Origin of the sequence: uncultured Agrobacterium sp. (assembly GCA_913777615.1) — a bacterium.
GTDB lineage: Bacteria > Pseudomonadota > Alphaproteobacteria > Rhizobiales > Rhizobiaceae > Agrobacterium.
Genome location: CAJYTK010000022.1, coordinates 226,081 through 341,423, shown reverse-complemented (window position 1 = coordinate 341,423; position 115,343 = coordinate 226,081). Strand labels below are relative to the sequence as shown.

The window sequence follows — 115,343 nt, the reverse complement described above, 5'->3', positions numbered from 1 at the left end:
GAAGGGCGATGCGCCGCTGGGCGATTGCACCGATTTCGCAGATCGCAAGAGCGGTCTGGTCCGCTGCAAAAGCCACTGGCTCCGCATGGAAGTTGCCGCCGGATACGACGGAATTGTCGGAAAGAACTAGCGGGTTATCGGTCACCGCATTGGCTTCGATTTCGAGCGTCTTCGCCACTTGGCGTAGAAGATCGAGGCATGCGCCATCCACCTGCGGCTGGCAGCGGATGCAATAGGGGTCCTGAACCCGCTCGTCGCCTTCGATGTGGCTGACACGGATTTCCGACCCTTCCAGCAGTTGGCGAAGGGCCGAACCCGCATCGATCTGGCCCTTATGGCCGCGAAGCGTGTGGATGTCCGGATGGAAAGGCGCCGAAGACCCCATGGCCGCATCGGTGGACAGCGCGCCGGTAATGAGTGCTGCCTGTGCCGCGCGATGAGCGCGGAAGAGACCGGCGAGAGCCAGTGCCGTCGAAGTCTGCGTGCCGTTGATGAGCGCCAGACCTTCCTTGGCAGCCAGAACCACAGGCGCGAGATCGGCCTTTGCCAGCGCATCGCGAGCTGGCATCTGCTCTCCGGCAAAGAAGGCTTCGCCTTCGCCCATCATCACCGCTGCCATATGCGCCAGCGGCGCGAGATCGCCCGAAGCGCCGACGGAGCCCTTTTCCGGGATCAGCGGAATGACGCCTTTTTCCAGCATGGCCTCGATCAGCCGCACCAGTTCCAGCCGGACACCAGATGCGCCACGACCAAGCGAAATCAGCTTGAGCGCCATGATCAGCCGCACGACGTTCTCTGGCAGGGGGGCACCCACGCCGCAGCAATGGGAGAGGATCAGGTTGCGCTGAAGGGTCGCGACATCTGCGGCATCGATCTTGATCGAGGCGAGTTTGCCGAAGCCGGTATTGATGCCATAGACCGGCGCGTTACCGGCGGCGATATCGGCAATGCGCTTTGCAGCCTTTTCGATACCCGCATCGAAGGATGGATGAAGCTTGGCAGCACCATTCCCCCAGTAGATTGTCGCCAGATCGGCAAGCGGCACAGCGCCCGGATGAAGAATGATGGTCATGGTCAGATCGTCCGTCCCTTGAAGATGCGTGCGTGAAGCGGGTTGAAGCCGATGCGGTAGACGAGCTCCGCCGGGCGCTCGATGTTCCAGATGGCGAGATCGGCGGATTTGCCGACTGTGATTGTTCCGGTCTCGGCGAGAACACCGAGAGCCTTTGCGGCATTGCGGGTCGTTGCGGTTATGCACTCATCCACCGTCATGCGGAAAAGCGTCGCGCCCATGTTCATGGTCAGCAGCAGCGATGTCAGCGGCGAGGTGCCGGGATTGCAATCGGTGGCAAGCGCAATATCGGCACCCGCCTCGCGCAAAGCCTGCATGGGGGGCAGCTTCGTCTCGCGCAGCGCATAGAAGGCACCCGGTAGAAGAACGGCAACCGTGCCGGATTGGGCGAGCGCTTTCGCACCGGACCCATCGAGATATTCCAGATGATCGGCGGAGAGCGCACGATAAGAGGCTGCCAGTTCCGCGCCGTGAAGATTGGAAAGCTGTTCGGCATGAAGCTTGACGGGAAGACCGAGCGCTTTGGCCTTGTCGAAGACAGTGCGCATTTCTTCAACGGAAAAGGCGATACCCTCGCAAAAACCATCGACGGCATCAATGAGCTTTTCCTGATGAGCGCGTTCCATACCAGGCAATACAATGTCGGCTATGTAATCCGCATTTCGCCCTTTATATTCGGCAGGCGTCGCATGGGCAGCGAGATAGCTGGTGAGGATGCGAACGGGGCGCAATGTTTCGAGCCTGCGCGCCACGCGCAGCATCTTGCATTCGGTCTCGATATTGAGCCCATAGCCGGATTTGATTTCGATGGTGGAAATGCCTTCGGCAAGCAGCGTGTCCAGACGCGGAAGGGCTTCTGCCACCAGTTCGTCTTCGCTCTTGGTGCGGGTATCGCGCACGGAGGAAACGATCCCGCCGCCGGCCTTGGCGATCTCTTCATAGCTTGCGCCATTTAGGCGCATTTCGAATTCCATGGCGCGGTTGCCGCCGAAAACGAGATGGGTGTGGCAGTCGATCAGCGAGGGCGTGATCCAACGACCTTTGCAATCGACGGTCTCTGCCTGGTCGATCAGGCTGGAGGGAAGCTCGGATTCTGGGCCGACAAATACGATCCGCCCGTCTTTGGCGGCAATCGTGCCGCCCTCGATAATGCCGAGGCCGTCGCGGGAAGGATCGAGCGTCGCAATGCGGGCGTTTCGCCAAAGCGAAATGCCGTTGCCGTCTGAGGTGGAATTCCGGTTTGCCATCAGTTTTTCCTTCCTTTCTGATCAATATGTATATACATAATGGAGGTAGAGGCAAGAGCCTGTTCGAGGAAATTGAGGAGCCGACATGTTCATCCATGCTGAAACCGCTTTGCTGCCGACAGGCTGGGCAAACAATGTCCGTATCGAGATTGCCGATGGCAAGGTGATGTCGGTCACGCCGGACGTGGAAGCGGCGGCCGGCGATGATCGGCATGCGGTTCTCGTGCCTGCCATGCCGAACCTTCACAGCCACGCCTTTCAGCGCGCCATGGCCGGCATGGTGGAGCGGCGCGGTGCCACGCAAGACAGTTTCTGGAGCTGGCGCACGCTGATGTACCGCTTCGCCCTGTCGATGACGCCGGAGCAGGTGGAGGCGGTGGCAGCTCAGCTTTACATGGAGATGCTGGAGGCCGGTTTCGGTCGTGTGGGCGAGTTTCACTATCTCCATCACGATAAGGATGGCGCTCATTATGCCAATATCGCCGAGCTTGGCGAAAGGATCGCGGCAGCCGCCGCGCAAACCGGGATTTCGCTGACACTGTTGCCAGTCCTTTACGCCCATTCCGGCTTCGGCGGTCAGCCACCGGTGGAAGGCCAGCGCCGCTTCGTCAATTCGCCCGATAGTTTCGAGCGTCTGCTGGAGGGTTGCCGTCAGGCGGTTTCAGCCCTGCCCGAAAGCGTGGTGGGTGTGGCCCCGCACAGCCTGCGCGCTGTCACGCCGGAAGAGCTGAGCTTTGCCGCCCAACTCGCCCCCGACGCGCCGCTTCACATTCATATTGCCGAGCAGGTGAAAGAGGTTGAGGACTGCATCGCCTGGTCGGGCAAGCGACCGGTCGAATGGCTGCTGGACAATGCAGAGGTGACGGATCGTTGGTGCCTGATCCACGCGACGCATTTGACCGAAGCGGAAACGCGAGGCGTCGCCGAGAGGGGATCAGTCGCCGGTCTCTGCCCGATTACGGAAGCCAATCTGGGGGATGGCACTTTTGCTGCCGTCGAATACTTCAAACATGACGGCGCCTTCGGCATCGGCTCGGACAGCAACGTGCTGATCGGCGTCGGCGAAGAACTGCGTCAACTCGAATATTCGCAGCGCCTGTCCCACCGGGCGCGCAATGTCATCGCTCCAGCGAATGGCTCGACGGGCCGTACCCTGTTCGATGGCGCCTTGGCGGGTGGCGCCAAGGCCTTGGGTGTAAAGGCCGGGATCGCAGCGGGCATGGCCGCGGATATTTCATCCCTCAACTTAGACGCGGCCCCCTACCTGCAATGTGATGACATTCTCGATGGCTGGATTTTCGGCAATCTCGTCAAGCCGCGTACTGTCTGGATCGGCGGTAAGGCGGTGGTGCGAGATGGCGCCCATATTTGCCGCGATGAGATTGCGCGTCGCTTCCAGCACACGATGCGGCAGCTTTTGTCCGTCTGACATCAGTATGTGACGCTAATATAAGCGTTGGGCGACCTTGACTCGGAGACGAAGCTCGCCGAGTCATTGCCGTCAGGGAGTTTGAGACATATGCCACATTTTCTTCGCCAGCTTTCGCCGACGGGTCTCGGCGTCGCGGTCATGCTTTTCGGCATGGTGCTCTTCGCGCTCAACGATGCGATGGGCAAGTTCCTCGTTTCCACCTACAGCCTCGGTCAGGTCATTGCCGTGCGTAGCATCGCGGCCGTCATTATCCTGCTGCCGATCGTTTGGAGGGCAGGGCTGGCGAAACTGGTGAATGTCGAGCGCCCCGGCCTTCAGGCAGCACGTGTGTTCTTTTCGACAGCCGAACTCTTCTGTTTCTACTTCGCTGTCGCAGCGCTTCCGCTGGCTGACGTCATGACCTATTGGCTGGCTGCCCCTATCTATGTGGCCGCATTGTCACCCTTCCTTCTGGGTGAGAAAGTCGGCTGGAGGCGGTGGACAGCGATCGGCATCGGGTTCGTCGGTGTCCTGATCGCGTTGAAGCCGAGCTCGGCCTCTTTGACCAGTGCCGCCTTCTTTTCCATCCTCGGCAGTGCTGCCTTCGCCTTCATGATGCTGTCCGGCCGGCAGCTGCGCAACACGCCCGATACCGTCCTGGCCTTCTGGCAGATTATCGGGGCAGGGCTTGCCGGCATCGTCGCCATTCTCGTCACGCCGTCCGGCTGGATTCCAATACAATCCGGTTTTGACCTGTCGCTGCTCGCACTTCTCGGCATCGTGGCGATGACCGCGCATGTGCTGGTCAATCGCGCGCTCAAACTCGCCGATGCGGCGACGGTTGCGCCCTTGCAATACACATTGCTGCTGTGGGCCGTCATTTTCGGCTGGCTGATCTTCGGCGATGTACCGCAAATCAGCATCGTCATCGGGGCCGGATTGATCGTCCTGTCGGGACTCTACATCTTCTTCCGGGAAAATGCTGTGAAGCGCAAGCAGGCAAGGACGGCGGTTCAGCCCGTCGAAGATCTGGTCTGATCCTCTGGTAAACAACAAACCTGTACCCTTGGATGTAAATACAACCTGTGAGAAGTAAAATAGGGCTTATCGCAGCGAAGAAAGGCCGACAGGTAGCCGAAAAACAACTTTAATCTTGACGGCATCACGAAGTTGAGAGACTAGAGTGACATTCTGCCCCTGACATCGGGCAGGATGAAACCTTGGTGCCGGGCCCCTCTGGCGAGAGTTTTACGGCGCTCTCGCGATGTCGGTACCGCCTGCTTATGACGCCGGCGGATGAACACCCATGAACAACTCAACCATGCATTCGGTGCTGGCGCGCGACGTCACGCACATCTTCTGTTCTAATGTTGCGGGGGCTTTGTGATGACCCCCACCGCGCAATCCACGCTCTCCTATTTCAAGTGGGCCTTTATCGTAACCGTCGTCGGCCTTATTCTCGGCGGCTATCTCGGCTGGGAAATGACCGGTACGCTCAGCGGCACCGCTACCATTTTCTTCATCTGCGCGGTTCTTGCCGTGCTGGAAATCTCGCTCTCCTTCGATAACGCCATCGTCAATGCCAACAAGCTGAAGGACATGACGCCCGAGTGGCAGCATCGCTTCCTCACCTGGGGCATTCTGATCGCCGTCTTCGGCATGCGTATCGTCTTTCCACTTCTGATCGTCGTCATCGCCGCAAATGTCGGCCCATGGACGGCCATGGTCATGGCAGCGACCGAGCCGGATCGCTACGCCCAGATCATGAAGGACGCGCATCTGCCGATTGCGGCCTTTGGCGGTACCTTCCTGATGATGGTGGGCCTCAGCTTCTTCTTCGACCATGAGAAGGAAGTTCACTGGGTGCGCTGGTTCGAGGAGAAGATCGCCACCTATTCCTCGATCAAGGGAATCGAGATCGCCTTCGTCTTGATCATCATGCTGGTCTTCACCCGCATCATCAGCAACAGCGCCAATCCCGAGCTCGGTCCGGAAGCGGCCAATGTCTTCTTCACCTCGGCGATCTGGGGCCTCTTGACCTTCCTTCTGGTCGAAGTCCTTGGCGGCGTTCTCGATCGCAGCCAGCAGATGCTGGAAGGCGCGGCAAAGGGCGGCTTCGGTGCCTTCCTGTACCTCGAAGTGCTGGATGCCAGCTTCTCATTCGATGGCGTTATCGGCGCCTTTGCGCTGACATCGAACCTCTTCATCATCGCCATCGGTCTTGGTATCGGCGCCATGTATGTGCGCTCCATGACCATCATGCTGGTGGAGAAGGGAACGCTTGCCGAATATCGCTATCTCGAGCATGGCGCCTTCTACGCAATCCTGATCCTTTCGGTGATCATGTACACGCAGAGCCTCGTCCATATTCCGGAAGTGATCACCGGTCTTGGCGGCGCGACCCTTATCGGCATCGCGCTGTGGTCCTCCATCCGCTATAACAAGCAGGAAAAGGCCCGCGAAGCTGGTGCCGCGCATGGTGCCAAGGTCTGACTAGGCATCTGACCCTCTGCCTTAACAGGCGGAGGGCTGCGTCTTAATTTTGCGCGGCGATTAAAAAATAATCTCTCGCCCTTCTCGACGAATGGGAATCGAGGGCATTCAGCGTCTGATTCGGCTTGATCGCGGGTTGGCACACTTCGTGCTTCTTGGTTGTTCAAGTCCAGAGGGGACGCGAGAGCTCAAAACGAGCCTATCGACACCGCCGCCATTTCGAAGTGACAACTTCGATGGCGGCGGTTTTGTTTTTTATTCACCGCTTGGCGCGATGATGATTGGGATTGTTCAAAAAACGGAGAATTCCGACGTGTCAGTGGAATTGTCGCCGAGCCAGGCGCTCGGCTTGTGGCACCGCGTCGCGCTGGCGCAGGTGGAAGGCGAAGCGCCCGACCTGACGCTGAGACAGACTGCGATCCTGCTCCATATCTATCTGGTGCCGCCGCCGCACACCGTGCGAGCCCTGGCGAGTGTTTTGGGCGTCACCAAGCCTGTGATTACTCGCGCACTGGACAGTATGGGTGCTTTGGGCCTTGTCGATCGCGAACGCGACGAAAAGGATCGCCGCAACGTGGTGATCAAACGCACGGTCGCAGGCGCTCTCTATCTAGAAAAATTCGGCGATCTGATTATTGATAAGGCGCGCGAGACTTGATGTTAAAAAGTCGCCGCATTGCCGTTCGATGAACGCTGGCATTATTCTTTCAAACCAGGACCAAATCACCATGACATCCGCCGAAACCCTTGACCGCCGTCTGAATGTCATTCGCCCCGATCTAGCGGATGCGAAGCTTGAGGGCAGGGTCCAGGCAGAGCGTTTCATCACGGGCGAGCCCGCACAGGTCGCTCTTCCGGTGGTCGGACTTCGGCCAAAGCCGGAGATGGTATCGGGGATCGATACCGAACTGCTTATGGGGGAGGCGATCCGCGTCTTCGACCGAGCCGATGGTTGGGCATTCGTGCAGGCGGAGGCGGATGGCTATGTCGGTTACATGCCACAGGTCGCGGTCGGCGCGGTAAAGGCGGCAACACACACCGTCATTGCTCCCCGCACCTTTCTCTATCCAGCAGCGGAACTTAGAAAGCCGCCTGTTGCGGCATTTTCTATGGGAAGCCGCCTGACCTTCGTCGGCGAAGAGGAAACGCGTGGGACGCGTTACCTGATGACCGCGAAGGGCGAGGGTGTGATTGCTGCCCATTGTCTTCCCGTCGATCGTTTCGTCTGCGATGATTATGTCTCGGTCGCACTTCGCTTTCTCGAAACGCCCTATCTCTGGGGTGGCCGCTCCGGCTTCGGCATCGATTGTTCGGGTCTCGTCCAACTGTCCATGGCGATGACGGGCAAATTCGCACTGCGCGATACTGACATGCAGGTGAAGTCTCTCGGAACCGAGATCGAGCGCGAAGAACTGCGCCGCGGCGATCTGGTCTTCTGGAAGGGTCATGTCGGCATCATGGAAGATGAAACGACGCTACTGCATGCCAACGGCCATACGATGAATGTAGCACGCGAGAACCTGGACGAGGCTATTCAGCGCATCGGCTGGCTCTATGACAGGCCCACCGCCTATCGCCGTCCTTGATTTGCTCACGAAAACGTTTCGAGGTGGCATCCTGCGCATACCACTTGCATGGCTTATATAGAGCTTCTCTTGCATCGGGATGCGACATGATGAGACGTTTGAAGCGCGCTTTTTCCGGCCTGGCTCTTTGCCTGGTGGCTCTCGCTCTGCCGCAGGCTGGCACGGCGCAGACCGTTTACAAGGACGGTTATCTTCCCGCGCCAGACGCTTATGCCAATTTGCCTGGCGTGAAGGACCCCAAGACGCTCAAGCCACAGGAACGGTATCACTGCTACTCGACGACTGTTCAGTCCAGCAGGCCCACCGGCCCCTATCGCGATCTCTTCGGTAGCGATGGCCTGCCGGTTCAGGGCTATCGTTGCTCCGGCTCGTCCGGCACGTCCTATTTCGGCACCAGGGTCCCGACATCGAAGGACTGGTATCCGGGGATCAATCCTCCCGCTACGGATTTCTGAGAGGTAAGACCTCTCCCAACGTACCGCACTCGGGTGAACTGGTCTGGACTTGCCATGCGTTTTTCAGATAAGTCTTTGACCCACAAGGTCGATGACCTCTGAAAATGCGCGGCGATGCTGGACTTACCTGGTGCAGGGGTCTGGCGCGGGGGATAGCAGCAGCAATGACGAAGACAGACATAGCGACCCGTGTTCACAACCACACTTGGAAGCTTGATCCCATCATCCGCAGCCTCATCGATACGGATTTCTACAAGCTGTTGATGTTGCAGATGATCTGGAAGCTCTATCCAGAGGTCAATGCAACGTTTTCCCTCATCAACAGAACAAAGACCGTTCGGCTCGCAGAGGAGATCGACGAGGTAGAACTGCGTGAACAACTCGATCATGCTCGCAGCCTGCGACTGACGAAAAAGGAAGCGATCTGGCTTGCCGGTAACACCTTCTATGGCCGCTCGCAGATTTTCGAGCCGGAGTTCCTATCCTGGCTGTCGAGCTATCAATTGCCGGAATACGAGCTGTTCAAGCGCGACGGGCAGTATGAGCTGAATTTCCATGGCCGGTGGATGGATACCACGCTATGGGAAATTCCAGCACTCGCCATCGTCAACGAATTGCGCTCGAGAAGCGCCATGCGTTCACTCGGCTACTTCACACTGGACGTGCTTTATGCCCGCGCCAAAGCCAAGATGTGGGCAAAGGTCGAGCGCCTTCGCGAACTCCCTGGCCTGCGCATCTCCGATTTCGGCACACGCCGCCGCCATAGTTTCCTGTGGCAGCGCTGGTGCGTCGAAGCCCTGAAGGAAGGTATCGGCCCCGCTTTCACTGGCACCAGCAATGTCTTGCTGGCGATGGATTCAGATCTTGAAGCGGTCGGCACCAATGCGCATGAGCTTCCCATGGTCGTTGCCGCTCTGGCGCAGAACGACGAGGAACTGGCCGCGGCACCCTACCAGGTGATGAAGGACTGGAACCGACTTTATGGCGGCAACCTGTTGATCGTCCTGCCGGACGCCTTCGGCACTGCAGCCTTTTTGCGCAACGCGCCGGAATGGGTAGCGGATTGGACAGGCTTCAGACCGGATAGCGCGCCGCCTATCGAAGGTGGCGAAAAGATCATCGAGTGGTGGAAAAAAATGGGCCGGGACCCGAAGAAGAAGCTCCTCATCTTCTCAGACGGCCTGGATGTCGATGCCATCATCGACACCTACAAGCATTTCGAGGGACGCGTGCGCATGAGCTTCGGCTGGGGCACCAATCTCACAAACGATTTTGCCGGTTGCGCGCCTAAAACCATCGAGGGCTTGAAGCCGATCTCGGTCGTGTGCAAGGTCAGCGATGCCAACGGCCGCCCGGCGGTCAAGCTCTCCGACAATCCGCAAAAGGCGACAGGCGAGGCAGAAGAAGTGCAGCGCTATCTGAAATTCTTCGGTCAGGAGGACCGAAAAGACCAGAAGGTCCTGGTTTAGGCCGTTTTACTCGGTGAACAGGCCGGCTTTCATCATCCTCACCGTAATGGCGAGGATGATGAATTGGTATGGTCAGTTCTACCGCTTCACGAAGCTGCGGGAAATATAGTGGAACAGAGCACGGATAGCCTGTGCCTCGCCACCGATCGATGAATGCGGTCGCTCGCTGAGCGACCATCCGTAAATATCGAAATGCACCCACTTCTTCGTCTCCGTAACGAAGCGCTTGAGAAAGAGCGCCGCGGTGATCGATCCAGCCATGCCGCCCGAGGGCGCGTTGGTAAGATCGGCCGCGCGCGAGCGGATGTCCTTGTCGTAGCCCATATAGAGCGGCAGCCGCCAAAGCGGATCGTCGGTATCGATGCCCGCATCGGCAATGCTATGGGCAAGGTCTTGGTCATCGGTGTAAAACGGCGGAACGTCCGGTCCGAGCGCAACGCGAGCCGCCCCCGTCAGCGTCGCCATGTCGATCATCAGTTCCGGCGGATCTTCATCGGCATAGGCCAGCGCGTCGGCGAGGATGAGACGGCCTTCGGCATCGGTGTTGTCGATTTGCACCGTCAGGCCCTTGCGGCTCTTGTAAATGTCACCGGGTCGGAAGGCGCTGGCGGAAATGGAGTTCTCCACGGCCGGAACGATGACGCGCAGATTGATCGGCAGACGCGCATCCATGATCATCAGCGCAAGACCAAGCACATTCGCTGCCCCGCCCATATCCTTTTTCATCAGCGCCATTGATGAGGATGGCTTGATGTCGAGCCCACCGGTATCAAAGCATACACCCTTGCCGACCAGGGTCAGTCGCGGATGGTTCTTCTTGCCCCACGACATTTCCAGAAGGCGTGGTGCGCTGGCGCTGGCGCGACCCACCGCATGGACCAGAGGAAAATTTTCCTTCAGGAGATCGTCGCCGGCCACGACCGATACTTGCGCCTTGTAATGCGCGCCGAGACTGCGAAAGGCAATTTCCAGCTCATCCGGTCCCATGTCGTTGGCCGGGACGTTGATGAGGTCACGGGCCAGATAGACACCGGCGAGAATACGCTTGATTTCGGCGTCCTCGGCATCGCGAGGAATGAGAAGCTTCGGCCCGTTGTTCTTCGTGGCGCGGTACTTGTCGAAGCGATAGGCGCCGAGACCGAAGCCGAGCGTCAGCCGGTTTACGGTCAGTGGCGCGGTTTCGATATGCCAGTCGCCCTCGGGAAGCTCATGTGCCAGCTTTCCGGTAATGAAGGGAATTTCGGATGGATTGGTCCCAAGGCCGAGGAGGGCCCCGCCCAAGGCACCTTCCGCAGAGGGAATGAGCAGAATGGCGCCAGCCTCTGCCTTGAAGCCTGCCTTGCGCGCCCAATCGAGCGCCACAGGATCGATAGCCCCCTGTTCTATATGGGCAGGCGTCACTGCAAAGACGGGAAGCGTTGAGCCAGACTTCGAACTGAAGGGCGAAGCGCGCTCTATGAACTGATAGGGGACCATTGTCTGCTTTCGTAAACGCCTGAACCGGCCAAATTAACACTCTGTTAGGGTTAACAGATTATTGCTGGAGCGAAAGTTGCGTGGCGCACGCCGCGTCAACAAAATATCCGAACATAGGCCCGGGGCGACATCATGATTGCGATTTCCTCACGTCATGCCAGCAAACGCATCCTTCTTCGGGGTGCCTGCGTCGCTGCTGTGGCTTTAAGCCTCGCGGCCTGCTCCACGAATCGTACGGATCGCCCGGACCGAATGTCGACGGGATCGATTTCTCCTGCTGTCTCGCATTCCTACGATCAGATGAACATGGACCAACTGCGCCAGGCCGAAGCATCGGTCGGGGCAGCTTATGCGCGCAATCCCAAAGACCGCAACACGGGGATGAACTACGCCAACATCCTGATGATGACAGGCAAGAACACGCAGGCACTGGCGGTCATGCAGCAGGTCGCGATTGCCTATCCATCTGATCGTGAAGTGCTGGCGGCCTACGGCAAGTCTCAGGCTGCTGCCGGCCAGCTTGAGCAGGCGCTCAATACCATCCAGCGAGCGCAAACCCCCGATAGGCCGGATTGGCGTCTTTACTCCGCAGAAGGCGCGGTTCTGGATCAGTTGGGACGCTCCAACGAAGCCAGGGCGAAGTATCGTCAAGCGCTCGATCTCAAACCCAACGATCCGAGCATCCTGTCAAACCTCGGAATGTCCTACGTGCTGCAAAATGATCCGCGCACGGCAGAAACCTATCTTCGCTCGGCGGCATCGCAACCCGGTGCCGACAGCCGCATCCGCCAGAACCTCGCACTGGTCGTCGGCCTTCAGGGGCGCTTCGATGAAGCGCAACGCATTGCTATGCAGGAGTTGTCTCCCCAGCAGGCGCAGGCCAATCTCGCTTATCTGCGCGGCATGCTGTCTCAGCAGAACGCGTGGTCACAACTTGCCGACAAGAACAAGAAGACCGAAGTTCGTTAGGACCTTCATCTAGAGCGCCGTGCGTCCCGTTGGGCGCAGTGAGGACGCTCGATCTCCTCGGATCTACCCGCGTCTCTTCCGACCAATCGCTTCATAACCGTGCTTGCCGGCCAGTGCGGCCTGTTCGTCTAGGCCGACGTAAGGCTGCTCTCCAACCTCATGGCTGCATGGTCAAAACGTATCGGCGACCCGAATGCCCGCAGGTCCCAGAATGACAGCGACGAGCACCGGCAGGAAAAACAGGATCATCGGTACAGTCAGCTTGGGCGGCAGCGCAGCCGCCTTTTTTTCTGCTTCGTTCATGCGCTCGTCGCGACCTTCCTGCGACATCACGCGCAAAGCCTGCGAGAGCGGTGTGCCATAGCGTTCCGCCTGGATCAGCGCCTGGACGACATTTTTCACATTATCCAACTGAGTGCGAAGCCCTAAATTTTCCAGCGCCACGCGGCGATCCTGCAAAAACGACAGCTCGGCCACCGTCAGCACCATTTCTTCGGCAAGCTCCGGCGATTGCTCCGTCATTTCCTCGGCCACGCGTCGCATGGCAACCTCCATGGAGGTGCCGGATTCCACGCAGATGAGCATGAGGTCCAGCGCATCCGGCCAGTTGCGTTTGATCGACTTCTGCCGCTTGGTAATGCGATTGGAGACATAGATATTGGGAGCGTAGAAGCCCAGATAACCGAACACCAGCACTCCCACGAGACGGGTCATGAAGCTGTAATTGGGGAAGTTGTTAAGACCGAAGACCCACAGGCCCCCGACAAGCAGAAACACGAATGGCAGGATGAAACGCGCAGCCAGGAAGGTGTTGAGCGCGTTTTGGGAGCGAAAGCCCGCAGACTTCAGCTTGTTCACAGTATTGGCATCGACCAGCGCCTCGCGCAGGTTGAAGCGTTCGACGATCTTGGTGGCCGATTTGCTATGGTTGGCGCGAAGCGAAGCCTTGCCCGTTGGACTGGGTGCGTTCAAGCGCTCCTGATTGCGGCTCCTCAAGCGCTCCCGCTCTGTCGAAACGGCTCGTGTGCGCCTGTTGAGATCTGCACGGGTAAGATAGGGCGTAGCAACGGTGTAGACGGTGGAAAAGGCCGCCACAGCGACAAGAACCGCTATAAGGAAATGCGGATCGAGGAGGCGTTGCATGAGAGTGTCGAGCATGGGGCCGCCTCAGATCTCGAAGTTGATCATATTGCGCATGATAACGATGCCGATCGACATCCAAACTGCAGAGCAACCGAGAATGATATGCCCGCGCTGATCGGTAAACAGGACCATCAGATAGTCCGGCGCCGTGAAATAGACCAGAAGCGAGACGATGAAAGGCAGGGAGCCGATGATGACGGCGGACGCCTTCGCTTCCATCGACAATGCGTTGACTTTGGCCTTCATCTTGCGCCGGTCGCGCAGAACCTTGGAAACGTTGCCAAGCGTTTCCGACAGGTTGCCACCTGCCTGAGCCTGCATCGAAATGACAATGCCGAAGAAATTCACCTCCGGCAGAGGCATCGTCAATGCCATGCGTTCAATGGCTTCGGCAAGGGACATGCCCACCTGCTGCGATTCGACAATGCGCTGGAACTCTCTTTTAACCGGTTCCTGTCCATCGGACGCGATCAGCCGCACCGCCTCATTGAGAGGGAGCCCGGCTCGTATCGAACGACACATCACATCGAGCGCGTTTGGAAATTCTTCCAGGAATTTGGTTTGACGCCGTTTGACCAGATAGCGCAGCACCCAACGTGGCGCGCCCAGAATACCGACGAAAGCGATGCCGATCCCCACGAGAAAAGGCATGCCATAGAGCAGGGACATAAGGGCGACGAAAACTGCGATGCCAATGCTGAAGAGATGGAACCGCTTTACCGAAATTGGAAGGTCGGCCTGGAGAATGAGACTTTGAATGCTGGCATTGTTGCGTTTCTTCGTCTTTTCGTTCTGCTTTTTCTCCAGGTCTTTCAGCATTTCCTGCGTCGATTTGCGGCGCTTGCTGAGTTCCTGAACGCGATCACGCGCAGCTTTGATCTTGACCCTGTCCGTTTCGGCTGCCTTGACGCGGGTAACGCGGCTTGCCGTCTTCTTCTCCGTTTCGATCTGCGGGAACAGGAAGACATAGGCCAGCGCCCCTGCCGATATGGCGACCAGAACGACAAGAAGCACTACAGTTATGTTCATTGGCTGCTACGCTCCATCGCCTCAAGCGCCGCGACAAGACGTCCGCCTTCGTTGTAGTAGCGGACGCGATCGAAAAAGTGGGGCTTGGTGATGCCGGTAGAGACGTGGCGCCCGATCAGCCGTCCATTGGCATCCTCCCCTTCGATTTCGTACTTGATCAGGTCCTGCGTAATAATCACGTCACCTTCCATGCCGACGACCTCCGTCACCTGGGTGATGCGCCTTGAGCCATCGCGAAGGCGGGCCGCCTGGATGATGATATCGACGGATGTGGAGATGATTTCCCGGACGGTTCTCGCCGGCAGGGTGAAGCCGCCCATTGCGATCATCGACTCCATACGGCTGAGGCATTCCCGGGGCGTATTGGCATGGATCGTGCCCATGGACCCGTCATGGCCGGTATTCATCGCCTGAAGCAGGTCGAACACTTCGGGTCCGCGTACTTCACCGACGATGATGCGCTCGGGACGCATGCGCAAGCAGTTCTTGATCAGATCGCGCATTGTGATTTCGCCCTCGCCCTCGATATTGGGCGGGCGGGTTTCCAGGCGGACGACATGCGGCTGCTGCAGTTGGAGTTCGGCGGTGTCCTCGCAGGTAATGACGCGCTCGTCCTTTTCGATATAGCTCGTCAGGCAGTTGAGCAGCGTCGTTTTACCCGAACCGGTTCCTCCCGAAATGACGACGTTGCAGCGAACACGTCCGATGATCTGCAACAGGACAGCGCCCTCAGGCGTGATGGCACCGAAGCGCACCAACTGATCGAGCGTCAGCTTGTCTTTCTTGAACTTTCGGATCGTCAGCGCAGGACCATCTATCGACAGGGGCGGCGCAATCACGTTCACACGCGACCCGTCCGGCAGGCGCGCATCGCAGATCGGACTGGATTCATCGACGCGGCGGCCGACCTGGCTGACGATGCGCTGGCAAATCGAAAGAAGCTGCGCGTTGTCGCGGAAACGGATATCGGATTCGATCGTCTTGCCGTTCACTTCAATGAAGGTCTGGCCCGCACCGTTGACCATGATATCGGCAATGTCGTCGCGCGCCAGAAGCGGCTCCAGTGGTCCATAGCCGAGCACGTCGTTGCAAATATCTTCCAGCAGTTCTTCCTGCTCGGAGATCGACATCGCAAAGTTCTTGATTGTGATGATATCGTTGACGATATCACGAATTTCTTCTCGAGCGCTTTCCGTATCGAGTTTGGAAAGCTGCGAAAGATCGATCGTGTCGATCAGCGCTGAAAACACCTGCGACTTCGTCTGATAATAGTCATCCGTGCGGGCACGTTTGCGCTGCGGGCCGTTATCCTTCGGTACTGGGGATGGCCGCGGGGCAGGTGGTTGAAGCACCGTGAGCTCCGCAGGCTCCATGTCATCCATGAGCGGAGGCGAACTCATGGCAGGCAACGGCGCGGGCGGCGGTGAAGCCACTCGCCCGATGGTTCCGCTTCGTCCGAAGCTGTCGCTGCCACGTTTTCCAAACATCTCTTGTCTTCCGGTCTGTCTTTTCGTGGAAGGTCCACGTTTATTTGCGTTTCAGGAGATCCATGAACTTGCCGATTCCCGGTTTTTTCGCCTTGCGTGCCGACGAGCGTCCCGTCAGCACATGCGAGAGCTGTGAAAACGTTTCTGCAATCGGTGATTTCGCATCGATTTCGCTGATCATCCGTCCGCTATTGGCGGCAGACCCGAACAGCTGGGCATCGAAGGGAATGATGGCGAGCGGTTCGATCTCCAGCGGCTCGAAGAAATCCGAGGGCTCGATCTCCGGTCGTTTGACCATGCCGACCTGGTTGAGAATAAGATGAGGCGCCTTGTCGTTCGGGCGCAGACGCTTGAGTGCATCCAGGATGTTCTTCGTGTTTCTCAAATTGGCAAGATCGGGAACTGCGGTGATCACCACTTCATCGGCATCCGACAGCACCGACTGCGTCCAGTGCGACCAGACATGGGGTACGTCCAATACAGCCACGGGCGCGCTTCGTTGCAGCAGTTCCGTCAAAGGTTGGAAGGCGGCTCCATCGAAGTCATAGGCTCTGTCGAGAAGTGACGGTGCAGCCAGAATCGACAGATGGTCAGAACATTTGGTGAGCAGACGATCGAGAAAAACCTCATCGAGCCGCTCCGGTGCGAATATGGCCTCGGCTATTCCCTGCGCAGGATCTTGATCGAAATCGATATTGGCCGTACCGAAAGGCAGGTCCATATCCGCAAGAACGGTTTCGGTTGAAAAAAGATTTGAAATCCCGAAGGCACAATTATGCGCGATCGTGGAAGAGCCCACGCCGCCCTTGGCGCCAATGAAGGCGATGCTGCGACCGAGCGGCTCGGCTTCGGGGTCAACGAAGATTGCCGCGATGGATGTCATCAGGTCGGCTACCTTGATCGGCGCGACCAGATATTCCGAGATGCCGTTGCGCATGAGGTCGCGATAGAGGGAGATGTCGTTATGACGTCCGATGATGATGACACGTGTCGTCGGATCGCAAACCTCCGCAAGCGGCCTCAGGTCGTTGAGCAGAGTGGACGGCTCGCGGTGGGTCTCGAGAATGACGAGGTTTGGCGTTGCCATGGATGAGAACGTTCTCGCCGCAGCTTCGATCTCGCCATTCGTCACCCGCATGCTGACCTTGTTCATCCGCCGGTCGCTGGCCAGACGCTCCATGATCTGCTGCATGGTTTCGCTTTCGCAAAACGCATGGATGGAGATACGCGGCAGGGGCCTGACGCTTTCCAGTTCTCCAGGCCGCAACGTTTCCGCGCCGCTGATCGCGTCTGAATTGTTGGGCCGAATATCGTAATTCACCGGGTTCATGTCAGGTCCTGTCGTTCAAGCTGGAAAGCTCGTCTAATCCGCCGCGGCAGTATTCTTGCCGGCGCGATAATTGCCGAGCACCACGGATCGGCGTTCCGCATCGATCGGGCTCATACCGCGCGGTCCGACCAGATCCATGGGATTGGCGATCTGGGCAGCAAGATTATTTTGCGAGGCGCAGCCGAAATTGTACCAGTTCTTGTTCGAGTAGGTGTTGGCGTTGAGATCTTCCGGCCACTGGCCACATTGGCCCGTCATGGCGGTGATGGCCACATATGACAGCCTGATCGGCGCGGCGTCCCCGCTAGGAGCCGCACCATAGGGTACCTCGACGATCTTTCCGGCGGGAATACCGGAGGATGTCAGAACAGAGCGTATCTGGCGTTTTAGGATCGATGCGGAGGCGGCATTGGCAGAGCCGGACGGCACCTGGATCTGAACGACGCTGGACGATGTCGCCGCATAGTTCTGTGCAAAACCTTTCACGTTGTCCGCCATTGCGATTGTCAACCGGTTGTCTGCGGCAGACACGGGGATATCGAGCGAATGTTGCGCTTCCGAAAGGGTGATCGGATGGCGTGTCCGATAGTCGTCGGGGACGGCCCCTGTCGTCTGCGGATCGCGAGCGCAGCCTTGAGAAAGGGCTGCCACTGCCACAAAGGTCAGCGCCAGCCTGGCAATGCGCGAGGCGGGAACGGAATGGGTGATCGGGTGCGTTTTTGTCATTTGTAGATAAATCCTACCGAGCCCTGATACGGCTGCGCCTGTACCTGCTGCCTGTTGTTTCCGTAAACCTTGTTCACTCGGTTCATGAAGAACGTCGCGGCATCGCTTTCCGGATTGAAATTGTCATCCGGCCGGGCGATCTGGTTGCGCGCCACAGGTCTCACCAGATAGGGGGTCGCGATGATGACGAGCTCGGTTTCGTTGCGGATGAAGTCCTTGCTGCGGAAGAGCGTGCCGAGGATCGGAACTTTCGAAGCGCCGGGCAAGCCGGACATGGCCTGACGAACATTATCCTGCACCAGACCGGCAATGACGATGGAGCCGCCCGAAGGCAACTCGACGCTCGTCGATGCCTCACGCTTGCGGATGGAGAGATAGGTGCTGCCGGGCAATCGGGTGGTATTGCCATTGCCCGACACCACGTTGCCCTCATAGGTGGGCTCCGAAACATTCGTCTCGATCTTCAGGCTGATACGCCCTGGAGACAGGACGACCGGGCGGAAATTCAGCTCGATACCGTATTCGACGGTGTCGGTTTGCCGCGTGACCGTTGGAACATTCTTATCGTCGAAGGTAACGTTCTGGACGCCGGCGAGACGGAAGTCGCCACCCACATAGAATTTTGCCTGCTCGCCGGAGATTGCTGTCAGGCTCGGTTCGGCAAGCGTGCGCATTACGCCCGCCTGTTCCATGGCGTTGAAGTAGCTGGACAGCGCTACCTTACCGATGGTGCCGGCCAGATTGCCGGTGCCCCCGATGGCGAGCGCATTGCCAAGGTTGGCGGGGTTGGAAAACGCAACCGACCCACCAAAGTCGGAACCGCCACCGCTGATAGAGCCGTTGAAACCAAGCTGCTTGAGGACCTGACGGCTGACTTCCGCAACGGTAACCTTCAGCGTGACCTGATCTTCTCCTTCGATCGTCAGCATATTGACGATGGACGATCGCTGCCGGTTTTCCGCAAAGATCGCGACGGCGCCATCGCCGTTGCTCTGGCTGGTGGCGGTGATGTTTCGCGTCGTGGCTTCGCCGCCCTGAAGAAAGGCCGTCGCAAGCTGAACCGCGCGCGCCGAATCCTGCGGTGTGCGAACTGAGCCGGAGAGCACGATGTTGTCCGATACGATTTCCACCCGGATGTCCGATTCCGGAATGAAACGGCGCAGATTGGCCTCAAGACCAGTGATATCGCGTTCGACTTCCAGGTCGAGACTGACGATTTCCTCGCCACCCGCTCCAAAGATGAAGATGTTGGTTTGGCCAACCGACTTGCCGAACAGGTAAATGCGGCGCGACGTTCGCGTCACGGCATCGGCCATGCTTGGGTCGGCGACGAGAATATCGTGTGCGTCCTGTGGAAGGTCGATGACCAGAGCCTTGTTCAGGCCAAGCTTGACGCGCTTGCGAACGCCCGTGCCGCTTTCGCTGATCCGCAGAATACTCGTGTTCTGTGTCTGCGCTTGCGCCATCCCCACGCCAAATGGCGATGCGCCGGGTACACCGGCGAAGCTGATGCTGAAGGCCAGTCCGCCGAGAAGCGATGTTTTGAGCGCGTGGCGGATCGGTGTCATCTTGCTCATTGTGCGGTTCCTTCATTTTCACGCACGATCGAGCCAGACTTGATCACTTGGATCGCCGGTCTGCCGGATTCGCCGTTGAGCAGGTAATCGGCCGACGCCGTGTCGCTATCCTGCACATCGGCAATCGATCGCAGGGAAAGGGTCAGGCGATCGGCCATTTGATGGGCGACGGTGATGATCTTTGCCTGTTCGGGGGTAAGCTCCAGCGTAGCGGTGGCGCCGATGACCGATGAGGTACCGTCAGGTCCTTCCTTGATCTGTTGGTCGATCGCCAGAACGCGCACATTGTTGAGAACATTCTCGGTCAGAAAGCCGCCACCGCCGTTCTTGCGGACCATGATCACATCCACGCGGTCATTGGGAAGAACAAAGCCGCCAGCACCTGTCGCTACTGAAATCTCAGTCGCAACCGCACGTTTTCCCGCTGGCAGAAGCGAGGACATGATGCGTGTACTGGAATCAACGACTTTTTCGGAACGAACGGGTTCGCCTTCGAAAAGCGGAAGTCGAACGATGGTGCCGGTCAGTTCGTTGACCGCATCAGGACGTTTGTCTTCGGTGATATAGTTCTCATTGATGCTGCCTTGCGGCCATCGTGCCCAGCGCACGGAATTCGAATCGAGCCGGCTTCCCACTGGTAGATTGGCAGCCGAAACGAGTATGTTGACGGTCGGCTCTTTCTCGATGATGGCTTCCGCCTTCTCCACCACCGTCTGCGGCGCAGACAATTGCATGGCGAGCAGGCCCGCTAGACCAGCGGCCACGACGGCGACGGAAAGGATAACGACACGTGAGGACTTCATGCTGGGCCTTTGAGAAGGATAGAATCTCTTCTCCTGAAGATGGCCCGCCATTCGTGTAATTATGGTTAATAAAAACTGTGCGCTTAGGGTTAATCAGAAATTAATCTGCTGGATTGGCAGGTTCAAATTCGCTTTTCGCATGTTGATTAGAGAAGAGCGCGCATGGCAGCCTGAACGATCGGCGCCTCTGGATATGTCAGCAAACCCGCAGTTGCAATGGCAATACCATAGGGAACCTTTTTGGCGACTAGCAATGAGTCCGGGATAGGAAGACCCGTGGCCATGATTTGCTGCGATCTGGAGCGCAAAAGCAGAATGAACAGAGTCAAAGCCCCGCCGGAAAAAGCCACTACAAGTAAAAAAGCAGCGAGTGAACCATTGAAGCCGAACCATACGGCGCATGCCGCCAGAAGTTTCGCATCGCCTCCGCCCATGGTGTTGAAGGCAAACAGGATGAAGCAAGCGAAGAGTACGACAAGCCCTGCCGCAAGGCTCATGGAAAAACTTTGCCAATCCATGCCCGACAGGGGAGCCACGATGATGAATGTGGCCAGGAGAATGACAGAAACCCGGTTGGGAATCGTCATCGTGAAGAGGTCAGTCAGGGCTGCAAGCGCGAGGCATAGCGGAAATACAAGAAAGATTGAAGCAATGATCATATCTCACCTTAATTCCCGGGTGCTGCTGTTCTTGCAATAAAAATGCCGCCCTGTAGGGCGGCATTCGCAAATGTCTATCTAATTACTTTGCGGCTGGGGCCGCTGGGGCCAGCTTTGTGTCAATAGTAGAAAATATCGTCTGTAGCTTCGTGCCGATGGTGGTCACACTTCCGATGATCAGCACGGAAATCAGGCCGGCGATCAGGCCATATTCAATAGCGGTCGCACCGGATTCGTCTTTCAGGAAGCGAGCGAAAATCGTTGTCATGCGGTTTCTCCTGGGTCGTTGTTTTGTTCAGCACGCCGACAACTGTTTTTCGTTGTTCGGTTGACGCCACCTTAGAAGATGCCGCTTTCCAGTGAATTAAAGAATGCGCTTAACGTAACGTTAAATGAGTAATGCGGAGTTGTTTAGAAATAACGCGTAAGATTATTATTTAAAATTTGACCTATATTACGTGCTTTGGCATATCAGCTGTTTCTTTAGTAAAGTGATGCAATCACCGTGCTTTCGCGGCGCCGAAGTCCTTTGATTATGCGACATTACGCCAGAACGTCGTCGCTGATTACCCAGGTCGTATTCTTTATTGTACCGCGCCTTTTAAATCTTCATTTACCATTCCCATTCATGTTGAGCGTGATGAAATGCGCCAAGCGTAAATGAAGGTCTCTGCCGCTCATGCTGTCTTCCCGTATCAAAAGATTCGCAGTCGCTGCGGCGGTACTGGGCATTGCTCCCGGCTTCGCACTGTCAGCGGACGAGGACGTATTGCGCGTATCGATGAATCAGGCTCGCGTCCTGAAGCTGGATCGCGCTGTCAGCAAGGTTATCGTCGGCAATTCGAAAGTCGCCGATGCGACCGTTGCTGATGCGACGACTATTGTGTTAACCGGCCGCAGCTTCGGCACGACCAATCTCGTCTTGCTGGATGCGCAGGGCAACGCGATCGTCGATGAACGGGTGCTGGTTTCGATCGACGAAGGCAATACGGTGCGGGTGTTCCGCCAGACTGACAGAAGCGTTTTGTCCTGTACGCCAGCATGTGAAGCAAATTCGCAGAACTGAACCGTGTGACGATTGCAATCTGTCGTCGCTAACCAATCCCTGATCATGATTTTCGACACCAAGCATCAAACGCCGGCTCCGCCCTGCGTCTAGGCTTGACGTGAAATCGAGGTGTTAAAGATTCGTCCTAAGCCCATCTTGCCACTGAAATCCTGTGTTCTCGACACTTGGCAGTGGAGCCAGCGCTCTTGGCATAACATGCCGAGGATCGGTGCTGCGAAGCAAGAAAATCGTCTACCCCAGGAGGGGAGCAATAATCCAAGTTTTTCGGCTAAACTATTGATCTGGCTAGGATCAAATAAGGAATGGTGCCCAGAAGAGGATTGGAAAACCTTCCTTCCAACCCTCCGTAAGTCTTTGATTTTCGTATCTTTAGAAATCGGCCGCTAGTTCATTCGTGACCCAGTATGTGACCCAAGTTCCGCAAAGTCAACTGCACTAGGTATTGAGGTCTATATTACGGTCGACCGATAGTTTTAAGCTAAGAGGCTTGAGGGTGAGCTCGACCGCATCCGCGAAAATAGCTCGTCCAGCATCGCTAGCTCGATACCAGTAGGATCGATCGACCAGATAAGTTGCGAGCATTATGCGAAGAAAGTGATCCTTTGGAAGCTTGGTCAAAGTCTCTCGGTACGCCGTCAGTCCGTCTGCCTCGCGCAACTCCATTTTCCACAACGAAAGGAATAACTCTTCAACAACGTCTTCAGGCGCTACATTCTTTAGGCTTTCAAAAAGCACTCGGTTGCGGGCGTACTCCGCAATGGTACCTGTAACTTGTCCGAGAGGTGCGAAAAAAGCACCCATCTCAGCAACATCCACTACCAGGTCCACCAACTCGCGCACCTGAGCTTCGTCGGGTGTCGCGCTGTCTTCTTTCGCGTACTCTAGTGCGCTCTCGAAGAGTGCCTCTCGCATCTCGGAAAGATCCTGATTGAGATGCAGCCTTAACCAATCATCGCAAATCAGCGCTGAAAGCGTCACAATTCGAGATGCGAGCTTTCTCTTGACGTCGGCTTGAAGTTCCTCTGCCGCAGACCCTAAAAGAACGACGGCCATTAGCCAGTCGCGACCGATCTCTGGACGGCCCGGCGCTTCATGCCCATTGCGAGCCACTTTCCGTTGCGCTTGGACGCCTTCACGAGCAGATTGGGCCATGTCAAGGACGCGTTGCTTTCCTTCAATGTTGGATCGGCTCCCGACAATCTCTCTCGCGGAACGCTCAACCTTGTCGTGATAATGAACCAGTTTGTCCACATTGCTTAGCATACGAGGCTTCACGACACCTGACACAAAAGGATGCCCGTTACTCCTATAAGTGCCTTCAGATCGACCAGATCGTGTGCGGGTATACTCACTTTCGCCTAGGAGGCTGCTGAATGAGCTGATGGCGGTTTCAAGTCGATTTGTAACATCATCCAAAACATCTTTTGATAGACCGATTTCTGCGTAGAGTTCAAATGTGCTGAAATCGATCTCGTTCAGATTGGGATCGAAATATTTCCGCGCGGCATGGGGTTCAGCTGCAAGCCTTTCGGCGACGAGATAATTCTCAATGAAGTCGATACTAAACTCAATACGATCACCCTTCTCATGCAGAATGCCGTTTTGGATGAAGCTCTGTACAAACTCTAGGGCTGGTAAGCCAAAGTCATGTTGCGCGGAGTATTCCTTCACGTATCCGACAAGTCGTTCAACGGAGAAATTCTCCTTCAGGACGACAATTTGGTAAGCCAAATCCCGCAGAAATAGACGCCTGGTGCGCTGCTTGAGAGTAACATCTTTCGTATCCCCCGCACCGATAAAGCTGAGAAAGCCCGTGACGGCCAGGTCGATGAGCTCCGCGCGATGATTGGCGTCCGAAAGACGAGCAAGCATTTCTTTGGGAATACCCGCAAAGTAACTTGGATGTGCTGAGAGGTTAAACGCCCGAAATGTATTAGAAAGCCTGATCGCAATAACTTCGGCCTCCGGCATTTCTATATGAAATTGTGCCGAAAGGAAATTGACGATAGAACTGAACGATACGTCGCACAGAGAGTAATTCTGCCAGGCCTCGAATTTTGGGTTAGCAGTGAAAAATGCCTTCTGCGCACCATTCCCAAAAAGCACCGTTGTGAGATGGCTGTTGCGCGCCTCTTCCAAGATAAGGGTCGCTTTTCGCTCATTGTTGAAAGTCATCTCTGTGAGGATGATCACAGGTAGGATTTGGGGGACTTTTAGTAAGTCGGAGGCATTGGCTTCAATTTCGGCCATTAGGCCGTGGACGGGCGGCCGAAGCTTGTCGGCATTAATTACTAACGGGACGACGATTTTCCCGTTCATAGTGGTTCCAAGCAGCTGCTTGGCATAGAGCCAAGGCAATCCCTTGTCGGGATAGCTGATTGGAACATCAATCACAGCCGCTGTGGATGAAGAAACTAGTTCAAGTGGCTCCATTGGTGTGGAAGGTTGTGCCGCCTCCATCGCAGGTTTAACCCGGGGAACAGGAAGGACATAGCCTTTCTCTTTGGCACGATACTCTGGAGAAAGTTCATTTAGGCAATGTTCGATTATGGCGGACTGCTTCTTAAGGATCGTCTCGATCGGATCAGTCGCTGGAGCCACGACGCCTTGCAAAAGAGGTGCAGCAGCGTCAGTCAAGCTGTTCGCTAGAAGAAAGTTATGCTCTAAGCTCATAGCGAGAAAACCGGCAGCATTTCGTGCGGCAACGCGACGGAAGACCTGCTTACCCCCGACCTCAGTCACCTTTTTCGTCTCGTCAGCTAGGTCGCTTATACCACGTACTGCTAGGATTTCGATCGGTTCAGCACGATCTAGGGCTTGATAGATGCCGCTTGTCTCAGTCTCGATTGCTAAGACCTTTCGATTGATACCTTTCAGCTTAGTTTTGAATTTCTTGTCCGCAACAACCGGTCCGCATACAATCGGCCCGCGCTTGGCGATTGGCTCGGCCTTGAACTTTTCCTTAAACGTTTCAGGTAAGTCCGCGGTATCCTCACGAAAGCTAGCTTCGCACTCGCGTTGCCAACGACGATACTCCTCGGAAAGCGTTTCATGAACTTCCGCCATGCCGATTTGACGATCGATAGCCCTGTTCGATCCAAATGCTTTGGGCTGATACGCAGTCTTACCGTTCTCAACCTTCTGGTTTTCATTAATGTCGAGCACTTCTTGCGTGAAGCAAACATCGCCCAATGTCACATCATCGCTCAGCGACCCCGCTATTCCAATGCAGATTACCAAGTGAGGCTGAAAGTCTGGCTTGATCGCTCTGATAGTAGCGTTAGCGGTTGAGACGCCCATCTCATCTTGTGATGCGACAATGAGATCGAACTGACCTTTGGCGCTGCGGTACGCCACAAAACCGTACTTTCCGGTCAAGTCCTCAGAGGAGGGGAAAACCTTCTGGATTTCCTTAAGTTCTTCATACAGAGGGCAATAAATAATAGCTCGAAGCGACATGGGCACCCAAATCATTGTGTTTTTCTTTAATTACAATGTTCTACAGCTTTAAGGAAGTCTTGCTGTGATTTTGCACGTTCTTATTGCGCCAAACCCATCAAAAGTCGCAAAAATTTCTGTGCTGTCAGTTCAATTAAAAGGCGGTGAAGTCTCCCCCCCCCCCCCACCACACCCCTCCGAGTACGCTGTGCGTTCCAAGGTCGAGATTAATTGACGAGTCTCAAAAAGTATACGTTGAGAGAATGTCTCTTGACGTGTCTCAATTCATGTCTCATATCGATGCCATCGCAACATCTTAGAGAATTTGAGACATGGCATCCGTAGCCTATATTCGCGTATCGTCAGTGGGGCAAAGCTTGGAGGTCCAGCGAGATAAGATGCTCGACCTCGGTATTCAGCATGACCATATCTTTGAAGAGAAGCGGTCTGGAGTGGACAGCAATCGCCCCGCCCTCAAGGACGCACTGCGGTTTGCCCGTAAGGGCGACACGTTCGTCATCACCAAGATTGACCGTCTGGCTCGCTCAGCTACCGACTTGCTGTCCATCGTCAGGCAGTTGCAGGGGAAGGGCGTAGAGCTTCAGGTGCTTGATCAAAGCATCGACACAAGCACTCCTGCGGGGCGGGCAATGCTCCAGATGCTCGCCGTTTTTGCGGAGTTTGAGACAGCCATCAGAGCGGAACGTCAGATGGACGGGATAGCGAAGGCCAAAGAAAAGGGGACAAAGTTCGGCAGGAAGGCCCAAGCCACCCCCGATGTGGTTGCTGACATTCGACGTATGCGGGCCGACGGGCTGATGATCAAAGAGATCATGGAAAAGGTGCAGCTTAGCAAGGCGAGTGTCTATCGGGCGTTGGCGGCGGAGGCAGAGCAATGATTGAGATGGTGGTCTATGCAATCCATTGTGCTGTCATTTCAGGAATGACATTGGCGGGCGTCGTCGGGGTCTGGAAAATGTTTGACTGACACAGAGAGGACGAACATGGAATTCACCGTGCTTCCATGTCTGTCCCTATCTGTTTTGCAACTTGCTTATTCGGCGACACTTGCACCGTGAACGGCAGCCATGAGGCAACAGATTGTCTCAGATTAGGAAGCCTACGAAATTGCCCCTCCATTAAGGGGAATTTCCCCGTCCACTAGGATGTGTGACCAAACAAATCGATTACCCCCTCGTTAAGGAGATAACTGGCTATCGCGACCGGGTAATCCGCAACGGGGTAGCTTGCGTCAGCAATCGCGTTGCCATCGCCGCGACGATAACGCCGTCCACTAGGACAACAACATTCCTGCGATCGGGTTTCACCATAGGTGGACCCTTTTAGGATGCACACTTGGACAACGACCTGTAATCTCAGTCAGGTTGTTCCGAACCATACCGATTACCCCACCCACTAGAAATTAGGTTCGATCATCTCCTTAACTTACGCCCTGTTTTGGGGCTGACTGCATTAAGCCGCACAATAGAACCAAACCACACCATTTCTCTGATGAGCGAGCCTCAACCCATTAGGCCGTTCATTCGGACCAATCCCCGTTTCACATATCCCATGTCGATCGGGCGCTTAATGGCGACCTAGCAGCCGCCTTCACCACCCACGTCATCAATCCACCTCAGTAGCCTTCCGAGAACCCCTCGGAGGGCCTTTTTCATTTTGTGCGAAAGGACAAGCTCATGAGAGCAGAAGCAGCAAGACCCGTCTCCGAAAGAAGCAGACTGGCACAGGAAAGACAGCCGATCCCGTTCATTGACGAGTTTGGCCAGCGATGCCTTCGGGTGCCGTTGGATAGCAAAGGCAAGAAATACGCAGTCATCGACGAAGCCTCTTACCAGAGAGCGACGGCGGGCAAGGCAACGGGAGCTTGGCTCCTGAACGACAACGGAAGCGGAAATGTCTATGTGAGATGCTCCATTCTCGCTTCTGCCACCGGAAAGCAGACGCTCGTTCAAGTGGCACGACTTATCAGCGGCGTCGGTCGCGGTAAGATCATGCGCTACGCGAACGAGGACCGGCTCGATCTTCGGGCCAGCAACCTCACCACTCGCCGTGGCCCCTCAAAGAGATGTGACGTTCATATGGCGAGACTGTCTGAAATGGAGGCCGCGGTATGAGCGGGGGCGCGGGAAACCCCGCCACCCTTCGCAAGAGAGCGACGGTTGCCATCGAACGTATCAACCAGACGGATCACTTCAAGTTTCGTTGGGGCAAGCTCGACGGGCACCATAAGGCCGACCTTGCGGGCCATATAAGGAAGACCGGTAAGGCGCTTGATCCGGTTCTCCTATGGCGCGACAGCGAAGACGCGAAGGCTCCTCTGGCCCTCATTGATGGCGAGCATCGCCTAGCGGCATACAAGGCCGTGGGATGGAAGAAGGACATCCCTGCCGTCATACTTCATTGCGACCGTCGGACGGCGTTGCTGGCGGCTCTGGGGGCTAACGCCAAGCACGTCCTCCCCCTCAGCCAGACAGAGAGGACGGACGCCGCATGGAGGCTGGTAAGGGAGCCAGTTCAGCCACCCTATACCCGCAAGGAGATTGTCGGCATGGCCAGCGTGTCGGCCCGTACAGTCAACTATATGCGAAGCCGATGGACCGAGATGGTCAAGGCGGGGCAGGAGCCTACAGGAGAATGGTGGCGTGACCGCGGTGGTACGTCGGGGGAGCGGGAGGGGTCGGAAATGACCGACGCTCGAAGGGAACGGGAGATTGCAATCCTTGTGTCTGAAATCCGCGATGTCATCGACAGACGTAAAAGGCCAGAGAAGGCAATCTTACGGGATGGCTGGGCGGTCGATACCGCAATCCTTGAGGCTATTGGCGACAAACGCTTCAAGGAACTAGCAGACTACTTTTTCGGAGAGAATGAGGAACGGGACGAGTGGTTCGGGGACACCCTAACCGATGATGTCGATTGCTCGGCCGACGACATGGAGGACGTCAACTTCTGACATCAAGGGTGCAACGAGTAGGGAGGTGCAATTGCACCCCCTAAGCATCCCCATCTTTGTCCGTTTTTGGCATCTTCGGCGGGAACGGCAAACTGGCGATAGCTTCCGCTTTCGTCTTGATGTCGAAATGGCGATAGCGGCCCGCGTCGTTTTTGGCGGCGTGGCCTTGGATAGCGTCCGCAAGACTATCGGAGATGCCAACTTTCGCAGCAGCGCTCTTGAAATAATGCCGAAGTGCGTGGTTCGGAGCCTTTCGCGGATCAGTAAAACCTTGCTCCCTGATCCACGTACTCAAGCGGTTGGTGACGCCCTTAGTAGAATGGCGACTGGATGCCCGGCCAGAGTTGCGCCTGTAGAATAGCGGCCCATTTCCCTTGGACTTCACAAAGTCGAGGAAGCCAGCTTTGATGAGGGCTGGGTGGATCGGGACAACGCGCTCGCTACCCTCATTCTTAATGCTTCCGCCGTCTTCGGCTGGAGTGATCAGCATGACATGAATGCCGTCCTCAAGCTTGATGCGATTGCCCCAGAGTTGAGCCACTTCGCCGATACGTGCGCCGGAACATGCGGCCAGCCATGGCAGCCATCTCATCTGCGGACTTTCCTCGTTCGCGGCAAGAGCCAGAAGGCGCGCAACTTCTTCGTCCGTATAAGGCAGCATCGCGGAACCCGCGCGAGATTTTGCGGCTGCTCTGACGTTTTCCGCCGGGTTTTCGGACAGCATCTTGTTGCTGATCGCGTAGTTGAACAGCGTCTTTGCCATGCCAAGATAGCTGGAGTTGATAGTCTTCGACGCGAGTTCTCTTGCGACGGCGGCGTCTTTCCAACTCACGATGTCTTCGGCCGTGATGCGTGTGATGTCGTCGGCTTTCGGCCCCAAGTGGTTCTTGAGGTTACGTAGGTTGCTTTTCCACGTCGAATGAGTGCTGGCAGCGGGCTTTGTTTCGTTCGCCCATTTGTCGAAGAGGTCGTCAACGGATGTGATCTTAACTGACGCGGTGACTACGGACACAGGCGGGAAACGGGCGGCCTTGGTGTCAGGCGTATAGTCACCTTCCGCATTTCTCTTGAGGCTCCAGCCAGCATCTTGCGAGGAGGTAGCAACGTGACGCAGGAGCTTCGCACGGCACTCGGCATCAATCGAGAGACCGTGCTTTTGTAAAATCCAGTCTGTCACAACGCCAAATCTCGCTTCGAGCGCTTTGAGCGCATCAACGGTATCGGCGGGCATAGCATTCACGCCCTGTGTTAGCTCAGCACCGAAGATTGCAAAAGCTTGCGCTTCACTCGGCAGTTCTCCCGGCATAAGCGATGGCGCGTTTAGAAGGCGGCCCTCCTGAGCAGCGCGATTGAACGCCTTGAAGGCAGCCCAATTAGCGGGTGATCCGGGATTTTCGCGAAAGCGATCAACAAGAAGTCTATAGATTTCCCCGGAGAGAGCGACAATCTGGATGTGACTGATCGTGGACGGGCCTTGCCGCCATGCTTGGATGTGGCGGTCTACCTGAATGTTGGCGGCGGCGTGCCGAAATTTCGCGATGTCAGGATCGTAAGTTTGAAGGCTGAACTTGATGAACTGTCCCGCCGTGACTGTGACAGGAACGGATGGCTCGCCTTTCATCGCGGGCAGCTCTACAAGGACAAATTTGCCTCGCGCGATGTCGAGAATATCGGCTGGAACTCGGCGACGAAACTGAGGAACGGACGACCCTTCCCGCAGCATTGGACGTGGCATTCGAAGTAGCACCTGTGACCCGCTCCTGTGACCCAGTGAGCGGCCTAAATTCCCCAGAATTGGGGAAAATCAATAACTTGTATGGGAATGGTGCCCAGAAGAGGACTCGAACCTCCACACCCTTTCGAGTACCAGCACCTGAAGCTGGCGCGTCTGCCAATTCCGCCATCTGGGCGACGAGGAGCCATGTACGGGGGCGAGCGGCTGGTGTCAACAGGGATTTTGAAGTTTTATGACGATCCTTGTTTTTTCATCAAAAAACATGCTTTCACCTGTTGCCAACTGGTCTTCAAGCATCGTCATGCGCCAAGCGGGCGGACCTGTCCGTTACACCGACAGGACATCATCGGGCTGGCACCTTTGTTTTGGTCGCAAGGGGCAGGCTCTACGTATCCAATCCTTCGTTCTTTTGCCTGTCGAGATGGCCGAGATCGCGATCAGGGTCGATCATATCGCGCAGGCGCTGCTTCAGTTCCTTCGGACCCGGAAAGCCACCATCGCGTTTACGTTCCCATAGAAGCTTCCCATCCACGGTGATGTCGAAGCGTCCGCCTGTTGCGGGGATGAGCGCGACCTCGCCGAGGCTGTCGGCAAACGTGCTGAGCAGCTCTTGCGCCATCCACGCCGACCGCAACAACCAGTTACACTGCGTGCAATAGGTAATCGCGATTCGGGGCTTTGCGGTTTCATCCATTTCGGTGATCCTCGTTCAAGCTCGCAGCGGCGGCCCGTATTGTGAGAACAGCATCTTGCAGAGGATTCGCATTTTGCAAATGGCCACTGCAGACGTTGCGTTCGAACGCCTTCGCAGAACAAAAGTTTCTCGCAGCTGCATCGACGACCATATATCGAAGAGCGCTTCCCTCTGGAACCTTTTCACCGCAGAACAATTACGCATGAGGTGGAATGCGGGAAAATTCATGGTTGATTACTTATTGCCCTCGGAAGCGCGTAAGGCGGGTGAGCGTTTGCTTGCCGATCACGCCTCGGGCGACCCTTTTGCGGCAGCCTTCAAGGCAACCCGTATGCCGATGATCATCACCGATCCAAAGCAAGACGATAACCCGATTATCTTTTGCAACATGGCCTTCAACGACCTCACCGGCTATTCCAGTGACGAGCTGATTGGGCGCAATTGTCGCCTTCTTCAAGGGGAGAAGACCGACCGCAACGCTGTCGCTAAGATACGTGAGGCGATCAGCGCAGGGATGTCAGTATCCGTCGATATTCTGAACTATCGAAAGGATGGTGCCGAGTTCTGGAATGCCTTGTTCGTCAGCCCCGTAAGAGACGACAAGGGAGAGGTGATCTACTACTTCGCGTCCCAGCTGGACTTTACCCGCATCAAGGACAAGGAGGCCGAGCTTGCCGAAGCCCGCAATCTTGCCGAGGAAGAAGTCAGTCGCCGCACCAAAGACCTGCGCGATGCCTTAGACGCCAAGACCGTGCTGGTTCACGAAGTCGATCATCGCGTCAAGAATAACCTTATGACGATGGCGTCCATCGTGAAGCTGCAAGAGCGGATGACGAAGAATGAGACGGCGAGTGCAACACTAAAATCGGTGCTCAACCGCATCGAGGCGCTCAGCACCGTTCACCGCAAGCTGTTCACGCTCGATAACATCGCCCGTTTCGACGTGGCCGACTTCGCAGAAGACCTCGTGGTCAACCTGACAAGTCAACTGAAGCGCACCGATATCAATGTCACACTGGACCTGTCGCCGGTTTACGTCCCTGCAGACAAGGCATCGCCTCTGTCGCTTATCGTCAACGAGTTGGTGGGCGATGTCGTCAGACGCGGGCTGGGCGATGGTGGCGGTGACATCAAGGTGACCGTAAAGAGGCTCAACGGACATTTCCTCATCCAGGTCGCCGATACGATCGATCCTGTGAAGGTCGATGAGGAGGAACAGCGCTTCAGTCAGATGTTGCTGGAAACCTGTGCGCGTCAGGTCAGCGCAGATATTAAACGAGAACAGAATGGCCGGCAGACGATTGTAAGCGTGACGCTGTTGGTTGGACATAAGAAGGAATCATGAATTGCGCATTATCATCGTGGAGGATGAGGCACTTCTGGCACTCGAACTGGAAAGCGAAGTTGAGGCAGCAGGGCATAGCGTTGTCGGCGTCGCAGCCGATAGCGCATCGGCCATTGCTCTGATTGAAAAGGAAAGTGCCGACTTTGCTTTTGTCGATATTCATCTTCTCGATGGTCCGACCGGCGTGGATGTCGGCAGGTTTCTCGCCAGCAAAAATGTCCCCTATGTCTTTGTCAGCGGCAATATCAAACGCATTCCGCCCGATTTTGCCGGCGCTGTCGGCGCTATCGAAAAGCCTTACACTGTCAATGGCTTGCAAAACGCACTTGGCTATCTGGACGCCTTGATCAGCGGCAAGAATGGGCTTGTCGTGCCGCCGAACCTGATCATGCCGCTAACAACGACGTCTTAAGTGCGATGACTGTGAATAACGATCCTGGGAATATCGGTCCGATCCTGACTCAGCTTTTTGAGCAGGCGCCGACCTTCATTGCGCTTTTGCGGGGCCCAAACCACCGCTTCGAGCTTGCCAATCCGAGCTATATGAATCTCGTTGGACGTCACGATATTGTTGGACGAACGGTCGCGGAAGCGCTTCCTGAGGCCGCAGAGCAAGGCTTCGTCAACATTCTCGATGAGGTCTACACAACGGGCAGACCCTATAAAGCTCTCGGTGCTCTTTTCGTCATCCACGCCAATGAGGATGGATCTGGCAGGGAATGTTATCTCGACTTTCTCTATCAGCCGATCCGCGATGAGAACGGCGAGGTCTGCGCTATTTTCGTCGAAGGCTCGGACGTCACGGAACGCACTCTCTCAGACCGTGCAAGACGCGACAGCGAAGACCTCTACAAAGGCCTCTTCGATGCGATCGATGAAGGCTTTTGCATTATCGAATTCTTGGATGGGCCACACGGGCCGGATAGCGACTATGTGCATATCCAGGCAAACGACGCATATGCGCGACATGCCGGAATACCGAACGTGGTCGGCCAGAAATTGCGTGAAATGGTACCGGACGAAGCTGATGCCTGGATCGCACGATATGGCGCTGTTTTGAAAACCGGCGAGCCCATCCGCTTTCAACAGGAACTGGTTGCGACTGGGCGCTATCTGGAGCTTGCCGCCGTTCGCATCGAGCCCAAAGAGCGCCGCCAGGTTGCCGTTCTTTTTCAAGATATTACGGCACGCAGACGAGCCGAACTCGCGCTCGAAGCCCTGAACGCAACTCTTGAGCAACAGGTTGAGGAGCGCACTGCCGAATTGATGGTCGCGGAGGAGGCTCTGCGCCAGGCCCAGAAGATGGAAGCCGTCGGCCAGTTGACGGGCGGGCTTGCACACGACTTCAACAACATTCTCGCTGGTATCAGCGGCAGTCTGGAGATGATGAATACCCGGCTTGCGCAGGGCCGGGTGGACGACCTTTCGCGCTACATCAATGGTGCCATGGGTGCCACCAAGCGTGCGTCTGCACTGACGCAACGTCTTCTGGCCTTCTCGCGCCGCCAGACACTCGATCCCAAACCACTGAATATCAATACCCTCGTCGACAGCATGCTGGAACTTGTGGTCCGCAGCGTTGGCCCAGGGATCAAGGTGGAAACGGTTGGCGCTGCGGGGCTATGGCCGACATTTGTCGACGCTGGCCAGCTGGAAAACGCGCTTCTCAACCTGTGCATCAATGCGCGAGATGCCATGCCGAATGGTGGCAACCTCACCATCGAGACAGGAAATCGCTGGATGGATGAGCGGGCGGCCCGCATGCGCGGGCTGGAACCAGGGCAATATGTGTCGCTTTGCGTTTCCGACACGGGAACGGGAATGTCGCAGGACATTATCGAGCGCGCTTTCGACCCGTTCTTCACCACAAAACCTATCGGTCAAGGCACTGGGCTCGGCCTTTCCATGGTCTATGGTTTTGCCGGCCAGTCCGGCGGCGCGGCCCGGATTTACTCCGAGATCGGTAAAGGCACGATGATCTGCATCTATCTGCCACGTTACGCTGGTGACATAGACGCGGAGGATCCGGAAGCGCAAATCCAGATGGATGCACCGCGCGCCGAGGGTGGCGAAACGATCCTGTTGGTCGATGACGAGCCTCTGGTCAGAATGCTGGCCGTGGAGGAACTTCAGGATCTGGGTTACGCGGTCATCGAAGCCGAAGATGGGCCATCGGCCTTGCGGCTGCTCAATTCCCGCAGACAGATCAGCCTTCTGATCACCGATGTGGGACTGCCTGGCGGCATGAATGGACGTCAGCTGGCGGATGCGGCACGCGTTGCTCGACCGGATCTTGAGGTGCTGTTCATCACCGGATATGCTGAAAATGCGGTGCTCAATCACGGCCACCTTGAACATGGCATGCACGTGATGACGAAGCCCTTCCAGCTTGATGTCTTTGCCCAGAGGGTCAAAAGTCTCATTAAGCCGCAAAGGTAAGGTGCCGACTTGAAGAGATACACGACCTGTTGTGTCGTTTGCTGGTCCGTCACACAAGCCTTAGAAGCATGATGAAGAAGTGCAGCAAATCTTTCTTTTTGCTGCCTTCGCTGGCGCCATTCGCCTTGCAGCCAGAAAAATCGCTCCTTATATACGCCGCATACCAGCAGAAATGCTGACAAAACGGCAAGACCATCCAAGTCAAGGAGTCGTCAGTGGAATGCCTCCCGGGGTTCCGATGACTCGCTTCAAGGAGAGAAGAAAATGGCAAAAGTAATCGGTATCGACCTTGGCACGACCAATTCCTGCGTCGCAGTGATGGACGGCAAGGACACCAAAGTGATTGAAAACGCGGAAGGTGCGCGCACGACCCCTTCCATGGTCGCATTCAGCGACGATGGCGAGCGTCTGGTCGGTCAGCCTGCAAAGCGTCAGGCCGTGACCAACCCGACCAACACGCTTTTCGCAGTCAAGCGCCTCATCGGCCGTCGCTATGACGACCCGACCGTCGAAAAGGACAAGGGCCTCGTTCCCTTCGAGATCGTCAAGGGCGACAATGGCGACGCATGGGTACAAGCGCAGGGCAAGGGTTACTCCCCTTCGCAGATTTCCGCGATGATCCTTCAGAAGATGAAGGAAACGGCTGAATCCTATCTTGGTGAAAAGGTCGAAAAGGCCGTCATCACCGTTCCGGCCTACTTCAACGACGCCCAGCGTCAGGCCACTAAGGATGCCGGCCGCATCGCTGGTCTCGAAGTGCTGCGCATCATCAACGAGCCGACGGCTGCCGCTCTCGCTTACGGTCTGGACAAGAAGGACGGCAAGACGATTGCCGTATACGACCTTGGCGGTGGTACCTTCGATATCTCCATCCTGGAAATCGGCGACGGCGTCTTCGAAGTGAAGTCCACCAATGGTGATACCTTCCTCGGTGGTGAAGACTTCGACATGCGTCTGGTCGAGTATCTTGCAGCCGAGTTCAAGAAGGACAATGGTATCGATCTTAAGTCCGATAAGCTGGCTTTGCAGCGCCTCAAGGAAGCTGCCGAAAAGGCAAAGATCGAGCTGTCGTCTTCGCAGCAGACCGAAATCAACCTGCCATTCATTACGGCAGACGCTTCCGGTCCGAAGCACCTGACGCTGAAGCTGACGCGCGCCAAGTTCGAAAGCCTGGTCGACGACCTGGTTCAGCGCACTGTCGCGCCGTGCAAGGCAGCCTTGAAGGATGCCGGCGTGTCTGCTTCCGAGATCGACGAAGTCGTTCTGGTCGGCGGCATGAGCCGCATGCCGAAGGTGCAGGAAGTCGTCAAGCAGCTGTTCGGCAAGGAGCCCCATAAGGGCGTCAACCCGGACGAAGTGGTTGCCATGGGCGCTGCCATTCAGGCAGGCGTTCTGCAGGGCGACGTCAAGGACGTTCTGCTTCTCGACGTAACGCCTTTGTCTCTCGGCATCGAAACCCTGGGCGGCGTCTTCACCCGTCTGATCGATCGTAACACGACGATCCCGACGAAGAAGAGCCAGACCTTCTCGACGGCCGAAGACAACCAGTCCGCCGTGACCATCCGCGTTTCGCAGGGCGAACGCGAAATGGCAGCCGATAACAAGCTGCTCGGCCAGTTCGACCTGGTTGGCCTGCCGCCTTCTCCACGTGGCGTTCCGCAGATCGAAGTGACCTTCGATATCGACGCGAACGGCATCGTCCAGGTTTCGGCCAAGGACAAGGGAACCGGCAAGGAACAGCAGATCCGGATCCAGGCTTCTGGTGGCCTCTCCGACGCCGACATCGAGAAGATGGTCAAGGATGCGGAAGCCAATGCTGAAGCCGACAAGAAGCGTCGTGCGGGCGTAGAAGCCAAGAACCAGGCGGAAAGCCTGATCCACTCCACCGAGAAGTCGGTACAGGAGTATGGTGACAAGGTTTCCGAAACTGACCGAAAGGCTATCGAAGACGCGATTGCCGCCCTCAAGACCGCTGTCGAAGCATCCGAGCCGGATGCTGATGACATCCAGGCGAAGACCCAGACCCTCATGGAAGTGTCCATGAAGCTTGGCCAGGCCATCTACGAAGCTCAGCAGGCTGAAGCCGGTGAAGGCGCAGCAGGCGGCAAGGACGATGGTGTGGTCGACGCGGACTATGAGGAAATCAAGGACGACAAGAAGTCCGCTTAATTGTGGTTCTTGCTCTTGAACTTGGGTAAATGAGACTGACTCCGGCTGCCTCGTGCAGCCGGAAATCCATTTCGGGGTGTGTTATCTTCATGGCGAAAGCAGACTTTTACGAGACATTGGGCGTGAGCAGATCCGCCGATGAAAAGGAGCTGAAGAGCGCCTTCCGCAAACTTGCGATGAAGTATCATCCGGACAAAAATCCCGATGACGCGGAATCCGAGAAGAAGTTCAAGGAAATCAACGAAGCCTATGAAACGCTGAAAGATCCGCAAAAGCGCGCAGCTTATGATCGCTTTGGCCACGCAGCCTTCGAGCAGGGCGGCATGGGCGGAGGCGGGGGCTTCGGCGGTGGCGGTTTTGCCAACGGTGGTTTCTCCGACATTTTCGAAGACATTTTTGGCGAGATGATGGGCGGTGGCCGTGCGCGTCGTTCATCCGGCGGTCGCGAGCGTGGCGCCGATCTGCGCTATAACATGGAAATCTCTCTGGAAGAGGCGTTCACCGGAAAGACCGCGCAGATCAGGGTGCCAACATCCATAACCTGCGATGTCTGTTCCGGCTCCGGCGCAAAGCCCGGTACCAGCCCCAAGACCTGCGGCACCTGCCAGGGTTCGGGCCGTGTGCGTGCAGCACAAGGATTCTTCTCGGTGGAGCGCACCTGCCCGACCTGCCATGGTCGCGGCCAGACGATCACCGATCCTTGCACCAAGTGCCACGGTCAGGGCCGTGTGACGGAAGAACGCTCGCTCTCGGTCAACATTCCAGCCGGTATCGAGGACGGAACCCGCATCCGCCTGCAAGGCGAAGGCGAAGCAGGAATGCGCGGAGGCCCCTCGGGAGACCTCTACATCTTCCTGTCGGTGCGTCCGCATGAGTTCTTCCAGCGCGATGGCGCGGATCTCTATTGCGCAGTACCGATCTCGATGACGACGGCAGCGCTCGGCGGTACATTCGATGTGACGACACTGGATGGAACGAAGTCCCGCGTGACGGTGCCGGAAGGCACGCAGCCAGGCAAGCAGTTCCGCTTGAAGGGCAAAGGCATGCCGGTTCTGCGTTCGGCACAGACGGGTGATCTCTACATCCAGATCCAGATCGAAACACCGCAGAAGCTGACCAAGCGTCAGCGCGAATTGTTGCAGGAATTCGAGGAAATCTCTTCGAAGGACAACAATCCGGAATCGACGGGCTTCTTTGCCCGGATGAAGGAATTTTTCGACGGCTAACGCTTTTTGCCGCTCAAATGGTTCGGACGCCGCCACCCCCAGAGGTTGGTGGCGTTTTTGTTTGTCTTAGCCAGCGAAGCCGCCTTCATCGAGAAAGACACGTTCTTCAGCTGTCGTCTTGCGAAGCAGGATGTCGTTGCGATGTGGGAAGCGGCCGAAACGCTGGACAATGTCGCGATGTTCAATGGCAAAGGGCAGGTAGCGTTCGCCCAGAGGCTCGCACAGTTTACAACAAAGCTCCTGATCGGCCAGGTCTTCCGAATGCATGAAGGGCAGGTAGAAGAAGATCCGCAATTCGGGATCGATCGCCACATCATGACCGCGCGAAATGGCATCGCGGGCATAATGCAGCGCCAGCGGATCGGTCGCATACATATGCGCCGTACCGCGGAAGCAGTTGCGGGGAAACTGGTCGAGGAGAAGCAGGAGCGCGAGGCTGCTTTCCGGCGCATCGAGCCAGTCTGTCAGTTCCTGACGAGCAGCGGCGAAATGCAGATCGTGAAAGCGGGCGTGGAAGGAACTGTCGAAATGGGCGTTCTTCTCAAACCATTTTTCCGGGCCGGCCTCGTTCCAGAAGGACAGGACTTCGGCGGCTGGTGTGGGTATCGCGATTTCTGTCATGTCAGTTCCTCAATGTCTCGGTCTCTGCTGGCGCGCATCTGCGCTATCAGTAGTGCGGCGGCTTGGTTATGGCTGGCGCGTCGAGCGACTGCTCCTCAAGGCTCAAGAACCGCTCGGTGAGACGATCGAGCTTCGCACGGGTCTGCTCGACGACCTTCCACTGCTCAGCCAACTGATCGGACAGTTCCTCGATCGTCTTGGCCTGGTATGCCACCGTCTCTTCCAAAGCGATGATCCGCGCTTCGTTGTGATCTGCCATGAAGACCTCCGTTTTCACTCACGCTGCTTTCGCAGTTTTATAAAGCATAAACAAGACAAAGGCCGGACACATGGTGCCCGGCCAGTGATGGTATGCTGTAAAGCGTGAGACTACATCAGCCTTCGTCCTGGAAAACCTCTTCGCGCTTCTTCTTGACGCTCGGCAGAAAGACGACAACGAGGACCAGAAGGGCGATCAGAAGCAGCGTGGCGCTGATCGGCCTGGTGACGAAGGTGCTTGGATCGCCACGCGACAGGATCATCGCACGCCGTAGGTTCTCTTCCAGGAGCGGCCCAAGCACGAAGCCGAGCAGCAGCGGTGCAGGCTCGCAGCGCAGTTTTACCAAGGCGTACCCGATGAAGCCGAAGAAGGCGACGGCATAGAGATCGAAGACGTTGGAGTTGACGCTGTAAACCCCGATGGCGCAGAAGGCCATGATGATCGGGAACAGCACGTAGTAAGGGATCGTCAGAAGCTTCACCCAGAGCCCGATGAGCGGGAGGTTCAACACCACCAGCATCAGGTTGCCGATCCACATGGAGGCGATGATGCCCCAGAAGAGCGCCGGCTGCTCGGTCGCAACATTCGGGCCTGGAACGATACCCTGGATGATCATTGCGCCGACCATCAGCGCCATGACCGGGTTGGCAGGAATGCCAAGGGTCAGAAGCGGGATGAAGGAGGTCTGAGCACCGGCATTGTTGGCCGATTCCGGACCGGCCACGCCGGCGATCGCGCCATGGCCGAATTCTTCCGGCTTCTTCGAGACGCGCTTTTCCACGGTATAGGAGGCGAATGCCGCAAGGATCGCCCCACCGCCCGGCAGGATGCCCAGCGCCGAGCCGATAACAGTTCCGCGCAGGACGGGCGCAACCATCTGTTTGAAGTCATCCTTGGTGGGCAGGAGACCGGAAACCTTTGCCATCAGCACGGTACGGGTTTTTTCGTCTTCCAGATTGCGCAGAATTTCGGCGATACCGAAGACGCCCACGGCAACCGCTACGAAGTTCAGGCCATCTGCATATTCGCGGATGCCAAGCGTGAAGCGGGGTGTGCCGCTATAGATATCAGTACCGACGAGGCCTAGCAGCAGGCCGAGCACGACCATTGCAAGCGCCTTGACGATGGAGCCGTGCGCCAGAGCGATGGATGAGACGAGACCGACGACCATCAGCGAGAAATATTCCGCCGCGCCGAACTCGAGAGCAATCGCCGTCAGCGGCGGAGCGAATACTGCCACGAGGAAGGTCGCGACCGTGCCCGCAAAGAAGGAGCCGATGGCAGCAATTGCAAGAGCTGCGCCCGCCTTGCCCTTGCGCGCCATCTGGTAGCCGTCGATGGCCGTCACGGCGGAGGAAGATTCACCCGGCATGTTGATCAGGATAGCCGTGGTCGAGCCGCCATATTGCGCGCCGTAATAGATGCCGGCGAGCATGATCAGCGAGGAAACGGGCTCAAGCTGGAAAGTGATCGGCAGCAGCATGGCGATTGTTGCGGTGGCGCCGATACCCGGCAGAACGCCGATGAGCGTTCCGAGCAGTACGCCGATCAGGCAGAAGAACAGGTTATGAAGCGTTGAGGCCGTGTAAAAGCCAAGCGCCAGATTATCGAAGAGTTCCATGACGCGACCTCAGAAGTTGAGCCAAGGGCCGAAGCGCTGGAAAGGCAGGCCAAGACCGTAATTGAAGACGAGAACCGAAAAGACCGTGATCGCAGCGGAGAGCAGGACGGCCATCATTGGTTTCATCTTGTGCGATGCAAACGAGGCGATCAGAGCGCTGAGGAACAGCGACGGCACGAAACCCAGCCCACGCACCGTCAGGCCGAAGAAGATCGGTGCCGGCAGGATGAAAAAGATGCCGCGCCAAGCAATGGAGGTCATCGGCTCGTTTGCAACCTTGCCGGCGCGAAGAAAAATGACGCCGCCGAGCAATATGAGGATCAAGGACAGGGCAAGCGGGAAATAGCCCGGCCCCATGCGGAATGTCGTTCCCAGATCAAGATCATAGGCTTGCCAAGCAAAGAAGATGCCGAGGCAGATAAAAATTGCGCCGCAGATGGCTTCTGTGGCATCGAAACTGACTGATTTCATGGTCGTCCCCGCCTGTGCATCAGTGCCACTCTTTGGCCCGATGTCTGTAGAGTTCGATGAGGTCTTTAAGGATCGCTGTCGTTTTCAAGCGGACGCCGGGGAGGACATCGGTCATCCCCGGCCTCAGGCAGGATTAGTCGGCGTATTGGCCAGCGGATTCGATGACCGGCTTCCAGCGTGCGATTTCGCTTTCGAGCTTTGCCTTTAGCGCGGCAGGCGTTGCATCCGCTTCCGGTGAAGGCGTTGTACCGAGCTCGGCAAAACGTGCGGCAACATTCTGATCCTTCAGTGCGACCTGAAGCGACTTGGAGAGACGTTCATTCACAGCGGCAGGCGTGCCCTTCGGCGTGTAGATGCCGTGCCAGATGCCAACTTCGAAGTTGGGCAGGCCCGCTTCCGTTGCCGTCGGCACGTCTGGCAGAACGCTGAGGCGCGCCGGTGTCGTGACCGCATAAGCCTTCACGGTGCCGCCCTGGATCTGCTTTGTGGTGTTGGTGGTCTGGTCGCACATGATGTCGACCTGGCCGCCAAGAAGGTCGGTCATTGCCGGGCCCGTACCCTTGTAGGGAACAGTCACAAGCGGCGTTTGAATTGCGCTCATGAACAGCATGCCGCACAGATGAGAGGCAGCGCCGATGCCGGCATTGGCGACGGTAACCGTATCCTTGTTTGCCTTGGCGTAGTCGATCAGGCCCTTCAGGTCCTTGGTCTCGAGGTTCTTTCGCGAGAGGATCGTCATCGGAACTTCGGTCACGAGGCCGACATAGTCGAAGGCGTCGAGCGTCTTGTAGGCCAGCTTGCGATAAAGCGTGTCGCTGGTGGCCATACCGATGTGATGCAGAAGGATGGTGTAGCCGTCCGGATCAGCGGATGCCACGCGACCTGCACCCAGCGTTCCGCCTGCACCGCCAACATTTTCGACGATGATCTGCTGGCCGAGATCCTTGGACATGGATTCAGCAACGAGGCGTGCCACGGTATCCGTCGGACCACCCGCGGAGAATGGCACGACCATAGTGATGTTGCGGCCAGGATAATCCTGTGCGGCTGCGGAAAGCGCAAAGAGCGATACGGCGGCGGCAGCAACTGCACCCGTGACGGATTTCAGAAGTTTCATCTTTTCCTCCCGATGAATATGGCCTCAGCAACGAAACGCACTCCTCTGCGCTCGCCGGGGTAAGTTCATTTGCAGTCGAGATCGCGCGTCACGCAATTGAGGGAGGAAAACAAATCTTTAAAAGAGTGTCGGCTAACGGTCCGAATGGGTGGAATCCGAAACATTGGTGTCATGACGTGGGTGGATTTCTACCCATGACGATAAGAAGAGAGCAAACTCAGGAGTTCGTCATGTCTTCGTCGATGGGAGCGTTCTTGGTCAAAGCGTATTTCTGCATTTTTTCATAGAGCGTCTTGCGCGATATTCCGAGCGTCTCATAGACGGCTTTCAGATTGCCTTTATGGGTCGCGATTGTTCTTGCGATAATGCCCTTTTCGAATTCCGCTACCTTGGCGGAAAGACCGTGACTCCCAAGTGGATCGCTTTGCGATCCTTCGCCAGAACGACCATCGAGGCCAAGAACGAACCGGTCCGCTTCGTTTCTCAGCTCACGGACATTGCCCGGCCACTCACGCATAGCAAGCGATGAAATGATGGTGGACGGGACCTCCATGTCGTCGCGCCCGTAGCGCGCGGCGGCTTCTCTCACCAAGTGTAGGAAAAGCAGGGGAATATCGCTTTGCCGTTGCGCCAGTGACGGGACACGGATGGTCGCGACATTCAACCTATAAAGCAAATCCTGCCGGAAGCGCCCGGCAAGTGCTTCCTGCGCCAGGTCCGTCTTGCTCGTGGCAATAAAGCGGACATCGAGCTCTACTGTCTCGTTGGAGCCGAGGCGCGTGATGGTGCGCTCCTGAAGGACGCGCAGCAGCTTGCCCTGCATATCGGGCGGCATGGAGCCAATCTCGTCGAGAAGTATGGTGCCACCACGCGCATGCTCGAACTTGCCGTAGCGGGCTCTGAGCGCTCCTGGAAAGGCACCCGCTTCATGACCGAAGAGTTCGCTTTCGATCAAATGCTGCGGCAGAGCCGCGCAGTTGATGGCAACGAAGGGACGGTCGGCACGCGCACTGATATCGTGCAGCGCCCGCGCCACGACCTCCTTGCCCGCACCGGTATCGCCAATGATCAAAGTATCGGCATCGGCAGCTCCTATGGCGCGGATGCGGTAGCGCAGATCAACCATGGCTTGAGTGCGTCCGGGCAGGCGCGTTTCAAGGTCGTCGCGCTTTCCGGCAACGGCGCGCAGGCGGCGATTTTCCAGCACAAGCGAGCGCCGATCCATGGCGCGTTTGATGATGCTGGCGAGATAGTGAATACTGAAGGGTTTTTCGATGAAATCGTAAGCACCGTTGCGCATGGCGCTGACCGCCAGCTGCACATCGCCATGGCCGGTCACGAGGATCACCGGAATTTCGGCATCCAGCTCCCGCACCTTCTGCAGCAGGCTCATGCCGTCGATGCCGGGCATGCGGATATCGCTGACGATCACGCCATCGAAACTGTAGCCGATCAGCTCAAAGACATGGTCGGCATTGTCGATGGTGACGACATCGAGGCCTACAAGCTCCAGCGCTTGGGCTGTGGAAAGGCGCAAATCCTCTTCGTCATCGATCAGCAATACGCGGGACACGCTCATTCCGCGGCAATCTCCATCGGTGTTTCTGCGTCGAGTTCAATATCGAATCGCGCGCCGCCGTCCTCCAGATTGGTGACGACAAGCCGCCCGCCAAAATCCTTGACGATATTATAGGAGATCGACAAGCCGAGACCCAAGCCCTTGCCGACGCCTTTCGTCGAAAAGAACGGGTCGAAGATGCGCTCCATGATCGCGGGCGGCACGCCGGGGCCACGATCGCGCACCGAAACGATCACCTTGTTGTCGCTCTTTTGTGCGGTGAGATCGATAAGCCGGTCGTCCAGCCCCTCTACCGCATCGGCGGCATTGGAGATGATGTTGACGAGAACCTGCTGTAGACGCACCGGTCCGGCCTTGACCAACAGCGTCTCCGGTCCAAGCGCCACATGCAATTGCGCATCCGCCGCCTTCAACCTTGCGCTGACGATTTCGAGCGTATCGGCCACCACCGTGTCGAGCGGAACCGGACCGACATGTTCATTGGGCTTGCGGGCAAAGTTGCGCAGGTGCCTGCTGATCGAAGCCATTCTGTCGATCAGGGCGGAGATGCGGGAGAGATTGGAGCTCGCCTCCTCGACGCGCCCGCGTTCGATCAGCAGTGACGCACTTTCGGCATAGGTCTTGGCAGCGGCAAGCGGCTGGTTGAACTCGTGGGAAAGGGCGGCCGACATCTGGCCAAGGGCTGCAAGCTTGCCCGCCTGGATCAAATCCTTCTGGGTTTTTCGCAGCTGCTTTTCCGTCTGGCGGCGTTCGGCAATCTCCCGCTTGATATCGCGGTTGACCCGCGCCAGGTCTGCGGTGCGTTCCTCCACCCGTCGCTCCAGCTCTGCCTGGGCTTCCGCCTGATGCACCAGTCGGTCCTGCAGGCGCCTGCGTCTTTGCAGCATAGCCGCAAGCAGCGCGCCTGCCAGGCCAAAACAGAGCAAGGCCGCCAGCATCGTCGTCTGCACCTGCGTGCGCACCGAGCCGGTATCCATCAGCACATTCACCGTCCAGCCTGCTTCCGGCATGGGTTGCGAAAGGACAAGATATTCCCTGTCCTGCTGCCCTTCACGGATCGTCATCAACCGATGACTGGTGAAGATGCCTTCGGTCACCGGCAAGTGGCTGAGCTTGGCATCCGCATAGCGGCGCGAGGCTTCGGTTCTGGCAATTCTATCGGGCGTCAGCGGCAGGACCGCCGAATAGAGCCATTGCGGCACACCGGTCATGAAGATGATGCCTTCCGGATCGGTGACGACGATGCGATTTTCGCCGGTGCCGAAGGAGGCCTCGATGCCTTCAATATCCACCTTGAAGACGATGACGCCTTTGATGACGTCGTTGAACAGGATGGGAGAGGCGAAATAATAGCCGCGCTTGTGTGAGGTTGTCCCCAGCGCGAAGAAGCGCGACTGCAGGCCCTTGGCGGCATCCTGGAAATATGGGCGATAGCTGAAATTCTGCCCGATGAAGCTTGCCGGGCCATCATAATTGCTGGCGGCAATCGTCTCGCCGTCCAGCGTCATGATATAGATGTCGGAGGATTTCAGAAGGTCGTTGATCGACTTCAGATAGATATTGGCGCGCTGCCTGAGGCGCTGATCCTCCGGGTGGGCAACCAGCTCCTCGATATCGTCGTGGTCGGCCATCAGTGCGGGAAGCGGCTCGTAGCGGCTCAGATGCCCGCCAAGTGCAGAGACCGCGAGCCGTAACGTCGTTCCACCCTGTTCGGCAGCCTCGTTGAGATAACTCTCCGCCAGCAGTTCCCGTCCCTTGGTGAAGGCAAAGCCGCACAGACCAAGGCAAAGCAGAAGGATGCCGACCCACCGATATCTCACTCAAACCCCTCCACATGACGGTTTTTCTGTCGCACGTCGTTGCCGCAAAACCGGTGACCACCTTTGCGCGACATGCTGCAAAAAACCGTCCTCCTGCTGAGGATAGTATGTGCGGGTTCGTTTTTTTCCAAGCGGCATTGCGACGGCAGGAGAAGGCAACAAAAAAGCCGACCCAAAGGCCGGCTCGTTCGTCATGCAATCGCATCAAGAAGCGCTGATTATGCGCTTTCCTTCGGCGTCAGAACCTGACGGCCGCGATACATGCCTGTCTTCAGGTCGATGTGGTGCGGGCGACGCAGTTCGCCGGAGTTCTTGTCTTCGACGTAGGTTGCTGCCTTGAGGGCGTCTGCCGAACGGCGCATACCGCGCTTGGACGGGCTCGTTTTTCTTTTAGGAACTGCCATTTGTGTTACTCCACTGAAGCGGCGAAACACGGGAACCGGCCAGAACCATAGGCCGAATGTCGCATGTCTCGATATCGGAAATTTGGCGCGCTTATACATGCCCTGCGGGGCTTTGACCAGCCCCGACGCACATTTTTTCGCGAGATACCGACGCAATCGAAAATCGGCATCCGTCCGACCCATCCATATCAGATGGGATCGAAGACAAGCAACTCCTCAAAGTGGTTCATGTCGGCAAATGCACAGAAGGCTGGCGGGCGCATTTCGATGACCGGCGCTGACGCACGCAATTTTTCAAGGCAGTCATCCAGCATTGCCTGCCAGCGTGGCAGGCACTCCGGCTCGAACCAGCGGCGGGCATAGGCAAATGTAATGTGGAATTCGTAAGTCTCGTGATCGGGATGACGATAACCGAAGGCCTCGGCAAAGGCGTCACGCCATGCAGCGATGATCCTGTCATCCACCTCGGTTACCCCTTTCAGGATCAGGCCGAGCGGCGTGACCGATGTTGCCTGCATGTTGAAGGCTGGCAGCTTAAGAAATTCTGCGAGGCGCTCACGGTAAAACGCCGTCATCGCGTCGATCGTGCTGTCTTCCGGCATCTCCTTCGGCCAGTATGGCCAGGCGCGGCGATGCTCGATGATGCCCTGAAACACCGTCATGTGCAGGCTGGAGACGGGTGTGAAGGCGAGGTGGGTCGAAGCCTCGGGCATATCGAGAAGCCGCTGACGGGCGGCAATGATCGCCTGTTGAGACGGCGAACCTTCGACCAGATGGCAGACGACCGTGTTGCCCGGCTCAGGCAGAAATTCTCCCTCGGGAGAATAGCGCGTTCCCAGATGTCGGGGTGGTGCAGTGTGATGGGTGGTCGAGAAGGCGGAAAGTTGTGGCGAAACGAACGGGGCGTGCATGGGAGGGCTCCTTGATAGAAGCCTTCCCCTACGCCTCATGGGCGACAGGCACATGACATTCGAAATGTCACAGCAGCGGCCCGAAAATCGGACCCGATTTTCGGAAAGCACGTCGCGTCGATTCAAACAGGTAAAGCTTCCTTTGTGCGTCCCATAATAGGACGCACGTCGCTTTTAGTGCGCCTCGTCCCAGTTGCTGGCGGCCCGGGCATCCACCTGGAGCGGCACCCTCATGTCGATGGCGGGCATGGCGGCGTTTTCCATGACGGAGACGACCACAGGCAGCGTCTTTTCGATTTCGCTGTCTTCGACCTCGAAAATCAGTTCGTCATGCACCTGAAGCAGCATGCGGGCGGAAAGTTTCGCCTGCTCGAGTGCCGGTTCCATGCGGATCATGGCGCGACGGATGATATCGGCCGCAGACCCCTGGATCGGCGCATTGATTGCCGCGCGCTCGTTGAATGCCCTTACCGACGGATTGGACGACTTGATTTCAGGGTAGTGAATGCGGCGGCCGAAGATGGTCTCGACATAACCATGCTCGCGGGCATAGGCCTTGGTGTTTTCCATATAGTCGCGAATGCCGGGGAAGCGCTCGAAATATTTCTTGATGTACTCACCCGCTTCAGAGCGGCCGATGCTGAGCTGATTGGCAAGACCGAAGGAGGAAATGCCGTAAATGATACCGAAGTTGATCGCCTTGGCGCGGCGACGCACTTCCGATGGCATGCCCTCCACCGGCACGCCGAACATTTCCGATGCCGTCATCGCATGAATATCGATGCCGTTTTCGAAGGCGTTTCTCAACTGCGGAATATCGGCGACATGCGCCAAGACGCGCAGTTCGATCTGACTGTAGTCGGCAGACAGCAGCTTGTTGCCCGGGGTCGAAACGAAGGCCGTCCTGATCTTGCGGCCCTCGGCGGTGCGCACTGGAATGTTTTGAAGGTTGGGTTCCGACGAGGATAGACGCCCAGTCGTCGTCGAGGCCAGCGAATAGGAGGTATGCACCCTTTTGGTATCGGCATGAATGTAACCCGGCAGCGCATCCGTATAGGTGGATTTGAGCTTGGTCAGCTGGCGCCAGTCAACGATTTTGCGCGGAAGCTCCATGCCTTCGGCAGCAAGGTCTTCCAGCACGGAGGCCGAGGTTGACCATTGACCGGTCTTGGTCTTGGAACCGCCCGGCAGGCCCATCTTGCCAAACAGGATGTCGCCAAGCTGCTTAGGCGAACCGATATTGAATTTCTCGCCGGCAAGCTCGTAAACGTCTTCCTCGAAGGCAGCGGCCTTCTGGGCCAGTTCGCCGGAAAGCCGCGACAGGATCTGTCGGTCAACAGAAATGCCGCGCTCTTCCATATGGGCCAGAACCGGCACCAGCGGTCGCTCCAGCCGCTCGTAGACGCTCGTCAGACGATCAGCGACGAGGCGGGGTTTCAGCACCATCCAGAGCCGCAATGTCACATCGGCATCTTCGGCGGCATAGGCGGTGGCCTTGTCGATATCGACGAAATCGAAGGTCACGCCGGATTTCCCCGAGCCTGCGACGTCCTTGTAGGCAATCGGCTTGTGGCCGAGCCAGCGCTCGGAAAGCGCATCCATGCCATGCGCGCCCTTGCCCGCCTCCAAGACGTAGGAGAGCAGCATGGTATCGTCATAGCTCTGCATCACGATGCCGAGGCGCTTGACGAGCAGGTAATCATATTTGAGGTTCTGCGCGACCTTCAGAACCGCCGGATCTTCGAGAAGGTCTTTTAGCCGTGAAAGCGCCAGCTCAAAAGGAATCTGGTCGGGGGCCAGCTTGATGCCATCGCTGAAAAGATCGCCGCCGGAGCCCGTCTTGTGAGTCAAGGGAACATAGGCTGCGATGATATCCGAACCCCTGGCATTCTTGCTGTTATCGGCAATGGCCAGCGAGAAACCGACCAACTCCGCCATCATTGGGTCAAGCGAGGTCGTCTCGGTATCGAAGGCAACCACGCCCGTCTCTCGCGCCATGGCGACCCATCGATCCAGTTCCTCGATGCTGCGGATGGTCTGGTAAGCGGTCGTATCGATCTTGGCTGCGGCGAATATGGTTTCGCGCGCGGAGGCTAGCGCCTGCGGCGTATCGCCTTCTGCTTTGGAGAGAACGGCGCCGACATCGGACACGGACTCTTCGCCAAGCGGAACGGATGCAGCATCCGGCGCATCCGTGATAGCATCGAGATCAGGACCATGGGCCTCCGCGCCGCGTTCCACCGGAACATGCGCGGGTTCTATCGCGGCGGCATCGGCGCCGGTCGCTTCCGCCACGCGGCGTGTCAGCGTGGTAAACTCCATCGCCTTCAGAAAGGCGATGAGCTTCGGGCCATCCTGCGGCTCAAGGGTCAGCGCATCCAGCGCAAGCTCCAGCGGCACGTCGGTCCTGAGCGAAACGAGCTGACGGGAGAGGCGGGCCAGTTCCGCATTGGCGATGATGTTTTCCCGGCGCTTTTGTTGCTTGATTTCGCCCGCGCGCTCCAGCAGCGTATCGAGGTTGCCATATTCCTCCAGCAATTGCGCCGCCGTCTTCGGCCCGATGCCGGGAATGCCCGGAATATTATCGGTGGAATCGCCGGTCATCGCCTGCAAGTCGATCATCTTTTCCGGGGCCACGCCCCATTTTTCGATGACGTCCGGCACGCCGATCTGCTTGTCCTTCATCGCGTCGTACATATGCACATTGGGCGTGACGAGCTGCATCAGGTCCTTGTCGGAGGAAATGATGGTGACATCCGCACCGATCGCTTCCGCCTGGCGGGCATAGGTGGCGATGATGTCATCGGCCTCGAAGCCTTCGGTCTCGATGCAGGGCAGGTTAAAGGCGCGGGTCGCATGGCGGATAAGGCCGAATTGCGGAACGAGATCTTCCGGCGGGGCGGAGCGGTTGGCCTTGTAGAGATCGTAAAGCTCGTTGCGGAAGGTTTTTGAGGAATAATCGAAGATCACCGCAAAATGCGTTGGCGTCACCCCCACATCGGTGTTGCGCGCATCCTTCAACAGCTTCCACAGCATGTTGCAGAAGCCGGACACGGCATTGACCGGCAATCCATCGGACTTGCGGTTGAGCGGGGGGATGGCATGGAAAGCGCGGAAAATGAAACCGGAGCCGTCCACGAGGAAGAGATGATCGCCTTTTTTCATGGGAAGCATGGATAGCGCGAGACGGCAAAAAGGTCTATCGTCGCCCTCAAGTACCCAGCAAGTTTCTTCCACGGTCTCGCGAGGTTCTTGATGCATACAACATCTACCACAACGGCCTTGCTCGTTTCGATCGTCCTGATGGCGGGTGTTGCTGCAACATCCTGGTTCTTGGGTGATGCCGCCTCATTGACAGCGGCAAAGACGGCCATCGTTCCCCTTTACCTGCTGGCGACCAAAGGTCTGCGCACGTATTTTCCCGATAATCCCGAAGTGAATACAAATATGTGGGAAGTGGCAAAGTTTCAGTTCGCAGACGCAGCACTCCTGGCCGGCTTTGTCGTCATCATCGTCGCTCATGCCGATAGTACCGCCGCCCGCATGGTGATGGCCTTTATTGGGATGACGGCTCTGATTGGTGGTGCGCTGACAGGCATCACCTGGCTTCAGCAAAAGCGCAGAAATAACGCCAAATAATCTCACCGGAACGTTACCGATTTGTAATCCGTTCTTCCCTTGAAAAGCCGCATTTGCCGCCTCATTTCTTAGAGGACGGCGACTGATCACGCCGTAGTCTGATAGCTGGCTCGTCCCCCGCCGCGTCAGACCGGACAAAGGCCTTTCCCCCTCTCCGGGCCTTTGTCCCTCAATATGGCCGCCATGACCGTCCCCTCCCGGTCATGGCGGTTTTCTTTTGCGCGTCCTCCTGGCTCGCGCATGCCTCGCGAAAGCATGCCGCTGTACATCGTACGATATGTAAATGATCCGGACGATCTGCCCGATGGGATTTTCTCGACAGGACTCGGTAGCCTATCTTGCGGCGCAACTGGCAAAAGGTTTTTCGCTTGCGCTGCAAAGACGCACAGCAGAGCTTGGGTTCTCGCCTGGCCAGTTTCCCGTTCTGCTGGAACTGTGGAAGGAGGACAGGTTGACGCAGCGCCAGTTGCTCGACCGGGTCGACATAGAGCAGGCGACGCTGGCCAATACTCTCGCGCGCATGCAGCGCGATGGCCTTGTCGAGCGAAAGCCCCATCCCACTGATCGCCGCTCTCAGATCATCATGCTGACGCAAGCGGGGGCCGCTTTGGAAGAGGCGGCGATCGCCGCTTCGAACGAAACGGAAGAGGCGCTGCTCAAGGACCTTTTGAAGTTCGAGCGGCAATTGCTGCTCGAATATATGTCGCGGGCCGTTGAGGCGGCCAAATCCGAAAGATGATATTTTCCGGCTCGAAACTGCTGGTCAATTGCTCTATCGTGCCGCCATCTTGTGCATGGGCGCCATGATCTGACTTGGATGATCGCGACGCCAGATGCGCAGATTTCCAGAAGGTGGAGCGCAGTTGGAAGACCTATGGCGCGCCCGACATGACAGGATCATGCAATGACAGATATTTCCCCCGTTCTCTCGGCAGTTGACGACAATCTTCCCTCCAGCCTTGAGAGACTTTTCGAACTCGTTCGCATCAAGTCCATCTCCACCGATCCGGCCTACAAGGCGGAGTGCCGCAAGGCGGCCGAATGGCTGGTGCGCGATCTGACCAGCATCGGCTTCGACGCTTCCATTCGTGACACCGCAGGCCATCCCATGGTCGTCGCGCATCATGATGGAGCAACAGCCGACGCTCCGCATGTGCTGTTTTACGGCCACTACGATGTTCAGCCTGTCGATCCGATCGATCTATGGCAGGATGACCCCTTCGATGCCAAATTGAAGGATATCGGCGGCGGTCGTCAGGTGATTTCGGGTCGCGGCACATCAGACGACAAGGGCCAGTTGATGACGTTTGTCGAAGCATGTCGCGCCTATAAGCAGACCAGCGGTTCGCTGCCGATCCGCGTCACCATTCTCTTCGAAGGCGAAGAGGAATCCGGCTCGCCCTCGCTAAAACCGTTCCTGGACGCCAACTCAGGCGAGCTGAAAGCAGATTACGCTCTGGTCTGCGATACCAGCATGTGGGACCCCGAAACGCCTGCGATCGCTGCGGCTCTGCGCGGGCTTGTCGGCGAGGAAATCGTCATCACCGCTGCCGATCGCGACCTGCATTCCGGCCTCTTCGGCGGTGCTGCGGCCAACCCGATCCATATCCTGACCGACATTCTCGCCGGGCTGCATGATGAAGCGGGTCGCGTGACATTGCCCGGGTTCTACGAGGGCGTGGAGGAAACACCCGCCAACATCAAGGCATCCTGGGATAATCTCGGCCGCACGGCCGAATCTTTCCTCGGCGAAGTCGGTCTGTCCATTCCAGCAGGTGAGAAGGGACGCTCCGTCCTCGAACTGACCTGGGCCCGCCCGACGGCGGAAGTCAACGGCATCACCGGCGGTTATACGGGCGAAGGCTTCAAGACCGTTATCGCCGCAAAAGCCTCTGCAAAGGTGTCCTTCCGCCTTGTCGGCCGTCAGGATCCATCCGCAATCCGCGAGAGCTTTCGCGCCTATGTACGTTCTAAGATTCCGGCAGATTGCTCGGTCGAATTCCACGAACATGGCGGCTCGCCAGCCATCCATCTCTCCTACGACTCGCCAGCCTTGACCAAGGCGAAGTCGGCGCTGTCGGATGAATGGGCAAAGCCTGCCGTGGTCATCGGCATGGGTGGATCGATCCCGATTGTTGGCGACTTCCAGAAGATGCTCGGCATGGATTCGCTGATGATTGGCTTCGGCCTCACCGACGACCGCATTCACTCGCCCAATGAGAAGTACGAGCTCAAGTCCTTCCACAAGGGAACGCGCTCATGGGTCCGAATCCTATCGGCATTAAGCGCCAAATAATCGAATGGGAGACAGACAGTGCCGCCTTTGGCGGCACTGATCCTCGGGAGTAGACCCAGAAAAACAAAAAGGCCGGGCAAGCCCGACCTTTCATTTCCGTTTATGCGATCAGTGCCAGTACATCCGTGGTCAAAGTGCAAAAACGGTTTTGTGTCTCAGCACGGCGCCAGCATATTTACTGTCGCTCATGTCTTCCCTTTGATCATTGCGCGCTTTGGTTAATTTTTCATTAACCGGGCTGCAACGCGGCGGCTCATCAAAGCCTCATCGGGAACTGCCCAAACACTGATGTACCTTATATTGGTTGGCATGATCTCTTTTACAAGGACAAGGGCCCATTATTCGTCAGATGCCTTTAAAACGCAAAAAGCCGAGACGCGAGATCTCGGCTTTTCAACTGACAGACTGGTCAAACCAGCCAAATCATGATCAGGCAGCGACGAGGCTGTCTGCAGACATCTTGCCAGAACGACGGTCCTGAACGAGTTCGTAGGAGATCTTCTGACCGTCCTTCAGACCGCTCATGCCAGCGCGCTCGACTGCAGAGATGTGTACGAACACGTCCTGTGCGCCGTCGTCAGGCTGAATGAAGCCGTAGCCCTTGGTTGCGTTGAACCACTTAACTGTACCAGTAGCCATAACGAGTTCCTTCCGTTGGCGTATTACTTTTGCACTGAAAGCCAGCGCGGTTTTGGTCGAATTTGAAGGAAAGAAAGATCGTCTGAGCGTCTTTGGGACGCCGAAGCTCTGGTCGTCAAACAAATATCGATGCGAGAGAAGTAGGGCGGGTGAACGAATAAGTCAAGTTTCCCCTCAACACCGTTTCACGACAAATCTCACGGGCAAATTTCAATAGAGCGCGTCGCGTTGTCCTGCATCAAAAGGCATCGCGCTCGCGGTTGCTGTGAGGCCGAGGGATCTGCGAGCATACCCCGGATACTGAGATGATGAAATGAAGGGAGCTTCTGCCATCAAGGCAATAAAAAACCCGGCGCGGGAGGAGGTGCGCCGGGTTTTTGAAACTGACTGACAACTGGGAGGAGGAGTGCTGTCAGTCCAATCGGGCGACGCTGGGAGGAGGAGTGCGTCGCTTCGATGCTTGTAAGATACAGGAGTTCCCGTCCGAAAACAGACATATCATTGCAGCGCAGCATTGCGTTTTGCGCATAGCTATGAGGCGTCCTCTTGCCTCCATGGCCGGGTGCGCCTAAAGATTGCGCATGAGCCTTCGTTCCGTCCAAGACTATTTCGCGACCCATGCTCCAGATATTGAGGTTCTGGAGACCGAAGCCAGTTCTGCCACCGTGGCACTTGCCTCGGAAGCGCATGGCGTCGATCCGGATCAGATAGCCAAGACGATCTGCGTTAGGGCGGGAGAAACCATTCTCCTCGTCGTCACCGCTGGTATGAAGCGTCTGGACAACCGGAAATTCAGGGATCGCTTCTCCGCCAAGCCTCGCATGCTGGATGCGCAAGAGGTGGTCGAGGTAACGAGCCATCCAGTCGGTGGCGTTTGTCCTTTTGGCTTGCCTTCCGATTTACCGGTCTATTGCGATGTGTCACTGAAGGATTATGCCGAGGTCGTGCCTGCGGCAGGTGCGATTAACGCGGCGGTGCGGATTTCGCCAGAGCGCCTGGTGAGCTTGACCAAGGCCGAGTGGGTCGACGTCTGCCAGTGACCCCCGTTCGCGGTGACGCCAAAGTGAAGCCGGTTGCGCCTTAACGCCACCTTAAATCGCCGCATTTAAGCTTCAACGGGATTCACCTTCGGTGTCACGCGATGTCCGGCGCGACATTAGTTATCATGGAGCAGTTTCTCACAGATGGCCGGTAGCGGAAAATCACGCCAGAGAGTCGAACCTTCTTTTGGGGATTTTCATGATTCCGGCGATGATCTGCGTCTCGATGCCAGTGATCGGGTTGCCGGCACCAATGCGGGTAGCCGAAAGTCAGGTCCCTCCGATGCGCCGCCGCCTAAAAAGCGCGGAACGAAGCCGTCGAAATCGAAATCGAAATCGAGGCGAGAAACGCGTGAGCGCGGCGGGATCACCGGCTTTTTCCGGCGGATCATCTATTGGTGCATTGTGCTCGGAATCTGGGGCGGTATCGCGGTCGCCGGTGTCGTCATTTATTATGGCGCACGCATGCCGAACGCCAGCACTTGGGCCATTCCAGAGCGCCCGCCGAACCTGAAAATTGTCGCGGTTGACGGCACAATCCTGGCCAACAGAGGCACGACAGGCGGCGAGGCTTTGGCGCTCGAAGATATGTCGCCCTATATCCCGCAGGCGGTGATTGCGATCGAAGATCGCCGATTCTACTCGCACTTCGGTGTCGATCCGCTCGGCCTCGGGCGCGCAGTGGTCACCAATCTTCTGCATGGTCGCACGGTTCAGGGCGGCTCGACCCTGACGCAGCAATTGGCCAAGAACCTCTTCCTCTCTCCGGAGCAGACGCTGGAGCGCAAGATCCAGGAAGCGCTTCTCGCCATCTGGCTGGAGCAGAAATACACCAAGGATCAGATTCTGGCGATGTATCTGAACCGCGTCTATTTCGGTTCGAACGCCTATGGCGTCGAGGCCGCCTCGCGCCGATACTTCAACAAATCGGCGCGTGACGTGAACCTCGGCGAAGCGGCGATGCTAGCGGGATTGTTGAAAGCGCCCTCGCGCCTGTCTCCTGCGCGTGATCCGCAGGCGGCGGAAGAACGGGCGCAGGTGGTGCTGCAATCCATGCGCGATGTCGGTTTCATCTCCGAAGACGAGATCAAGACCGCCATGTCGCAGCCACCCACCAAGGCCAAGCGCTTCTGGTCGGGTGCCGAGCACTATGCGGCCGATATGGTCATGGATGAGGTCAAAAGCCTGATCGGCGACGTGAAGCAGGATCTGACGATTGATACGACCATCGATCTCAATCTTGAGAAGGATGCCGAGAAGGCGCTGAACGATGTACTGAAGAGCGAAGGCAAGAAGCTCGGTGCTTCGCAGGCGGCGCTCGTCTCGATGGACGGGGCAGGTGCCGTGCGCGCCGTCGTCGGCGGTGCAGATTATGCCGAAAGCCAGTTCAATCGTGCCACCAAGGCCAAACGCCAGCCAGGCTCCGCCTTCAAGCCCTTCGTCTATATCGCCGCGCTTGAATCCGGGCTGACACCGAACTCCGTGCGCAACGACGCGCCGGTCAGGATCGGAAACTGGACGCCGGAAAATTACGATCAGAAATATCGTGGCGAAGTGACGCTTGCGACCGCAATTGCCAATTCGCTCAACACGATTGCCGCGCAGCTCGTCATGGAGGTCGGACCCAACAAGGTTACGCAGGTGGCGCATCGCATGGGTATCGAATCCGACCTTCAGGCCAATGCCTCGATTGCGCTCGGCACGTCCGAAGTTTCGCTGCTGGAACTGACGTCTGCCTATGCGCCGATGATGAATGGCGGTTTCAAGGCAACGCCTCATATCGTCAAGCGTATCACCGATGCCGATGGCAAGGTTCTCTACGAAAACAAATACGACAACCCGCCCCGCGTTCTGGATGAGGGCATCGCCGCAACGATGAACGGCATGCTGACGGGCGTCATCAATGAGGGTACCGGCAAGGCTGCGCGTCTTAAAGGTTGGCAGGCAGCCGGTAAATCTGGCACGACCCAGTCTTTCCGCGATGCGCTTTTTGTCGGCTACACCAGCCAGCTAACCACCGGTGTCTGGTTCGGCAATGATGACGGCACGTCGATGAAGAAGGTAACGGGTGGTGGTCTGCCGGCCAAAGCCTGGAAGGAATTCATGACGGCAGCCCATAGCGGCCTGTCGCCATCGCCACTCTTTGGGCTTGGCGCTTATGGCGGCCAGGAAATCGGTCAGCCCATGGCGCAAAGCCCGCAAGCACCCGCGACGATCGGCGACATTATCTCCAATGCGTTGGGCGGTGGCTCTGCGCCCACGCCGGCGGAGTATCCGCCCGCACCCGTTGGTGCTGAACAGACCGCAGGCACGGTCCCGGCGCCGCCCTCCGAATATCCGCAACAAGCCTATCCACCACAGCAATCCGGTGGGCCGGTCCCGCCTGCAGATATCGGCGGCGGTGCTCAGCCACGACAAGGTGGACCGAAGCAGACGACCCTTCTCGATATTCTGATGGGCAATTGACGCCGGGGCAGCCGTTCGTCGCCAGTTTGGCTCGAGTCTGATGAGCGGGCTTCTCACGGATAATTGAGCCATGACGCTTTTTTACCTGCATAAGCCCAATCCCGTCGTAAAGATTGGATTCAGTCTTTTTTGATAATGTCCTGTTAGTCATACCTTTTGGTTATCAGGACGGGCCAGTTTTGCGCATGTCCCGATTTTGTTTTGCGTACGGGTTCACATGCTTCGATCGACAGTGCCAGCTTTTGTTCTCGCCTGCCTATCTCTCACAGGCTGTACCTCCAGTTCCGGGCCGGATGCCCTCATGGCGGGTTTGCCTTCGAAGGAAATAACGAGTTCCGTCACACCATCCGCACCGGTTCCGCAGGCAAGTGTCGGTGAAGCCAGCCAGAAAGTCGCTTTGAACAGGCAGCCGCATCAAGAGGTGCTCGCCTGGGGCGGGCCGATGCCAAGTGGTTCACCCGCCTTTGCAGCCGTCGACAAGCAGATGTCGACGCAGCAGCGTGCAGCACCTGTCATCGCGCCACCGGTCGTTCCCCAAGCTCGTGTGAATCTTCCACAAGACAGACCGGTCCAGCTTGCCATGGCAGGCAGTGTTGCCATGAGTGCGGGATCTTCGGCGCGCTCACGCGTGTTTCGTCCGGCCTTCTCGGATGCAAAGCCAATCAATTTTGGCAGGGTACAGCCGAAGCACTTTGAAGTTCACGGTGTCGATGTCTCGCGTTGGCAGGCGAATATCGACTGGGAACGTTTGAGAACACGCGGCGCCAACTTCGCCTTCATCAAGGCGACCGATGGCGGTGATCATCTGGACCCGATGTTCCGCACCAACTGGGAGCGGGCCAAGGCCGCAGGCGTTCGCCGTGGCGCATACCACTTCTTCTACTGGTGCCGCCCGGCAAGCCATCAGGCAGACTGGTTCATTCGCAACGTGCCGAGAGATCCAGATGCGCTGCCGCCGGTAATCGACGTGGAATATAACGGCGAGTCCTCCTGCAAGATGCGCCTCTCCCGCGCCCAGGTTCTGGAAAAGATGCAGGTCTTCATGGACAGGCTCGAGCGCCATTATGGCAAGCGCCCGATCATCTATACCGCGCCGGATTTCTACAAGGATCACCTGTCCGGCGAGTTGCGCGACTATCCCTTCTGGCTGCGTGCCGTCGCCCAGCATCCCTCGCGGGTCTACCCTGACCGCAAGTGGCTGTTCTGGCAGTATTCCGGCTCAGGCCTGTCCCATGGCGTCGAAGGCAAGATCGATCTCAATGTCTTTAACGGCAGAGAAGAAGACTGGCACCGTTGGATCGGCCGCGGCGGGAACGGCTGACGCCTATCTTGCAAATCTCCGCGCACCTGCAACGCAGGCCACCACGCCGAGCGTAACTACCAGCATGGTGAAGCTGATGGGCTCGCCCAGTAACGTGGCGGCAAGCAGCAGCGCAAAAAACGGTTGCAGCAGTTGCAGCTGGCCAACGGCTGCAATGCCACCCAAAGCTAGTCCGCGATACCAGAAAATGAAGCCGATCAGCATGCTGAACAGCGAGACGTACGCAAGCCCACCCCAGGCCGATGCGGCGATGCCACTCCATGTGGAGGGCATGGAGAAGAGCGCGAGTGGAAGCATGATCGGCAGCGAAATAACAAGCGCCCAGGAAATGACCTGCCACCCGCCAAGCCGCCGGGAGAGCGCGGCGCCTTCCGCATAGCCTAGCCCGCAGACGAGGATCGCTGCCACCATCAAAAGATCGCCGGTAAGATTGCCCTCGCCATTGAGGCTCAGAGCAAAGCCTGCGACGAGCAGGCTACCGAGGCCGGAGAATATCCAGAAGGCGAGGCGAGGGCGCTCTCCGCCGCGCAGAACGGCAAAAAGGGCGGTAGACAGCGGCAAAAGCCCGATGAACACTGTGGAGTGAGCAGAGGTGACCTGCTTCAGGGCCAGCGCAGTCAATAGCGGAAAGCCTACGACCACGCCGAGCGAGACGATGATGAGCGAGGACAGATCGCCTCGCGCCGGTTTCGCCTGCCGAAAGGTGAGGAGAAGGGCAGCCCCCAACATCCCTGCAATACTGGCGCGGGCAAGTGTCAGGAACAGTGGATCGAAACCTGTTACCGCCAGGCGCGTGGCCGGCAGAGATCCGCTGAAGATTATGATCCCGATAAAACCGCTCAACCAACCGCTCGATAATTTGCTCATGCATGGCGCTCCTTCTCAGTTTTTATGTCCGGAAAAGCCTGGCTCTGCCAGAAACGGTGACGTACAGTTGTGCGAAACTGTTATGGTAGATTGAGCACCACAGATGGACCTAGGTCATAGCGCACGGACGAGCGCCTCCCCACGCATCGATGCGGTGATGATGGAGATAAGACGCCGCATTGCCGCGCGGGTTTTGACGCCCGGCGCAAAGCTTCCCTCCGTCAGAGCCTTGGCAAAGGCGCAGGCTGTTTCAACCTCCACCGTCGTCGAAGCCTATGAGAGGCTGGTTGCCGAGGGGGCAATACGGTCGCGTCCTGGCTCGGGCTTTTTTGTTGCCAGTGCGCTGGCCCCGCTTTCGCTGGCGGATATTGGCCCAAAGCTCGACAGGCAAGTTGACCCCTTCTGGGTATCGCGCCTGGCATTGGAGGGCGGGCGGGGGCTTGCCATGCCCGGCTGCGGATGGCTGCCGCCATCATGGATGCCGGAGGACGCCTTGCGCAAGGCACTGCGCGCGCTCGCGCGCGCCAATGCCGACGTGCTGACGGGCTATGCCATGCCACTGGGACTACCTGCGCTTCGCCAATTGCTGGCGAGACGTTTGGCGGAGTCCGGCCTGATGGTCGGGGCCGATCAGATCCTGCTGGTGGATTCAGGAACGCAGGCGATCGACATGATTTGCCGTTTCCTGCTGGAACCCGGTCAGACCGTACTCGTAGACGACCCCTGCTATTTCAACTTTCATGCGCTGTTGCGCGCCCATCGGGTCAAAGTTATCGGCGTGCCTTACACGGCGGACGGGCCTGACATTGAGCTGTTTGAGCAGGCCCTGGAGGAGCATCGTCCGAGGCTGTACATCACCAATTCGGCCATCCACAATCCGACAGGCGCCGTCCTCTCTCCGGTTAAAGCTCACCGCCTCTTGATGCTTTCGGAACGTTCGGGGCTGACGATCATCGAAGACGATATCTTTGCCGATTTCGAGATAACCAAGGCACCGCGGCTTGCTGCCTTCGATGCTCTGAACCGTGTGATTCAGATCGGAAGCTTCTCCAAGACTCTCTCCGCCTCGGCCCGATGCGGCTACATCGTCACGCGCAAGGAATGGCTCGACCCTCTGGTGGATATGAAGATTGCCTCGAATTTTGCCGGAAGCCAAATTTCCGAGGCGGTGGTGCTTGAGGTGCTGAAAGACGGTAGCTACCGCAGGCACATGGAAGCCCTGAAGGCGCGTCTCGCAAAGGCGAAAGCGGACGTGGTCCAGACACTGCGCTCGCTCGGAATCGAGCCTTGGACCGATCCCCAGGCGGGTATCTTTCTGTGGTGCCGCCTCCCTTCGGGTGTTGATGCCGCGCACATGGCGCGCAATGCTCTGACCGAGAATATGGTCTTGGCACCCGGCAACGTTTTCTCTCAATCGGATACGGCGTCGACTTACATGCGCTTTAATGTATCGCAATGCGATCAGCCGCAATTTGCGTCGATTCTAAGACGCGCGATGACCGAGGCGAGCCGCTGAACTCCACCTTCGTTGGCATTTTAGGAACAATTCACGCAGATGTGCATTTTCTCCCCATTGGAAGAGGAGAAAACACCATGACTTTTGATCCAAACATGCCCCGCGACCCGAACCTTCGTCCGGACCGCCCTGAACTGCGCACAACGCCCGAAACCCATCGCAAGTCCGCTGGCTGGGCACCGTGGGCAGCCATCATCGTCGTTCTGCTGGTTGGCGGTTTCATCTGGATGCAGATGAGCAGCCCGTCCACGACGGATCCGACCACAACGTCGTCTACGACGCCGCCAGCTGTGAGCGATCAGGCGCCAGCCCCTGCACCAATGACGCCGACGGCCCCGGCAACCGAGCCGGCTAATGGCGCTGCACCGGCTTCGCCGAACACCAATGGCACATCGACCCAGCCTTAATCGGCAGTGATGTCGTGAAAGAGAGCCGCCTGTCATGAAGTCAGGCGGTTTTTCTATGTTAAAAATTTTCCATCGCTGATGCCTTATGGCCGGATTGAGCCCAGCGCTTGAAGGATTCTTGTGCGAGATCGGCAAGCGTAATTTTGGCGAAGCGTGCGAGCAGGATTGCCTCCGCCTCTTTCATACCGTCCGCCAAAGCCATATTAACTGACTGCTCGATGACGCAGGCCGGATTGTCCCCCGAAAGACCGATCGAAAACAGTCCAGGGGTGCCGAGAGCTTTGTAGATATCGAGAAGCGTGATGTCTGAAAGCGGTCTCGCCAGCACCCAGCCACCACCGTGACCCTTTTCCGATGTGACATAACCGGCGTCGCGCAGGCCCGCCATGGTGCGCCTGACGACCACTGGGTTGGTCTGCAGCATGGCGGCGATGGCATCGGATGTCGCTGGTTTTTCATGCTTTTCCATGTGGATCAGCACGTGCAGCACTCTCGAGAGGCGGGTGTCTTGTCTCATTTGGTCTCTCTGGTTTTCTCCTCCTATCACCACGCCTCGCATGTAACAATATGAGTTACATGATCTTGATTTGCGCTTTCACATAACAATATAAGTTACGAAAACTTGTCAGTTGGAGGAAGGATCGTCTCATGACCTACGACGTCATCATTATCGGAGGAAGCTATGCCGGTCTCTCCGCAGCGCTTCAGCTCGGGCGGGCAAGACGGTCAGTGCTCGTCATCGATGCCGGCACGCGCCGCAACCGCTTTGCCAGCCACTCACATGGCTTTCTTGGCCAGGATGGCAGAGCGCCAGACGAGATCGTGGCCGAGGCCCGCCGCCAAATCGAGAGATATAATACGATCGACTGGATCGATGGCCTCGCAACGAATGTCAGCGGCTCGGTTGACGCATTCGAAGTCGAGATTGAAGGGGATGGACGCAATGAGGGTCGAAGGCTCATCCTCGCTGCCGGCGTGACGGATGATCTGCCGTCAGTACCTGGCTTGAGCGAGCGCTGGGGCAGAAGTGTGTTTCATTGCCCCTATTGCCATGGCTATGAACTGAACCAGGGGCAGATCGGGGTCATCGCGGCATCCGCGCTTGCCATGCACCATGGATTGATGCTGCCAGACTGGGGAGCAACGACGCTCTTCACCAACGGTGCCTTCACTCCCGATCAGCGCGAGCGCGCTCAATTGGAGGCACGCGGAACCGTAGTGGAGGAGGTAGCGATCCACGAGATCACCGGCAAAGCAGACGTCGTCCTTGCGGATGGTCGAACACTCGTCATGGACGGGCTTTTCGCCCAGCCAACTCTGAGAATATCGGCGCCGTGGATTGCCGAATTGGGTTGTACGCTGGAAGAAACGCCGATGGGTGCCACCATTCCTACCGATGTAATGAAGCAGACGACGAAGCGCGGCGTCTTTGCGTGTGGCGATATCGCTCGTCCGGCGGGGTCGGTGGCGCTCGCGGTGGGAGACGGCGCGATGGCTGGCACGGCTGCACACCGGTCGCTGATGTTTCCCGATCTATAGCCACCGATGAAAATGAAAATCCCGACCATTGGCCGGGATTTTCAAAACAGAGATGATGAAGCGCCTATTCGTCGTTCATTTTAAGCGCTGCGATGAAGGCTTCCTGTGGAATCTCCACCTTGCCGAACTGGCGCATGCGCTTCTTGCCTTCCTTCTGCTTGTCCAGCAGTTTGCGCTTACGTGTGGCGTCGCCGCCGTAGCACTTGGCGGTTACGTCCTTGCGCAGCGCGCGAACGGTTTCGCGGGCAATGACCTTGCCGCCGATGGCAGCCTGGATCGGGATCTGGAACATGTGCGGCGGAATAAGTTCCTTCAGCTTCTCGCACATGCCGCGTCCACGACGGTCTGCTGCCGAGCGGTGAACCAGCATGGAAAGCGCATCGACCGGATCGCCATTGACGAGGATCGACATCTTGACCAGATCGCCTTCACGGTAATCCATGATGGTGTAGTCAAAGGAGGCGTAGCCCTTGGAGATCGACTTCAGGCGGTCGTAGAAATCGAATACCACTTCGTTGAGCGGCAGCTCATAAGTGATCATGGCGCGGTTGCCGACATAGGTCAGCTCCGTCTGGATACCGCGACGGTCCTGGCAAAGCTTGAGAATGCCGCCGAGATATTCGTCCGGCGTCAAAATCGTCGCTTTGATCCACGGCTCGCGGATTTCATCGATCTTCACCACATCCGGCATGTCCGCCGGGTTGTGAAGCTCTTTCTCGGTGCCGTCCGTCAGCGTCATTTCGTAGACGACCGAGGGTGCGGTGGCGACGAGATCGAGATTGAACTCGCGCTCCAGACGCTCCTGGATGATTTCCAGATGCAACAGGCCAAGGAAGCCGCAACGGAAGCCGAAGCCGAGCGCTGCCGAGCTTTCCATTTCGAAGGAGAAGGAAGCGTCGTTCAGGCGAAGCTTGCCGACGGCTGCGCGCAGGTCTTCGAAATCCGCCGCATCGACCGGGAAGAGACCGCAGAAAACCACAGGCTGCGCCGGCTTGAAGCCGGGCAGCGCCTTTTCCGTCGGGCGCTTGTCGTCGGTGATCGTGTCGCCCACGCGCGTGTCGGCCACTTCCTTGATCGAGGCGGTAATGAAGCCGATTTCACCTGGGCCGAGACTGTCGACCGTGACCATCTTCGGGGTCAGAACGCCGACACGCTCGATGGTGTACTTGGCGCCGGAGCCCATCATCCGGATCTGCTGGCCCTTGGTCAGCACGCCATCAATGATTCGCACCAGAACCATGACGCCGAGATAGGTGTCGTACCAGCTGTCGACGAGCAGCGCTTTCAGCGCACCCTTCTCACCGGCTTCGCTCTTCGGAGGTGGGAGCTTATGAACAATGGCTTCCAATACGTCGGGAATGCCGAGGCCGGTCTTTGCCGAAATCAACACGGCTTCGGAGGCATCGATACCGATGACTTCCTCGATCTGTTCCTTGATGCGGTCGGGCTCGGCCGCTGGCAGGTCGATCTTGTTGAGAACCGTCACCAGTTCATGATTGTTGTCGATCGCCTGATAGACGTTGGCAAGTGTCTGCGCCTCCACGCCCTGCGAGGCATCCACCACCAGCAGCGAGCCTTCGCAGGCAGATAGCGAGCGCGAGACTTCATAGGCGAAGTCCACGTGGCCGGGCGTGTCGATGAGGTTCAGCACATAAGTTTCGCCGTTATTCGCCTTGTAATGCAGGCGCACGGTCTGTGCCTTGATGGTAATGCCGCGCTCGCGCTCGATATCCATATTGTCCAGCACCTGCTCGGACATATCGCGCTCGGCAAGGCCGCCCGTCGACTGGATCAACCGGTCGGCAAGGGTGGATTTGCCATGGTCGATATGGGCGACGATGGAGAAGTTACGGATATGGTCGAGGGGCGTACGGGTCGAATTGGTGCTCATGCCCCGCGCTATAGAGGGTTTCGCGGGCAAATGGAAGCTGTTCTATGGTGGCAAGAGGCGGCGAAATCGGCTTTTCAGCCGGGGAACTGCTCGCTCCAGTCACGCCGCGTCGCAACCTGTCCCTCGGTGCGCAGACGCGCCACATCAGCAAGGTCGATATCGACGATGAGAAGCGTGCTCTCGCTCACCGCGTCGCTGTCGCTTTCCGCCACGATGCCATTGGCGGGCATGCCATAGTCGGAAGGCACGTAAAGTGCCGCGCGTCCGCGATTTTCATCAACCGCTGGCGACCACGGCGCTTCCCCGGCGGTGGGGGAGGATAAGACCGCAAACTGGTTTTCCAGCGCTCGCGCCTGCGCGCCGATCCTTACACGATAGGAGCCTGCCAGCGTGTCCGTGCAGCTTGGCGCCAGAACCAGCTCCACGCCCATTTCGGCCAGCCTGCGGCCCAGCATTGGGAACTCATTATCGTAGCAGATCAGGATACCGAGCTTGCCGATGCTGGTCTCAAAGGCTTTGAGACCTTCCACGCCTGCATCGATGAACCATTGCTCGCGCTCGAAGCGCGTCATGATCTGCTTGTCCTGATAACCGATCAGTCCGTCAGGCCCAAACAACCAGGCGCGGTTGCGGAACTTGCCATCGGCATCCTTCACCGGCGCGCTGCCCGGCTGAAAAAGAATCTGATGCTGCCGCGCCAGCTCTTCGCAGAGTTCCACCCAGGGCGGGATCAGGCTTTGCATCGCCTCGATCGAGCCGTGCAGATCGGAGCGGATATCCGGGGCCAATTGCCCGGTCAGCACCATGGCGGAATATTCCGGCAGCAGAAGGAGTTCCGCGCCCTTTTGCTTGGCCTCCGCAACGATGGAGCTTAGATGCCGGGCATAGTCCTCCCAGGTTTCGATCAGCTCCATGGCGTACTGGCAGGCGGCAAGCCGGGTCATTCAGCGATCCTATTCGTCCAGAAGGATAGAGGCTTTGCGCTCTGCTCATCTTCATCCAGATCCTGCCATGTGAAACTGGTGCGAAGCTCCGGGTGGTGTGTGTAGCCACGCTTTGCCCAAAAGTCGTTCAGCGGCACGTAGTCGGCGGGACGGCGGGGATGGTCAGCCGGACGCTCGACGGCGCAGAAGGTGCACCAGTCGAAACCGCCAAGGCGCTTCGCATGCGCTTCCCGTTCCTCGAAGAAGCGCACACCCAGGCCATGGCCACGATATTCAGGCAAAAGCACGCTCTCGCCGAAATAGAAGATTTGCTCAAGCTCGTATCCGGCATTGATGAAGGGTGTCGTCACCTCATCCGTTTCCGCCATCATCGGCATGCCCGTCGACATGCCCACGATTTTGTCGCCATCGATCGCGAGCACGAATACGGCACCCTCGGCTTTCGCATAGGTCGAGAGATAGGTGTGCTCATAATCGAACGATCCGTCATAGAGGTACGGAAAGGCGCGAAAGACGGTGATACGCAGCCGCGACAGATCGTCGAAGAACGGTGCAGCATCAATGCCGGAAAGGGAACGGATTTCGACGGTCATGGGCATGTTCACATGGATTTTCCTTGGTTATACCGTCAGGGAAAAGCTGTGCAAGCCTTGAACACGGAGATTGGATCATGTCCGCACTCGAAACCATACGCGCCTATTACGATGCCTTCAACCGCCAGGATATGGATGCCTTTCTGGCGCTTCTGACCGACGATGTGGTGCATGACATCAATCAGGGCGAGCGGCAGGTCGGAAAGGACATCTTCGCCAAATTCATGCAGCACATGAACCGCTGCTATAAGGAAAACCTCACCGACATGGTGATCATGGCGAGCGAAGACGGCAAGCGCGCTTCCGCGGAGTTCATCGTCAACGGCGAGTATCTCAAGTCCGATGAAGGCTTGCCGCAAGCCAATGGCCAGACCTATGTCCTGCCAGCCGGTGCCTTCTTCGAGTTGAAGGATGGCAAGGTCGCGCGGGTGACCAATTACTACAATCTTAATGACTGGATCGCGCAGGTTGGCGCGTAAGAGCTGAGAGCCTCAGTTGTTGCCGTGGATCCTCGCCTATAGGGCGAGGATAACGTCTGAGAAGGGGCGTGGTCGCGCGCGTCCTTTGCCCTCACGTCTCCAGAACGATACCGAGTTCCGCCCGCAGCTTCTTCGTTAGCCCCGCCGCCACGAGTTCGTAGGAGCGGCGGACGTAGTGCTCCAGCTCTTCGCCTTCCAGCGGAGAATGATCGCTGATCGACACCCATTTGCGTTTGGCGAAATAGGGTGCCTGGGCAATGCCTTCCAGCGATGTGAGGATTTCGAAACTTTCTTCCGAGCATTTGACGACAAGCCGCCAGTCATCCCGCTCGCCAAGAACCGCAAACACCTTGTCGCCGACCTTGGCAACATGCGAATCCCATTGATCGACAAAGTTCACGCCCGGCCAGGCGCCAAGCATTGCATCGAACGTCTTTCGCTCGAAGAGGCTCATTGTAGCCGTTCCGCGATCAGCGTCGCCAGCCTTTCGGCAACCTCCGCCTTTGAGAGATCGGGCCAGGCATCGACGCCGCTGTCGGAGATGATCTTCACCTGATTGCGGCCTCCGCCCATGATGCCGGTTTCAGGCGAGACATCATTGGCAACGATCATGTCGGCACCCTTGCGCTGAAGCTTGGCGCGACCATTCTCCTCGACATTCTGCGTTTCCGCCGCAAAGCCGATCACCAGCTTGGGCCGCTTTTCGTGATGGCCGACGGTTTTGAGAATGTCCGGGTTTTCGGTCAGTTGCAGCGCAGGCGGCGCGTCACCCGGCTGTTTCTTGATCTTCTGGTCCGAAGAACTCGCCACCCGCCAATCCGCAACCGCGGCGACGAAGACGGCGATATCAGAGGGCAGCTTGCCAAGCACGGCGTCGCGCATTTCGGCGGCGCGTTCCACATGGATGGTGTTCACACCCGCCGGATCGGGGATCGTCACCGGACCGGAGACGAGCGTGACATCCGCGCCAAGCTTGGCAAGAGCGGAGGCAATGGCGTGGCCCTGCTGGCCGGATGAACGGTTGGCGATATATCGTACAGGATCGATTGGCTCATGCGTCGGACCGGAGGTAACGATAGCCGTTTTGCCCCTGAGCGGCTTTGGTGCGTCGTCCAGCATCTGCTCGACGGCCTCCGCGATCTGCAATGGCTCGGCCATGCGTCCCACACCGGCTTCACCCTTTTCCGCCATTTCGCCCGCCATCGGGCCGATAAAGCTGATGCCATCGCCTTTCAGCGTTGCGATGTTCCGCTTGGTGGCCTTGGCCTCCCACATTTTCGGGTTCATTGCAGGCGCCACTAGCACGGGACGATCGGTCGCCAGCAAAACGGTGGACGCCAGATCGTCCGCCAGCCCGTTTGCCATCTTCGCCAGAAGATCGGCAGTCGCGGGTGCCACCACAACGAGGTCGCAGCCGCGCGCCAGCCTGATATGGCCGACATCCTGCTCATCCTGGCGGGAAAAAAGTTCGGTAAACACATGCGTGGCGGACAGCGCCCCGACGGCAAGCGGCGTGACGAATTCCTGCGCGCCCCTGGTCATCACCGGCGTCACCGTCGCGCCGCGCTCTTTCAGGCGGCGGATCAGATCGAGGCTCTTATAGGCGGCAATGCCGCCGGAGATGATGAGCAGAATATGCTTGTTCGACAGAGCCATGCGCAAAGACCAGTTTCCCGTTTAATCGGGAAACTAAGCGGTCAGTAGGCAAAGTGCAATCACGCCGCCTTGGCGACGTGATATTCCTTGATGGCGACCATCTTGATCGCCGGGAAACGCTCGGCCTCATAGCGCAGCGAAAAGGCATCCTGCGCCAGAAACACCGGATCGCCGTCGAGGTCGCGGGCGATATCGCCGCGTTTGACGTTCAAGAACTTCTCGAACTCGGCGGGCTGATCGGACGAAATCCAGCGGCAGACGGAGAAGCGCGACATCTCGAAGGACACCGGCAGGCCATATTCGCCCATCAGCCGTTCCTTCAACACATCGAGCTGCAGCGCACCGACGACGCCGACGATGGCTGGCGAACCGTCTTCGGGCGAAAACAGCTGCACGACGCCTTCTTCGGCCATCTGCTGCAGCGCCTCCTTCAGCTTCTTCGCCTTCATCGCATCCTCAAGCCGGACACGGCGCAGAATTTCCGGCGAGAAGTTCGGCACGCCCTGGAAGACCAAATTTTCGCCTTCAGTCAGCGTATCGCCGATGCGCAGCGTGCCGTGGTTGGGAATGCCGACCACATCACCGGCATAGGCCGTGTCCGCCAACTGGCGTTGCGAGGCGAAGAAGAATTGCGGCGCGGTGAGGCCCATCTGCTTGCCGGTGCGGGCAAGGCGCGCCTTCATGCCGCGCTCCAGCTTGCCGGAGCAGATGCGGGCAAAGGCGATGCGGTCGCGGTGGTTCGGGTCCATATTGGCCTGGATCTTGAAGACGAAGGCCGTCATCTTTTCTTCAGCGGCATGGACGAGGCGGGTATCGGCCACCTGGTCACGTGGCGGCGGGGCGAAATCGCCAAGCGCGTTGATCAGATCGCGCACACCGAAATTGCGAAGCGCCGAGCCGAAGAAAACCGGCGTCATATGGCCTTCGAGAAACGCCTGACGGTCGAAGGGACGGCAGGCCTCCATGGCCAGTTCCGTTTCCTCGATAAAGGCGTCACGCTCGTTCTCCGGCAGGCGATCAGCTACGGCCTGCGGGCCGTTGACGGGCAGGCCGTCGACCTGTGTATCGTTGCCGCGGAAGGTGTTCTCGGCAAGATTGTAGGCGCCGCAAAAGGTCTTGGAGCGTCCGACAGGCCAAGTGATCGGCGCGGTATCGAGCGCCAGCTTCTCTTCCACCTCATCGAGGATTTCGAAAGCGTCGCGGCTTTCGCGGTCCATCTTGTTGATGAAGGTGATGATCGGAATGTCGCGCATGCGGCAAACTTCGAAGAGCTTCAGGGTCCGCGGCTCGATACCCTTGGCGGCGTCGATCACCATGATGGCAGCATCGACGGCTGTCAGCGTGCGATAGGTGTCGTCGGCGAAGTCTTCGTGGCCTGGCGTGTCGAGAATATTGAAGACGCGGTCGTTATATTCGAAGGTCATGACCGAGGTCACGACCGAGATGCCGCGCTCTCGCTCGATCTTCATCCAGTCCGAACGGGTCTGGATGCGATCCTTCTTGGCCTTCACTTCACCGGCAAGCTGGATCGCACCGCCGAACAGCAAGAGCTTTTCGGTCAGCGTCGTCTTACCCGCATCCGGGTGCGCGATAATAGCAAAGGTGCGGCGGCGGGAGACCGCCTCGGCAAGTGTTTCGGCCATCTAACAAATCCTGTGGAATTGCGGGCTATCTAGCGTTTCGAGCCCGCTTTTGCAATTGACCTTGACCCATGGAGGGCAAACTAATGCCGCATGAACACGCAAAACGCCCAGTCTCCCGGCCTGAAACTCATTCGCCTTCCCCATGGTGGCGGCATAGAGCTCCCTTCCTATGAGACGGCAGGTGCCGCAGGCATGGACCTTCGCGCCGCCGTTGCGCAAGGCGAACCGATGACGCTGCGTCCCGGTGAACGGGCGCTGGTGCCAACCGGCTTCATCTTCGAAGTACCTTTTGGCTATGAGGCGCAGATCCGCCCGCGCTCCGGCTTGGCGATCAAGAATGGCATCACCTGCCTCAACTCCCCTGGCACGGTGGATAGCGATTATCGCGGCGAGGTAAAGGTCATCCTCGCCAATCTCGGGCAAGCGGATTTCGTCATCGAGCGCGGCATGCGCATCGCCCAGATGGTCATCGCACCGGTCACCCAGATGACGGTGACGGAGGTCAGTGAATTCAGTGAAACCGAGCGTGGCGCGGGCGGCTTCGGCTCTACCGGCGTCTGACCACGACGTTGTGAGCCGACGCGTTCTGGAGTATGTCTCAAAGACTGACGGGAAGGGACATCTCCATGACGATCACGACAATCCTTGCCTACGCGATGGCCCTTTTTATTGCCGCCGCCATTCCAGGTCCTGGCATGACGGCGATCGTGGCCCGTGCTCTTGGCTCAGGCTTTCGCGAGACGTTTTTCATGGGGCTTGGTCTCGTGCTCGGCGATATGGTCTACCTCACCGCAGTCGTGCTGGGTCTCGCCTTCGTGGCGCAGACTTTTCAGGAAGCCTTCATGCTGCTGAAATTCGCCGGTGCCGCCTATCTGTTGTACATCGCCTGGAAGCTTTGGACCGCTGGCCTTCTTCCGCAGGATTTGCAGGCGAAAAAGAGCACCAGTATCGGAATGTCGTTTCTCTCCGGCCTGTTCATCACGCTCGGAAACCCCAAGACCATGCTCTTCTACGTGGCGCTGGTGCCGACACTTATCGATATCCGTATGATCGGCGTATCCGAATACGCGATACTGATTGGCGTTACCTTCGTCGTGCTGATGGCGGTGCTGCTGCCCTATATTCTGCTGGCCTCCAAAGCGCGGGCACTGCTGAAGCGTCCGAGCGCCTTGACGATCCTCAACCGCACCGCGGCGGGCATTCTGGCAGGCACGGCAGCAATGATTGCGACGCGCACGAGTTGAGAACAGTCTTCCACGCACGGCGCTGAGATTGGTGATCTATCCCAACCACCTCACCCTATAAGCACGTTTGTTCTCTGGCTTCCTCGCCGGGATCGCCCTATCCTGCGCGCAATTGCATGAGGATATAAGGCAGGAGAGCAGGCATGTCGGAAGTGAAAAAGCCCGGGCGCGGACGGATCTATTCCTCGATCACCGAAACCATCGGTGACACGCCGCTGGTGCGTCTGGACAAGCTGGCGCGCGAAAAGGGCGTGCACGCGACGATTCTGGCAAAGCTTGAATTCTTCAACCCCATCGCGTCCGTCAAGGATCGCATCGGTGTTGCCATGATCGAATCGCTTGAAGCGCAGGGCAAGATCACACCCGGCAAGACGACGCTGGTCGAGCCGACGTCTGGCAATACCGGCATTGCGCTTGCCTTCGCCGCCGCCGCCAAGGGCTACAAGCTCATTCTCACCATGCCGGAAACTATGTCGGTGGAGCGCCGCAAGATGCTCGCATTGCTGGGTGCCGAACTGGTTCTGACCGAAGGTCCAAAGGGCATGAAGGGCGCGATTGCCAAGGCGCACGAACTGGCCGAAACGCTGCCCGATGCCATCATTCCGCAGCAGTTTGAAAACCCGGCCAACCCAGAAATTCACCGCAAGACGACGGCAGAGGAAATCTGGAACGATACCAACGGCAGCGTCGATATCTTCGTCGCGGGCATCGGTACCGGCGGCACCATCACAGGCGTCGGCCAGGTGCTGAAGGGCCGCAAGCCAGACCTCAAGGTCGTGGCTGTCGAACCGACGGACAGCCCCGTGCTGTCTGGTGGCACGCCCGGCCCACACAAGATTCAGGGTATCGGGGCAGGTTTTGCTCCCGCCATTCTCGATACCAAGGTTTATGACGAGATCGTCACCGTCAGCAATGACGATGCCTTTGAAACAGCCCGTCTTGCTGCGCGGCTGGAAGGTGTACCGGTGGGCATTTCATCCGGTGGAGCGCTTGCCGCCGCCATCAAGATCGGTGCGCGTGAAGAAAATGCTGGCAAGACAATCGTGGTGATCATCCCGTCCTTTGCCGAACGCTATCTTTCCACGGCACTGTTCGAAGGACTTGGCCTTTAGAGCAGTTCCGCTGAACACGGATTCACCTACACTACTCTAACTCTTCGTTTCGGTACGCAGAACCGATCAAACTTTTGCTGGAAATGCTCTAATCACAGTAGCGAGCGCGCGGCGGTAGATGCCGCGCAGCCTCACTCGACACGCTTGGCGATCACGGCTGCAGATGTGCCGGGCACCTCTGAGATCGTGTAGGCTTGCTGCACCGACGCCACAATGCGCGCGGCGTCTTCGCGGCTCGCCGCATGCACAAGGGCAATCGGCTGGCCCGCTTCCACCTTCGTTCCCAAGGGCAAAATCGCCGACAGGCCAACGCGATGATCGATCTTGTCGCTTGGATGACGACGACCGCCGCCGAGTTCGACAACCGCCATGCCTAGATCGCGCGCCTGACAGGTTGAGAGCCAGCCGCTTTTGGGCGCGGGCACTGGGACGACATGCGGGGCTGTTGTCAGATACTGCTCAGGACGCTCCACAAAATCTACCGGACCGCCGAGCGCCGACACCATTTGCCCGAAGCGTTCAAGTGCGCGACCTGAAGAGAGCGCATCACGCGCCATTGTTTCGGCCTCTGCGAGCGTCGCCGCCACGCCACCCTGAACCAGCATTTCCGCGGCAAAAGCGAGAATCAGTGTTTCAATGCGCGTGCCGGTTTTCCTGCCATTCAGGAAATCGAGACAGTGGATGATTTCAAGCGTGTTGCCGGCGGCGTCCGCCAGAGGCTCGTTCATGTCGGTGATGAGTGCCGAGGTTTTGACACCTGCGCCATTCGCCACCTGAACCAGGGCGGAGGCGAGTAGCTCAGCCTCTTCGGCGCTCAGCATGAAAGCGCCGCTGCCGAATTTGACGTCGAGCACCAGCGTTTCAAGCCCGGCGGCGAGTTTCTTGGAGAGGATCGAGGCCGTGATCAGCGGGATCGAATCGACTGTCGCCGTCACATCGCGAATGGCATAGAGCCGCTTGTCGGCAGGCGCCAGATCTCCCGTCTGGCCGATAATGGCGCAGCCGACGTGCCTGACCGTGTGGCGAAACAGGGCCTCATCTGGCATCACATCATAGCCCGGAATGGCTTCGAGCTTGTCCAGCGTCCCACCGGTATGACCAAGACCGCGTCCGGATATCATCGGCACGGCCAGCCCGCACGCTGCCACGATGGGTGCCAGCATCAACGAGACATTGTCTCCGACGCCCCCGGTCGAATGCTTGTCCGAGATCGGTTTGCCGATGTCGGCCCAGGACAGCACATCGCCGCTGTCGCGCATCGCAAGTGTCAGCGCAACCGTCTCCTCGCGCGTCATGCCGCGAAAGAACACCGCCATGGCAAAGGCTGCTGCCTGTCCCTCTGAAATAGACCCGTTGGACAGTGCCGCGATAAAATCTGCGATCTCGGTAGCGGCCAGCGTCTCGCCATCACGCTTGCGGCGGATGATCTCTTGCGGGATCATGAGGCGTCAATATCCGGTTGCAGCTTTGGCTGGCTCTCCACCCGCAAGCACATTCAAAACATCATCCAGCAGGCTGGAGGCGCCGAAGCGGAAGGTGGAGGGCATCGCCCAGTTGGGCTGCATGATGGTTTCTGCCAGACGCAGATAAAGCGTCGCATCGGCAACGGTGCCGATGCCACCGGCAGGCTTGAAGCCAACCTTCTTCCTGCTGTCGCGGATGACCTGCAGCATGATGTCTGCCGCCTCAAGCGTGGCGTTGACGGCCACCTTACCGGTGGAAGTCTTGATGAAATCAGCGCCTTCGGCGATGGCAATCTCGCTGCAGCGACGGATGAGGTTCTTGTCCTTCAACTCGCCGGTTTCGAGGATGACTTTCAGCAGGATCGGCTCGGGGCAAGCTTGGCGAACTGCCGCCACCATCTCCGCAACCGCGGCTTCATCGCCTGCGATGAACTTGCGATAGGGAATGACCAGATCGATTTCATCTGCACCGTCGGCGATGGCGCGCTCGGTTTCCGCGACGACGGTGGCGACATCAAGATCGCCGGAAGGAAAATTCACGACGGTCGCGATGCGGATCGAATGATTGTTGCCGAAGGCCGCACGCGCCTGGGCGACGAAGCGCGGCCAGATGCAGATGGCCGCCGTGTTGCCAAACTGCGTATGGGCTCTCTGGCAGAGGCTTGCAATCTGCTCCGGCGTGCAATCGTCTTTCAGATTGGTCAGGTCCAGCAAGGACAAAGCGAGGCTGGCTGCTTCGCGCGGGCGCTGAAGTTCCATGCTTAGTTTCCTCCCGAAATCATTTCCGTTAAAACGGCGGCAAGACGTTTGCCGCCAATCGGAGCCATGTCCTTGGTCTCGTCATGGCTCAGTTCGGCGCCGGTCATTCCGGCACCGTAATTGGTAATAACGGAAGCAGCGGCAACGCGCATCCCGAAAAAGCGCGCAAGGATCACTTCCGGTACGGTGGACATGCCCACAGCATCGGCACCAAGCGTGCGCGCCATGCGAATTTCGGCGGGCGTTTCGAAGCTTGGGCCGGAAAACCACATATAGACGCCGGAAAACAGCGGGACGGTCGCACGGATCGCCGCATTGCGCATGGCAAGCGTCAAATCCGCATCGTAAGCGCTGGTCATGCCGACGAAGCGCTTGTCGCTCTCCTCGCCGATCAGCGGGTTCATGCCCGAATAGTTGATGTGATCGGTAATCTGCATCACAGAACCGGGCGGCATATCCTGGCGAACCGAGCCCGCCGAGTTGGTGAGAATCAGGGATTGGACACCGATACCGGCCAGCGCCTCGATCGCCGGACGCATGGCGGATGCATCGCCCTTTTCATAATAATGAACGCGTCCTGACAGCATGATGACCGGCTGGCCACCAAGATAACCCGCGACCAACTCACCTGCATGGCCGGAGACAGCACTTTCCGGAAAGCCTGGAATATCCCCATAGGGAATGCGGATCGGGTCGGTCACATCGTCCACCAGCGCACCGAGGCCTGAACCGAGCACGATGGCTGTGCGGGGAACAAGCCCATTCAGCCGTTCCACCAAAACGTCGATGATCGCGTGATCCATCTTACAACTCGGTCTTGAAGCTGAAGGGCAGAAGTTCGTCCATGGTCATCACCTTCTGCACGCCGCTCTCGTCGCAGAGATAGACCTTGGTCTCGGGCGTGGCGAATTCGGCAATCTTCTGGCGGCAGCCGCCGCAAGGCGGGCAGAGCGCCAGCTTTTCTGCGATGACCGCGATTTCCTTGATCTGCTTGGCGCCGCCCATCACCATGGCGCTGATGGCGGAAGGCTCCGCGCACCAACCCTGTGGGAAGGACAGGTTCTCGATATTGGCACCCTTATAGACCTTGCCATCTTCGGCACGGATGGCAGCGCCTACCGGAAACTTCGAGTAGGGCGCGTGGGCAAAGCCCATGGCCTCACGGGCGGCTTCGAAGAGCGCATGTGTCGTCGGTTCGTTCAGCATCAATCAACGCTCCTTGGAGTAGGCAACGCCACCGGCCTTCGGCGGTTTTGCGACGCCGATGAAACCGGCAAGCAGAATGCAGGTGAGGATATATGGCAGCGCCTGGAAGATCTGCACCGGCACTTCGCCAATACCGGGGATTGCCTTACCTTGCATGAAGTTCGCCATCGCATCGAGAAAGCCGAACAGCAGGCAGGCGAACATGACCGGGACGGGTTTCCACTTGGCGAAGATGAGCGCTGCCAGTGCGATATAGCCCTTGCCGGCGGACATGTTGGCGATGAAGGCGGCCGATTGGGCCACGGCAAGGTAGGTACCGGCGAAGCCGCACAGGAAACCGGCGACGATGACGGCGCGGAAACGCATCCATGCCACCGAAATGCCGGCTGTATCGACGGCACCCGGATTCTCACCGACAGCACGCAGACGAAGACCGAAGCGCGTGCGGTAAAGCACCCACCAGGAAATCGGCACCGCGAGGAAGGCGAGATAGGTCAGGATATTGTTGCCGGAAATCACGTTGGCATAAAGCGGACCGATGAAGGGCACGTCGCGCATCATGTCCGCACCCGGCAGAATGATCGGCGTGAAGCGGCCTTCGCCGGTGATCTGCGGCGTGCGCCCCCCTTGGCCGAACCAGGCCTGGCCGAGAACGACGGTGAGACCGGCTGCGACGAAGTTCAGGGCGACGCCGGAAACGATCTGGTTGCCGCGATTGGTAATGACGGCAAAGCCATGCACCAGCGAGAAGAAGATCGATATGCCGACACCGGCGGCAAGCCCCGCCCACGGGTCCTTGGTCAGATAGGCAACGCAAGCGGATGCGAAGGCGGCCGCCAGCATCTTGCCTTCCAGGCCAATATCGAACACGCCGGCGCGTTCGGAAAACAGGCCGGCAAGCGCGGTAAACAGCAGCGGAATGGTCAGGCGAACGGTCGAACCGAGAATGCTGACCAGCATGTCGAAGGTTTCCATAGCCTTACCTCTTCACAAAGTTTTGGTAGATGCGCACAAGCGCGGGGCGATACATATATTCGAGGGCACCGGCAAACAGGATCACCAGACCCTGGATGACGACAATCATCTCGCGGGTGATGTTGGGCATTTCAAACGAAAGGTCCGCGCCGCCCTGATAAAGAATGCCGAAGAGCAAGGCTGCAAAGACGATCCCGAGCGGATGGCTTCTGCCCATCAGCGACACGGCAATCCCGACGAAACCGGCACCGGCCACAAACTCCACCTGAAGACGCGCGGATGCCCCCATGACCGGATTGAGTGCCATCATGCCGGCCAGACCGCCGGATATCAGCATGGCGATGATGACCGTGCGTGAATAGGGAATACCTGCATAGACCGCAGCCGAAGGGCTAATGCCGAGTGTGCGCATCTCATAGCCGAGCTTGGTACGCCAGATCAGCACCCACACCAGAAACGCCATGACGAGCGCGATGATAAAAGACACGTTGAAAGGCGCGGGACCGAGCTTGAGCCCGAAGAGTGCCATCAGCCAGTCGAGCTTCGGCAATTGCCCGCCCGGAAGAAACGTGCGTGTCTCCGGCGCCATCTTGCCCGGCACGATCAGCACGTTGACGAGGAGATACACCATCAGGGCTGCAGCAATGAAGTTGAACATGATGGTGGTGATAACCACGTGGCTGCCGCGTTTGGCCTGCAGCCAGCCGGGAATGAACGCCCATGCCGCGCCGAAGAGTGCCGCGCCGATTACGGCAAACGGCATCGTGACATACCAGGGAACGTAACGATCGAGCGTGAGCGCTACGAGCGCCGCACCCAGACCACCAATATAGGCCTGGCCTTCGGAGCCGATATTGAACAGCCCGGCATGGAAGGCGACAGCGACCGAGAGGCCGGTAAAGATGAAGCTCGTCGTGTAGAACAGGGTGAAGCCGATGGCGTCACCGCGCCCAAGCGCACCTTCGATCAGCAGACGAAGTGCTGCGAAGGGATCTTCGCCGATCGACCAGACGACGAGGCCCGAGATGAAAAAGGCGGTCAGGAGGTTCAGAAACGGTAGGAGGCCGTAATTGATCCAACCGGGAAGGGGTACGGAAGCTGTACTCATATGTATTTGGCCTTATGCGGCAATGCCGGCCATCATCAGGCCAAGCGTCTGTTCTTCGGCTTCCGCCGTCTTTTCTCCGACAACCCGACCCGCGAACATGACTAGAATGCGATCCGAAAGCGAACGGATCTCATCCAGCTCGACGGACACAAGCAGGATCGCCTTGCCAGCATCGCGCATGTCGATGATGCGACGATGAATGAATTCGATGGCACCGATATCGACGCCACGCGTCGGCTGACCGATAATCAGCATGCTCGGATCGCGCTCGATCTCACGCGCAACCACGATTTTCTGCTGATTGCCGCCGGAAAAATTCGCGGTCTTCAGCCGGGCGTTCGGTGGGCGGATATCGTATTTCTCGATCTTTTCGGCAGCATCCTTGCGGATCGCTTCCGGATCGAGAAACGGACCTTTGCCGTAACGCTCATCACGATGGTAGCCGAGAATGGAGTTCTCATATTCCTCGAATTTCAGAACCAGGCCCATATGGTGCCGGTCTTCGGGAATGTGGGCAAGACCAAGTTGACGCAGGATAGCCGGGTCGACCTTCTCCACCTGCTTGCCATTGATCAGAATTTCACCTGAATGCGGCTTTCGGATACCGGCGATGGCTTCCAGGAGTTCGGACTGGCCGTTTCCGGCAACACCTGCAATGCCGACGATCTCGCCAGCGCGGACATCGAAGGACACATTGTCCACCATCGTCACGCCACGGCTGTCTTTAACCGTCAGGTTACGAACCGAGAAAAGAACATCGCCAGGATTGGCTTCGCGCTTTTCCACCCGAAGCAAAACGCGGCGACCGACCATCAACTCGGCTAGTTCCTCGACCGTGGTTTCAGACGTCTTGCGCGTCGCTACCATCTCTCCGCGGCGCATGACGGATACCTCGTCGGTGATCGCCATGATTTCCCGCAGCTTGTGGGTAATGAGGATGACTGTCTTGCCCTGGTCGCGCAACACGCTCAGAATTTTGAACAGATGATCGGCTTCCGCAGGCGTCAAAACGCCCGTTGGCTCGTCGAGGATCAGGATCTCCGCGCCGCGATACATCGCTTTCAGGATTTCCACGCGCTGTTGAAGACCGACCGGCAAATCCTCGATGATTGCATCCGGGTTGACCTCCAGGCCATACTCATCTTCCAGACGCTTCAGCTCTTTGCGCACAGCGGCCGTGCCCTTGGACAGAAGCGCACCGCCTTCCGCACCGAGCATGACATTTTCCAGCACGGAGAAATTCTCGACCAGCATGAAGTGCTGATGCACCATGCCGATACCGGCGTCGATGGCTGCCTGGCTGTCCTTGATGGCAACGGGCTTGCCGTTGACGCGGATTTCACCGGAATCGGCCTGGTAGAAGCCGTAGAGGATCGACATCAGGGTCGACTTGCCAGCACCGTTTTCCCCGATGATCCCGTGGATCGTACCCTTGGCAACGGTCAGATTGATATTTTTATTGGCGTGAACGGCACCGAATTTCTTGTCGATGCCCACGAGCTCGATTGCAGGGTTCATACTCAAACCGAAACCTCTCCGAAGGCTGGATATGAAAAGGGCGCAAGATGAAAAACATCATGCGCCCCAGTCAAATATCATATCATTTCGGGCAGGAATTGTCCGACATGTAGTCGTGAACCTTGACGGCGCCGGAAATGATATCGGCCTTCGCCTTATCGGCTGCAGCCGCCATTTCAGGCGTGATCAGAGCCTTGTTGTTGTCGTCGACAGCATAAGCCACGCCATCTTCCTTGACGCCGAGCGCGTTGACGCCAGCGGTGAACTTGTCGTCCTTGACGTCCTTGAACGCATTGTAGACGGCGAGATCGACGCGCTTGACCATCGAGGTCAGAACGGAGCCCGGATGAAGATGGTTCTGGTTGGAATCGACGCCGATCGAGAACTTCTTGTTGTCGGCTGCAGTCTGCAGAACGCCAAGACCCGTCGCACCGGCTGCCGCGTAAATGACGTCCGCGCCCTGGTCGATCTGGTTCTTGGTCAGCTCACCGCCACGCACCGGGTCGTTCCATGCTGCACCCGTCGTGCCGGTCATGTTCTGGAAGACTTCGATCTTGTCGTTGGCTGCCTTGGCGCCCTGGGCGTAACCGCAGGCGAACTTGCGGATCAGAGGAATGTCCATGCCGCCGATGAAGCCGACCTTGCCGGTCTTGGAAGCCATGCCAGCAAGAAGCCCGACGAGGTAGGAGCCTTCTTCTTCCTTGTAGACGACCGAGCGGACGTTCGGCAGGTCGACAACGGAGTCGACGATCACGAACTTGGTGTCGGGAAACTCAGCAGCCACTTTCTCCATGGCGGAGGTCCATGCAAAGGACACGGCAACAACCGGGTTGAAGCCGCGGCTTGCAAAGTTACGGATCGCCTGCTCGCCCTGCGTATCGCTGGTCGGCTCGAAATCGCGGAACTCTGTGCCTGTTTCAGCCTTGAACTTCTCGGCACCTGCAGCGGCAGCCTCGTTGAACGACTTGTCGAACTTGCCGCCCGTTCCGTAGACCAGTGCAGGCTTGATATCCGCAGCCAAAGCGGAAGCCGACATCGCAGCAAGCGCGAAAAGCGTCAGAAGGGATTTTTTCATTTTGCAGCCCTGTTGTTGCAGTTTAATTTTATAAAAAGGGTCCTCCCGCAAGCCCTTATGCTGGGCATGTTCTGCGGAAAAGCCAGCCCATAAGGCTGAGCGTGGGGAGTATCCTTGCACGGCTGTAAGAAAAATTCACCCGTTTTTTTTGCCCGGTGGAAAACCTCTTTTCTGGTGGTTTTTTAATCTCTTCCGCCGGGCAGTTGCTGCACAACTAGGCGATGTTGCAGGTCACTCCGGTACCCCTCAACCCGCAATAGCCGCCAGGGTTTTTGGCCAGATATTGCTGATGGTAGTCCTCGGCGTAATAGAAGATATCCAGCGGCTCGATTTCGGTGGTGATCTTCGGACGATGCCCCGCAGCCTCCAACGACTGCTGGAAGACATCGCGGGCCGCCTTGGCCTCGGCAAGTTGCGCATCATTCGTCGTATAGATCACCGAACGATATGTGGTGCCGACATCGTTGCCCTGGCGCATGCCCTGCGTCGGGTCATGTTCCTCGAAGAATATCTTCAGAAGCTGGGCAAGCGTCACTTGCGAGGGATCGTAGACGACCTTGACCACTTCCGCGTGGCCGGTCAGGCCTGTTGTCGTTTCCTGATAAAGGGGGTTGCGGGTAATGCCGCCGGAGTAGCCGACAGCCGTCACGTAGACGCCGGGTGTCTTCCAGAACAGCCGCTCCGCGCCCCAGAAACAGCCCATCCCCAGATAGATCGTCTCCAGGCCTTCAGGGTATGGCCCTTTCAGGCTTCTGCCATTGACGAAATGATGCTCTGGGACAGCGACCGCCTCGTCGCGACCCGCAATCGCGGTTTCAGCTGTTGGCATAACGGTCTTCTTGGAAAGAGTGTCGAATCCAAACATTGCAGTCTCCCTGCGGCGATCGGCGCCGCGCTCCGGTCATTTGCCGTGCGGGATGCTGGTATCGTCAGGCCGCAAAACGACCATGCGGTCTTGGCTTCCTGTAACCCGCCATCCATGACAGCAGAGAGAGACCAAGGAGAACCGCGAAGGCAGGGACGGCATCCAAGCCGTTTTCGATCCAGCGCCACGCTTCCGGATGAATATAGTGTGCCGTCATGCTTTCTGCCATGGCGAGCGAGGAAGGAAAAACCTCAGCCCAGCCTTCGCGAAAGCTTAAAAGATCGATGGACGAAGTCGAAACCGAACGGATGGAATCGAAGACGCCGACAGCGATGGCGCATAGAAGAAGCAGGAAGCTGAAAAACCGCAACAATGCTTTCATGGCAGGACTCCCCGGCACACGTTAAAACGGGACAGCCGCCATTGAGACGACATTCTCTAGGTTCTGGATAAGGTCCGCGAGCGTGGTTTGCAATCTCCTCGTAACCAGCCTTTTCACAGACATTTTAAAAAACTGTCAGAATCGGGTTGATCGCGGCGAATTCATCGGTATATATCGCGCCGTTCCAGTGATTTGCATTTCCCAAAACATGCAGATTGTAATGAAGGACAGGTGGCCGAGTGGTTTAAGGCGCACGCCTGGAACGCGTGTGTGCGTGAAAGCGTACCGTGGGTTCGAATCCCACCCTGTCCGCCATCTCACAACAATAATTTTCCGACCATTTTAGATCTGACATCTGGAAGCCCGCTGCTCTCCGGTATCGTCGATCGTCGCTCAGCGCCCCATCAAGTCAGCCCAAGAGTGGGATCTGATACCGATTCCCCAAAATTAAACTTTGTCCATATTACCAAAACTTAAGGTGATTTTGCCGTGAGATGATGTTTCCTGATCCTTGCAAGGTCTCTCCGGTACGCTGGCGTGTCGCGGCCTTCTCTCCAAGTCGGATCGCCCGCATGAAAAAGCTCTGGATACTCGTCAGCATTGTCGTTGTCGCCGCTGCGGCCGCTTGGCCGTTCCGCGACTCCATACCCTATGTGAAATCGCTGCCCTTCGTTGCGTCGCATGGGCAGGCGACGCGCATTGCTTCCAACGCAGACGGCAAGCCCGAGGGTAAGGGTGGCGAAGCGCAGCCTGGTGGTGGGCGTGAACATTCCAGGGGCCAAGGTGGCGGTCGTCGCAATGGCGGGCCACCGGCGGTCTCCACCATCGCTGTAGAAGAAGCGACACTGCCGATGGATGTCGAGGCGACAGGCTGGGCCGTGGCAGCGGATTCCACCAATATCGCCCCACGCGAGCAAGGTACGGTGTCCTCGGTCGCAGCCACAAGCGGCCAGGAGGTGAAGGCTGGCGATCTCATCGTCAAGATGGACGATCGATCCGCCAGCGCTGCCGTTGCCAAGGACAAGGCCAATATCGCCGCCGATCTTGCAAGCGTCGCCCAGGCGCAAGCTGCCTTCGATCGCGCATCCGCGCTGGCCAGGCAGAGTGCTGAATCTCAACAGGTGCTGGAGCAGGCCCGTGCGACACGCGATTCCGCTGCAGCCAAGGTCGATGCCGACAAGGCGACCCTCCAATCAGACCAGGCGATCCTTGAGGATACGGAAATCCGTGCGCCATATAATGGCCGTCTCGGGATCATCACTATCAGCCACGGCGCCTATCTCAGTGCTGGCGTGACGATTGTCAGCATCACCCGCTACGACCCGATCTTCATGCAGTTCCGGCTGCCGCAACGCTATTTGACGCAACTCCATGAAGGTCTGAAAAATGGAGCGACGGTTGATATCGATCCGGTTGCGACAGGCGGAACGCCCGTCTTGGGCAAGCTTGCACTGTTCGACAACTCTGTCGATCAGGCCTCAGGTACAGTGCTCGTCAAGGCCGAGTTCAAGAACGACAAGGGTCTGGTCTGGCCCGGCCAGTCTGCCAATGTCACCGTCCACTTCCAGTCCAATCAGAGGCAGATCGTCATCCCGACGGTTGCCTTGAGAGCAGGCGCAAGTGGGTCGTTCGTCTACACGGTAGATGACAATCATAAGGTTCACGTCACGCCCGTCGAGGTCGCCCGCTCGAACGGTGACATGACCGCCATTGCCGGCGGTATCTCGGTCGGTCAAAAAATCATCGTGGAAGGTCAGTCGGAACTGACGGACGGGCAGACGGTGGTCGACACGCCGAGAGCCACGGCCGATCAGGCAAACAAAGTCGCCCAGATTGCTCCTGCCGGGGAGAATGCCCAGTGATTGCGCGCTTTTGTATCCATCGGCCCGTTGCTACCATTCTCCTTGCAATCGGACTGACGCTCGCCGGCTTTGCGGGTTACAGGCTTCTGCCTGTGGCGGCCCTTCCGAAAGTGGATTTTCCGACGATCAACGTATCGGCGTCGCTGTCCGGCGCTTCGCCGGAAACAATGGCGACGTCGGTCACGACGCCGCTCGTCAAGCAGTTCGAAACGATCCCAGGCATCAGTGAAATCAGCGCGAGCAATACCCTCGGCAACACCTCCATCGTCATCCAGTTCGATCTTAATCGCGATATCGATGCCGCGGCCGCGGACGTGCAGGCCGCTATTTCGCGCGCGCAGCGCCAGTTGCCGAGCAATATGACGACAGCGCCGAGTTATCGGAAAACCAACCCGGCGGATGCGCCGGTTCTGCTTCTTGCCGTCAACAGCAAGGAGATGCCGGCCAGCAAAGTGGACGATATTGCGGAGAACGTGATTTCGCCGCTGCTGTCCACCATTTCAGGCGTAGCGCAGGTCAGCATCTATGGTGCCAAGACCTATGCGGTACGGGTGGGTCTTGAGCCCTCTCTCTTGCAAGCGCGTAACATCGGTGTCGATACGGTCACGACAGCGATCGCCCAAGCCAATAATCAGGTGCCTGTCGGTGCGCTACAAAATCAGAGCCAGCGCCTGACGATCGATGCCGATACGCAAAGAACCAACGCGGACGAGTTCAAGTCGCTGGTCATCGCGACCGCAAACGGCGCGCCGGTCCATTTGGGCGATGTCGCCAATGTGCAGGATGGCGTGGATAACCCGGATTCGGGCAGCTCGTTCGATGGCGAGCCTGCCATCATTCTCGCGGTCCAGCGCCAGTCGGATGCCAACACCGTCGATGTGGTGAAAGCCATTCAGGACAAGCTGCCGGCGCTACGCGAGCAATTGCCGCCCTCGATCAACATTCATGTGATGAACGACACGTCGGTTGCCATCAAGGATGCAGTATCCGACGTTCAGTTCACGCTCCTCCTGACGATCGCTCTTGTCGTTCTGGTCATCTATCTCTTTACCGGCCACCTGACGGCGACTATCATTCCCGGCCTTGCCGTTCCCCTGTCGCTGATTGCCGCTTTCGGCGCCATGTATGTTCTTGGTTATAGTATCGACAATATTTCGCTTCTCGGGCTGACATTGTCCGTCGGCCTGGTGGTGGATGATGCGATCGTCATGCTGGAGAATATTCTGCGCCTGCATGAAGAGGGCCTTCCCATGCGCGAGGCGGCGCTGAAAGGTGCCGAGGAAGTCAGCTCGACGATTCTATCGATGTCGATTTCGCTTGTTGCAGTGTTCATCCCTATTCTCCTGATGGGTGGGGTGGTCGGTCGCCTGTTCAACGAATTCGGCATGGTCGTGACGCTTGCAATCATGGCATCGGCGTTGGTGTCCTTGACGGTCACGCCCATGCTCGCCTCGCGCCTGTCGTCGCATTCGTCGAGGCCGCCAGCGATAATCCGCTGGTTCAATGCCGGCTTTGATCGCACACTTGCCGTCTATGACCGGTCCGTCGGGTGGTGCCTGCGTCATCGCGGCTTTGTTCTTCTGTGTTTCCTCGGCTCTGTAGCCGCGTCCGGCCTGCTGTTCTGGACCCTGCCGTCCAGCTTCTTCCCTCAGGAAGACATTGGCCAGCTATCGGTCTCGACCCGCGCCCGTGAGGATATCTCCTATGCGGCCATGAACGATCTGCAGAATCAGGTGGCGGCGGCGATCCGCGCCAATCCCGCAGTTCTGCACCTAACCTCCATCGTCGGCGGTAACTCTCGCAGCCCGCTCAATAACGGCTCCATGTTCGTGCAGTTGAAGGCGAAGGAAATCAGAGAGCCGCTATCGCAGACGTTGGCGGAGCTGACGAAGGCGACCGCCAAGATCCCGGGCATCAGGACCTACATTACGCCTCAACAGAGCCTGCGCTTCGGTGGACGCAGCTCCGCCTCGCAGTATCAGCTTGTGGTGCAGGGCTTGAGCGCCGATGCCACGAGCACTTGGTCGGGCAAACTGATGGACCAGATGCGCAAGGATCCGACCTTCACATCCGTTACATCCGACGCGCAGAACGGCGCGATTGCCGCAACCATCGTGGTCCATTCGGAAAAGGCTGCAGCCTACGGCATCACCAATGATCAGCTGCGCAAGACGCTGGAGATGGCCTTTGGCGGATATGACGCCGCGCAGATTCAATCGACCGGCAACAGCTACAACGTGATCGTTGAGTTCGATCGCTCCAAGCCTTGGACCGATGATTTCCTGCGCGACATCAATATCCTCTCCACCAAGACGAACACCCTGGTGCCGCTGTCGAACTTTGCCTCGGTGGAGCGCAAGCCGGCACCCGTCACCATCAACCAGACCGGGCAGCTTGTCTCGACCACCATTTCGTTCAACCTGCCGGACGGCGTTTCGCTCAGCCAGGCCATGCAACGGATCGACCAGATCAAGACGCAGATCGATCTGCCTGCGGACGTCTTCACCACCTATGGCGGTACGGCAGCGATCTTCCAGCAGTCTCAGGGCAATACCGGCCTGCTGATCCTGGCGGCGGTGCTGACCATCTATGTGGTGCTTGGCGTTCTCTATGAAAGCTTCATCCACCCGCTCACCATTCTGTCGGGCCTGCCGGCAGCGGCCTTTGGCGCGCTGCTGGCGCTGGAAATCATGGGGATGGATTTCTCCATCATCGCCCTTATCGGTCTCTTGATGCTGATCGGTATCGTCAAGAAGAACGCGATCATGATGATCGATGTGGCGGTCGACAATATGCGCAGCAAGGGGGAAGAGGCGGCGGTTGCCATCCACGAGGCCTGCGTGCGCCGTTTCCGCCCGATTATGATGACGACCTTCTGCGCGCTTCTCGGTGCGCTGCCGATCGCACTCGGCTCCGGTGCCAGTTCGGAGCTGCGCCAGCCGCTCGGCATTGCCGTGGTTGGTGGCCTGCTGGTGTCGCAGGTTCTGACGCTCTTCATCACCCCCGTCATTTTCGTCGAGATGGAGCGGGCAGGCCGGGGTGTCGGTCGGCTGTTCTCCAGGCGTCACAAGGTTGCGCATGAGGTCAATACTGAAATCCATAGCAAGCCAAACAAAGCGGTTGCGTGATGATGGAGATCAGTAGAGACAAAAAAAGCCCGGTTTCCCGGGCTTTTAAGAAATCGGACGTGCTCAGTTCGTTGGCATCGGTGCTGCCAGTGCATTGGGATCGGGCAGCGGGGCCGGATTGTCGGAAAGGGTGCGCAGATAGGCGATCAGGTCGGCGCGCTCGGTTTCCTTCTTGATACCCGCAAAGCCCATCGCGGTGCCCGGAACATGCTTCTTGGGCGCTTCAATGAAGTAGCTGAGGTGGTCGTAATCCCACTTCTCGGAGCTGCCCTTGGAGAAGTCTTTCATGCCTGCGGAATAGCTGAAGCCTTCGTGGCTTGCGATCGGGCGGTTGACGACGTCGTAAAGGTTAGGGCCGACTTTATTGGGGCCACCCTTGTCCCCGGTGTGACAGCTCGTGCATTTCTTGAAAACGGTTTCGCCCTTGGCGGCGTCTGCAGTTGCAAGAAGCTTTGCAATCGGCGTTGCAGGCGCCTCGGCAGCGCCCCCAGCGGCCTCGCCACCGGATGTCTCTGCAACGATCGTATAGCCTTCCTTTTCCGGGGCAGCGGAATGAAAAATCCCGTCCGACGCTATCGATACCGTCATAAGGACGAAGACCGTGCCAAGAAGGGCACCGACCGCCATGTTAACCCGTGAATTCATTGATTTGCGCTCCCTCACAACCGTTTGCTTGAAACGGGCATCTTGAAATTGCGTGAAAGCTATGGCTTTTGCACAGCCTGCGCAACTTGAATATGCTCTCCGCCCCGTGACGTATTGCCACTTTTCCGGCGGAATTTGAAGGGTGTCGGATGAATAATCGAAATTTCGAAAAAGCCATCGTGCTTATTCCCGCGCGAATGGCCTCGACCCGCCTTCCGGGCAAACCTCTGGCCGATATAAACGGCAAGCCGATGATCGTTCAGGTTGCCATGCGCGCCCGCGAAGCCGGTGCCGAACGCATCGTCGTTGCGGTCGATGATGAGCGCGTTTTTCAGGCCGTCAACGATGCCGGTTTCGATGTCATCATGACGCGTCATGATCATCAATCCGGTTCCGATCGCATCTATGAAGCCTTGCAGAAAGCCGATCCGGACGGTCGCGCCGAGTTCGTCATCAATGTTCAAGGCGACCTTCCGACCATCGAGCCGGAAACGATTCGCGCCTCGCTTCTGCCCATGGACGATCCGGATGTCGATATCGCCACGCTGACCGTGCCGATCACCGACGAGGATGAAAAGACCAATCCGAGCATCGTCAAGATCGTCGGTAGCCCTGTTTCCGAGACCCGTCTTCGTGCTCTTTATTTCACCCGGGCAACCGCACCTTACGGCAACGGTCCGCTCTATCACCACATCGGGCTTTACACCTACAGGCGTGCGGCGCTGGAGAAATTCGTGTCGCTGAAGCCGTCTGTTCTTGAGCTTCGTGAAAGCCTTGAACAATTGCGCGCGCTGGAAGCGGGAATGCGCATCGACGTGGAAATCGTCCATTCGGTTCCGCTTGGTGTCGACACGCAGCCGCAGCTCGAAATGGCCCGCAAAATCCTTGCCAACAGATAGAATTGAAGATCGCACCATGACCAGCAGCAATCGCATTGCCTTTCAGGGCGACTACGGCGCAAATTCCGACATGGCCTGCCGGGATGTCTTTCCGGATATGGATCCGCTGCCTTGCCCGACCTTTGAAGATGCGTTCAACGCGCTTGAAAATGGTGAAGCCGATCTCGCCATGATCCCGATCGAGAACACGCTGGCCGGACGCGTGGCAGATATCCACCACCTCCTGCCGGAATCGCGCCTTCATATCATTGGCGAATATTTCATGCCGATCCGTTTTCAGCTGATGGTGCTGCCTGGTGTCGAAAAGGACGAGATCAAGACGGTTCACAGTCACATCCACGCGCTTGGGCAGTGCCGCAAGATCATTCGCTCCAATGGCTGGAAGGCAATTGTCGCAGGCGATACCGCCGGTGCCGCGAAACTGGTGTCGGAAAAGGGTGATCGGACCATGGCGGCCCTTGCGCCGCGTTTGGCCTCCTCGCTCTACGGTCTCGATATCATCGCCGAAAACGTCGAGGATTCGGAAAACAATGTCACCCGTTTCGTCGTGCTCTCGCGCGATGAGCAATGGGTGAAGCGGACGTCTGCGCAGGATTTGATTGTCACCACCTTCGTCTTCAACGTGCGCAATATTCCGGCAGCGCTCTACAAGGCCATGGGCGGCTTTGCCACCAACGGGATCAACATGACGAAGCTCGAAAGTTACCAGATCGGTGGCAAATTCGTCGCAACACAGTTCTATGCGGATATCGAAGGGCATCCGGAAGACGAACCCGTGCGCCATGCACTGGAAGAGCTAAGGTTCTTCTCTGAGAAGGTCCGCATTCTCGGCGTTTACAAGGGACATGCGATGCGCGGAAAATTCAACACCGTCTGACTTTTGCGTGGGCGGGCGGGGAGGCTTAGGCCGCCCCGTCCCACTCGATCCAATCGCGCATCAGCCGATGGGCGATGGCGCCTTTCGGAGGCGGCAACTGGCCATTTGCCCCTGTCATCTGCAGAAGTTCCGCCACTTCCGCGCGGGTAAACCAGCGGCAATCCTCCAATTCGGCGTCGTCCCGGCTGATATCGAAAGACAGGGCTTCGGCAAAGCAGCCGATCATCAGCGTGTGTGGCATCGGCCATGGCTGTGAGGCATGGTAGCGAACGCGTCCCACCTGAATGGCAGCCTCTTCCCGGGTCTCGCGACGCACGGCGTTTTCGATCGTCTCCCCCGGCTCCACGAAGCCTGCTAGGCAGGAATACATGCCCGGCGGAAAATGCGCGCCGCGACCGAGCAGGCAGAGATCCCGCTCCAGATCGATCGTCAACATGATGACGACGGGATCGGTGCGCGGAAAGATGGTATGTCCGCAACCGGAACAGATGCGCTTGTAGCCGCCGATGCGAAGCTCCATCTGACCGGCGCATCGACCGCAGAAGCGATTGTCGGCGTTCCAGTTCATCAGGCTGACGGCTTGCGCCACCTCGCCCAAGAGTTCTTCGCCGATTAGCTGATCACGGTACAGCGTACGCGCGTCTGCTGCCTTGTAATGGCTGGCAAGCGTGTCTTCTGCCACCTTGATCGGGACAGCGATACGCGGCTCGCCATTCTGCTTGTAGCCGAGCAGGATCGCCTGCTCGAAATCGGGCTCCAGTTCTGCCAACTCGTAAGCGGCAAACAACGGGTCGAGAACCTGATCGTCATGCTTGAGGATCAGCTTGTTACCGGCAAAGGCAAGAAGATGCATCCCCTCTACCTTGAGGGCGTCGGCCACGCAGGTCTCGTTGCGGTTTTCGGCAAGCCGCTCAAGATCGTTCTGGGCGAATGCGGTGAGAGCGGACGGTTCGGGATGCGGCGAGGTGGTCTCGAAAATGCGATGTGAAGTCATCAGAGTGCGCCAGCCAGTTTCTTGATGAAATCCTGCTTGTCATGTTCCGCATAAGGGACAGGGGTGCCTTGTCCCCAGATCGGTCCCGGCCAGCAGGGGTCGCCCTCGTTGCGGGCGATGATATGGACATGGAGCTGGCGAACGATGTTTCCAAGAGCGCCGACATTGATTTTGACCGCTCCCGTCACCTCTTTCAGCGCCGAGGCGACGAGGTTGGTCTCAAACGTCAGCACTGCCTGGTCGAGCGGCGTAAGATCGAACAATTCGCTGACATCGTTTCGCTGCGGAACCAGCACGACCCATGGCCAGCGGCAATCGTTTTGCAGACGCAACTGGCACAGGCCAAGTGTGGTGATCAGCACGCTGTCGCGCGCCAGTCTTTCGTCCAGGTGGAATGGGCCCAAGGCATCCTCCCTAAAATAATCTGCGGTCTTGCGCCGCAGTTCGCGCTCAATAGTGACCTGTTTTCACAGAGATAGCAGTTTTTTCAAGGCCTGACTTGCATTTGCTTCTATTATTGCCGATATGTGGCGCCGGGAGGTTGGTGGTGGACGAGCCACTCGCCAACCGGGTCAGGTCCGGAAGGAAGCAGCCCTAACGAGCCAGGCACGGGTCGCCGTGCCAGCCTCCCACCTTTTCTTCTTAAGACACGCTCTGCTTCGCCGGGCCAGTTCAGCCTGAAGCGGGCCCCACTTCGAAAACTGGCGAGGCGATGAGCGACACCGGAACCAACATGCCCCAGACAAAAGAGCAGGGTACGGGTTACCGGGTATTGGCGCGTAAATACCGCCCGAAGGATTTCTCCGATCTGATGGTCGGGCAGGAGCCGATGGTTCGCACGCTGACCAACGCGTTCGAAACCGGCCGTATCGCCCAGGCCTATATGCTGACCGGCGTTCGCGGCGTGGGAAAAACCACCACGGCTCGTATTCTGGCGCGGGCGCTGAACTACAAGACGCCTGAGATCGACAAGCCAACCATCGACCTGCGCGTTCCGGGCGAGCATTGCCAGGCGATCATGGAAGGCCGTCATGTCGATGTGATCGAGATGGACGCCGCCTCGCACACCGGCATCGACGACATTCGCGAGATCATCGAGCAGGTGCGCTATCGCCCTGTATCGGCGCGCTACAAAGTCTACATCATCGACGAAGTGCACATGCTCTCGACACAGGCTTTCAACGGCCTGCTGAAGACGCTCGAAGAGCCGCCCGAGCATGTGAAATTCATCTTCGCCACCACCGAAATCCGCAAAGTTCCGATTACCGTTCTGTCGCGTTGCCAGCGTTTCGATCTTCGCCGCATCAGTGCCGCGGACCTCGTTGGCTTGTTCACGGCAATCGCATCCAAGGAAGGTTTCGAAGCCGAGCCGCAGGCGCTGTCGATGATTGCGCGTGCGGCAGAAGGTTCGGCGCGTGACGGTCTGTCGCTGCTGGATCAGGCAATTGCTCATGGCAGCGGACGCGTGGAGGCCGATGCGGTGCGCGGCATGCTCGGTCTTGCCGATCGTGCGCGCATCGTCGATCTCTTCCAGTACATCATCAAGGGCGATGTCGCGGCGGCACTGTCCGAATTCAATGCGCAGTATGAAGCGGGCGCCAATCCTGTTGTTGTCCTGAACGATCTGGCTGACTTTACTCATCTGGTCACCCGCATGAAATACGTGCCGGACGCTTCGGAAGATCCGTCATTGTCGGAGGTCGAGCGCCTTCGCGGTACAGAATTTGCCGATAGTGTTGCGGTCTCCACCCTGTCGCGCATCTGGCAGATGCTGTTGAAGGGAATTCCCGAAACGGAGAACGCTTCGCGCCCTGCCGGTGCCGCCGAAATGGTATTGATCCGCCTGTCGCACGCTGCCAACCTGCCGGCGCCGGAAGACGCGGCCCGTCGTCTCGAGGAACTCGCGAATGGCGCTGGCGCCATGCCGACTGGCGGTTCCGCTGGCAATGGGGGCAATGGTCATGGTGGCGGCGCACGCGCCTATGGCTCGACGCAGGCCGTCGCCTCAGCTCAGACATCGCCGCAGATGCAATCCGCGCCCCAGCCGACTGCCATGCTGCGCGCCGTGCCGGATAGCCGCCCGCAGGACATGCAGGTCGCGGCACCGCGTACCGAGGAACGGCCTGAACCGAAAGTGCCGGTCAAATCGGTGCAGGATATTGCCGATCTGGCGCAGAAGAATCGAGATCCCGTCATACGGGCTAAAGTCCGCAATTTCGTGCGTCTGGTGAAGATCGAGCCTGGCCGTCTTGATATGCGTCTTGGCGAAGGCGCGCCAGGCTCGCTCCCCGGCGAACTTGGCGTCAAGCTGAAGGAATGGACAGGCATCCACTGGATCGTCAGCCTCAGCAAGGACGAGGGTGAGCCGACTCTCGTCGAAGCGGAAGGCAATGCGCGTGACGCGCGTCTGGTCGATGCGCGGCAGGATCCGGATGTTGCAGCCATCCTCTCGCAGTTCCCCGGCGCAAAGATCACCGATGTGCGCATTCGTGCAGCCGTTCAGGAAGAAGTCGAAGACGTAAGCCCGCCTTCCGTTGCCGAATCGAGTGAAGGCGATATTCTTCCCGGCGACGATATCGAGTTTTGAGAAAACGGCAGAGTTGACGACCGTAGCCGTGTTCGGATCAACCGCCCCAACAACAAAAACAGGAGTTTCAGCCATGCGTGACATTATGGGCATGATGGGCAAGGTCAAGGAAATGCAGGCCAAGATGGAGAAGGTGCAGGAAGAAATTGCCGCACTCGAAGTCCACGGCAGCTCCGGCGGCGGCCTCGTGACCGTTACCCTCAATGGCAAGGGCGAAATGCGCGGCCTGAAGATCGACCCGTCACTCTTCAAGGAAGACGAAGTCGAAATCCTCGAAGACCTGATTGTTGCAGCCCATAAGGATGCGAAGGAAAAGGGTGAGGCCCAGGCTCAGGAGAAGATGGCCGGTATTACGGCTGGCCTGCCGATCCCGCCAGGCATGAAGTTTCCATTCTAAGATCCGACGCTCTTTGGCGGCATGGACCGCCAAGACTTAGGCGATCATCTCGCGAAAGCGAATGGCAAGGGGCGTGCCGAGAAAAGCGGCGCGCTCGTCCTGCGTCAAGCGGTTGGGCCGAAAGCGCTTGAGGATGACGGGGATCGGGAGTTTCGTACCGGCATACGGTATGAGGGTCACACTCTCCCCGGCCTCTATCATGCCGGTTTTAAGGACACGGCAGTAAGCCCCGGGATGACCTGCATCGCGAAAGCGCTTGGCAAAATGCGGGTCGCCGACACGGGCAGTGAGTGTGGCGCAGGGGATGCGCGCGGCGGTGACTTCCAGCGTCACCTGTTGAAGCTCAAGCCGATCCCCGACGCAAAGCGCGGCACTGTCCATGCCTTCGATCACAAGGTTTTCGCCGAAGAATCCGGGCTCGATTGGGTGACCGCGGTCTCCGGTCCAGAAGTCGAGGTCGCCCGAGCCCATGGCATAGATCGCCTGGTCCGGTCCTCCATGGTGCTTGCGGTTACAAACCGCGTCACCGACGATGCCTTGTACGTCCACCATCACAGGGCCAATTACAGCGTGCTTGAAGATGCCGGTCTTGGATGTCTTGCCGGGTAGCGCCTGTGCATCGGCGCGACAAATAGCCTGAATTTTCATGAGATGCCTTCTGCCCTTACCGATTCCCGTTCAACGAATAATGCAGTAGAAACGCTCCATGGCAAAACGAGTCACCGGTCCCGAAATCGAAAAACTGATCCAGCTTCTGGCAAAGGTGCCGGGACTTGGGCCTCGCTCTGCGCGCCGCGCGGCGCTGCACCTCATCAAGAAGAAGGAGCAGTTACTCGGCCCGCTTGGGAGCGCCATGGGCGAAGCCTATGACAAGGTCAAGATCTGCTCCTGTTGCGGCAATGTCGATACGATCGATCCCTGCACTGTCTGTACCGATGTGCAGCGCGACCAGTCGGTCATCATCGTTGTGGAAGATGTGTCCGATCTCTGGGCGCTGGAACGGGCAGGGGCGATGAACACGGCCTATCACGTGCTGGGCGGCACGCTCTCCCCGCTGGATGGGGTCGGCCCTGAGGATTTGAACATCAAGGGCCTGATCGACCGCGTGAGTGTCGGCGGCATTCGCGAGTTGATAATCGCCGTCAACGCCACCGTCGAGGGCCAGGCGACTGCGCATTACATCACTGATCGACTGACCGATCTCGACGTCAAGATCACGCGCCTCGCCCATGGAGTTCCGGTCGGTGGCGAGTTGGATTATCTCGACGAAGGCACACTGACCGCGGCGCTTCGAGCCCGCACAGCGATTTAAATAGCATACGATAAGGAGACCGAATGCGCGCTCACACAATCGGCCTTGCAGTCGCCGCCGCAGTTTCTCTTCTCTCTTCAGGCGCAGCACTTGCCCAGTCTATCCCGACGGGAGCCGCGGCCGCAAAATACGATGCGGAATTCAACGCCTGGCTGAAGCGGGAAATCTGGCCGGAAGCGAAAAAGGCCGGGGTGTCGCAAAAGACGCTTGAAGCCGCACTGACGGGTTTGACGATCAACTGGAAACTGCCGGACGTTCTCGTGCCGGGCCAGAAGCCACCCAAGGAGCAGGCGCAAAGCCAGGCCGAGTTCTCCTCTCCCGGAGCGTATTTTTCCGAAAAGCGGCTTCAGGGTCTTGCGGCAACGGGGCGCTCGCTTGCCGCCACCCATGCTGCCACCCTCAAGCGTATCGAAGCGACCTATGGCGTTCCCGGCAATATCGTTATCGCCATTTGGGGCCGTGAGTCTGGTTTCGGTCGTGCGAAGCTTCCCAATTCCGTCATCGACGTATTGGCGACCAAGGCCTATGCCTCCACCCGCAAGGACATGTTCCGGGCCGAGCTGATCGATGCGCTGAAGATTGCCGAAAGCGGCGACGTGCCACCCTCGCGGATGATGGGATCCTGGGCTGGCGCGCTCGGGCAACCGCAGTTCATGCCGTCGAGTTACCTCAAATATGCCGTCGATTTCGACGGAGACGGCCATCGCGATATCTGGAATTCGGTACCCGACGCCTTGGCATCCATCGCCAACTATCTATCGAAACGCGGCTGGCAGCGCGACCGCGACTGGGGTTTTGAGGTTTCCATACCAGACAATGTTTCCTGCGCGCAGGAAGGTCCGGATCTGGCGAAGCTGGTGTCTCAATGGGCCAAGATGGGCATCACCCGCGTTTCTGGAAAAGGCTTTCCGTCCAACGACTTGAGCGCCGATGGCATGATGCTGGTTCCCGCCGGTCGCCACGGCCCGGAATTCGTCGTGACGCCGAATTTCTACGTCATCAAGGAGTATAACAACTCCGATCTCTACGCGCTTTTCATCGGCAATCTCGCTGATCGCATTGCCTATGGTGGGGGCCCGTTCAAGGCGGAATGGGGCAATGTCGGCTCCATGCTCCGTTCCGATGTGCTTGCCATGCAGAAGGCATTGGTTGCCAAGGGCTATGATGTCGGCAAGGCCGATGGCCTGGCCGGCTTCAAGACCCGCCGATCGCTGGGTGATTGGCAGGCAAAGAACGGCTTGAAGCCGACCTGCTTTCCTGATGCTTCCCTGAAAACAAAGCTCAGGTAAACCGTCTGAACGCGAGGTCAGTTTGTCGATCCGCTCAATGCGGATCGATATGGGCCTTATGGAAAATATCGTCCTGCGGCGGGATCGCCTGGCGCTCGATCATCCGGTGGACGCGGGGGCGTGTCTTGCCCTTGTGTAGCGTCAGGATGCGATCCCAGCTTTCCGCGTCGGCCTGGGTCCGTCGGTGATTGTGGCGGACATATTCGACCCAGGTCGGGACGTGGTAGATCTCCGTCCAGACATCCGGGTTTTCCAGATCCCGCATCAGGCTCCAGTTGCGCGCGCCATCGCGGATGCGGATGCGACGGCGCTCTGCCATGATCGCCATGAACTCCGGCAGATCGGCATCGTCGATCTCGTAATCCACCATGATCGCGATCGGGCCGCTGCGGGGTTTAACATCCAGTCGCAGAGGCGGCTCGACGAAGCGATTCAGCGGATCGAGGTTCAGTGAGGCGAAGGCCGGCATGGTGAGCTTGAAGCCGACGACGACGCCAAGCAGCATCAGCACACAGGAACAAAGGAGCGAGAAGGTCAGGCCATGATCTTCCGCCAGAGAGCCCCAGAGCCAACTGCCGACCGCGATGCCGCCGAAGGTCAGCGTCTGGTAGAGCGAGAGCGCACGCCCAACGACCCACCGGGGGGTGGAGAGCTGCACGATGGTGTTGAAAAGCGAGAGCGCCAGAACCCAACTGGCACCTGAAATCGTCAGAAACAGGCTGGTGATGATCGCATTGGTGCTGATGGCGGTAACGCCGGCGCTCAAGGCGAAGCCGAGAAAGGCGACCCGCACGATCCACTCGCTGCTCATCATCTCGCGAAGCCTGGCGCTCATCAGCGCCCCACCGATAGCGCCAACGCCGAAGGCGCCGAGCATGATGCCGTAGGTCAGCGGTCCGCCTTCGACGAGATCGCGCGCCACGAGCGGCATCAGCGCCAGGATAGCGCTGGCGGAAAGGCCGAAGAGAAAGCCGCGCACCAGAACTTTGCCGATATTGGGCGACATCGCGACATAGCGCATACCGGCGGAGATCGCGGCCAGCAACTGCTCACGCGGGAGCGTCGAATTGTTCTTTGGCGGTTGCCATTTGAACAGTGCATAGATCAGCGTGAAGTAGCTAAGCGCATTGACAAGAAAGGCTGCCGCGGCACCGGCTGCCGCGACGATGACACCACCGATGGCAGGGCCGACGCTACGGGTGATGTTGAAACCGACGCTGTTGAGCGTCACCGCCGCAGGCAGGTCCTCCCGCGGCACCATCTCACCGACCGATGCCTGCCAAGACGGATTGTTCAGCGCCGTACCGCAGCCGATCATGAAGGTGAAGAACAGAAGCAGCCATGGGGTCAGAAGATTCGCCCAGGCAAAGACTGTCAGCAGGATCGACGCGGCAAGCATCAGGAACTGCGCGGACAGCATGATCCGACGCCGATCGAAACTGTCGGCAAGCGCGCCGGAAATCAGCGAGAACAGCATGATCGGCAGCGAGGTAGAGGCCTGCACCAGCGCGATCATGTTCTCGGACGTCGAAAGTGCCGTCATCATCCATGCGGCACCCACGGCCTGGATGAGCCCGCCGAAGTTGGACGCGATGCTGGCGAACCAGATGCGCTTGTAAGTCGGGTGCCGGAGTGGCGCGAGTGGCGATTGACGGTCGGGCACGAGCGATCCAATTGATTTCAACTGCTGTTCTGGCAGCAGGCACTATAAAGGTCGATGGCGGTGACACCACCCATTCAAACGCTGCAAAGGTGAAATTGTGGCAGAAAAAATCGAATATTCGGATTTGCGCCGCAAACCTTGCATTTCCGGACAGAAGGGTTTATATCCCCGTTCAAATTCTTGATCGTCTGATGAAGAGTGGGGTCCCCAAGGCCCCGCTCTTTTTCGTTAGGCGGATCGTCAAACCGGAGCAGATGTTCCGCGCAAAGAACACCGGAAGAGCATAATGGCAGCAGCCGAACCGAGACTGATAACCGAAACAGGCATCGACCAGCGGATCGCCGAGATCATCGAGCCGATTTTGACCGGAATGGGTTTCGTGCTTGTCAGGGTCCGGCTTTCCAGCCAGAATGGCTCGACATTGCAGATCATGGCCGAACGTGAAGACGGGACCATGACCGTTCAGGATTGCGAAGCCGTCTCGATGGCCATTTCGCCGGTCCTCGATGTGGAAGATCCCGTCGAAAAGGCGTATCATCTGGAAGTGTCCTCGCCTGGCATCGACCGTCCGATGGTTCGCAAGTCCGATTTTGTTCGCTGGCAGGGGCATCTCGTCAAGGTCGAGACCTCGATCCTGGTGGATAATCGCAAGCGCTTCCGTGGCAAGATCGCGGAAGTCGAGGCTGACAGCTTCAAGCTCGAGCGCGACCAGATCGGCTATGGCGAAGAGCCGGTCGTGACGATCCCGTTCAACACGCTGTCTGATGCCAAACTGGTTTTGACGGATGACCTTATTCGTGACGCGCTGAAGGCGGACAAGCAGGCCAAGGCCGCTGCTGCCAATCAGAACGAAGAAGCAGACGAAGATTGATTTTTTGAGAGACCCTGCGGGGCTCTTCCAACGCAAACATGCGACTTACGGAGACAAAAAAATGGCAGTGAGTGCTAACCGGCTTGAGCTTCTGCAGATCGCCGATGCTGTGGCGCGCGAAAAGGTCATCGACCGCGAGATCGTGCTTGCCGCAATGGCCGATGCCATCCAGAAGGCCGCCCGTTCGCGTTACGGTTCCGAGACCAATATTCGCGCCGACATCAACTCCAAGACCGGCGAAATCCGCCTTCAGCGTCTTCTGGAAGTGGTAGACAAGGCCGAAGATTACTCCACCCAGATTCCGCTGGAGCTGGCACGCGACCGCAACCCCGATGCCAAGCTCGGTGACTTCATAGCCGATCCGCTGCCGCCGATGGATTTCGGCCGTATCGCTGCCCAGTCCGCCAAGCAGGTCATCGTGCAGAAGGTTCGCGAAGCCGAGCGTGACCGTCAGTTCGACGAGTTCAAGGATCGTATCGGCGAAATCATCAACGGCACGGTCAAGCGCGTCGAATATGGCAACGTCATTGTCGATCTCGGCCGTGGCGAAGGCATTATCCGCCGTGATGAGATGATCCCGCGCGAAAACTTGCGCTACGGCGATCGCGTCCGCGCCTATGTTTATGACGTTCGTCGCGAGCAGCGCGGCCCGCAGATTTTCCTGTCGCGTACCCATCCGCAGTTCATGGTCAAGCTCTTCACCATGGAAGTGCCGGAAATCTACGACGGCATCATTCAGATCAAGTCGGTTGCCCGTGATCCGGGTTCGCGCGCCAAGATCGCCGTGATTTCCAATGACAGCTCGATCGATCCGGTCGGTGCTTGCGTCGGTATGCGCGGTTCGCGCGTTCAGGCCGTCGTTGGTGAGCTTCAGGGCGAAAAGATCGACATCATTCCCTGGAGCCAGGAGCCTGCAAGCTTCATCGTCAATGCGCTTCAGCCTGCGGAAGTGGCCAAGGTCGTTCTGGATGAAGAGTCCGAGCGTATCGAAGTGGTCGTTCCCGACGAGCAGCTGTCGCTTGCGATTGGCCGTCGCGGTCAGAACGTCCGCCTCGCTTCGCAGCTGACCGGCTGGGATATCGACATCATGACGGAGCAGGAAGAGTCCGAGCGTCGTCAGAAGGAATTCAACGAGCGTACCAACCTCTTCATGGAAGCGCTGGACGTCGACGAAATGGTCGGCCAGGTTCTGGCATCCGAAGGCTTCGCCCAGGTCGAGGAGCTGGCCTATGTCGAGCTGGATGAAATCTCCTCTATCGACGGCTTCGATGAAGACACCGCTGTCGAAATCCAGACGCGCGCCAAGGAATATCTCGACCGCGTCGAAGCGGAAATGGATGCCAAGCGCAAGGAACTCGGCGTTGCCGACGAACTGCGCCGGATCGACGGCCTGACATCGCAGATGATGGTGGCTCTCGGCGAAGACGGCATCAAGACGGTCGAAGACTTTGCCGGCTGCGCGGCGGACGATCTCGTCGGCTGGACCGAGCGCAAGGATGGCGAGACCAAGAAGTTCGACGGCATCTTCTCCAAGCTCGACGTCTCTCGCGTCGAGGCCGAAAACATGGTTCTGCAGGCTCGTCTTCTGGCTGGCTGGATCACCGAAGAAGAACTGGCTGCTGAACAGCAGGCTGCCGAGGAGGCGGATACCGCCGTTGAGGAATGATATCGCAGGCGCATGAACCGGATGCCGGGTCCGATGAGGATCTGGCAGAAGGCAACGTCAACGGACGTATGTGCATTGTTACACGACAGAGTGGATCGCCAGATGAGTTGATCCGCTTTGTCGCAGGCCCGGACGGTCAAATCGTGCCGGACCTGAAGCGCCAATTGCCGGGGCGCGGTTGCTGGGTGACAGCCGACCGAGCGCTGGTGGAAAAGGCGATCGCAAAGAAGCTCTTTGCGCGCGCCTTGAAAACGGACGTCAAGGCTGGACCGGATCTTCTTGAGATGCTGGACCGGCTGATGACGCAGCAGGTAACGGGCATGATGAACATGGCGCGCAAAGCTGGCCAGTTCATCAGCGGCGCCATGAAGGTCGATGCGGCCGTCCGTTCCGGACAGGCGCTGGCGGTCTTCCACGCAACCGATGCCGCCGCTGATGGCGTTCGGAAACTGGATCAGGCCCGCAAGGCCTGGGCACTCGGTACGGGTGCCGATGAAATACCGTCCTTGAAGCTCTTTACCGGGGCCGAAATGGACGAACTATTGGGCCAGAATGCTTTTATCCATGCCTGCGCGCTTGCAGGACAGGCGGGTGAGGGTGTAGTGAAGCGCGCAAAGATGCTCGAGCGATATCGCCATGGCGAAAAAGCTCCAGCGGACATTGGCGCTGCCCGGACAGAACGACAATGACGCGGTTATCGGACAACACCGGCCGCCGCGTTCGGATGCAGCTATTGAAAGACAGGGCCTGATGGTGTCATCCGGCTCTCGTCTGTAGGAACGGGAACGGAATGACCGATAACAACGACGACAAGACACTCAACGCACAACCCAAGAAGACTCTCACCCTCAAGCCGGGTGGGTTGAACCAGGGTACCGTGCGTCAGGACATGGGTCGTGGTCGCACCAACGCAGTTGTCGTGGAAACACGCAAGCGTCGCCCCATGCGTCCTGAAGACGAGAAGCAAGGTGGCGCAGCCGCAGCTCCTGTTGCCCAGCAGCCACGCGCAGCAGCGCCTGCGGCGCCGGTTCCACCGCGCCCGCAGCCGTCTCATCCGGCACCTCGCGTTCAGCAGACCAACAACCAGCAGCGTCCTCAGCCGTCGGCTCAACCGCGCCAGCAGGATCGTCCGCGCGGAAACGTGCTGCACGACCTCTCTGCCGGTGAGATGGAAGCACGCCGTCGGGCGCTGATGGAAGCTCAGGCTCGCGACGTGGTCGAAGCCAAGCAACGCGCCGAAGACGAAGCGCGCCGCAAGGTGGAAGAAGAGCGCCGCATTGCCGCCGAGAAGGAAGAGGCAGCGCGTCGCGCCGCTGAAGAGGCTGCCGCTGCCAAGGCTGCTGAGAACGAGCCACCTGCCAGAGAAGAGCAGGCCGCAGTTCGTCCGACGGCCGCAACAGCGCAGCCTGTGCGCCGTGACGTTCGCCCGCAGTCCACGCGTCCCTCGCCCGCAGCAGCGGCGCCTGCACCTGCGCCGGAGATGCCCGGTCGTGGCGCTCCGGGCGTTCGCCGCACCGACAAGGATGACGAGGACGATCGTGGCGCACGCCGCACCGGCATGCCAATGCGCGGCAAGGCGCCAGCCCCTGCGCCCGCAAAGCCCGCTGCCCGTCTGAAGACGGAAGAAGAGCGTCGTCGCGGCAAGCTCACCGTCACATCGAACCTCGACGAAGAGGGCGCGCAGCGCGGCCGTTCGCTGGCCTCCATGCGCCGTCGCCAGGAGAAGTTCCGCCGCAGCCAGATGCAGGAAACCCGCGAGAAGATTTCCCGCGAAGTTGTCCTGCCCGAGACCATCACCATTCAGGAGCTGTCGCAGCGCATGTCCGAACGTGCGGTGGACGTCATCAAGTACCTGATGAAGGAAGGCCAGATGATGAAGCCGGGCGACGTCATCGACGCCGATCTGGCCGAACTGATTGCCGGCGAATTCGGCCACACCGTCAAGCGCGTGTCGGAATCCGACATTGAAGAAGGTATCTTCAATGTTGCCGACGTCGAAGGCGACATGGTTTCGCGTCCTCCGGTCGTCACCATCATGGGTCACGTCGACCACGGCAAGACCTCGCTGCTCGACGCCATCCGTCAGGCAAACGTGGTTGCTGGCGAAGCCGGTGGCATCACCCAGCATATCGGTGCCTATCAGGTCGAGCAGAACGGCCAGAAGATCACCTTCATCGACACCCCAGGCCACGCCGCCTTCACGGCCATGCGTGCCCGTGGTGCGCAGGCAACCGACATCGCGATCCTCGTGGTTGCGGCTGACGACAGCGTGATGCCGCAGACGATCGAATCGATCAATCACGCCAAGGCAGCCGGCGTGCCGATCATCGTGGCGATCAACAAGATCGACAAGCATGAGGCAAACCCTGAAAAGGTTCGCCAGCAGCTGCTCCAGCACGAAGTCTTCGTGGAATCCATGGGCGGTGAAGTGCTTGACGTCGAAGTCTCGGCCAAGAAGAAGCAGGGCCTCGACAAGCTGCTCGAAGCCATCCTGCTGCAGGCCGAAATCCTCGACCTCAAGGCAGACCCAAGCCGTACTGCAGAAGGCACGGTCATCGAAGCCGAACTCGACCGCGGTCGTGGTGCAGTAGCGACCGTGCTCGTTCAGAAGGGTACGCTGAAGCCTGGCCAAATCATCGTTGCTGGTGATCAGTGGGGCCGCGTCCGCGCACTCGTCAACGACAAGGGCGACCACGTCAAGGAAGCGGGTCCTGCCATGCCGGTCGAAATTCTCGGCCTGTCCGGCACACCGTCTGCCGGTGACCGTTTCGCCGTCGTCGAAAGCGAAAGCCGCGCTCGCGAGATTTCCGAGTATCGTCAGCGTCTTGCCCGCGACAAGGCCGTTGCTCGCCAAACTGGCCAGCGCGGTTCTCTTGAGCAGATGATGAGCCAGCTACAGACCTCCGGCATGAAGGAGTTCCCGCTGGTCATCAAGGCCGACGTGCAGGGTTCCGTGGAGGCGATCATCGCATCGCTCGAAAAGCTCGGTACCGACGAAGTCCGCGCACGCATTGTCCACTCGGGCGCAGGCGCCATCACGGAATCGGATATTTCTCTGGCAGAAGCGTCCAACGCCGCGATCATCGGCTTCAACGTCCGTCCCAATGCCCAGGCCCGTACAGCGTCTGAGCGCGCCGGCATCGAGATCCGCTACTATAACATCATCTACGATCTGGTGGATGACGTGAAGGCGGCCATGTCCGGTCTTCTTTCGCCGGAACGTCGCGAGACCTTCCTCGGCAATGCCGAAATCCTCGAAGTCTTCAACATCACCAAGGTCGGCAAGGTTGCCGGTTGCCGTGTCGTCGAAGGCAAGGTGGAACGTGGTGCAGGCGTCCGTCTGGTTCGCGACAACGTCGTCATCCATGAAGGCAAGCTCAAGACGCTCAAGCGCTTCAAGGACGAAGTCAGCGAAGTGCCGGTCGGTCAGGAATGCGGTATGGCCTTCGAGAACTACGAAGACATCCGCGCTGGCGACACGATCGAGTGCTTCCGCGTCGAGCATATTACCAGAACGCTCTAAGCGCTCTGCTTGATTGTAAAACTTTGAGAGCGAGCGCTGGTTAACCGGCGCTCGCTGAATTTTAAGATACTCCGGCAGAAGGGTTTACAAGAAACCTTCTGGCGAGAGTGCTGGAAACAAAGGTCGGAGAGCTGGAAAGCGTGCCGACTGTCGTCTTCCAATATGCTGAGGCAAGAATAACAATGGCAAAAGCAACTTCATCAGCCCCTTCACAACGCATGCTGCGCGTCGGCGAGCAGGTTCGCGCGGCTCTGACGCAAATTCTTCAGCGCGGCGAAGTGCGTGACGACCTTCTGGAAAAGACGGTGATTTCGATTTCGGAAGTGCGCATGTCTCCCGATCTGAAGATCGCCACCGCCTATGTGACGCCACTTGGCGTTCCCGACCATACCGAAAGTATCGATGCTTTAAACCGGCACGCCAAGTTCATTCGTGGACGGCTGGGACCGCAATTGCGCCAGATGAAATATGTTCCGGAAGTCCGCTTCCGCGACGATACCAGCTTCGACAATTATCAGAAGATCGACGCCCTGCTGCGTTCTCCGGAAGTGCAGCGCGATCTTGGATCTTCCAACGAAAAAGACGACGAACAGAACTGAAGAATGTCCAAACCACGCAAACCTAAGGGCCGCCCGGTTTCCGGCTGGCTCATTCTCGACAAGCCGTTCGATTTCGGCTCTACCGAGGCCGTCTCCAAGATCAAATGGCTGTTCAATGCGCAGAAGGCAGGTCATGCCGGAACGCTGGATCCGCTGGCCTCTGGCATGTTGCCGATTGCGCTAGGCGATGCCACGAAAACCGTGCCTTACGTCATGGACGGCCGCAAGATTTACGAGTTCTGCGTCACCTGGGGTGAAGAGCGCACCACCGACGATATGGAGGGTGAGGTACTCAACAGCTCCGACAATCGTCCGGGCGAGCAGGCAATCCGCGAGCTTCTGCCAAAATACACCGGCACGATTCTCCAGATCCCGCCGCAGTTTTCCGCCATCAAGATTGCTGGCGAGCGTGCCTATGACCTGGCCCGTGAGGGTGAAGTCGTGGAAATTCCTGCACGTGAGGTCGAGGTTCATCGGCTCACGCTGCTTGGCTGTCCGGATGAAAACACCGCGCATTTCGAAGTGGAATGCGGCAAGGGCACCTATGTCCGTGCGCTGGCGCGTGACATGGGCCGCGATCTCGGCTGCTACGGTTTCATCTCCGAGCTTCGTCGCTCCATGGTCGCACCTTTTGCCGAAGATGCGATGGTGCCGCTGGAAAAGCTGATCGAACTTGAGTCGATCGAAGACCGCGACGAGCGCTTGGCAGCACTCGACGCCTATCTCATCGATACATCGGAAGCGCTGTCTTCGCTGCCGCATCTCATCATCAATGATGATCAAGCCCACCGCCTGAAGATGGGCAACCCCATTCTGCTACGCGGACGCGATGCGCCGACGCAGGAATCCGAAGCCTATGCGACCGCCCGCGGCAAACTGGTGGCGATCGGCGAGATCGGCCAGGGAGAATTCCGCCCAAAGCGCGTTTTCGGCTAAGCCGAAACCAGGTTGACCCGCTGCAAATCCTATTTATGCCGGCGATCATTGGTCGCCGGTTTTTCTATTTGGCGCATGGCATAGGGACGCTAACGCGTGCTGCTTCAGGGGTTTCCCGCAGTGGCGATGTGCCGGTATTGCCATCGCCTCTTTCCTTTATCCGCCAATTGGTTTATAGGCAGCGCCAGCTAGGCCTTGCCTTTGCTATTGAATGGCCATCGCTGGACGACATCCCGGCCCTTGGCGACCTGTTTTTCCTTAAAATAGAAAGGATCTTACGATGTCGATCACTGCAGAGCGCAAAGCCGCCCTCATCAAGGAATATGCAACGAAGGAAGGCGACACCGGTTCGCCTGAAGTTCAGGTCGCAATCCTGACCGAGCGGATCAACAACCTGACCGAACACTTCAAGGGCCACAAGAAGGACAACCACTCTCGTCGTGGTCTTCTGACGCTCGTTTCCAGCCGCCGTTCGCTTCTCGACTATCTGAAGAAGAAGGACGAAGGCCGTTACACGAAGCTGATCGGCACGCTGGGCATTCGCCGCTAACATCTTGACCGGCGGGTTTCCTTCTCTGAGGTGCCCGCCGGTTTTTTGATCCGGCAGTTGCTGGATCATGAAGACGGACCGGATGGGCCGGAACCGTCTGAACCAACCGAAGACCTGTCATGGGGCAGGATTGCAGGACGCTTGTGCCACCGTAGTCGGCACTCACACCAAAGCCTCCCGCTGTCTTGCCCGTGATGTGTCGAAGCCGCTGCTTCAATGGTGGAGCCGTGGCGACAAGAAGGACAAGATATGTTCAATCAACACTCCGTGGAAATCGAATGGGCAGGCCGCCCGCTGAAGCTGGAAACGGGCAAGGTTGCTCGTCAGGCTGACGGCGCCGTCATCGCAACCTACGGCGAAACCATGGTTCTCGCGACCGTCGTTTCTGCAAAGGCCCCGAAGCCGGGTCAGGACTTCTTCCCGCTGACGGTCAACTATCAGGAAAAGACCTACGCAGCCGGCAAGATCCCCGGTGGCTACTTCAAGCGTGAAGGCCGTCCGAGCGAAAACGAGACCCTCGTTTCCCGCCTGATCGACCGCCCGATCCGCCCGCTCTTCCCTGAAGGCTACAAGAACGACACCCAGGTTGTCGTTACCGTTATCCAGCACGATCTGGAAAACAACCCGGACATCCTGTCCATGATCGCGACCTCTGCTGCGCTGACGCTTTCCGGCGTTCCCTTCATGGGCCCGGTTGGCGGCGCGCGCGTCGGTTACATCAACGGCGAATATGTTCTGAACCCGCATCTCGACGAGATGGACGAATCGGTTCTCGACCTCGTCGTTGCCGGTACGCAGGACGCCGTTCTGATGGTCGAATCCGAAGCCAAGGAACTGAACGAAGACGTCATGCTCGGCGCCGTCATGTTCGGTCACCGTGGCTTCCAGCCAGTCATCGACGCGATCATCAAGCTCGCTGAAGTGGCTGCCAAGGAACCGCGCGAATTCGAACCGGAAGATTTCTCGGCTCTCGAAACCGAAATGCTCGGCCTTGCCGAAGCTGAACTGCGCGACGCCTACAAGATCACCGAAAAGGCTGCCCGTTACGCTGCTGTCGACGCCGTCAAGACGAAGGTCAAGGCGCACTTCCTGCCGGAAGAAGGCGAAGCCAAGTATTCGGCTGAAGAAGTCGGCGCTGTATTCAAGCACCTGCAGGCCAAGATTGTTCGTTGGAACATTCTCGACACCAAGAGCCGTATCGACGGTCGCGATCTCTCCACGGTTCGTCCGATCGTGTCGGAAGTTGGCCTTCTGCCGCGCACCCATGGTTCGGCACTCTTCACCCGTGGTGAAACGCAGGCAATCGTCGTTGCCACGCTCGGCACCGGCGAAGATGAGCAGTATGTCGACAGCCTGACCGGCATGTACAAGGAACGCTTCCTGCTGCACTACAACTTCCCGCCCTACTCGGTCGGTGAAACAGGTCGCATGGGCTCCCCGGGTCGCCGCGAAATCGGTCACGGCAAGCTCGCATGGCGCGCAATCCGTCCGATGCTTCCGTCTGCTGAGCAGTTCCCCTACACGCTGCGCGTCGTATCGGAAATCACCGAGTCCAACGGTTCGTCCTCCATGGCAACCGTTTGCGGCACATCGCTCGCTCTGATGGATGCCGGTGTTCCGCTGGCTAAGCCTGTTGCCGGTATTGCCATGGGTCTGATCCTGGAAGGCGAACGTTTTGCCGTTCTGTCGGACATCCTCGGTGACGAAGATCACCTCGGCGACATGGACTTCAAGGTTGCCGGTACTGCTGACGGCATCACCTCGCTTCAGATGGACATCAAGATCGCCGGCATCACCGAAGAGATCATGAAGGTCGCGCTTGATCAGGCACAGGGTGGCCGCAAGCACATCCTCAACGAGATGGCCAATGCCATCACCGAAAGCCGTGGTCAGTTGGGCGAATTCGCTCCACGCATCGAAGTCATGAACATCCCGGTCGACAAGATCCGTGAAGTCATCGGTTCTGGCGGCAAGGTCATTCGTGAAATCGTCGAAAAGACCGGCGCGAAGATCAACATCGAAGATGACGGCACCGTCAAGATCGCTTCGTCTTCCGGCAAGGAAATCGAAGCGGCCCGCAAGTGGATCCACTCCATCGTGGCCGAGCCTGAAGTTGGACAGATCTACGAAGGTACGGTCGTCAAGACCGCCGACTTCGGCGCATTCGTCAACTTCTTCGGCGCACGTGACGGCCTCGTTCACATTTCGCAGCTGGCTTCCGAGCGCGTTGCCAAGACCTCCGACGTCGTCAAGGAAGGCGACAAGGTCTGGGTCAAGCTGATGGGCTTCGACGAGCGCGGCAAGGTTCGCCTGTCCATGAAGATCGTTGACCAGTCAACCGGCAAGGAAATCGTTGCCGAGAAGAAGGCTGAAGGCGACGCTGCTGCCGAGTAAGGCGTACGCGCTTATTCCTATCGGGGCGCGGGATCTCTCCCGCGCCTTTTTTCTATTTCCGGGGCGGTTGCTGTTCGTCTAGAACGTGAAGCTGCTCCATTGTTGTTGAACGCATTGTCCCGACGCAAAGCCGCTTGGCGCTTTTCCGGTACATGTTCTTGAGGATGCTCCCGATGAGCCGTGACGCAGTCAAAACCCTGTTCCATCCCTTCGCTGCCGATATGCTGCCAGCGCCGAAAGGCGGTGAGCGCGTGCTGTTTCTGGGCGCAGAAGCGGGAGCGCCGCGCCTGGAGGGTTTCGATTCTGAGATTGTAGCGGTTCAGGGCTTTCGTCCTCTTTATCGCGCGTTGCAAGCGCATGGTTCCGAGGTCACGCCGGAAATCTCCGGAGAGGACTATGACGCGGCCATGATCCTGTGCGGTAAGCACCGCGGCGAAAACGACAACCGCATGGCGGAAGCCTTGAAGCGCGTGAAGGCGGGCGGCGTGATCCTGGCTGCAGGCGCCAAGGAAGACGGTATCGTCACCTTGCGCAAGACGCTGGCAAAGCTCGGCATCGAAGCGGAATCGACGCCGAAATATCACGGCGTCGCCATCTGGTTTGCACGACCGGACGATGTCTCGGCTGCTGTTGCCAAGCTGGAGCAGAAACCTGTCACCATCGACAACCGTTTTACCGCCATGCCTGGAATGTTCTCCCATGATCGCGTGGACGACGGTTCCGAACTGCTCGTTTCACGCATGCCGACCGATTTCGACGGCAATGCCGCCGATTTTGGCGCGGGGTGGGGTTACCTCTCGGTCATGCTGGCCGAGAAGTCGCCACGCACGGCGCGCATTGATCTGTTCGAGGCCGATTACAACGCGCTTGAATTTGCCAAGACCAATCTTCTGGAAAACTGCCCGCGGCTGACGGCACGTTTCTTCTGGCAGGACCTGGCCGCAGAGCCGCCGAAGGAAAAATACGACCTTATCATCATGAACCCACCCTTCCATGCGGCCGGTCAGGCGGCAGAGCCAGCGCTCGGTCAGGCGATAATCAAGGCGGCGGCAGGCGCATTGCGCAACGGTGGCAAGTTGCTGATGGTCGCCAATCGAGGCCTTCCCTACGAACCGGTGCTGGCAAGCGAGTTCCGCAAGAGCGAGGAAGTCTGCCGAAACGCCCGCTTCAAGATTTTGAGCGCCCAGAAGTAATCATTTTTGAGAATGAGGCTGCGGTTTATCTGCGGCCTCAACTCAGCAGCCACGCCCAGAGAGATACGGTCAAGACGCCAAAGAGCGTCGAGATGCTGATGGTCGACGCGGCGATACTGTGTCCGATCCCGAAGCGGTTGGCGAGTAGCCAGGAATTGATACCGGTCGGAACGCAGGATGTCAGTACTAGTGCCGATGTCCACGCGGGGCTGAGACCGAGCAGATGTGCCATCGCCCAGACGCAAGCCGGTAGAAGCAAGAGCTTGAAGGCGGTAATCGTCGTCGAGATGTGCAGATTGCCGCGCACCGGGTATTTGGTCAGCGCCATGCCAAGCGAAATAAGCGCCGCAGGTCCAGCCATGGCCGCGATCTGATCGATGACCGTCGTAAACACGACCGGCATTGATGTGCCGATCATATTGAAGCAAAGTCCAAGAAGAAGGGCGATGACCAGAGGGTTGGTCGCGAGGTTTCGCCCCACCTGCTTCAAGACCGTGAACGCACTTCGCCTTTCACCGCCAACCACTTTGTGTGTCGCATTTTCCATCAGGATCGTTCCGGCAATCATCATGATGGGAAGGTGGATGACCAGCAGGATTGAAATTGCAACAATGCCGTCATTGCCGACGGAACGCCCGACGAGCGGAAGGCCAATGAAAATATTGTTGGCGAAAGCCGAGGATATGCCGGCAATGACGCTAACCCGCAGGTCCTGCTTGAAGATGTATGTCGTCACAAGCTGACCCGCAGCCCAGGTGATGGCTACGCCGGCGAAGTAGGTGATCCAGAGCTTGAAAGGCGAAGCGCCATGAAAATCGGCTTCGGCCAGCGTACGGAAGATCAGCGTTGGCACGGCAATCTTGAAGACGAAGTCGCTCAGTACATCGCTCGCCTCGGCCTTGAACAGCCTCGCCTTTACCGTCAGCCAACCGATCAGAATAAGCAGAAAGATCGGCGCGACATTCAGGGCAACAGCATACATGGAGACGGGCTTTCACGAGCACTCTGCGGAATGTCTCAACCCTGTACAGGAAAGGGGGTGCGTCCGAAACCGTTTTCTGGCCGGGGTTGGAAACCACAGCGGGCCCATGAAAACGGAAAAAGCGGGGATCGTCCCCGCTTCAGCCTGTCATCCCCGGCAGTACATCCGTGTCGGGAACGAGTAATGGTCTACCAGCACTTTATGACATGCAAATGACGCGGTAAGATCGGTCGAGGATGAGCTTGCAAGGCGCAGTCGCCTTTTCTCTTTTCTTGTCGGCAGAAATCTTTAAGACCGAGTTCCGGATAACGCACCGGGTCGGTGCGGCTCGGACAAGAGGCTCATGACAAAATTCGACGTACTGACCGTTGGCAACGCCATCGTGGATATCATTTCCCGCTGCGATGACAGCTTTCTCATCGACAACGCCATCACCAAGGGCGCGATGAACCTGATCGATGCCGAGCGCGCGGAACTGCTCTACTCGCTCATGGGTCCGGCGTTGGAAGCCTCCGGCGGAAGTGCGGGCAACACGGCGGCAGGCATTGCCAATTTCGGAGCACCCGCAGCCTATTTCGGCAAGGTCGCCGAAGATCAGCTCGGCGAAATATTCCAGCACGATATCCGCGCCCAGGGCGTCTATTTCGAGACGAAGCCACGCGGCACCTTTCCACCCACCGCTCGCTCGATGATCTTCGTCACCGAAGACGGTGAGCGCTCCATGAACACCTATCTTGGCGCCTGCGTCGAGCTTGGACCGGAAGACGTGGAACCTGAGATCGTTGCACAATCGAAGGTCACCTACTTCGAAGGCTATCTCTGGGACCCGCCGCGCGCCAAGGACGCGATCCGTGATTGCGCCCGCATCGCCCATGAAAACGGTCGCGAAGTCTCCATGACGCTGTCCGATAGTTTCTGCGTCGGCCGCTACCGCGACGAGTTCCTCGATCTGATGCGCTCGGGGACAGTCGATATCGTCTTTGCGAACAAGCAGGAAGCGCTGTCGCTCTATGAAACCGAAGACTTCGATCTGGCGCTGACCAAGATCGCACAGGACTGCAAGATCGCAGCCGTGACGATGAGCGAAGAGGGCGCCGTGATTGTGCGCGGTACCGAGCGGGTGAAGGTCGATGCCTATCCGGTTTTCGATGTCGTCGACACGACGGGCGCCGGCGATCTTTTCGCCTCCGGGTTCCTTTTTGGCTACACGCAGGGGCGTTCACTGGAAGATAGCGGCAAGCTCGGCTGCCTTGCAGCCGCTGCCGTCATACAGCAGATCGGACCGCGTCCCATGTCGTCGCTGAAGGCGCTGGCCGAGAAGCACGGGCTTCTTTGATTATTCGATGACAATGATCTCCGTGCGCCGGTTCCAAGGCGCGCGGGGATGGCCGTTTATTTGAACGCTTCGCCCGGATAGGCGCCCCAGATTTCGCCCTGCGAAACCCAGCCGCCCACGTGATCGGCTTCCGCCTTGCACCAATCGCCATTGCATTCGCCGATGCGGATCTGGACGCCAGGCTCCAGCTTCGCCACTACAGAAGCGCTCGATTGCGGCTCCCGGCGCATATTGACATAAACGTCCTTGCCCTTGCCGCGCATCCATGGAGCGGCGACTGCGGTTCTTTCGCCAGACAGCAGTGCCTGATTTACCCAGCCCTCGGTGCCGTCCGCATCGCGGATGCGGCGCCAGTTTTCATATTCCTGAATGATTTCCACCGGCATGCCGGACTTCATATACATCCAGGAGACGGCATAGTCCGTGCTTGGTCCGATGCGCATGTTAACACGCTTTGATTTCAGGCTGACGAAACGCGGTAGTGGCAGGCCGCTGGCACCCTTTGCAGCGCCCTGAGCAAGTGCTGGTGAGACGGTGGTGTGAAGAAAACCCAATGACAATGCAATGCAGAGGATGGAGACAAAGCTACGCATGTCGTTTGACCGTTTCCATGGAACAAGAGAATGACGTTTGAGGGGCACCCCAGTCCTATCGCCGAAGGAACAACATGCGAGATTTGTTTGTCTTCGCCGGTGGGTCTGGTAGAAACGCCCTTGATGAACAAATTATCGCTCTTTCTGGTTAACGACCTCTGAACAAGGTGCCTGCAGACTATGACGAACAAGAAGAGACCGACCGTCTATTTGACCCGAAAACTGCCGGATCTGGTCGAGACCCGCATGCGGGAACTGTTCGAGGCTGAATTGAATATTGAAGATGCGCCTCGCACGGAGGCGGAGCTTCTGGCGGCCATGCAGCGTGTTGACGTTCTGGTTCCGACGGTGACCGATCGCATCACCGCGTCCATGATAGAGCAGGCTGGTCCTCAACTGAAATTGATCGCAAGTTTTTCAAACGGTATCGATCATATCGACGTGGACGCGGCGGCACGCAAGGGCATAACCGTTACCAATACGCCGAACGTGTTGACGGAAGACAGCGCGGACATGACGATGGCGCTTGTGCTTGCCGTTCCGCGCCGCCTTGTCGAAGGCACACGGGTGCTTGCCAACGGATCGGATGACTGGCGCGGCTGGTCGCCGACCTGGATGCTGGGTCGCCGACTGTCGGGCAAGCGTATCGGCATCGTCGGCATGGGCCGCATCGGCACTGCCGTTGCCCGCCGCGCCAAGGCCTTCGGGCTATCGATCCATTATCATAATCGCAAGCGTGTAAGCCCGGCGACCGAAGCGGAGCTTGAAGCGACCTATTGGGATAGTCTCGACCAGATGCTGGCGCGCGTCGACATCGTCTCCGTCAACTGCCCGTCGACGCCTGCCACCTATCATCTGATCTCGGCTCGGCGCCTCGCGCTGATGCAGCCGACGAGCTATATCGTCAACACGGCGCGCGGCGATATCATCGATGAAGCGGCGATGATCGAGTGCCTGCGGCAGGGCAAGATTGCCGGTGCGGGTCTCGACGTGTTTGAGAACGAGCCCGCCGTCAACCCAAAGCTCATCAAACTCGCCAAGGAGGGCAGGGTGGTGCTCTTGCCGCATATGAGTTCGGCCACGATCGAAGGCCGCATCGACATGGGCGACAAGGTCATCATCAACATCCGCGCATTTTATGATGGTCACAGGCCGCCGAACCGGGTGCTGCCGGGCAGGGCCTGAAGCGTGGCGCGATCTCTGATATCCGCTCCCTACGCTTAAGGTCTTGGTTTTGTCGCATGTCGTTGTTGAAAAATCGCCCAGTGCTTTTGCCCGGCAGGGTGCGATCAAGCCAGACGCTTCGTCATTTCGATTGACGTCACACGATCATATCCGGCGTGCGAATTCTCGGCTGTCTTGCTGAAACCCCATGACGTGAACTGCCGGTGATTGTTGACGAGTTCGATGCGGGTTTCCAAACGAAGACTTGGCAGCGGCAGCTGACGCGCCAAATCCTCAGCTGCGCTTAGCAAGGCGCGACCGATGCCGCGACCTTGGGCGGCGGGAGACACGGCAAGCTTGCCGATATAGAGCGAGTTCGTTTCCGGTTTGCAAAAAATGCATCCGAGCATTTGGTCCCCGTCGAAAGCGACGAATGCACTTTCTTGGCCGATCTTCTGACGCAGATTATCAGGTGTCAGCCGATGCGCCGAGGAAGGCGGATCGATCACGCCGTCCATACTGGCGAATGACGACATGATCAGCGCCAGCAATTCCTCTACGCGGTTGAAGTTTTCGTCGATTCGAACAATCTCTGTCATGCTGCCTGGCGCCTCTTGTAGCGAATGGTGTCGAAGCGGGCGGCGAGCGCGTCATAGAGAAGCAGTCGGCCAATCAGTGGCTCTCCCGCTCCGGTAATGATCTTGATTGCTTCCATGGCCATCGTCGTACCAATGACGCCCGTCAGCGCGCCGATAATGCCGGTTTCCGCGCATGATGGAACAAGGCCCTCCGGCGGCGGCGCAGGAAAGAGATCGCGGTAGCGTGGCAGCAACGTGCCGTCTGGACCTTCTGCATAGGGCTTCAGTACCGTGACAGAGCCATCGAACCGACCGACAGCGCCAGTCACCAGCGGCACCTTTGCCGCTTCGGCTGCATCGGCCGCCGCATAGCGGGTATCGAAATTGTCGGATCCGTCAATGACGAGATCGAAGGACGTCAGATGATCATGGGCCCAGAGACGGGAAAAGCGTTCTTCGAAATGCAGCGTGCGCACATGCGGATTGAGCCGGGAAATGCTGCGGCGTGCGCTTTCGGTTTTTAGCTCGCCGATCGTGCCGGTGTCATGAATGACCTGTCTCTGAAGATTCGACAAAGAGACAACATCATCGTCGATAATACCGAGTGTCCCTATGCCTGCTGCGGCAAGATAGTAGAGCACCGGCGCGCCGAGGCCGCCTGCGCCGATCACCAGCACCTTGGCTGTCTTCAGTCGCTGCTGCCCCATGCCGCCGATCTCGGGCAGAAGAATATGTCGCTTGTAGCGTTCAATTTCCTCGGGGCTAAGAGCATCCATGATCCTGTCTCCGGAACGTCAATAGGAGAAGCCCTATCATGACACGCTGCCATGCGACACGGTGAAAAACTGTGCGCGATCCCGCAATGCCGAAAACATTGCTGCATCCGTCCCTGTCATGAAACTCTGGCCGCCAAGCGCGTGGATGAGGTCGAAAAGCGCGGCACGACGGCCTTCATCCAGATGCGCGGCAATCTCGTCCAGAAGCAGCACCGGAGCGTGACCGGTCATATTGGCAGTCAGTTGTGCATGCGCGAGAACAAGACCGACGAGGAGGGCCTTCTGTTCGCCAGTGGAGCAGCGTGCGGCGTCCATGTCCTTTTCAGCGTGCCGCACGAAAAGGTCGGCGCGATGCGGTCCGTCCAGCGTGCGCCCGGCTGCTGCGTCCCGATACCGGTTCTCACGCAAGGTGGCGAAATACCCATCCTCCAGGTCCACCGCCGGTCGATGGAACTCATCATCGAGAAAGCCTGACAAAGTCAGCATGGCTTTTGGAAAGCCGGTGTCGCCGGAACGGCTATCGATCAGCGTGCGCAGCAAACCCAGCATCTCATGGCGCGCAACAGCCATGGCAATACCAAGCTCCGCCATTTGCTTCTCGATACCGTCGAGCCAGACGGGATCGAGGCGACCATCGGAAAGAAGGCGGTTGCGCTGGCGCATCGCCTTTTCGAAGTCGCTGGCACGCCGTCCATGCGACGGGTCGAGGGAAAGAACAAGGCGATCGAGGAAACGGCGACGATCCGAAGAAGAGCCGGTGAAAAGCCCGTCCATCGATGGGGTCAGCCAAAGGACCCGCAAGTGATCGGTCAATTCATCGACGGATCTGACCGAGGTTCCGTTGAGGCGCAGACGTCGAGATGGCGTTTCGTCATCTCCCTCGATGCCTGTACCGATCGCGACATCCCCATCCATACCGGAAACATCGGCGAACACCGAGAATCCTGTCCCCTCCGCGCCGACACGGGTGACATCGGAAAGAACGGCGCGGCGCAAACCCCGACCTGGCGAGAGAAACGAGACGGCCTCCAGCAGGTTCGTCTTGCCGGAGCCGTTATCGCC

The 115,343-nt window shown here is 58.1% G+C and carries 104 protein-coding genes, 2 tRNA genes and 1 other RNA gene (2 of these 107 only partly in view); 52 read left to right on the top strand and 55 right to left on the bottom strand.

The window, feature by feature from the left end:
* Together hutH and hutI are read right to left on the bottom strand one after the other, a co-directional pair.
* A protein-coding gene (gene hutH / locus QZ862_RS21105) for a histidine ammonia-lyase (protein ID WP_296101674.1) crosses the window boundary here: on the bottom strand, positions 1–1,078 show its 5' portion. 464 nt of this gene lie to the left of the window's left edge; the window shows 1,078 of its 1,542 coding nt (coding positions 1–1,078); it begins with the start codon at positions 1,076–1,078; the stop codon falls past the left edge of the window.
* A complete protein-coding gene (hutI, locus tag QZ862_RS21100; RefSeq protein WP_296101632.1) occupies positions 1,075–2,319 on the bottom strand; it encodes an imidazolonepropionase in 1,245 nt (414 codons plus the stop codon). Before hutI ends, hutH begins: the two co-directional genes overlap by 4 nt.
* An 85-nt stretch (positions 2,320–2,404) precedes the next feature.
* Between hutI and QZ862_RS21095 the strand changes: the two genes are divergently transcribed.
* From QZ862_RS21095 to pncB, 7 genes are all read left to right on the top strand, one after another.
* On the top strand, positions 2,405–3,748 hold the full coding sequence (locus QZ862_RS21095; protein ID WP_296101631.1) for a formimidoylglutamate deiminase: 1,344 nt from the start codon (positions 2,405–2,407) through the stop codon (positions 3,746–3,748).
* A gap of 90 nt (positions 3,749–3,838) precedes the next feature.
* On the top strand, positions 3,839–4,768 hold the full coding sequence (locus QZ862_RS21090; RefSeq protein WP_296101630.1) for a DMT family transporter: 930 nt from the start codon (positions 3,839–3,841) through the stop codon (positions 4,766–4,768).
* A 348-nt stretch (positions 4,769–5,116) separates the two neighbouring features.
* The gene (locus tag QZ862_RS21085; protein ID WP_296101629.1) at positions 5,117–6,223 is read left to right on the top strand and encodes a DUF475 domain-containing protein; all 1,107 of its coding nucleotides are present in this window, start codon (positions 5,117–5,119) and stop codon (positions 6,221–6,223) included.
* A gap of 313 nt (positions 6,224–6,536) precedes the next feature.
* Entirely contained in the window at positions 6,537–6,881 is a 345-nt protein-coding gene (locus QZ862_RS21080; RefSeq protein WP_296016018.1) for a MarR family winged helix-turn-helix transcriptional regulator, read from the top strand.
* A gap of 70 nt (positions 6,882–6,951) precedes the next feature.
* Entirely contained in the window at positions 6,952–7,809 is an 858-nt protein-coding gene (locus QZ862_RS21075; protein ID WP_296015741.1) for an NlpC/P60 family protein, read from the top strand.
* An 89-nt stretch (positions 7,810–7,898) separates the two neighbouring features.
* Entirely contained in the window at positions 7,899–8,264 is a 366-nt protein-coding gene (locus QZ862_RS21070) for a hypothetical protein (RefSeq protein ID WP_296101627.1), read from the top strand.
* 164 nt (positions 8,265–8,428) lie between these two features.
* A complete protein-coding gene (gene pncB, locus QZ862_RS21065) occupies positions 8,429–9,733 on the top strand; it encodes a nicotinate phosphoribosyltransferase (protein WP_296101626.1) in 1,305 nt (434 codons plus the stop codon).
* 78 nt (positions 9,734–9,811) lie between these two features.
* Here the strand turns inward: pncB and QZ862_RS21060 are convergent, their stop codons facing one another.
* The gene (locus QZ862_RS21060) at positions 9,812–11,209 is read right to left on the bottom strand and encodes a M17 family metallopeptidase (protein ID WP_296101625.1); all 1,398 of its coding nucleotides are present in this window, start codon (positions 11,207–11,209) and stop codon (positions 9,812–9,814) included.
* 252 nt (positions 11,210–11,461) lie between these two features.
* Between QZ862_RS21060 and QZ862_RS21055 the strand changes: the two genes are divergently transcribed.
* Positions 11,462–12,178 (top strand): tetratricopeptide repeat protein, encoded by a 717-nt coding sequence (locus QZ862_RS21055; protein ID WP_296077073.1) that lies wholly within the window; start codon positions 11,462–11,464, stop codon positions 12,176–12,178.
* Between the two features lie 171 nt (positions 12,179–12,349).
* Here QZ862_RS21055 and QZ862_RS21050 read toward each other — a convergent pair whose 3' ends face one another.
* From QZ862_RS21050 to QZ862_RS21010, 9 genes are all read right to left on the bottom strand, one after another.
* Positions 12,350–13,336: a type II secretion system F family protein gene (locus QZ862_RS21050; RefSeq protein ID WP_296041121.1), complete on the bottom strand. Its 987-nt coding sequence runs from the start codon at positions 13,334–13,336 to the stop codon at positions 12,350–12,352.
* A gap of 9 nt (positions 13,337–13,345) precedes the next feature.
* Positions 13,346–14,350 (bottom strand): type II secretion system F family protein, encoded by a 1,005-nt coding sequence (locus QZ862_RS21045; RefSeq protein ID WP_296077077.1) that lies wholly within the window; start codon positions 14,348–14,350, stop codon positions 13,346–13,348.
* Entirely contained in the window at positions 14,347–15,837 is a 1,491-nt protein-coding gene (locus QZ862_RS21040; protein ID WP_296077081.1) for a CpaF family protein, read from the bottom strand. Before QZ862_RS21040 ends, QZ862_RS21045 begins: the two co-directional genes overlap by 4 nt.
* 40 nt (positions 15,838–15,877) lie before the next feature.
* Positions 15,878–17,167: a CpaE family protein gene (locus QZ862_RS21035; protein ID WP_296077084.1), complete on the bottom strand. Its 1,290-nt coding sequence runs from the start codon at positions 17,165–17,167 to the stop codon at positions 15,878–15,880.
* A gap of 33 nt (positions 17,168–17,200) precedes the next feature.
* The gene (locus QZ862_RS21030; protein WP_296101624.1) at positions 17,201–17,893 is read right to left on the bottom strand and encodes a CpaD family pilus assembly protein; all 693 of its coding nucleotides are present in this window, start codon (positions 17,891–17,893) and stop codon (positions 17,201–17,203) included.
* Positions 17,890–19,461 (bottom strand): type II and III secretion system protein family protein, encoded by a 1,572-nt coding sequence (locus QZ862_RS21025; RefSeq protein ID WP_296016019.1) that lies wholly within the window; start codon positions 19,459–19,461, stop codon positions 17,890–17,892. Before QZ862_RS21025 ends, QZ862_RS21030 begins: the two co-directional genes overlap by 4 nt.
* Positions 19,462–19,466: 5 nt before the next feature.
* Complete coding sequence (gene cpaB / locus QZ862_RS21020) at positions 19,467–20,273, bottom strand: Flp pilus assembly protein CpaB (protein ID WP_296101623.1); 807 nt, start codon at positions 20,271–20,273, stop codon at positions 19,467–19,469.
* A gap of 146 nt (positions 20,274–20,419) precedes the next feature.
* Entirely contained in the window at positions 20,420–20,932 is a 513-nt protein-coding gene (locus QZ862_RS21015; RefSeq protein ID WP_296101622.1) for a prepilin peptidase, read from the bottom strand.
* A gap of 82 nt (positions 20,933–21,014) precedes the next feature.
* Complete coding sequence (locus QZ862_RS21010) at positions 21,015–21,200, bottom strand: Flp family type IVb pilin (protein WP_296084673.1); 186 nt, start codon at positions 21,198–21,200, stop codon at positions 21,015–21,017.
* A 411-nt stretch (positions 21,201–21,611) separates the two neighbouring features.
* Between QZ862_RS21010 and QZ862_RS21005 the strand changes: the two genes are divergently transcribed.
* The gene (locus QZ862_RS21005) at positions 21,612–21,998 is read left to right on the top strand and encodes a pilus assembly protein N-terminal domain-containing protein (RefSeq protein WP_296015765.1); all 387 of its coding nucleotides are present in this window, start codon (positions 21,612–21,614) and stop codon (positions 21,996–21,998) included.
* Between the two features lie 438 nt (positions 21,999–22,436).
* Here QZ862_RS21005 and QZ862_RS21000 read toward each other — a convergent pair whose 3' ends face one another.
* Positions 22,437–25,475 (bottom strand): hypothetical protein, encoded by a 3,039-nt coding sequence (locus tag QZ862_RS21000; protein ID WP_296101621.1) that lies wholly within the window; start codon positions 25,473–25,475, stop codon positions 22,437–22,439.
* Positions 25,476–25,771: 296 nt separating this feature from the next.
* Between QZ862_RS21000 and QZ862_RS20995 the strand changes: the two genes are divergently transcribed.
* The 3 genes from QZ862_RS20995 (at position 25,772) to QZ862_RS20985 (ending at position 28,413) form a co-directional block, all read left to right on the top strand.
* Positions 25,772–26,338, top strand: coding sequence for a recombinase family protein (locus tag QZ862_RS20995; RefSeq protein ID WP_296101619.1), 567 nt, complete (start codon positions 25,772–25,774; stop codon positions 26,336–26,338).
* Positions 26,339–27,136: 798 nt separating this feature from the next.
* Entirely contained in the window at positions 27,137–27,574 is a 438-nt protein-coding gene (locus QZ862_RS20990) for a hypothetical protein (RefSeq protein ID WP_296101618.1), read from the top strand.
* Positions 27,571–28,413 carry a ParB N-terminal domain-containing protein gene (locus QZ862_RS20985; RefSeq protein WP_296101617.1) on the top strand — a complete coding sequence of 281 codons (843 nt, stop codon included), beginning with the start codon at positions 27,571–27,573 and terminating at the stop codon, positions 28,411–28,413. Before QZ862_RS20990 ends, QZ862_RS20985 begins: the two co-directional genes overlap by 4 nt.
* Before the next feature lie 40 nt (positions 28,414–28,453).
* Here QZ862_RS20985 and QZ862_RS20980 read toward each other — a convergent pair whose 3' ends face one another.
* The 3 genes from QZ862_RS20980 to QZ862_RS20970 all read right to left on the bottom strand — a co-directional run bounded on the left by QZ862_RS20980 (position 28,454) and on the right by QZ862_RS20970 (position 30,842).
* Entirely contained in the window at positions 28,454–30,148 is a 1,695-nt protein-coding gene (locus QZ862_RS20980; RefSeq protein WP_296101616.1) for a site-specific integrase, read from the bottom strand.
* 88 nt (positions 30,149–30,236) lie between these two features.
* Positions 30,237–30,323 (bottom strand) — tRNA-Leu (locus tag QZ862_RS20975).
* A 210-nt stretch (positions 30,324–30,533) separates the two neighbouring features.
* Positions 30,534–30,842, bottom strand: coding sequence for a SelT/SelW/SelH family protein (locus tag QZ862_RS20970; protein WP_296101615.1), 309 nt, complete (start codon positions 30,840–30,842; stop codon positions 30,534–30,536).
* Positions 30,843–31,068: 226 nt separating this feature from the next.
* Between QZ862_RS20970 and QZ862_RS20965 the strand changes: the two genes are divergently transcribed.
* The 5 genes from QZ862_RS20965 (at position 31,069) to dnaJ (ending at position 38,021) form a co-directional block, all read left to right on the top strand.
* Entirely contained in the window at positions 31,069–32,187 is a 1,119-nt protein-coding gene (locus QZ862_RS20965) for a PAS domain-containing protein (protein ID WP_296101614.1), read from the top strand.
* A gap of 1 nt (position 32,188) precedes the next feature.
* The gene (locus QZ862_RS20960; protein ID WP_296015770.1) at positions 32,189–32,599 is read left to right on the top strand and encodes a response regulator; all 411 of its coding nucleotides are present in this window, start codon (positions 32,189–32,191) and stop codon (positions 32,597–32,599) included.
* 5 nt (positions 32,600–32,604) lie between these two features.
* Positions 32,605–34,626: a PAS domain-containing protein gene (locus QZ862_RS20955; protein ID WP_296101613.1), complete on the top strand. Its 2,022-nt coding sequence runs from the start codon at positions 32,605–32,607 to the stop codon at positions 34,624–34,626.
* Between the two features lie 264 nt (positions 34,627–34,890).
* Positions 34,891–36,795, top strand: coding sequence for a molecular chaperone DnaK (dnaK, locus tag QZ862_RS20950; protein WP_296015774.1), 1,905 nt, complete (start codon positions 34,891–34,893; stop codon positions 36,793–36,795).
* 89 nt (positions 36,796–36,884) lie between these two features.
* Positions 36,885–38,021: a molecular chaperone DnaJ gene (gene dnaJ / locus QZ862_RS20945; protein ID WP_296015776.1), complete on the top strand. Its 1,137-nt coding sequence runs from the start codon at positions 36,885–36,887 to the stop codon at positions 38,019–38,021.
* 66 nt (positions 38,022–38,087) lie between these two features.
* On the opposite strand, the gene QZ862_RS20940 is transcribed toward dnaJ, so the two are convergent.
* The 10 genes from QZ862_RS20940 to polA all read right to left on the bottom strand — a co-directional run bounded on the left by QZ862_RS20940 (position 38,088) and on the right by polA (position 49,989).
* Positions 38,088–38,642 (bottom strand): DUF924 family protein, encoded by a 555-nt coding sequence (locus QZ862_RS20940; protein WP_296101612.1) that lies wholly within the window; start codon positions 38,640–38,642, stop codon positions 38,088–38,090.
* A 46-nt stretch (positions 38,643–38,688) separates the two neighbouring features.
* Positions 38,689–38,901, bottom strand: coding sequence for a SlyX family protein (locus QZ862_RS20935; protein WP_062599116.1), 213 nt, complete (start codon positions 38,899–38,901; stop codon positions 38,689–38,691).
* A gap of 115 nt (positions 38,902–39,016) precedes the next feature.
* The gene (locus QZ862_RS20930; RefSeq protein ID WP_296101610.1) at positions 39,017–40,522 is read right to left on the bottom strand and encodes a tripartite tricarboxylate transporter permease; all 1,506 of its coding nucleotides are present in this window, start codon (positions 40,520–40,522) and stop codon (positions 39,017–39,019) included.
* A gap of 9 nt (positions 40,523–40,531) precedes the next feature.
* Positions 40,532–40,993 carry a tripartite tricarboxylate transporter TctB family protein gene (locus tag QZ862_RS20925; protein ID WP_296015783.1) on the bottom strand — a complete coding sequence of 154 codons (462 nt, stop codon included), beginning with the start codon at positions 40,991–40,993 and terminating at the stop codon, positions 40,532–40,534.
* Between the two features lie 133 nt (positions 40,994–41,126).
* Positions 41,127–42,110 carry a tripartite tricarboxylate transporter substrate-binding protein gene (locus tag QZ862_RS20920; protein WP_296041086.1) on the bottom strand — a complete coding sequence of 328 codons (984 nt, stop codon included), beginning with the start codon at positions 42,108–42,110 and terminating at the stop codon, positions 41,127–41,129.
* 217 nt (positions 42,111–42,327) lie between these two features.
* A complete protein-coding gene (locus QZ862_RS20915) occupies positions 42,328–43,689 on the bottom strand; it encodes a sigma-54 dependent transcriptional regulator (protein ID WP_296101609.1) in 1,362 nt (453 codons plus the stop codon).
* Positions 43,686–45,509: a sensor histidine kinase gene (locus QZ862_RS20910; RefSeq protein WP_296101608.1), complete on the bottom strand. Its 1,824-nt coding sequence runs from the start codon at positions 45,507–45,509 to the stop codon at positions 43,686–43,688. The genes QZ862_RS20915 and QZ862_RS20910 overlap by 4 nt, the downstream gene beginning before the upstream one ends.
* Positions 45,510–45,727: 218 nt before the next feature.
* Entirely contained in the window at positions 45,728–45,913 is a 186-nt protein-coding gene (gene rpmF / locus QZ862_RS20905) for a 50S ribosomal protein L32 (protein ID WP_016556742.1), read from the bottom strand.
* 188 nt (positions 45,914–46,101) lie between these two features.
* Positions 46,102–46,824: a DUF1868 domain-containing protein gene (locus QZ862_RS20900; RefSeq protein ID WP_296101607.1), complete on the bottom strand. Its 723-nt coding sequence runs from the start codon at positions 46,822–46,824 to the stop codon at positions 46,102–46,104.
* 174 nt (positions 46,825–46,998) lie between these two features.
* Positions 46,999–49,989 carry a DNA polymerase I gene (polA, locus tag QZ862_RS20895; RefSeq protein WP_296101673.1) on the bottom strand — a complete coding sequence of 997 codons (2,991 nt, stop codon included), beginning with the start codon at positions 49,987–49,989 and terminating at the stop codon, positions 46,999–47,001.
* A 90-nt stretch (positions 49,990–50,079) separates the two neighbouring features.
* Between polA and QZ862_RS20890 the strand changes: the two genes are divergently transcribed.
* The 3 genes from QZ862_RS20890 to QZ862_RS20880 all read left to right on the top strand — a co-directional run bounded on the left by QZ862_RS20890 (position 50,080) and on the right by QZ862_RS20880 (position 52,759).
* Positions 50,080–50,463 carry a hypothetical protein gene (locus tag QZ862_RS20890; protein ID WP_296101606.1) on the top strand — a complete coding sequence of 128 codons (384 nt, stop codon included), beginning with the start codon at positions 50,080–50,082 and terminating at the stop codon, positions 50,461–50,463.
* Positions 50,464–50,767: 304 nt separating this feature from the next.
* Positions 50,768–51,202, top strand: a complete 435-nt coding sequence (locus QZ862_RS20885; RefSeq protein ID WP_296101605.1) for a MarR family transcriptional regulator — start codon at positions 50,768–50,770, stop codon at positions 51,200–51,202.
* Between the two features lie 165 nt (positions 51,203–51,367).
* On the top strand, positions 51,368–52,759 hold the full coding sequence (locus tag QZ862_RS20880; RefSeq protein ID WP_296101603.1) for a M20/M25/M40 family metallo-hydrolase: 1,392 nt from the start codon (positions 51,368–51,370) through the stop codon (positions 52,757–52,759).
* Between the two features lie 429 nt (positions 52,760–53,188).
* Here the strand turns inward: QZ862_RS20880 and QZ862_RS20875 are convergent, their stop codons facing one another.
* Positions 53,189–53,398 (bottom strand): cold-shock protein, encoded by a 210-nt coding sequence (locus QZ862_RS20875; RefSeq protein ID WP_296015816.1) that lies wholly within the window; start codon positions 53,396–53,398, stop codon positions 53,189–53,191.
* A gap of 581 nt (positions 53,399–53,979) precedes the next feature.
* On the opposite strand from QZ862_RS20875, the gene QZ862_RS20870 reads away from it, so the two are divergent.
* The 3 genes from QZ862_RS20870 to QZ862_RS20860 all read left to right on the top strand — a co-directional run bounded on the left by QZ862_RS20870 (position 53,980) and on the right by QZ862_RS20860 (position 58,225).
* Positions 53,980–54,438, top strand: coding sequence for a YbaK/EbsC family protein (locus QZ862_RS20870; RefSeq protein WP_296015818.1), 459 nt, complete (start codon positions 53,980–53,982; stop codon positions 54,436–54,438).
* Positions 54,439–54,582: 144 nt separating this feature from the next.
* Positions 54,583–56,904: a PBP1A family penicillin-binding protein gene (locus QZ862_RS20865; RefSeq protein WP_296041058.1), complete on the top strand. Its 2,322-nt coding sequence runs from the start codon at positions 54,583–54,585 to the stop codon at positions 56,902–56,904.
* A gap of 217 nt (positions 56,905–57,121) precedes the next feature.
* On the top strand, positions 57,122–58,225 hold the full coding sequence (locus QZ862_RS20860) for a GH25 family lysozyme (protein WP_296041055.1): 1,104 nt from the start codon (positions 57,122–57,124) through the stop codon (positions 58,223–58,225).
* 3 nt (positions 58,226–58,228) lie between these two features.
* On the opposite strand, the gene QZ862_RS20855 is transcribed toward QZ862_RS20860, so the two are convergent.
* Positions 58,229–59,092, bottom strand: coding sequence for a DMT family transporter (locus QZ862_RS20855; protein ID WP_296101602.1), 864 nt, complete (start codon positions 59,090–59,092; stop codon positions 58,229–58,231).
* Positions 59,093–59,195: 103 nt separating this feature from the next.
* On the opposite strand from QZ862_RS20855, the gene QZ862_RS20850 reads away from it, so the two are divergent.
* Positions 59,196–60,608, top strand: coding sequence for a PLP-dependent aminotransferase family protein (locus tag QZ862_RS20850; RefSeq protein ID WP_296077978.1), 1,413 nt, complete (start codon positions 59,196–59,198; stop codon positions 60,606–60,608).
* 77 nt (positions 60,609–60,685) lie between these two features.
* A complete protein-coding gene (locus QZ862_RS20845) occupies positions 60,686–61,015 on the top strand; it encodes a hypothetical protein (protein ID WP_296077976.1) in 330 nt (109 codons plus the stop codon).
* 58 nt (positions 61,016–61,073) lie between these two features.
* Here QZ862_RS20845 and QZ862_RS20840 read toward each other — a convergent pair whose 3' ends face one another.
* Positions 61,074–61,532: an Rrf2 family transcriptional regulator gene (locus QZ862_RS20840; protein ID WP_296077975.1), complete on the bottom strand. Its 459-nt coding sequence runs from the start codon at positions 61,530–61,532 to the stop codon at positions 61,074–61,076.
* Positions 61,533–61,663: 131 nt separating this feature from the next.
* Here QZ862_RS20840 and QZ862_RS20835 point away from each other — a divergent pair, with 131 nt between their 5' ends.
* Positions 61,664–62,554, top strand: coding sequence for an NAD(P)/FAD-dependent oxidoreductase (locus QZ862_RS20835; RefSeq protein WP_296077973.1), 891 nt, complete (start codon positions 61,664–61,666; stop codon positions 62,552–62,554).
* A 64-nt stretch (positions 62,555–62,618) separates the two neighbouring features.
* On the opposite strand, the gene lepA is transcribed toward QZ862_RS20835, so the two are convergent.
* The 3 genes from lepA to QZ862_RS20820 all read right to left on the bottom strand — a co-directional run bounded on the left by lepA (position 62,619) and on the right by QZ862_RS20820 (position 65,982).
* Entirely contained in the window at positions 62,619–64,457 is a 1,839-nt protein-coding gene (lepA, locus tag QZ862_RS20830) for a translation elongation factor 4 (protein ID WP_296041180.1), read from the bottom strand.
* A 62-nt stretch (positions 64,458–64,519) separates the two neighbouring features.
* Positions 64,520–65,389: a carbon-nitrogen hydrolase family protein gene (locus QZ862_RS20825; protein ID WP_296101601.1), complete on the bottom strand. Its 870-nt coding sequence runs from the start codon at positions 65,387–65,389 to the stop codon at positions 64,520–64,522.
* Positions 65,386–65,982, bottom strand: a complete 597-nt coding sequence (locus QZ862_RS20820; RefSeq protein ID WP_296101671.1) for a GNAT family N-acetyltransferase — start codon at positions 65,980–65,982, stop codon at positions 65,386–65,388. Before QZ862_RS20820 ends, QZ862_RS20825 begins: the two co-directional genes overlap by 4 nt.
* A gap of 77 nt (positions 65,983–66,059) precedes the next feature.
* On the opposite strand from QZ862_RS20820, the gene QZ862_RS20815 reads away from it, so the two are divergent.
* On the top strand, positions 66,060–66,461 hold the full coding sequence (locus tag QZ862_RS20815; protein ID WP_296101600.1) for a ketosteroid isomerase-related protein: 402 nt from the start codon (positions 66,060–66,062) through the stop codon (positions 66,459–66,461).
* Between the two features lie 91 nt (positions 66,462–66,552).
* Here QZ862_RS20815 and QZ862_RS20810 read toward each other — a convergent pair whose 3' ends face one another.
* Genes QZ862_RS20810 through QZ862_RS20800 form a run of 3 tightly spaced genes read right to left on the bottom strand, consistent with a single transcriptional unit; the run spans position 66,553 to position 69,760 of the window.
* Positions 66,553–66,915, bottom strand: coding sequence for an MmcQ/YjbR family DNA-binding protein (locus tag QZ862_RS20810; RefSeq protein ID WP_296101599.1), 363 nt, complete (start codon positions 66,913–66,915; stop codon positions 66,553–66,555).
* A complete protein-coding gene (gene coaBC / locus QZ862_RS20805; protein WP_296101598.1) occupies positions 66,912–68,117 on the bottom strand; it encodes a bifunctional phosphopantothenoylcysteine decarboxylase/phosphopantothenate--cysteine ligase CoaBC in 1,206 nt (401 codons plus the stop codon). Before coaBC ends, QZ862_RS20810 begins: the two co-directional genes overlap by 4 nt.
* A 59-nt stretch (positions 68,118–68,176) precedes the next feature.
* Positions 68,177–69,760 (bottom strand): peptide chain release factor 3, encoded by a 1,584-nt coding sequence (locus QZ862_RS20800; RefSeq protein WP_296015841.1) that lies wholly within the window; start codon positions 69,758–69,760, stop codon positions 68,177–68,179.
* A 90-nt stretch (positions 69,761–69,850) separates the two neighbouring features.
* Between QZ862_RS20800 and dut the strand changes: the two genes are divergently transcribed.
* From dut to cysK, 3 genes are all read left to right on the top strand, one after another.
* Complete coding sequence (gene dut, locus QZ862_RS20795; RefSeq protein ID WP_296041021.1) at positions 69,851–70,321, top strand: dUTP diphosphatase; 471 nt, start codon at positions 69,851–69,853, stop codon at positions 70,319–70,321.
* Between the two features lie 65 nt (positions 70,322–70,386).
* Positions 70,387–71,004, top strand: coding sequence for a LysE family translocator (locus QZ862_RS20790; RefSeq protein ID WP_296041015.1), 618 nt, complete (start codon positions 70,387–70,389; stop codon positions 71,002–71,004).
* 143 nt (positions 71,005–71,147) lie between these two features.
* Complete coding sequence (gene cysK, locus QZ862_RS20785) at positions 71,148–72,116, top strand: cysteine synthase A (protein WP_296041012.1); 969 nt, start codon at positions 71,148–71,150, stop codon at positions 72,114–72,116.
* Positions 72,117–72,247: 131 nt separating this feature from the next.
* On the opposite strand, the gene deoA is transcribed toward cysK, so the two are convergent.
* The 10 genes from deoA to QZ862_RS20735 form a co-directional block, all read right to left on the bottom strand.
* Positions 72,248–73,558: a thymidine phosphorylase gene (gene deoA, locus QZ862_RS20780; protein ID WP_296101596.1), complete on the bottom strand. Its 1,311-nt coding sequence runs from the start codon at positions 73,556–73,558 to the stop codon at positions 72,248–72,250.
* Between the two features lie 6 nt (positions 73,559–73,564).
* Positions 73,565–74,338 (bottom strand): deoxyribose-phosphate aldolase, encoded by a 774-nt coding sequence (gene deoC, locus QZ862_RS20775; RefSeq protein ID WP_296101595.1) that lies wholly within the window; start codon positions 74,336–74,338, stop codon positions 73,565–73,567.
* A 2-nt stretch (positions 74,339–74,340) separates the two neighbouring features.
* Positions 74,341–75,141, bottom strand: coding sequence for a purine-nucleoside phosphorylase (locus QZ862_RS20770; protein WP_296101594.1), 801 nt, complete (start codon positions 75,139–75,141; stop codon positions 74,341–74,343).
* A gap of 1 nt (position 75,142) precedes the next feature.
* Entirely contained in the window at positions 75,143–75,544 is a 402-nt protein-coding gene (locus QZ862_RS20765) for a cytidine deaminase (protein ID WP_112955415.1), read from the bottom strand.
* A 3-nt stretch (positions 75,545–75,547) separates the two neighbouring features.
* Positions 75,548–76,519 (bottom strand): ABC transporter permease, encoded by a 972-nt coding sequence (locus QZ862_RS20760; protein ID WP_296015858.1) that lies wholly within the window; start codon positions 76,517–76,519, stop codon positions 75,548–75,550.
* A 4-nt stretch (positions 76,520–76,523) separates the two neighbouring features.
* A complete protein-coding gene (locus tag QZ862_RS20755; protein ID WP_296015860.1) occupies positions 76,524–77,627 on the bottom strand; it encodes an ABC transporter permease in 1,104 nt (367 codons plus the stop codon).
* Between the two features lie 12 nt (positions 77,628–77,639).
* On the bottom strand, positions 77,640–79,151 hold the full coding sequence (locus QZ862_RS20750; RefSeq protein ID WP_363315960.1) for an ABC transporter ATP-binding protein: 1,512 nt from the start codon (positions 79,149–79,151) through the stop codon (positions 77,640–77,642).
* A 76-nt stretch (positions 79,152–79,227) separates the two neighbouring features.
* The gene (locus QZ862_RS20745; RefSeq protein WP_296015861.1) at positions 79,228–80,220 is read right to left on the bottom strand and encodes a BMP family ABC transporter substrate-binding protein; all 993 of its coding nucleotides are present in this window, start codon (positions 80,218–80,220) and stop codon (positions 79,228–79,230) included.
* A gap of 214 nt (positions 80,221–80,434) precedes the next feature.
* Complete coding sequence (gene msrA / locus QZ862_RS20740) at positions 80,435–81,085, bottom strand: peptide-methionine (S)-S-oxide reductase MsrA (protein ID WP_296101593.1); 651 nt, start codon at positions 81,083–81,085, stop codon at positions 80,435–80,437.
* 64 nt (positions 81,086–81,149) lie between these two features.
* Positions 81,150–81,467, bottom strand: coding sequence for a hypothetical protein (locus QZ862_RS20735; protein ID WP_296015868.1), 318 nt, complete (start codon positions 81,465–81,467; stop codon positions 81,150–81,152).
* A gap of 225 nt (positions 81,468–81,692) precedes the next feature.
* Between QZ862_RS20735 and QZ862_RS20730 the strand changes: the two genes are divergently transcribed.
* The 3 genes from QZ862_RS20730 (at position 81,693) to QZ862_RS20720 (ending at position 86,457) form a co-directional block, all read left to right on the top strand.
* A tRNA-Ser gene (locus tag QZ862_RS20730) sits at positions 81,693–81,782 on the top strand.
* A gap of 257 nt (positions 81,783–82,039) precedes the next feature.
* Positions 82,040–83,329: an efflux RND transporter periplasmic adaptor subunit gene (locus QZ862_RS20725; RefSeq protein WP_296101592.1), complete on the top strand. Its 1,290-nt coding sequence runs from the start codon at positions 82,040–82,042 to the stop codon at positions 83,327–83,329.
* The gene (locus tag QZ862_RS20720; protein ID WP_296101591.1) at positions 83,326–86,457 is read left to right on the top strand and encodes an efflux RND transporter permease subunit; all 3,132 of its coding nucleotides are present in this window, start codon (positions 83,326–83,328) and stop codon (positions 86,455–86,457) included. Before QZ862_RS20725 ends, QZ862_RS20720 begins: the two co-directional genes overlap by 4 nt.
* A gap of 63 nt (positions 86,458–86,520) precedes the next feature.
* On the opposite strand, the gene QZ862_RS20715 is transcribed toward QZ862_RS20720, so the two are convergent.
* Complete coding sequence (locus QZ862_RS20715; protein WP_296101589.1) at positions 86,521–87,102, bottom strand: cytochrome c family protein; 582 nt, start codon at positions 87,100–87,102, stop codon at positions 86,521–86,523.
* A 149-nt stretch (positions 87,103–87,251) separates the two neighbouring features.
* Between QZ862_RS20715 and QZ862_RS20710 the strand changes: the two genes are divergently transcribed.
* On the top strand, positions 87,252–88,001 hold the full coding sequence (locus QZ862_RS20710; protein WP_296015876.1) for a 3-deoxy-manno-octulosonate cytidylyltransferase: 750 nt from the start codon (positions 87,252–87,254) through the stop codon (positions 87,999–88,001).
* 16 nt (positions 88,002–88,017) lie between these two features.
* A complete protein-coding gene (locus QZ862_RS20705; RefSeq protein ID WP_296015878.1) occupies positions 88,018–88,878 on the top strand; it encodes a prephenate dehydratase in 861 nt (286 codons plus the stop codon).
* Between the two features lie 25 nt (positions 88,879–88,903).
* Here QZ862_RS20705 and nudC read toward each other — a convergent pair whose 3' ends face one another.
* Complete coding sequence (gene nudC / locus QZ862_RS20700) at positions 88,904–89,872, bottom strand: NAD(+) diphosphatase (RefSeq protein WP_296015879.1); 969 nt, start codon at positions 89,870–89,872, stop codon at positions 88,904–88,906.
* Positions 89,872–90,276, bottom strand: a complete 405-nt coding sequence (locus QZ862_RS20695; RefSeq protein WP_296015881.1) for an HIT family protein — start codon at positions 90,274–90,276, stop codon at positions 89,872–89,874. The genes nudC and QZ862_RS20695 overlap by 1 nt, the downstream gene beginning before the upstream one ends.
* Before the next feature lie 132 nt (positions 90,277–90,408).
* On the opposite strand from QZ862_RS20695, the gene ffs reads away from it, so the two are divergent.
* The 3 genes from ffs (at position 90,409) to QZ862_RS20680 (ending at position 92,856) form a co-directional block, all read left to right on the top strand.
* Positions 90,409–90,505: signal recognition particle sRNA small type (gene ffs / locus QZ862_RS20690), an RNA gene on the top strand.
* Between the two features lie 79 nt (positions 90,506–90,584).
* Positions 90,585–92,459: a DNA polymerase III subunit gamma/tau gene (locus QZ862_RS20685; RefSeq protein WP_296101588.1), complete on the top strand. Its 1,875-nt coding sequence runs from the start codon at positions 90,585–90,587 to the stop codon at positions 92,457–92,459.
* 73 nt (positions 92,460–92,532) lie between these two features.
* Positions 92,533–92,856 (top strand): YbaB/EbfC family nucleoid-associated protein, encoded by a 324-nt coding sequence (locus QZ862_RS20680; protein ID WP_296015885.1) that lies wholly within the window; start codon positions 92,533–92,535, stop codon positions 92,854–92,856.
* A 36-nt stretch (positions 92,857–92,892) separates the two neighbouring features.
* Here QZ862_RS20680 and QZ862_RS20675 read toward each other — a convergent pair whose 3' ends face one another.
* Entirely contained in the window at positions 92,893–93,504 is a 612-nt protein-coding gene (locus QZ862_RS20675; RefSeq protein WP_296101587.1) for an MOSC domain-containing protein, read from the bottom strand.
* A 58-nt stretch (positions 93,505–93,562) separates the two neighbouring features.
* Here QZ862_RS20675 and recR point away from each other — a divergent pair, with 58 nt between their 5' ends.
* Complete coding sequence (recR, locus tag QZ862_RS20670; RefSeq protein ID WP_296015888.1) at positions 93,563–94,168, top strand: recombination mediator RecR; 606 nt, start codon at positions 93,563–93,565, stop codon at positions 94,166–94,168.
* Between the two features lie 23 nt (positions 94,169–94,191).
* A complete protein-coding gene (locus QZ862_RS20665) occupies positions 94,192–95,457 on the top strand; it encodes a lytic murein transglycosylase (protein WP_296101586.1) in 1,266 nt (421 codons plus the stop codon).
* Positions 95,458–95,491: 34 nt separating this feature from the next.
* Here the strand turns inward: QZ862_RS20665 and QZ862_RS20660 are convergent, their stop codons facing one another.
* Positions 95,492–97,120 (bottom strand): MFS transporter, encoded by a 1,629-nt coding sequence (locus QZ862_RS20660; protein ID WP_296015890.1) that lies wholly within the window; start codon positions 97,118–97,120, stop codon positions 95,492–95,494.
* Between QZ862_RS20660 and QZ862_RS20655 the strand changes: the two genes are divergently transcribed.
* The 10 genes from QZ862_RS20655 (at position 97,099) to QZ862_RS20610 (ending at position 108,852) form a co-directional block, all read left to right on the top strand.
* Entirely contained in the window at positions 97,099–97,407 is a 309-nt protein-coding gene (locus tag QZ862_RS20655) for a hypothetical protein (RefSeq protein WP_296015892.1), read from the top strand. The genes QZ862_RS20660 and QZ862_RS20655 overlap by 22 nt on opposite strands.
* Entirely contained in the window at positions 97,407–97,991 is a 585-nt protein-coding gene (rimP, locus tag QZ862_RS20650) for a ribosome maturation factor RimP (protein WP_113178789.1), read from the top strand. Before QZ862_RS20655 ends, rimP begins: the two co-directional genes overlap by 1 nt.
* A 61-nt stretch (positions 97,992–98,052) precedes the next feature.
* A complete protein-coding gene (nusA, locus tag QZ862_RS20645) occupies positions 98,053–99,657 on the top strand; it encodes a transcription termination factor NusA (RefSeq protein ID WP_296083433.1) in 1,605 nt (534 codons plus the stop codon).
* Positions 99,654–100,346 carry an RNA-binding protein gene (locus tag QZ862_RS20640; protein ID WP_296015899.1) on the top strand — a complete coding sequence of 231 codons (693 nt, stop codon included), beginning with the start codon at positions 99,654–99,656 and terminating at the stop codon, positions 100,344–100,346. The genes nusA and QZ862_RS20640 overlap by 4 nt, the downstream gene beginning before the upstream one ends.
* 101 nt (positions 100,347–100,447) lie before the next feature.
* Positions 100,448–103,180 (top strand): translation initiation factor IF-2, encoded by a 2,733-nt coding sequence (infB, locus tag QZ862_RS20635; RefSeq protein WP_296101585.1) that lies wholly within the window; start codon positions 100,448–100,450, stop codon positions 103,178–103,180.
* Positions 103,181–103,362: 182 nt separating this feature from the next.
* Positions 103,363–103,779 carry a 30S ribosome-binding factor RbfA gene (gene rbfA / locus QZ862_RS20630; protein WP_296015904.1) on the top strand — a complete coding sequence of 139 codons (417 nt, stop codon included), beginning with the start codon at positions 103,363–103,365 and terminating at the stop codon, positions 103,777–103,779.
* 3 nt (positions 103,780–103,782) lie between these two features.
* Positions 103,783–104,715, top strand: a complete 933-nt coding sequence (gene truB, locus QZ862_RS20625; RefSeq protein ID WP_296101584.1) for a tRNA pseudouridine(55) synthase TruB — start codon at positions 103,783–103,785, stop codon at positions 104,713–104,715.
* Between the two features lie 280 nt (positions 104,716–104,995).
* Complete coding sequence (gene rpsO / locus QZ862_RS20620; RefSeq protein ID WP_296015909.1) at positions 104,996–105,265, top strand: 30S ribosomal protein S15; 270 nt, start codon at positions 104,996–104,998, stop codon at positions 105,263–105,265.
* A gap of 249 nt (positions 105,266–105,514) precedes the next feature.
* The gene (gene pnp / locus QZ862_RS20615; protein WP_296101583.1) at positions 105,515–107,659 is read left to right on the top strand and encodes a polyribonucleotide nucleotidyltransferase; all 2,145 of its coding nucleotides are present in this window, start codon (positions 105,515–105,517) and stop codon (positions 107,657–107,659) included.
* 173 nt (positions 107,660–107,832) lie between these two features.
* Positions 107,833–108,852 carry a class I SAM-dependent methyltransferase gene (locus QZ862_RS20610; RefSeq protein ID WP_296101582.1) on the top strand — a complete coding sequence of 340 codons (1,020 nt, stop codon included), beginning with the start codon at positions 107,833–107,835 and terminating at the stop codon, positions 108,850–108,852.
* 37 nt (positions 108,853–108,889) lie between these two features.
* Here the strand turns inward: QZ862_RS20610 and QZ862_RS20605 are convergent, their stop codons facing one another.
* Positions 108,890–109,834 (bottom strand): AEC family transporter, encoded by a 945-nt coding sequence (locus QZ862_RS20605; RefSeq protein WP_296101581.1) that lies wholly within the window; start codon positions 109,832–109,834, stop codon positions 108,890–108,892.
* Between the two features lie 343 nt (positions 109,835–110,177).
* Here QZ862_RS20605 and QZ862_RS20600 point away from each other — a divergent pair, with 343 nt between their 5' ends.
* Positions 110,178–111,170, top strand: a complete 993-nt coding sequence (locus tag QZ862_RS20600; protein ID WP_296078699.1) for an adenosine kinase — start codon at positions 110,178–110,180, stop codon at positions 111,168–111,170.
* A gap of 56 nt (positions 111,171–111,226) precedes the next feature.
* On the opposite strand, the gene QZ862_RS20595 is transcribed toward QZ862_RS20600, so the two are convergent.
* On the bottom strand, positions 111,227–111,763 hold the full coding sequence (locus QZ862_RS20595; RefSeq protein ID WP_296101580.1) for an SH3 domain-containing protein: 537 nt from the start codon (positions 111,761–111,763) through the stop codon (positions 111,227–111,229).
* Positions 111,764–111,943: 180 nt separating this feature from the next.
* Here QZ862_RS20595 and QZ862_RS20590 point away from each other — a divergent pair, with 180 nt between their 5' ends.
* On the top strand, positions 111,944–112,948 hold the full coding sequence (locus tag QZ862_RS20590; protein WP_296101579.1) for a D-glycerate dehydrogenase: 1,005 nt from the start codon (positions 111,944–111,946) through the stop codon (positions 112,946–112,948).
* A gap of 104 nt (positions 112,949–113,052) precedes the next feature.
* Here the strand turns inward: QZ862_RS20590 and QZ862_RS20585 are convergent, their stop codons facing one another.
* The 3 genes in view from QZ862_RS20585 to recF are tightly spaced (at most 36 nt apart) and all read right to left on the bottom strand, a layout consistent with a single transcriptional unit that may run on beyond the window.
* Positions 113,053–113,526, bottom strand: a complete 474-nt coding sequence (locus QZ862_RS20585) for a GNAT family N-acetyltransferase (RefSeq protein WP_296082765.1) — start codon at positions 113,524–113,526, stop codon at positions 113,053–113,055.
* Positions 113,523–114,281, bottom strand: coding sequence for a molybdopterin-synthase adenylyltransferase MoeB (locus tag QZ862_RS20580; protein WP_296101578.1), 759 nt, complete (start codon positions 114,279–114,281; stop codon positions 113,523–113,525). The genes QZ862_RS20585 and QZ862_RS20580 overlap by 4 nt, the downstream gene beginning before the upstream one ends.
* A gap of 36 nt (positions 114,282–114,317) precedes the next feature.
* A protein-coding gene (gene recF / locus QZ862_RS20575) for a DNA replication/repair protein RecF (protein ID WP_296101577.1) crosses the window boundary here: on the bottom strand, positions 114,318–115,343 show its 3' portion. 99 nt of this gene lie beyond the right edge of the window; only the last 1,026 of its 1,125 coding nucleotides appear in the window; its start codon lies off the right edge, out of view — the gene reads right to left on this strand; its stop codon occupies positions 114,318–114,320.

Bases quoted from the DNA above. Each gene is read 5' to 3' on its own strand.
- hutI (WP_296101632.1), bottom strand. From the start codon at position 2,319: ATGGCAAACCGGAATTCCACCTCAGACGGCAACGGCATTTCGCTTTGG.
- QZ862_RS21095 (WP_296101631.1), top strand. From the start codon at position 2,405: ATGTTCATCCATGCTGAAACCGCTTTGCTGCCGACAGGCTGGGCAAAC.
- QZ862_RS21090 (WP_296101630.1), top strand. From the start codon at position 3,839: ATGCCACATTTTCTTCGCCAGCTTTCGCCGACGGGTCTCGGCGTCGCG.
- QZ862_RS21085 (WP_296101629.1), top strand. From the start codon at position 5,117: ATGACCCCCACCGCGCAATCCACGCTCTCCTATTTCAAGTGGGCCTTT.
- QZ862_RS21075 (WP_296015741.1), top strand. From the start codon at position 6,952: ATGACATCCGCCGAAACCCTTGACCGCCGTCTGAATGTCATTCGCCCC.
- QZ862_RS21070 (WP_296101627.1), top strand. From the start codon at position 7,899: ATGAGACGTTTGAAGCGCGCTTTTTCCGGCCTGGCTCTTTGCCTGGTG.
- pncB (WP_296101626.1), top strand. From the start codon at position 8,429: ATGACGAAGACAGACATAGCGACCCGTGTTCACAACCACACTTGGAAG.
- QZ862_RS21060 (WP_296101625.1), bottom strand. From the start codon at position 11,209: ATGGTCCCCTATCAGTTCATAGAGCGCGCTTCGCCCTTCAGTTCGAAG.
- QZ862_RS21055 (WP_296077073.1), top strand. From the start codon at position 11,462: ATGTCGACGGGATCGATTTCTCCTGCTGTCTCGCATTCCTACGATCAG.
- QZ862_RS21050 (WP_296041121.1), bottom strand. From the start codon at position 13,336: ATGCTCGACACTCTCATGCAACGCCTCCTCGATCCGCATTTCCTTATA.
- QZ862_RS21045 (WP_296077077.1), bottom strand. From the start codon at position 14,350: ATGAACATAACTGTAGTGCTTCTTGTCGTTCTGGTCGCCATATCGGCA.
- QZ862_RS21040 (WP_296077081.1), bottom strand. From the start codon at position 15,837: ATGTTTGGAAAACGTGGCAGCGACAGCTTCGGACGAAGCGGAACCATC.
- QZ862_RS21035 (WP_296077084.1), bottom strand. From the start codon at position 17,167: ATGAACCCGGTGAATTACGATATTCGGCCCAACAATTCAGACGCGATC.
- QZ862_RS21030 (WP_296101624.1), bottom strand. From the start codon at position 17,893: ATGACAAAAACGCACCCGATCACCCATTCCGTTCCCGCCTCGCGCATT.
- QZ862_RS21025 (WP_296016019.1), bottom strand. From the start codon at position 19,461: ATGACACCGATCCGCCACGCGCTCAAAACATCGCTTCTCGGCGGACTG.
- cpaB (WP_296101623.1), bottom strand. From the start codon at position 20,273: ATGAAGTCCTCACGTGTCGTTATCCTTTCCGTCGCCGTCGTGGCCGCT.
- QZ862_RS21015 (WP_296101622.1), bottom strand. From the start codon at position 20,932: ATGATCATTGCTTCAATCTTTCTTGTATTTCCGCTATGCCTCGCGCTT.
- QZ862_RS21010 (WP_296084673.1), bottom strand. From the start codon at position 21,200: ATGACAACGATTTTCGCTCGCTTCCTGAAAGACGAATCCGGTGCGACC.
- QZ862_RS21005 (WP_296015765.1), top strand. From the start codon at position 21,612: ATGCTGTCTTCCCGTATCAAAAGATTCGCAGTCGCTGCGGCGGTACTG.
- QZ862_RS21000 (WP_296101621.1), bottom strand. From the start codon at position 25,475: ATGATTTGGGTGCCCATGTCGCTTCGAGCTATTATTTATTGCCCTCTG.
- QZ862_RS20995 (WP_296101619.1), top strand. From the start codon at position 25,772: ATGGCATCCGTAGCCTATATTCGCGTATCGTCAGTGGGGCAAAGCTTG.
- QZ862_RS20990 (WP_296101618.1), top strand. From the start codon at position 27,137: ATGAGAGCAGAAGCAGCAAGACCCGTCTCCGAAAGAAGCAGACTGGCA.
- QZ862_RS20985 (WP_296101617.1), top strand. From the start codon at position 27,571: ATGAGCGGGGGCGCGGGAAACCCCGCCACCCTTCGCAAGAGAGCGACG.
- QZ862_RS20980 (WP_296101616.1), bottom strand. From the start codon at position 30,148: ATGCCACGTCCAATGCTGCGGGAAGGGTCGTCCGTTCCTCAGTTTCGT.
- QZ862_RS20970 (WP_296101615.1), bottom strand. From the start codon at position 30,842: ATGGATGAAACCGCAAAGCCCCGAATCGCGATTACCTATTGCACGCAG.
- QZ862_RS20965 (WP_296101614.1), top strand. From the start codon at position 31,069: ATGGTTGATTACTTATTGCCCTCGGAAGCGCGTAAGGCGGGTGAGCGT.
- QZ862_RS20955 (WP_296101613.1), top strand. From the start codon at position 32,605: ATGACTGTGAATAACGATCCTGGGAATATCGGTCCGATCCTGACTCAG.
- dnaK (WP_296015774.1), top strand. From the start codon at position 34,891: ATGGCAAAAGTAATCGGTATCGACCTTGGCACGACCAATTCCTGCGTC.
- dnaJ (WP_296015776.1), top strand. From the start codon at position 36,885: ATGGCGAAAGCAGACTTTTACGAGACATTGGGCGTGAGCAGATCCGCC.
- QZ862_RS20940 (WP_296101612.1), bottom strand. From the start codon at position 38,642: ATGACAGAAATCGCGATACCCACACCAGCCGCCGAAGTCCTGTCCTTC.
- QZ862_RS20935 (WP_062599116.1), bottom strand. From the start codon at position 38,901: ATGGCAGATCACAACGAAGCGCGGATCATCGCTTTGGAAGAGACGGTG.
- QZ862_RS20930 (WP_296101610.1), bottom strand. From the start codon at position 40,522: ATGGAACTCTTCGATAATCTGGCGCTTGGCTTTTACACGGCCTCAACG.
- QZ862_RS20925 (WP_296015783.1), bottom strand. From the start codon at position 40,993: ATGAAATCAGTCAGTTTCGATGCCACAGAAGCCATCTGCGGCGCAATT.
- QZ862_RS20920 (WP_296041086.1), bottom strand. From the start codon at position 42,110: ATGAAACTTCTGAAATCCGTCACGGGTGCAGTTGCTGCCGCCGCCGTA.
- QZ862_RS20915 (WP_296101609.1), bottom strand. From the start codon at position 43,689: ATGAGCGTGTCCCGCGTATTGCTGATCGATGACGAAGAGGATTTGCGC.
- rpmF (WP_016556742.1), bottom strand. From the start codon at position 45,913: ATGGCAGTTCCTAAAAGAAAAACGAGCCCGTCCAAGCGCGGTATGCGC.
- QZ862_RS20900 (WP_296101607.1), bottom strand. From the start codon at position 46,824: ATGCACGCCCCGTTCGTTTCGCCACAACTTTCCGCCTTCTCGACCACC.
- polA (WP_296101673.1), bottom strand. From the start codon at position 49,989: ATGAAAAAAGGCGATCATCTCTTCCTCGTGGACGGCTCCGGTTTCATT.
- QZ862_RS20890 (WP_296101606.1), top strand. From the start codon at position 50,080: ATGCATACAACATCTACCACAACGGCCTTGCTCGTTTCGATCGTCCTG.
- QZ862_RS20885 (WP_296101605.1), top strand. From the start codon at position 50,768: ATGGGATTTTCTCGACAGGACTCGGTAGCCTATCTTGCGGCGCAACTG.
- QZ862_RS20880 (WP_296101603.1), top strand. From the start codon at position 51,368: ATGACAGATATTTCCCCCGTTCTCTCGGCAGTTGACGACAATCTTCCC.
- QZ862_RS20875 (WP_296015816.1), bottom strand. From the start codon at position 53,398: ATGGCTACTGGTACAGTTAAGTGGTTCAACGCAACCAAGGGCTACGGC.
- QZ862_RS20870 (WP_296015818.1), top strand. From the start codon at position 53,980: ATGAGCCTTCGTTCCGTCCAAGACTATTTCGCGACCCATGCTCCAGAT.
- QZ862_RS20865 (WP_296041058.1), top strand. From the start codon at position 54,583: ATGGCCGGTAGCGGAAAATCACGCCAGAGAGTCGAACCTTCTTTTGGG.
- QZ862_RS20860 (WP_296041055.1), top strand. From the start codon at position 57,122: ATGCTTCGATCGACAGTGCCAGCTTTTGTTCTCGCCTGCCTATCTCTC.
- QZ862_RS20855 (WP_296101602.1), bottom strand. From the start codon at position 59,092: ATGAGCAAATTATCGAGCGGTTGGTTGAGCGGTTTTATCGGGATCATA.
- QZ862_RS20850 (WP_296077978.1), top strand. From the start codon at position 59,196: ATGGACCTAGGTCATAGCGCACGGACGAGCGCCTCCCCACGCATCGAT.
- QZ862_RS20845 (WP_296077976.1), top strand. From the start codon at position 60,686: ATGACTTTTGATCCAAACATGCCCCGCGACCCGAACCTTCGTCCGGAC.
- QZ862_RS20840 (WP_296077975.1), bottom strand. From the start codon at position 61,532: ATGAGACAAGACACCCGCCTCTCGAGAGTGCTGCACGTGCTGATCCAC.
- QZ862_RS20835 (WP_296077973.1), top strand. From the start codon at position 61,664: ATGACCTACGACGTCATCATTATCGGAGGAAGCTATGCCGGTCTCTCC.
- QZ862_RS20825 (WP_296101601.1), bottom strand. From the start codon at position 65,389: ATGACCCGGCTTGCCGCCTGCCAGTACGCCATGGAGCTGATCGAAACC.
- QZ862_RS20820 (WP_296101671.1), bottom strand. From the start codon at position 65,982: ATGACCGTCGAAATCCGTTCCCTTTCCGGCATTGATGCTGCACCGTTC.
- QZ862_RS20815 (WP_296101600.1), top strand. From the start codon at position 66,060: ATGTCCGCACTCGAAACCATACGCGCCTATTACGATGCCTTCAACCGC.
- QZ862_RS20810 (WP_296101599.1), bottom strand. From the start codon at position 66,915: ATGAGCCTCTTCGAGCGAAAGACGTTCGATGCAATGCTTGGCGCCTGG.
- coaBC (WP_296101598.1), bottom strand. From the start codon at position 68,117: ATGGCTCTGTCGAACAAGCATATTCTGCTCATCATCTCCGGCGGCATT.
- QZ862_RS20800 (WP_296015841.1), bottom strand. From the start codon at position 69,760: ATGGCCGAAACACTTGCCGAGGCGGTCTCCCGCCGCCGCACCTTTGCT.
- dut (WP_296041021.1), top strand. From the start codon at position 69,851: ATGAACACGCAAAACGCCCAGTCTCCCGGCCTGAAACTCATTCGCCTT.
- QZ862_RS20790 (WP_296041015.1), top strand. From the start codon at position 70,387: ATGACGATCACGACAATCCTTGCCTACGCGATGGCCCTTTTTATTGCC.
- cysK (WP_296041012.1), top strand. From the start codon at position 71,148: ATGTCGGAAGTGAAAAAGCCCGGGCGCGGACGGATCTATTCCTCGATC.
- deoA (WP_296101596.1), bottom strand. From the start codon at position 73,558: ATGATCCCGCAAGAGATCATCCGCCGCAAGCGTGATGGCGAGACGCTG.
- deoC (WP_296101595.1), bottom strand. From the start codon at position 74,338: ATGGAACTTCAGCGCCCGCGCGAAGCAGCCAGCCTCGCTTTGTCCTTG.
- QZ862_RS20770 (WP_296101594.1), bottom strand. From the start codon at position 75,141: ATGGATCACGCGATCATCGACGTTTTGGTGGAACGGCTGAATGGGCTT.
- QZ862_RS20765 (WP_112955415.1), bottom strand. From the start codon at position 75,544: ATGCTGAACGAACCGACGACACATGCGCTCTTCGAAGCCGCCCGTGAG.
- QZ862_RS20760 (WP_296015858.1), bottom strand. From the start codon at position 76,519: ATGGAAACCTTCGACATGCTGGTCAGCATTCTCGGTTCGACCGTTCGC.
- QZ862_RS20755 (WP_296015860.1), bottom strand. From the start codon at position 77,627: ATGAGTACAGCTTCCGTACCCCTTCCCGGTTGGATCAATTACGGCCTC.
- QZ862_RS20745 (WP_296015861.1), bottom strand. From the start codon at position 80,220: ATGAAAAAATCCCTTCTGACGCTTTTCGCGCTTGCTGCGATGTCGGCT.
- msrA (WP_296101593.1), bottom strand. From the start codon at position 81,085: ATGTTTGGATTCGACACTCTTTCCAAGAAGACCGTTATGCCAACAGCT.
- QZ862_RS20735 (WP_296015868.1), bottom strand. From the start codon at position 81,467: ATGAAAGCATTGTTGCGGTTTTTCAGCTTCCTGCTTCTTCTATGCGCC.
- QZ862_RS20725 (WP_296101592.1), top strand. From the start codon at position 82,040: ATGAAAAAGCTCTGGATACTCGTCAGCATTGTCGTTGTCGCCGCTGCG.
- QZ862_RS20715 (WP_296101589.1), bottom strand. From the start codon at position 87,102: ATGAATTCACGGGTTAACATGGCGGTCGGTGCCCTTCTTGGCACGGTC.
- QZ862_RS20710 (WP_296015876.1), top strand. From the start codon at position 87,252: ATGAATAATCGAAATTTCGAAAAAGCCATCGTGCTTATTCCCGCGCGA.
- QZ862_RS20705 (WP_296015878.1), top strand. From the start codon at position 88,018: ATGACCAGCAGCAATCGCATTGCCTTTCAGGGCGACTACGGCGCAAAT.
- nudC (WP_296015879.1), bottom strand. From the start codon at position 89,872: ATGACTTCACATCGCATTTTCGAGACCACCTCGCCGCATCCCGAACCG.
- QZ862_RS20685 (WP_296101588.1), top strand. From the start codon at position 90,585: ATGAGCGACACCGGAACCAACATGCCCCAGACAAAAGAGCAGGGTACG.
- QZ862_RS20680 (WP_296015885.1), top strand. From the start codon at position 92,533: ATGCGTGACATTATGGGCATGATGGGCAAGGTCAAGGAAATGCAGGCC.
- QZ862_RS20675 (WP_296101587.1), bottom strand. From the start codon at position 93,504: ATGAAAATTCAGGCTATTTGTCGCGCCGATGCACAGGCGCTACCCGGC.
- recR (WP_296015888.1), top strand. From the start codon at position 93,563: ATGGCAAAACGAGTCACCGGTCCCGAAATCGAAAAACTGATCCAGCTT.
- QZ862_RS20665 (WP_296101586.1), top strand. From the start codon at position 94,192: ATGCGCGCTCACACAATCGGCCTTGCAGTCGCCGCCGCAGTTTCTCTT.
- rimP (WP_113178789.1), top strand. From the start codon at position 97,407: ATGGCAGCAGCCGAACCGAGACTGATAACCGAAACAGGCATCGACCAG.
- nusA (WP_296083433.1), top strand. From the start codon at position 98,053: ATGGCAGTGAGTGCTAACCGGCTTGAGCTTCTGCAGATCGCCGATGCT.
- QZ862_RS20640 (WP_296015899.1), top strand. From the start codon at position 99,654: ATGATATCGCAGGCGCATGAACCGGATGCCGGGTCCGATGAGGATCTG.
- infB (WP_296101585.1), top strand. From the start codon at position 100,448: ATGACCGATAACAACGACGACAAGACACTCAACGCACAACCCAAGAAG.
- rbfA (WP_296015904.1), top strand. From the start codon at position 103,363: ATGGCAAAAGCAACTTCATCAGCCCCTTCACAACGCATGCTGCGCGTC.
- truB (WP_296101584.1), top strand. From the start codon at position 103,783: ATGTCCAAACCACGCAAACCTAAGGGCCGCCCGGTTTCCGGCTGGCTC.
- rpsO (WP_296015909.1), top strand. From the start codon at position 104,996: ATGTCGATCACTGCAGAGCGCAAAGCCGCCCTCATCAAGGAATATGCA.
- pnp (WP_296101583.1), top strand. From the start codon at position 105,515: ATGTTCAATCAACACTCCGTGGAAATCGAATGGGCAGGCCGCCCGCTG.
- QZ862_RS20610 (WP_296101582.1), top strand. From the start codon at position 107,833: ATGAGCCGTGACGCAGTCAAAACCCTGTTCCATCCCTTCGCTGCCGAT.
- QZ862_RS20605 (WP_296101581.1), bottom strand. From the start codon at position 109,834: ATGTATGCTGTTGCCCTGAATGTCGCGCCGATCTTTCTGCTTATTCTG.
- QZ862_RS20600 (WP_296078699.1), top strand. From the start codon at position 110,178: ATGACAAAATTCGACGTACTGACCGTTGGCAACGCCATCGTGGATATC.
- QZ862_RS20595 (WP_296101580.1), bottom strand. From the start codon at position 111,763: ATGCGTAGCTTTGTCTCCATCCTCTGCATTGCATTGTCATTGGGTTTT.
- QZ862_RS20590 (WP_296101579.1), top strand. From the start codon at position 111,944: ATGACGAACAAGAAGAGACCGACCGTCTATTTGACCCGAAAACTGCCG.
- QZ862_RS20585 (WP_296082765.1), bottom strand. From the start codon at position 113,526: ATGACAGAGATTGTTCGAATCGACGAAAACTTCAACCGCGTAGAGGAA.
- QZ862_RS20580 (WP_296101578.1), bottom strand. From the start codon at position 114,281: ATGGATGCTCTTAGCCCCGAGGAAATTGAACGCTACAAGCGACATATT.